Consider the following 114,247-nt stretch of genomic DNA (forward strand, 5'->3'; position numbering starts at 1 on the left):
GTGGACAGGTTATCGAGGATGACAACGGTGCCGGGTTCGAGTTCGGGGACCGGTTGTGTTTCGATGTCAGTGTCGAATGCCGGACCGTTCATAACCCCGGCGATGACCCAGGGCGCGATCCAGGGTGCGACCCAGAGCACGGTGCAGCGATGACAGTTGCACCTGAACCCTTTCGGTTTCGGACAGCGCTGTGGCCAACTCCTTCAGCGTGATGTCCGGCTCCGCACGCACGATATCCAGGACTCCACGAGACAACCGAGGTGACGAGCCCGCTTGCCGAACCGGCCTGGCGGCCTGCCTTGCCGTCTGGAAACACCCGGCCCCCAGCCTTCCGGTCCGCTGCAACCCGCACCGCCGCCGCGGCACTGACACCGAAGACCCGGCCCGCAGTACGCGCCGGATGGCCCCGCGCGACACAGGAACAAATCCGGTGACGAAGATCCAGAGAGCAGGGCCTGCCCATGACCCACCTTCCGACGGACGTGCACCAGACAATAGCCCGTGTAGAAATCACCGACCGGTTCAAGTCAAACGCAAAGTGCTTCAGACCGAATTCCGGGCCATGATGCCGGCGCGGGCGTCGTCGGCCGATCGACTCCAGTGCTTGGCGTAGGATTGCCATAGCGGCGCATTCGGCACCGGGGCGACCGGATCGGGCGGTACAAGCGCCGCGCTTCGCCCCAGCAAAAGGGCCGCGCCGATGCTTGTTCCGGTCGCAGACCGGCTCTGCAGAACCGGACGCCCGGTGGCACAGGCCAGCATGGCCATGAACTGCGCGTTGCGCGCGAACGGCCCTTCCACGATGGTCGGGCCAAGCGCCCCGGTCAGCTGCAGGCAGGTATTGGTCATCATCGCAAGGTAGAACGACAGGGCCGCATCCCGCAGCCCCGTCCCGAGCGCAGGTTCCCCACCCTGCCAGCGCATCCGCTGATCCCGATACGGGCCGGTCGCAGGTTGGACCGCCGGAAGGAGCATTACCTTGCGGGTTAGGGCCGCCAGACTGTCTTCCTCACTGGCCGGGGCAGGCTGCCCCCCCTGGATTATCTCATATTCCCGCCCCCCCATGAACCGGGCGGAGGGCACCTTCTGTCCGCGGGCGTCAACGTTCACGAGCGTATCGCGATCCGGATCGAGATCGGGATCACCGCCCCCGACCGTCATCGCGACCACCCATGTCCCTGTGGAAACCACGGAAAATGCACCCTCCTGCGTCAGGATATGCGGATACAGAGAGGCATTGGAATCATGAATTCCGACCGCCACCGGCGTCTCGGGCGGCAACCCCGTCGCAGCCGCAACTTGTGGCAGTATCGGTCCCAGAACGTCCGTGGACCTGCGCACGGGGGCCATCTTGTCGGCAAGGCCGAGCTTGTCGACAAGGTCCGAATAGCGCCCCTCGCGCGGGCACCACAGATCGGTGTGACAGCCGATCGAAGTGACGTCGCTGGCCACGATCCCGGTCAGACGGTGGCCCCAATATTGCGGATAGGTGACGATATGGGCGGTTCGAGCCATCAGGGCCGGGTCGCGGTGAAATTGCCAATCCAGCTGTGCCCCGACATTCAGGCCCCCGGCCAGTCTGGGCGACCCGGTTCGGGCGAACGATGGTCGCAACGCGTCATACGCGACGACGCGCTCGGCCGGACCGTCATGTTCATAATCGAGGATCGGCGCGGCAAGACGACCATCGGCATCCAGCAAGGCGGCACAGGCCCCATGCGTCGTGACCGAGATGGCGTCGATGCGATGGCTCCGGTGAAATCGCCCCAGGGCCTCCAGCAGAAAGGCCCAGTGGCCGTCTACGTCGAAATGCGGCCAGGGCGGTCCCGGCAGAACGTGATTGGGCCGCGTCACGACGTCGATCTCCGTCAGCGTTGGCAGATCGACGAGCGCGAGCTTGGCGTTGGTCTTGCCGATATCGATGACGGCGATATGGCGCGGCGGCATCATGGCATGTGAAACAGACGCGGCAGCGTCACCGCGACGGGGGCGTTGTCGGGGTCTGTCTCCATGATGTCGGCCATATGCGCCCACCAGCGCTGCATCACCGGATGATCGGGCAAGTCGTCCATCCCGTGATCCGCATCCCGGATCAAAACTCCGATCAGCAGGTCGTTGGCTGCGTCGAAATGAATGCTGTAATCGCTGACCCCGGCCCCCCGCAGCAATTCCACCAAATCTGTCCAGATCGCATCGTGGCGACGGCGATACTCCTCCGCCATTCCGGGGTTCAGGCGCATGCGAAAGACGTGACGCTCGCTCATCCGCGCCTCCGGTTCGCAGCCATGGTCCAAAGGCGCGGCAGGGCGATCACCCCGATCAGCAGCAGGCCGATGAAGATCGACATCACGATCCCCGGCACATTGAGCAAGCCCAGCCCGAACGTCACCAGGCCCATAACGAAGGCCGCGATCACCACGCCCGGAATCGACCCCGATCCGCCCAGGATGTTTACGCCGCCCAGGACGACCATCGTCACCACCTCCAGCTCCATCCCGGTCGCGATGCTGGGTCGGGTCGAACCCAGTCGCGAGGTCAGGAAGACCGCGGCGGCGCCCGACATCAGACCGGTCAGCAGGAACAGGATGAACTTGACCTTCTGCACGCGGATACCACTGAACATCGCGCCCGTGGGATTGTTGCCGATGGCATAGACCGCGCGACCGAAGTTCGTTTTGTGCAGCAATACGCCAAAGGCGAGCGCGATGATCACGAAGAACAGCATCTCGACCGTGAAGACCCAGTAGATATATCCCTGTCCGAACCAGGCGAAGCTGGCCGGATAGCCCCGGAAAGCGTCGTCCCCCAGAATGATATAGCTGATGCCGCGAAACAGGCTCATCGTGCCGATGGTGACGACGATGGACGGCAGGCCCATGATCGTGACGAAGACCGCGTTGAACGCCCCGCAGAGCAGACCCACCGCCAACCCGATCACCACCAGTTCCGGCGTTCCCGCGCCGTATTGCACCGCCAGCCCCATCGCTGTGCTGGCCAGCGCGATGATCGAGGCGACGGAGAGGTCGATTTCGCCGGAAATGATCAATAGCGCCATGGCGAAGGCGATCATCGCCTTTTCGGTGAAGTTGAAAGTCGCATCGCTCAGGTTCCAGACGTTCAGGAAATAAGGCGAGGCGAAGCTGTTGACGATGAAGATGGCAATGGCCACGGCCAGCAACAGGCTTTCCCAACTGCGCAGGGTGCGTAAGGCGCGGCTGTTCAGGCGGTCCGGCACATGGCGCGTTTCGGGGCGGGCTTGCAGGGTACTGTCATTCATGTCGGGGCCACCGTGGATTTCAGGATGATGCGGCCCCTGGCCTTCCCTGCGCGCGCATTGAAGGCGACGGCAATCAGGATGGCACTGCCCGAAATGGCCAGTTGCCAGAACGGCGAGATGTCGACGACCGGCAGTGCATTCTTGACGACGCCCAGAAAGATCGCGCCCAGAACGGCGCCCCCGACCGACCCGATGCCCCCCGCGATGGAAATGCCGCCGATGACGCAGGCGGCCACGACCTCCAACTCGAACCCGCCGGCGATGTCGACATAGGCCACGGCATAGCGCGCCACCCAGAGGTAACCGGTCAGCCCGGCCAGCGCGCCCGAAATCACGAAGGCCAGGAATTGCGTTCGCCCGACGTCGATGCCCGCATAGACCGCCGCATGCGGGTTGCCGCCCACCGCGAAGATCGACCGGCCCAGCGGCGTTCGCGCCATCATCACGCCGAAGACGAGGATCGTGGCGATGGCAGCCCAGGACAGCACCGGCAGGCCCAGGAATGCGGCACGCGGAAAACCAGTGAAGGCGGCGCTCATCTCATGTGCGTTGACCCACTTCCCGTCGGAGATCAGGAAGATCGTTCCACGGAAGATCGTCATCGTGCCCAGCGTCACCACGATCGGCGGGATCGAGAGTTTCCAGACCAGCAGGCCGTTGATCGCCCCCATGACCGCGCCCAGTGCAATGGCAACGGCGATGATCACGGGGATCGGCAGCCCCGGCATGGCGACGTTGATCATCGCCACGGTCATGCCGGTCAGGGCCAGGTTGGCGGCGACCGACAGATCGATGCAGCGCGTCAGAATGACTACCATCTGCCCCAGCGCCAGGATGATCAGCGGCGCTGTGTCGTTGAACACATTGGCCAGGTTTGCGGGCGCCACGAACCCGGCGAAACGAGAGGCCACCAGCGCCAGAAGGACAAGAATTGCACCGGCAAGGATAGCTTCACGCACAGGGATCAGTCGGGATACCATAGCCTCAGGCCTCCTGCAGTGCGGGGGTGGAAATACCGGCGGCATGACGCACGAGGGTTTCAGGGCGCAGATCGTCGCCCGACAACTCGGCGGCGATGCGACCGTCGCGCATCACGATCACCCGGTCGGACATGCCGATCACCTCGGGGATCTCGGAGCTGACCATGATAACCGACAATCCCTGCGCTGCCAGTTCCGCCATGAATTCATGGACGGCCGCCTTGGAACCGATGTCGATGCCCTTGGTCGGCTCGTCCAGAATGATGACCTGCGGCTGCGTGGCCAGCCATTTGGCGATCACGACCTTCTGCTGGTTGCCGCCCGACAGGTTGCCCACATCCTGATCCAGCGAGGCGGCCCGCAGGTCCAGCCGCTCCGAATACTCGCGCGCCAGTTTGAATTCCTCGGCCAGTTGCAGGAAACCATTGCGCGAGGTGCGGCCCAGCGACGGCAGGGTGATGTTCTGAAAAATCGGCAGGCCGATGATGGCCCCCTGCTTGCCGCGGTCTTCGGGGACATAGACGATCCCGTTGGCGACCGCGTCGGCGGGCGAGCGGATCACACGGATCTTGCCGTTCATCTTGCACACGCCCTTGCTGGGTCTGGTGATCCCGAACAACGACTGCATGAATTCCGACCGGCCCGCGCCGACCAGGCCATAAAAACCAAGGATTTCGCCACGGTGCAAGCGGAAGCCGATATCCGCGAATTCGGTCGGGTGGTCATAGCCCACGACCTGAAGGACTTCTTCGGCAACGGTCGGTCTGCGGGCGGGAAAAATGTGATCGACCGCGCGACCGACCATCATCTTGACCAGCGCATCCTCGTCGATGTCGGCAATCTGACCGTCGGCCACGAAGGCCCCGTCGCGGAAGACGGTGTAGCGGTCTGCAATGCGAAAAATCTCGTCGAACTTGTGGCTGATGAACAGGATCGCCTTGCCTTGCGCCTTCAGCGTCTCGACCAACTCGTACAACTCCTCGATTTCCTTGTGCGACAGCGCTGCCGTAGGTTCGTCCATGATGACGACGCGAGCATCTACCGACAGGGCGCGGGCGATGGCGACAAGGTGCTTGTTGGCGATGCCAAGCTCGCGCAGCGGCGTGTGTGTGCCGAAGGGCGCGCCGATCTCATCCAGCAGCCGGGCGGCGGCGCGGTGCATTTCGGCCCGGTCGATCAGGCCCAGCCGGGTGCGCGGCGCGTGGCCAATGAAGATGTTCTCCGCCACCGAAAGCTCGTCGAACAGGACGGTTTCCTGATGGATCGCCGTGATCCCGGACGCGGCGGCATCGTTCGGCGTGGTTAAGTCGACCGGGTTTCCGTCGATACGGATGGTGCCACCATCGGGACGATAGATGCCGGTCAGGATCTTGACGGTCGTGGACTTGCCGGCCCCGTTTTCGCCGACCAGAGCGGTGACCTGACCCGGATAGAGATCGAGCCGCACCTGATCCAGCGCCTTGACGCCCGGAAAGATCTTGGTGATGGCGTCCATCGATACGACGGGCGATCCAGACTCGGTCATTGTGACACTCTCACATGTGGGGGTGGCCGGGGCTCGGCCCGGCGCGGAAGCATGCGCCGGACCGAAGCAAGCTCAGAAGATCGACTTGAACTCTTCGATGTTGCTGGCGTCATAGACGAAGGGGTCGGCCATCGCGCCCTCGGTATTCTCGTCCAGGGTCAGCGTGCCCATGCGGCCCATCGGGATTTCCGCGCCGGGGGCCGCTTCCACACCGTTCTGGCTCAACTCATAGGCCAGCATCGTTGCGGAATAGCCAAGGTCGATCGGGTTCCAGATCGCGAAGGATTTCGACGCGCCGCTCTCGATGGCACCTGCCATTTCGGACGGCAGGCCAAGACCGGTCACGTTGACCTGCCCCACTTTTCCGGCGTCGACCACGGCCTGCGCGGCGGCAACGATACCGACCGAGGTCGGCGCGATGATCGCGTCGAGGTCCGGATAGGACTGCATCAGGCCCGTCGCCTCGCGGTAGGACTTGTCGGCCAGATCGTCGCCATAGACGGTCGCGACCACTTCGATGCCGGGATAATCGCCCATGACCTTGTTCATCTCCTCGATCCAGGTGTTCTGGTTCGTGGACGTCGTCGTCGCCGACAGCAGCGCGACCTCACCCCCGTCGGGCAGCTGGTCGGCGGCCAGCTTGATGATCATGTTGCCGATCAGCGGGTTGGACGATGGGTTGAGGTGCAGTTGACGGCCTTCGGCGGCTACGCCGCTGTCCCAGCTGATCACCGTGATGCCGCGCTGCATTGCGCGCTTCAGCGCAGGCACAAGGGCATCGGTGTCATTCGCCGAAATCGCGATGGCATCGACGTTCTGCGCGATCAGGGCGTTGATCACCTCGATCTGGCCTTCGGCGGTGGTGTCGGTCGGGCCGGTATAGATGATCTCGACATTGCCAAGCTCGGCCGCGGCCTCCTCCGCACCCTTGGCGGCAGCCTCGAAAAAGCCGATGCCCAACGCCTTGACGACCAACGCGATGCGGACATCCTCCTGCGCGAAGGCGGGACTGGTCAGCAGCGCCGTCGCGGCGACCGCCGTCGTCAGAAATTTACGAAATACACTCATGGTTTCCTCCCTGGAGCGATGAAATTGTCAGGCTGGCAAACGCGCCACCCCGTCTTTCTGCGCCGCGCCACCGGGCACGACGATCAGCGTCACATCCGCGGACTCCAGCATTGCCGCCGTGCGGTCGTCGATGCCGTCGTCCGTGATGATGGTGTCGATCCGTTCAAGCGGGCACAGCACAAGGCTGGAGCGGTTGGCGAACTTGCTGCTGTCGACCAGCACGATCAACTCGTCGGCCTGCCCGATCAGCTTCTGTTCCGCCTGGATCAACAGCGGATCCTGTTCCATCAGGCCCAGCGGCCCGATGCCCTGCGCTCCCATGAACATGCGGCGCGCATAGAAATTGCGGGTCACGTCGTTGTCGAAGGGCGACAGGATGATGTTCTGCTCGCGGTAGATGATGCCGCCGGGCAGCATCACCGTGTTGCGTGTGTTCTTGAGCAGGTGTTCCGCAATCGGGAACGAATTGGTGAAGACCTGCATCCGGCGCGTGGCCAGCGGATGCACCATCTGAAATGTCGTCGTGCCGCCGTTGATGATGATCGCGTCACCGTCTTCGCACAACTCGACCGCAGCGGCGGCGATGGCCTGCTTTTCGGCGTTGTTCATCGTCTCGTTGACGGAAAACGGCCGCCCGGCCAGTCCGACGAAGGGCGTCGTGGTCCGCGCTTCGGCCCCGCCGCGCACCCGCCGCAGCCGTTTCTGTTCATCTAGCGTGTTGATGTCGCGCCGGATCGTCGCCTCGGATGCGCCTGTCAGGGTGCAGAGATCGACCACTGTCACCAGTGACCGGTCCTGAACGGCGGACAGGATGACGCGATGACGGTCTTTCTCGTGCATGGATGACCCCTTTTGCTGCTTTCAAAGTGAAGCGAGTCGCCATTCTCTGTCAATCATTTTTATTCACGTTCGGTCATTCTGCATTGCAGCATGACTGAATATGATCGTTTATGATTGACTTGGGCGAGCCTGCCGGTCAGCTTGGCATCGATCGAATTCCATGCCCCGGTCGCCTACGGAGACAATGATGAGCCCGCCCAAATCCGCACAACAGCTTGAAAACAAATGGGACGAATCCCGCGCGAAGGATATGAGCGAGCCCGAAAAGCTGCTCTATCGGTCCAATCTCCTGGGGTCCGACAAGAGAATCACCAACTACGGCGGCGGGAATACGTCGGCCAAGGTCCTGCAGAAAGATCCGCTGACGGGTGAAACCGTCGAGGTCCTCTGGGTCAAAGGCTCCGGGGGCGACGTCGGCTCCATTGCCATGGACGGCTTTTCGACGCTCTACATGGACAAGCTGAATGCCCTGCGCGGCCTCTATCGCGGCGTCGAATACGAAGACGAGATGGTCGCCTACCTGCCCCATTGCACCTTCAACCTGAACCCCCGCGCGGCCAGCATCGACACGCCGCTGCACGCCTATGTCCCGGCCAGGCACGTCGATCACATGCACCCCGACGCCATTATCGCCATCGCGGCGGCCAGGGACAGCAAATCCCTGACGCAACAGATTTTCGGCGACACCATCGGCTGGTTGCCGTGGAAAAAGCCGGGATACGAGCTGGGTCTGTGGCTGGCGGACTTCTGTGCCAGGAACCCGGACGCCAGGGGCGTCGTGCTGGAAAGCCACGGGTTGTTCACCTGGGCCGATGACGCGCGGGACTGCTACGACCTGACGCTGGACATCATCCAGACCGCCATGGACTGGTTCGCGGAACAGACCGCAGGCAAAGACGCCTTCGGGGGGGCCAGGCATCAAAGCCTGCCCGTCGATCAGCGTCGCGCCGCCGCGTCCCGCCTGATGCCCGCGATCCGGGGCATGGTGTCGGGTCAGCAGCATATGGTCGGGCATTTCACCGACAGCGACGCGGTGCTGGAGTTCGTGAACGCCAATGACATGGAGCGTCTGGCCGCGCTGGGCACGTCCTGCCCCGACCATTTCCTGCGCACCAAGATCCGACCGCTGGTCGTCGGGTTCGATCCGGCGAAACCGGACATCGACGCCACGTTGGCCGGACTGGCGGATGCCGTCGCCGACTACCGCGAGGGCTACAGGGCCTATTACGAACGGTGCAAACACGACGATAGCCCGGCCCTTCGCGATCCCAATGCCGTCGTCTATCTGGTGCCTGGCGTCGGCATGATCACCTTCGCGAAAGACAAGGCGACGGCGCGCATTTCCGGCGAGTTCTACGTCAATGCGATCAACGTGATGCGCGGGGCGGATGCGGTGTCCGAATATCGGGGCCTGCCCGAGCAGGAAGCCTTCGACATCGAATACTGGTTGCTGGAGGAGGCGAAGCTGCAACGGATGCCTGCCCCCAAATCCATGGCCGGGCGCGTGGCGCTGGTCACCGGCGGCGCGGGCGGTATCGGGTCGGCCACGGCGGAACGGTATCTGCGCGAAGGCGCCTGCGTCATGCTGGCCGATATCGACGAGACGGCGCTGGCCGAGACGGCGGAAAACCTGAGCGCCCGCTATTCCGCCGACGTTGTGCGCACCGTCACCATGAACGTCACCGACGAGGCGGCTGTCGTCAGTGCCTGTTCCGACATCGCGGCGGAGTTCGGCGGGGTCGACATCCTGGTGTCCAACGCGGGCATCGCCAGTTCCGCCCCGGTCGAGGAAACGACGCTGGACCTGTGGAACAGGAACATGGCGATCCTGTCGACCGGGTATTTCCTCGTCAGCCGCGAGGCGTTCAAGCTGTTCCGGGTGCAGGACATGGGCGGTGCGATCGTCTTCGTCGCGTCCAAGAACGGCCTTGCCGCCTCGCCCAATGCCTCCGCCTATTGCACGGCCAAGGCGTCGGAAATCCATCTCGCCCGCTGTCTTGCCCTCGAAGGCGCGCCGATGGGCGTACGGGTGAACGTGGTGAACCCGGATGCCGTTCTGAAAGGGTCGAAGATCTGGCAGGGCGAATGGCTGGATCAGCGCGCCGGGACCTATGGCACCGACAAGGACGGGCTGGAAGCGATGTATCGCGACCGCTCCCTGCTCAAGCGTTCGGTGCTGCCGGACGACATTGCCGAGGCGGCTTATTTCCTGGCCTCCGACCTGTCGGCCAAATCGACCGGAAACATCATCAACGTGGACGCAGGCAACGTTCAGGCCTTCACCCGATAAAGGACGCCCCCATGATCGAACCGGACATCATCGAGCAGACCAACGACAAGGCCGCCGCGTCGCTCCGGGCGGATTATGACGCTTTGGGCGAACATCTGGACCGACGCGGCATCGACATCGCGGCCGTCAAGCACAAGGTCGCTTCCTATGGCATCGCCGTGCCCAGTTGGGGTGTGGGAACCGGCGGCACCCGCTTCGCCCGTTTCCCCGGCGCGGGCGAGCCGCGCGATGTGTTCGACAAGCTGGACGACTGCGGCGTCATCCATCTACTGACTGCGGCCACACCCTCGGTTTCTCTGCATATCCCGTGGGACGCGCAACCGGCGGCCGATCTGAACAGCAAGGCCGAGGAAGTCGGACTGTCGTTCGACGCGATGAACTCCAACACCTTTCAGGATCAGCCGGATCAGGCGCACAGCTACAAGTTCGGCTCCCTCTCGCACACCGATGCCGCCACGCGGCGACAGGCCGTCGATCACAACATCGCCTGTATCGAACTGGGCCGACAGATCGGATCGAAGGCGCTGACGATCTGGGTCGGCGACGGGTCGAACTTTCCCGGCCAGACCAACTTCACCCGCCAGTTCGGGCGATATCTGGATGCCGCGACGCAGGTCTACGATGCCCTGCCCGACGACTGGACCCTGCTGTCCGAACACAAGATGTACGAGCCCGCGTTCTATTCGACCGTCGTGCAGGACTGGGGCACCAACCTTCTGATCGCTCAGCAGTTGGGCGACAAGGCGAAGTGCCTCGTCGACCTTGGCCACCATGCGCCGAACGTGAATATCGAAATGATCGTCGCGCGGCTAACGCAATTCGGCAAGCTGGGCGGATTTCACTTCAACGACAGCAAATACGGCGACGACGATCTCGATACCGGCAGCATCGACCCCTATCGACTGTTTCTTGTGTTCAACGAACTGGTCGAGGCCGAGGCCGATCCGGACTTCGACCCGATGCACATGCTGGACCAAAGCCACAACGTGACGGACCCGATCGAAAGCCTGATGATCTCCGCCACTGAAGTACAGCGCGCCTACGCGCAGGCGCTATTGGTCGATCGTGCTGCACTGGCCGGTTTTCAGGACGACAACGACGCCCTGATGGCCACGACGACGCTCAAGCGCGGCTTCCGGACGGATGTCGAACCGATCCTGGCCATGGCACGGCTCGAGGCCGGGGCCGCGATTGATCCGGTCGCGACCTATCGCGCCTCGGGCTATCGTGCGCGTGTCGCAAATGAACGCCCTGCGGTGAGCGGTGCAGGCGGGGGCATCGTCTGACATCCGCCTGACGCCCAACTCATGCTCGACGGCTGAACGACGGTCCATGGCGCGCGATTGCGGATCACGGTGGCACGCCGGACGGGTTGCGCTTCAGGCCACAACCCCGGCGCTCACTCCACCCGGCAATCCAGCGCCATGTTCACCAGTGCGATATCCCCGATTGCCGTGCCGGGGCGAACCTTGCAGCCCGTCACCTCCTGCGTGGCCTGAACGGCTGACTGGATCACCTGTGTCAGACCGGGACGCCATGCCGGATTGATGCGTGTGGCCTGCGCGGATTCCAGATTCCAGTTCACCCGAAAATCGTGCCCGCCCGCGCTGGCCGTCCCGGTGCGGTTCAACCCGTCCAGCGGATGCGCCACGTTGCAGGCCGTCAGGACAAGCGGAAATATAAGCGGAAGAAATCTGACACGCATGGCCCGACCTGACACTGCTTTGGTTAACGGTGTCTTAACGCATACGTATCATGCAGCGTATGACGCGGGTAATACGTTCGTAATACAGCGATAATACCTACGTTTTGCACCGATCTGTCCGCCCTGCGCGTCCACCTTGACGCGAGCGCGGGTTCACCGGATTGTCCCCAGAACCGAAGCCGGAGGCTTGCTGATGACCGATCCCGATACCGACCGCCACAATGCGAAGATGGCCAAGAAGAAGGCCGCGCGCGACAAAATCATGGCAACCAAGACCGACGAGAAAGGCCTGGTGATCGTCCATACCGGCAAGGGCAAGGGCAAGTCGTCGTCGGCCTTCGGCATGATCTTCCGCTGCATCGCCCACGACATGCCCTGCGCCGTCGTGCAGTTCATCAAGGGCGGCATGGGCACCGGCGAACGTGATCTTATCATTAAAAATTTCAGCGATTTGTGCGATTTTCACACGATGGGCGAAGGCTTCACCTGGGAGACGCAGGACAAGTCTCGCGACATCGAAATGGCACAAGCGGCCTGGGCCAAGGCGAAGGAACTGATTGCCGATCCGGGCAATCGCATGGTGCTGCTGGACGAGATCAATATCGCGATACGCTACGATTACGTCGACGTGGCCGAGGTGGTGGCGTTCCTGCGCGATCACAAGCCGCCGATGACCCATGTCGTGCTGACCGGGCGCAATGCGAAAGAAGAGCTGATCGAAATGGCCGATCTGGTCACCGAGATGGAGCTGGTCAAACACCCCTTCCGCTCCGGCGTGAAAGCCCAGGCCGGCGTCGAGTTCTAGATCCGAACGCTGCCTCGCCAGGGTCCAATCAAGGCTGAAACAGCATTGTTGGCAAATACTTGCGCGCTCCAGCACCCCTAACATAATGCTCAAATCTGACAGGCCAGATCCTCACGCATGACCGAACCGACGCCCCGCGTGACCCTCGACTGGCAGGTCCCGCCCCGCGACTTCTTCTTCGCGCCGGGCGTGGACGACGGCTTGTGGACCGTGGGTCCGCTGCCACAGATGTGGGACAAGCGACCCAAGGGGCGCATCGCCGCCGCCTCGGTCAGCGAATTCGCCAGGTTCGAGATGCCGATCGAAAGCCATATCGAAACACATTTCCGCCGCCGTTCCTTCAGGTCGGGCCTCGTGTTTCAGACCGTTCCCGTCGTGTTGGAGGGGCTGCGAACGGAAGGACATTATCTGGCCGTCCACGATCGCTATCTTCTGACCGGAGCGGCGGGGACACGGCTGCGCAATCGGTATCACTGGTATAACGAAGGCCTGCGTGACGCCGATGCCGAGACCGCTGAATACTTCGCCCGGCTTCAGGCCAAAGACCCCGTCCCTCCCGTCTGGGACGGCCCGACCGAGGGCCTGGATTTCGTCATCGACGCACGCAACGCCTTCAACTTCTACCACTTTTCGACTGAAACGCTGGGGCAGCTCTGCCTCGTCGACCATGATGGGTTCACAGGCCAGGTCTATATTCATTGCGACCGCCATGACGTGAAAGACTTCATCCGGGATTGGGTCGATCAGATGTTTCCGCGCCTTCTGGGGCGGGTGCATTTTCGGTCGGGCAGACACAGGTATGATCGCTGTCTGTCGACGCTGAATGCCCGGCATCTGTGGTATCAGAGCGGTCCGACCGTAATGGACGGCATCGACGCAGAGGCACCGGACACGCACTTTTGGAAAGGCCGTGATCCCGACCGCATGAGCCTGGCTGTGCTTGCCATGAACTCCTGCGATGGACTGCTCCTGCGACTGCGCAAGACGGCGCTGCACCTGATCGAGGGGGGCGAATGGGATCATTTGCCCCGACGCTTCTGGGTCGGTCGGAAATCGAACCGCGAGCGGCCGATGTGGGGCGAGGACGACCTGACCGACGCATTGGAAAACCGGGGCTTCAAGGTCATCTATTTCGAGGATTACAGCCCGCTGGAGCAGGTCGCCCTGATGGCCCGCGCCGAGGTGATGATGTCCTATCACGGGGCCGGTTTCGCCAACATGATGTTTGCCGGCCCCGACACCCATTGCATCGAAATCGGGACGTTGCAGACCTGTCTGTACCGCTGGCAGGATTTCATGCCGCATACCATCGTATCGGGCTGCCGCTATACCTCGCTGTTTGCGGATTTCAACGTCACCGATCCGGCGGAAGGCCCGGAAATCCGGTCCCGCCCGCTGAACGCCGTGCGTCTTGGGCCTGTCGGACAGGCGCGTGTGCTGGACTATGTCGATGCGATTCTGGGCGACGTGAGGATCGACGATGCCGGATGGCTGGCCCGCGTCGCGTCCTGTCTGGGCCGAACGGACGACAGGGTGGCGCTGGAGCGGTTGCTGGACGGGCATCCCAGGGCCGCGATGGCCGATCCCGACCTGATGATCCTGCGGGCGAACCTTTATCTTGCCGACGACGACGAGGCTCCGGCCCGTCTGCTTCTGGAGCGCGCATGGGAGGCGACGGGCGATCGGCCGTTTCTGCTGGAACGACTGATCCTTCTCTGTGACCGTGCCGGGGCGGATGCCCCCTGGGCCGCGCTGCACCGGGACCTGTATCCCAAGCGTGCCAATCTGCTGAACCGGAAACTGCGGCGACAGCGACGACGACGCGGCTAAGGCACATCCTCGCGATTCCACCCGGCATGCGGACACACAGCCCCGCGAACAATGCCCGCGACGGAAGGCGCATGCTCCTGCGTGTAACCCTCAGTACGATGATGGTTGGATCTGTATCCGACAAGTCACCGCCCCCCAAACCGAGGCCCGGCTCAGAACAGTCAGGCCTGCAATGAGGATTGAGCCATGCGGACCCTTGCGATGTTTGTGACTATGTCCGGCCTTGCCGTGCTGATCGGTATCGCAACATTCCAGACCTTCGGCCCGACCGACGCCGTGGAGCAACGGAACGTGCAATTCGGGCGCGGTTGAGAGGCCAGACTTTTGCCGGATATTGCCGTTTAAACTCTGCGCTTGATTATCAGGTGGATGACTATCCCGGTGGCCCCGCAAGCAGGTCCACCGGGATATGTCTTACAACGCGCTGTCGCAACGGGCGCAAACGCCGTCATGCCCGTGATGCCCAACATCTGGCAGGATCTTCCAGCACCGCTGACATTTGCCCCCCTCGGCCTGTGCGAAGCCGACGGCGACACCGGGCGTATCATCCAGCGTAAACGCATCGTCCTGCGCGGGTTCGGACGTGACGACGATGCCGCTGGTGATGCAGATGTCGTCGAAGGCCACATCCGACAGCAAAGCCGCCGTTTCCGCATCGACATGCACGATCGGCGCCGCTTCGAGCGACGCACCGATGATCTTGTCACGCCGCGCTTCTTCCAGCGCACCATTTACGACCCGGCGAACGGCACGGATGCGCGCCCATTTGGCAGCCAGCGCCTCATCGCGCCAACCCGGACGCGGCGCCGGAAAATCCTGCAGATGGACCGAAGAGCCGTCGCCCGGATGCACCTCCAGCCAGACTTCCTCCATCGTGAACGGCAGGATCGGGGCAAGCCATGTCGTCAAACGCTCGTGCAGCAGCGCCAGGACCGTGCGCGCCGACCGACGGCGCAGTGTATCGCCGTCGCAATAGAGCGCATCCTTGCGGATATCGAAATAGAATGCCGACAGATCGACTGTTGCAAACTGGAAGATGATCTGGATGACAGCCGCGAAATCATGCGCGGAATAGGCGGCCCGGACCTGATCATCAAGTTCCGAAAGGCGATGCAGGACCCAGCGCTCCAGTTCCGGCATTTCCAGCGGATCGGCGGGCGCATCGTCGGTCAGCGACCCCAGCAGGAAGCGCAGCGTGTTGCGCAGGCGACGATATCCATCCGCCACGCCCTTGAGGATTTCCGGCCCGATCCGGTGGTCGGCGGTGTAATCCACCTGCGCCACCCAAAGCCGCAGGATATCCGCGCCGTATTGTTCGACGATATCCTGTGGCGCGATGGTATTGCCGATGGACTTGGACATCTTCACGCCCTTGGCGTCCAGCGTGAAGCCGTGCGTGACGACAGACCGATAAGGTGCGCGCCCCATCGTGCCGCACGCCTGCAACATCGAGGAATGGAACCATCCGCGATGCTGATCCGTACCTTCCAGATAGACGTCGGCGATACCGTCTGCCGTACCGTCGGGCCGGTCGCGCAGAACGAAGGCGTGGGTCGAGCCGGAGTCGAACCAGACGTCCAGAATGTCGTTGACCTTCTGCCATTCGTCCGGATTGTAATCGCTGCCCAGGAAACGCTCTTTCGCGCCGGGTTTGTACCAGGCATCCGCGCCCTCTTCCTCGAAGGCCTGGATGATCCGCTGATTGACGGTCTCGTCGCGAAGCAGGAAGTCGGGGTCGTCCGCCTTGGCCCCGACGCGCGTGAAACAGGTCAGCGGCACACCCCAGGCGCGCTGCCGCGACAAGACCCAGTCGGGCCGGTTCTCGATCATCGAAAACAGGCGGTTGCGACCGTTCTTCGGCGTCCATTCGACAAGTTCGTCGATCGACGTCAAGGCACGGCTGCGCACCGTCTCGCCATAGGTGTCCTGCCCGTCGCCGACCGGCTTGTCGATGGCGGCGAACCACTGCGGTCGGTTCAGGCGGATCACCGGCGCCTTCGACCGCCACGAATGCGCGTCGGAAATCGTGATCCGGGCGCGGGCCAGCAACGCGCCGACCTCGACCAACTTGTCGATGACGGCCTTGTTCGCGCCGCCAGGCTTGCCGTTCGGCTTCAGGATCGCCTCGCCGCCGAACAACGGCAGATCGGCGCGGTAGCTGCCGTCAGCCTCGATATTGAAGGTCATCTTCAGCCCGTGCTTCAGGCCGATCTGATAGTCGTCATCGCCGTGGCTGGGCGCCGTGTGGACAAAGCCCGTGCCCGCGTCGTCGGTGACGTGATCGCCGGGGAACAGGGGCACGTCGTAGTCCCATTCGCCGTCCGCCCCCTCTGCCCCGCGCAGGGGGTGGGCGCAGATCAGCGCGGCAAGTTCATCGGTTGGCACGTCGCGCACCCGCGTCCACATGCCATCTTCCAGCCGCGCAGATGTCAGCGTGGCCCCGGCCAGCGCGTCGGCCAGCAGATAGCGGTCGCCGACATTCGCCCAGCTTTCGTCCGGCGTGCCGGTCACCTCATAGAGACCGTAGGAGATGCCGGGACCGAAGCTGATCGCGCGGTTCTGCGGCAGGGTCCAGGGCGTGGTGGTCCAGATGACCACTTCGGTTGCCATCAGGTCCGACACGTTCTCGGCATCGGAACCTTCCCGCGATGCGCCGGATCGGACCACCGGAAACTTCACCCAGACCGCATCCACCTGCCGGTCGTGATACTCGACCTCGGCCTCGGCCAGCGCGGTCTTCTCCACCGGCGACCACATCACCGGCTTCGACCCCTGATAGACCAGGCCGTTCATCAGGAACTTCTGGAACTCCGCCGCGATCACCGCCTCGGCGTGGAAATCCATCGTCAGATACGGATCGGCCCAGTTGCCGGTGATGCCCAGCCGCTTGAACTCCTCGCGCTGGATGTCGACCCAACCGGCGGCGAACTCGCGACATTCCTGACGGAACTCCACCAGATCGACGGCATCCTTGTCGCGACCCTTCTTGCGATAGGCCTCCTCGACCTTCCATTCGATCGGCAGCCCGTGACAATCCCAACCGGGCACGTATCGCGCGTCGAAACCCATCATCTGATGCGACCGGACGACCATGTCCTTCAGCGTCTTGTTCAGCGCGTGCCCGATGTGCAGGTGCCCGTTCGCATAGGGCGGTCCGTCGTGCAGGATATAGGCATCGCGGCCCTGTTTTTCACGCAGGCGGTCATAGACGCCGATCTCGGCCCAACGGGCCAGCCACTCCGGCTCGCGCTTGGGCAGGCCCGCCCGCATCGGAAAATCGGTGACCGGCAGATTCAGCGTGGATTTGTAGTCGGGGGCTTCGGCGCTCATCGGGGGCGTCCTTCGGATCGGAATTGCATCAAGGTCGGTGCGGATCGGTCAGCACCTTGGCCCGGCCGCCCCTGTCGTCAGGGCGCCGGGGGACTAATTCGCGCTGGTTTCAGAACTCGTTCCGTCATCGCGCGCGTTATAGGCATCGGCGCGGGGGAACGGCAAGCGGGCCGGGTGTCGTCAAAGACCGGATTCGCAGGCACCGGACGCCCTGGACCGGACGCTGCCGCCAGACTGGCGCGGAACAGACCCGGAGCGGTCGTTTCACACCGGACGATGACACGGTCGCGCGGGGAATCATGCCTTAACGCAAAGTTCATCATTTCGATGCAGGGTGACAGGCGGAGGAAATGCCATGTCCCTGTCCCTGCTGATCGCCTTTCTCGGCACCGCCGCTCTGGTTCTGGTGCCGCTGTGCCTGCCCCGTCCGCGTAAATCGCCCGTTCGCAAACACTGATCCGATTGCATTAAGGGGGCGGACCCTGCCCGCCACCCCGAGGTGCGTCGGAAGGCAACCCTTGCACCGGGCTCGCCGGTGCTGATGTCGTGCCCCCTGCCCAGCGATACAGCCATGCCAGCCCGCCCATCGCTGTTGCCAGTGCAATCAGCGCGCCGACCCGCAACAACCCGTCAAGGGACCAGACGTCGATCAGGAAAACCTTGAGCATCGTCACCGCCAATACCGCCGTCCCCGCGCGCCGCCACAGATCGGATCGTCTGGCCACGCCCTGATAGAACAGGGACGCACCAAGAATCAGGAGCGCAATCGTGTAGGTCGTGGTCTCCGGCTGCATTGCACCTTTCCAGATGCTCATCCGGTCGGCTCCCTGCCAGAAATGCCGGATCGTCAGCACGGCCCAGACCCCTGCCAGCACGCATCCGGTCGCAGCGGCCATCAGGGTCCATGCCCGCGACAATCGCAGATGCGCCATTCGCCACCATACCGCCAGAAGCAGAAGCGCAGGCAGCAGATAGCCGGGAATCAAGGTGTTGAGGACCGGCCAACCGGCGATGCTGTTCACCCCGGGGAAGGTGAACAACGGGTTGCCGAAGGTCAGCCCCGCAACAAGCGCCAGCCCGGCAATGCCGCCGAACGCCGCCGTCAGACCAAGACGCAGCCACGGCATCCGACCGCCCCGCGCCCAGACCTCGAACTGCGCCCAGGCCAGGATCAGCCAGATCAGCGCCGTCAGCCCGGCCCGCAGATGCCACGGGTCCGCCCCCCACTGCGCCAGCGCCCGCCACAACAGGATCGACGCGGTATATCCGATCGCCGCCAGTGCAGCCGATTCCGCCACCGCAAGGGGTTCGGGGCGATCCTTCGCGGGGTCCGCCTGCCGAAGCCACAATGCGGCAAGACCGAACCCGGCCGCAGATCCGACCATCGACAGAAGCGCAGGCAGGATCGGTGTCTCCAGATGCCACTCCAATCCCGGCACTCCCATCAGGCGCCAGAACGTGAACGGCGCGGCCAGAACCACGAACCACGACAGCAGCGGCAGGTTGAACCGCCGGTCCAGCCAAGCGGCCCCCGCAGCGATCAACGCAACCGAAGCGGTCAGCGCAGCCTCGCCCGCGACCTGCCCCAGCGCATAGGCGATCAACGTTACCGCGACCAGCGCGGCCAACGACGGGCGCAGGCGGTCTTCTCCGTCCATCGACGCCCAGAACCCCGCCGCCAAAGTCAGCCCTGCCGCCACAGCCAGCGCGTGCAACACCCAGACATAGGCCCCCATCATGCTGGGGGCGGCCCATGCCAGATGCAGGGCCAACCCCGTGGCAGGCGCAATCAGCACCGTTGCCAAGGCCCAGCCCAGCCGGTGCGTGACCGTGTCCCGAAAGCTGCGGAGCAATGCCGCAAACGACAATGCACCCCCCGCCAGCAAGGCCAGGGTGATCGCGGCGGCCCCGTCCGGCGCGGGCCATTCCGCGATGATCGCCAGCATGCCCAGCGCCGGGGCAAGCGCGGCGTCCTGCAGTCCCTCGGCCTTCTGCGCCCAAAGTGCGACCGCGACGAACAGCAGGACCTGCACGGCGATGGCGGGCCAAAGCGCCTCCGCCGCGCCCAGTACGGCAAGTGCTGCGGCAATGCTGACTGCGGCGAAGGCCAGCAGGTTCTCCAAAGGCACGCGATATCCCTTGCAGGCCGCCGTCAACACCATCGGTCCGGCGTGATCCGGTTGCAGACGCGCAATCGGAAGTGCCATCGCCGCCAGCGCCATCCCGGTGACGGCCATCAGGTGCACGGTCACAGTATCCGGGTTGCCCAGGGCCAGCAGAGTCGAGGCGCCGAGCCCGATGGCAAGTGCCAGCCCGCTGACCCATCGCCCGCGCCAGCGCCGTACCGCGTCTATGGACAGGCCCATCACCGTCAGGATCAGGAAATAGCCGTGCAAGGGGCGCAGGTCGGCCCCACGACCGCCGCCCACGACGAAGGGCGTCACTGCCCCGCCGATCAGGCCGACCGCCACCAGAAGCGGGCCGTGGAACCAGCCCAGCACGATGGCTCCCAGCGCGATCACCGACATCGCGCCCAACGCCGCGCCCTGTCCGATCAGATCATACAGATGGCGCGCGCCCAGCACCGCACCGAACAGCGTCACGACGCCCGCGCCGGACAGGACGGACGGCAGATAAGCAGTCGCCACATCCTCTCCGTCGCCAAAACGTCGCCGGATCAGTTCGCCGCCCGCAATCAACCCCGCACCGAAGATCAGCGCCGCGATAACCCGCACAGGGGGCGGCAAAAGCCCCTGTTCCGCGCCGTATTGCACCAGAAATATCCCGGCCAGCGCCAGCGACGCGGCGGCGACGGCATAGAACCAGTTCACCGACAGCCAACCGATGGCCCGGTCAACCAGATTCGGACCGGATCGGATGGGACGCGGCGGATTGGCAGGCGAGGTCTGACTTATGAAGACCGGTGCGTCTGTGTCGTTCGGACCGGTGTCGGGCAACGGGATGACAGGCAACGGATCGTCCGTTTGCCCCGCCGCAGGTCCCCATGGCGCTGCCTTTTCGACCGGTTTGGTTTCTGTCGCAGGCTGTGACGCAAAGGGGGCCGGCACGTCGTCGGGTGCGCGGGATACACCGCCGCGCATCTGTGCAATCTCCTGCTCGGCCGCGTGCAGACGACGCCCCAGGCCGAATACCCGGACCGTCAGGGCGATAATGGCAAGCGGCACCCCGACAACAAGCGCGATTGCCATAAAAACAAGCAAGGTTTCCATCATGTGTCCCGTCTGCCCGGTTTTGACGGGCAGCCTAGATCACGCGATGGGCAAGCGGGCAGTGAAACCGGCCAGCCGCGTCACAGACAAGGCGATAGTGGCGCAGAGGCCTCAGCCCGCCGCTGTCCGGTCGTTCATCCGCTGCTTCGTCATACGCCCCCTACCCCAGTACAGCATGGCAGAACCTTCCCCACCGAACCCGAAACCCGCCTGAGCGATCCGTGGGAACGTCATCCTCCAAACATCAACCTGTGGCGTCCTTCTGCCCGAACAATCCGGTCAGGGCGCGCCCGATCACATCGGTAATCCGGGGCGGACGTTCGTGGACGAAGGGCAGCGGGCGGCAGACCTCCATCGCGGCCAGACCGACGCGCGCCGTCAGCGCCCCGTTCACGATGCCTTCGCCGAAGCGGCGCGACAGCTTGGACAATACGCCACCGCCTGCGACCGACTGGATCATGTCGTCGCCCACCGCCACCGCGCCCGTCGCCGCAAGATGCGTCAGCACCGTGCGGGCCAGACGCCAGGACCCCAGTGTCCCGCCCCGTCCGCCATAGATCAGCGCGATGCGGCGGATCATCCGCAGGTTCGACGTCAAGGCGGCCACCACATCGGCCAGCGCCAGCGGCACGATCGCCGTGACCATCGCGACCTGCCGGGCCGCCGCTTCGACCTCACGGGTGGCGGCGGCGTCCAGCGGGCCCAGCAGGCTGCGTTCGGTCAGGGCAAGCATCGCATCCGCGTCGAAGACATCGCCGGTGCGCGCGGCCAGATCCTCGCGGCCCCAGCGCGTATCGGGACGACCCGCATAAAACGCGCCCAGCCGTTCCGATAGTCTGCGTGCGCTCGTCAGATCGGTGACGGCAGCGGCGTCACGATGAAATCCGTCGATGCGCTTCAGCCGCGACAAGGCCACCAGTTCACGCAATGCAATGGCAAGGCAGACCGCAACGAAGGCCCCGACCAGCGCCAGCGCGACCCAGCCCAGAACCGGGTTCGACGCAATCAGGCCGGTCACGAAATTCCACGCGGCCAGCGACATCGCAAACGTCAGCAGTGCGCCCAGCGTAGCGAAAAACCATCGTGCCAGACCGCTTTGCCGCCGCGTCGCCAGGATCGCCAGCGTCTGCATTGCACGTCCCGAGGCGGGCGGCGCACCGTCGTCGTCGGGCACCGGCGGGGCCGAGGCGGGGTCCAATCCGGTGGCGGTCGTGGCCAGCCGCACCGCTCCGGCGCGCGTTTCCTCGGCGGGCCGCGCTTCATCCTCGATATCGAACAGAACGGCGCGGCGCGGCGGGTTTCGGTCACTCATGGATCAGCCCTCGTTGTCGGTCGAAACCTATGATCGCCCACTTGATTTGCAATGGCCGTCACAACCGGTCGGACAGCAGGAACTCCGCCGCCCGGTCCAGCCGGATATGCGGCGGTCCTTCTCCGGGCCGCAGCGTCAGGGGCGCGGGCGCGAACTCCATCAGGTCGTATTCGCCGTCCAGCCAACTCTCCGCTCCTTGCCGCGCGGGTGTCAGAACATGCGCCGGATCTGCGGGCATCTCGCCCGGATACAGTGCTGCCTCGCGCCCCGGTGTGCCGTCTGTCCCCATCAGACGCCCGCGCACCACGGGCAGATCGTGTCCCTGATGTTCGCGCATTTCCTCGACCGTGGCGCGCAGCGCGGCCATCGAAATCGCCTTGGTCTGCGCGCCCGCAAAATCGGCGCGGGACTTGGCGTCGCGGACCATCGCTTCGGTCAGTGCGGTCAAACGCGCGTGTTGCGTGTGGTGCAGATGATCGGCCTTGGTCGCCGCGAACAGCAACCGGTCCACCCGACGCGCCCCCAGAAGCGACAGCAGCCAACCAATCGCGCCGGGCCGGAACGCCGTCAGGATGTCGGTCATCGCAGCGCGCATTTCCTCCAGTGCACGGGGTCCGCGCCGCAAGGCGCCCAGCACGTCAAGCAAAACGACCTGCCGATCCAGCCGTGCGAAATGATCGCGGAAAAACGGACGCACGACCTGGGATTTATAGGCCTCGAACCGCCGCTCCATTTCGCGGCGCAGACTGCCGCGCGGCGCATCGCCGGGGAGAAGCGGGGCAAAGGTCAGCGCGGGCGATCCCTCCAGCTCTCCGGGCAGGAGAAACCGCCCCGGCGTCAGATCGTAAGCCCCGGCTAACCGCGCGGCGTGCAAAGCGGCGGTATAAGCACGGGCCAGTGTCTGCGCCTCCGTCTCTATCAGTTTGGCGGTGGGATCGATGGTCTGCATCGCCGCCGCGTAATCGCCGGCGTTCCAGGATGACAGCCGCGCCAGCGCAGCGGCGGACCATGCGTCATACGTCTTGTCCATCAACCCAAGGTCCAGCAGCCATTCGCCCGGATAATCCACGATATCCAGATGCACCGTCCGCGTTCCGCGCAGTCCGGCCAGCATGCCGGCGGGCCGCACCTTCAAGGACAGGCGCAGTTCCGACACGGCGCGGGTGCCGTCGGGCCAATGCGGTGTGCGCGACGTCAGCGCGGCCAGATGGCTCTCGTAGTCGAAGCGCGGCACGGTGTCGTCGGGCTGCGGTTGCAGGAAGGCCGTTTCAATCCGGGAACCGGCCGAAAATCCGGGCATCCGGCCCCGGTCGATCAGGTTCGCCACCAGCGACGTGATGAACACGGTCTTGCCCGCCCGGCTCAGGCCGGTGACGCCCAGCCGCAGAGTCGGATCGAATACGTCGGTCACCGAGGACGCCACGTCCCCCACCCCGCGCGTCACTGCATCCGCCAGCCGTCCGATCACCATCCGCGCACCCCTTTGTCGTCGGCAAAGATAGGGGCGCTGAAGGCCAAGGGAAAGGCGCGGTCGAAAACCTGACCAGTTGGCCTTGCCGCGAATGGCATTCCGACAACGTCCGATGGGGATCGGACGTGGATCACCCCCATATCCGACGTGAAGCGGATATGACCAAATCATCCGGATTGGTAAGGTATCAGAACCGATCCGCGTAAACGGAACGTTAACCCGGCATCTTGCCCTTGCCCCGTTCCCCGCCCTATCTGCGCCCATGCCCCGATATGCCTTTCGCATCGAATACGACGGTCGCCCCTTCGCCGGATGGCAGCGTCAGGACGGCCCCGCCTCGGTTCAGCAGACGGTCGAGGAGGCGCTACGCGCGTTGGAGCCTGACATGGGCAGCATCGCCGCTGCGGGCCGCACCGATGCCGGTGTCCATGCCACGGGACAGGTCGCCCATGCCGATTTATCAAGGGACTGGGGTGCCTTCCGCCTGTCCGAGGCGCTGAACTGGCACCTGAAGCCCGCTCCCGTCGCGGTGACCGCGTGCACCCGTGTGGACGACGACTGGCACGCAAGGTTTTCGGCGCTCGAACGGCGCTATACCTTCCGCATCATCGCCCGCCGCGCGCCCCTGGCGCTGGACGCAGGCCATGCCTGGCGCGTTATCGGCCCGTTGGATGTCGACGCCATGCGCGCGGGCGCGACGCGTCTGATCGGACATCACGACTTCACCACGTTCCGCGCGTCGATCTGCCAGGCGAAATCGCCGGTCAAAACCCTCGACGAGATTACCTTGACCGAGTCGCCCTACCCCGGTGGCCAGGATATACGCATTCACCTGCGTGCCCGCAGCTTTCTGCACAATCAGGTTCGTTCCATCGCCGGAACACTGGAGCGCGTCGGCGCAGGCGCCTGGTCTCCGGATCGCGTGGCCGAAGCATTGGAGGCCCGTGACCGCGCCGCGTGTGGGCCGGTCTCGCCGCCTGACGGGCTGGTTCTCACGGGTGTGGGCTATCCGAACGATCCATTTGCGGATTGAGCCCACCTCCTGAATTGGTTAAAAAGCCTTACCAATTTTCGGAGCCCCGACATGCCCCCCGTCATTACCGACATCGAAGACCTGCACAGGCTCTACCGCCGCCGCGTCCCCAGGATGTTCTACGACTACTGCCAGTCCGGCAGCTGGACCGAGCAGACCTATCGCGAGAACGAAACCGACTTCGACCTTATTCGGTTGCGCCAGCGTGTTGCGGTCGACATGGAGGGCCGGTCGGTCCGGTCCAAGATGATCGGGCGCGAGGTCGCGATGCCGGTGGCGCTGGCGCCGGTCGGTCTGACGGGGATGCAGCACGCGGACGGCGAAATCCTTGCCGCGAAGGCCGCCGAAGCGATGGGGGTGCCGTTCACCCTTTCCACGATGTCGATCTGTTCGATCGAGGACGTGGCCCGGAATACGACCGCACCGTTCTGGTTTCAGCTCTATGTGATGCGGGACGAGGATTTCATCGACCGCCTGATCGAACGCGCGCAGGCCGCCGGGTGCGATGCTCTGGTCCTAACGCTTGATCTGCAGATCATGGGTCAACGCCACAAGGACCTGAAAAACGGCCTTAGCGCCCCGCCCAAGCTGACGCCCACGTCCATCGCCAACATGATGACGAAGGTGCAGTGGGGTCTGGGGATGGCGCAAACCAAGCGCAGGTTCTTCGGCAATATCATCGGCCATGCCAAGGGGGTCAAGGACGCGTCGTCACTGTCGTCCTGGACGGCGGAGCAATTCGATCCCCGGCTGGATTGGGACAAGGTCCGGCGGCTGAAGGAGAAGTGGGGCGGCAAGGTCATCCTGAAGGGTATCCTCGACGCCGAGGATGCACGCATGGCGCTGGCTGTCGGAGCGGACGCCATCGTCGTGTCGAACCACGGCGGGCGGCAACTGGATGGCGCGCTGTCGTCGATCCGCATGTTGTCTGAAATAGTCGACGCCGTTGGCGACCAGATCGAGGTTCACATGGACGGCGGCATCCGGTCGGGGCAAGACGTGCTGAAGGCGATCGCGATGGGGGCCAAGGGCACCTATATCGGCCGGGCTTTCATCTATGGTCTGGGGGCCATGGGTCAGGCGGGTGTGACACGTGCACTGGAAGTGATCCGTCGCGAGTTGGACGTTACGATGGCGCTGTGTGGCGAGAAGGACATTCATAATGTCGGGCGGCACAACCTGTTGGTGCCCAGGGGATTCAGCGGCGAATGGGACCCTCGCGGACGAGACGGCTGAGCGGCCAGATCGCCGCCAGAAGAATCGCGACGCAGGCGAAGGCCCAGCGCAGGCCGAACGTCTGCGCACCAATCCCCATCAGGGCGGGCGCGATAAAGAAACCGATGAAGCCGATCACGGCGACCCGCGCGATGACGGCGGTCCGTTGTGACGGCAGCGACAATCGGCCCGCCAGGGCCAGACCCATCGGACCTATGACCGAGATACCAAGCCCCATCAGGCCGAACCCGATATAGGCAACGAACGGCGTCGGAGCGGCGGCGGCGATCAATACCCCGGCAACAGCCAGCGCTGTGGCGATACGGATAACGCCGATCTCGGAAAGGCGCGCGGCGACGGCCTGCCCCGAGAAACGGCCCACGGCCATCGTCAGGCCCAGCATCGCCGGGCCGAATGCGCCTTCGGCAGCGCCACCCAGAAGGGTGCGTTCGATATGCAGGGCCGACCAGCTTTCGACCGTCGCCTCGGCCATGAAACCGATCAGCACGATCGCCCCGCACAGCGCCACCAATCCCAATGGAAGGCGCGGGACGGGACCGTTGCCGACGTCCCGAACCGCGACCTGCATCATCTGGAACGGCGCGGTCGCCAGAACCAGCATCGCTATCGCCGGAAAGATCGCGCCCGGTCCCCAGCCCGCCTCGCGCATGGCACCGGTCAGCAGGGCCGAGACGGCATAGGCCACAGAAAACATGGCATGGTTCACGTTCATCAGGCTGCGGCTTGTTCGCGTCTCGATCTCGGAGACGCGGGCATTCATCACCACGTCAGTCAGGCCCGATGTCGCACCAAGGATCATCAGGATCACGAAGAACAACGGCACTGTATAGGCCACGGCTGGCAGCATTGACGCCGCCGCCAATATCACCGTGCCAGCCGGCAGCGCCCAACGTCCCATCCTTCGGTCCCAGCGCGGCGCGACATAGAGCGTGGTGGACAACCCGATGGCCGTGCCCAGCAAGAGGAGCCCGAAGGAGGCGTCATCCACGCCGATCCGCGCCTTCAGCACTGGGGCCATGGCCGCGATGCAGCCCCAGGTCAGACCGACGGCCATGAAAGCGGCAACCGGCGCGCGGCTGAGGCGAAGGGCAGAGAGGATCGACATGGGCGGCAGGTGGTCCGTTCGTTCGGTTGAAAGCGGCGGGTCATCTGCCAGGTCGTATTGGCGAAAATATCCCGGAGGAGCCGAAGGCCGGGGCTGGCCCCCGCCGGATCTAGCCGTGATCTTTCATCAGACGGGCCTTCTGCCGCTGCCAGTCGCGCTTGGCCGCGGTTTCGCGTTTGTCGTGGTTCTTCTTGCCCTTGCCGACGCCGATCTTCAGCTTCACCATGCCCCGATGGTTGAAATACATCACCAGTGGAACCAGCGTGTAGCCCTCGCGCGCCGTGGCATTCCAAAGCTTCGACATCTCGCGGGAGCGGACCAGCAGCTTGCGGCGGCGACGCTCTTCATGGCCGAAGGTCTTGGCCTGTGCATAGGGCGCGATATAGCCATTCACCAACCATAACTCGCCCTCTTTCACCTCGGCATAGGATTCGGCGATGTTCGCCCCGCCCTGCCGCAGCGACTTGACCTCGGACCCCTCCAGCATGATGCCGCATTCGATATCGTCCTCGATCGCGTAATCGTAGCGGGCCCGCCGGTTCTCGGCGATTACCTTGTAGTTCTTGTCTTTGTCATCCTTGGCCATGTTGTGCCACTTAGGCCTGTGCAGCCGCCCTGTCCACGGGGGAGAAGCGACGCGACAGGAAATTCCAACCGACCGCGACCGGCGTCATCGCGCCAGCCGCTAAACCAGCGCCTGCAACCCTGCGCCCGCCACGACCCAGCCGCCCAACGTCGCGCCGACCAGGCCCGACACAAGGCCCCTGGGCAGGCCCTATATCGTCTCGGTCAATTCAGCAGACCGGCGTGGCGCATGGCCTCGGCGATTCGGGTTCTGGTGCCTTCGGTGGCAGGCGTGATGGGCAGGCGGACCTCGTCCGAACATTTGCCCAGCATCGCCAATGCAGTCTTGGCCCCGACGACGCCCGGTTCGGCGAAAATGGCCTGATGCAGCGGCATCAGCCGGTCCTGAATGTCCAGCGCAGTGGCATAGTCGCCCGCGAACGTCGCCTCGTGCAATTGCGACAGCAAGCGCGGCGCGACATTGCAGGTCACCGAAATGCATCCCACCCCGCCCTGCGCGTTGAAGCCGTGCGCCGTCGCATCCTCGCCCGAAAGCTGGATGAAGTCCTTGCCACAGGTAATCCGCTGCGCCGAAACGCGGGCCAGATCGCCCGTCGCATCCTTGACGCCGACGATATTCGGCAACTTCGCCAGTTCGCCCATTGTCGCGGGCGTCATGTCGACGACCGACCGACCGGGAATGTTGTAGATGATGATCGGGATGCCGACCTCGTTCAGCGCAGTGTAATGCGCGATCAGGCCCGCCTGCGTCGGCTTGTTGTAATAGGGTGTGACGACCAGCGCACCGTCCGCGCCGACGTCCCTGGCGAACTGTACGAAGCGCAGCGCCTCGGCGGTGTTGTTGGACCCGGCCCCTGCGATCACCTTGACCCGGCCCGCCGCGCGTTTGACGACGGCCTTGATGACCGCCTCGTGTTCGGCGTGAGTCAACGTCGGGCTTTCGCCGGTGGTGCCGACCGGGACCAACCCGTGGGAGCCTTCTTCGATCTGCCAGTCGACCAGCGCGTCCAGCGCGTCGAAATCGACCTCGCCATTCTTGAGAGGCGTCACCAACGCGGGCATGGAGCCTTTGAACATCGACGCATCCTCCTGTGGTCCGTATTCGCGCGGAAACTAGCCGGGGCCGTGCGGCGCGGCAAGGCGATGCTTTTTGATGGATCGCATCACTGTTAGTCGCCATGCGAGTGCCTTGCCCCTATATTGACGGAATGATGTTCAAAGACTTTCTTGCCGCAGCCACATTGACCTTCGCGCTGACCCTCAGTGGACAAGGGCAGGCCAATCCCGCAGTTGCTGCGGGGATTGCAGCCCTGCGCGCGGATGACGAGGTGGGGACCCGTGCCGCGTTGACGCAGACCGACGACCAGATCGCCCGCGATGTCATCTTGTGGCACCTTCTGCGGGCCCGGAAAGGTACCTTTTCGGAAGGGGAGGATTTCCTGCGCCGCAACCCCGACTGGCCCGGCCTGAACCTTCTGCGCGCGCGGGTGGAGCTGGACATTCCGGCCACCATTGCGCCCGGACGGATTGTCGCATTCTTCGACGGTGCACCGCCCCGCACCTCGCGTGGGGCGCTGATGCTGACGATCGCGCTTATGTCACTGAACCGCGAGACCGAAGCCGAAACCGTCGCCATCGACGCCTGGCTGACGATGCCGATGTCCGCCGCGTCCGAGGCGGGATTCCTCGAAATCATGGGTGATCTCCTGCGCTCTTTCGACGCCGCCAGGCTGGATGCAATGACCTGGGGTGGCGATATACAGTCGGCTGAACGGACGCTGGCCCGCGTCACCGGGCCCGAAGCTGCCCTGGCCCGCGCGCGCATTGCATTGCGCGCCGGGCGCGAAGGCGTGGACGAGTTGATCGCGGCAGTCCCCGAAGGTTTCCGCGACCATCAGGGACTGGCCTACGAACGGTTCCGCTGGCGCCTTGGCAAGTCCCGGCTGGACGGCCCCGACGGGGCGCTGGCGCTGCTGTTTGCCTTTGATGCCGACGCCGACACGCTTGGCAATCCGAGCGTATGGGGCCAGCACCGGGAGCGTCTGGCGCGCAGCCTGATGCAGAACGGTCGATACGAAGATGCCTATCGAGTGGCTGCGAAACACAATCTGCCCGAAGGCGATTCCAACATCCCGGGGAACGAATGGCTGGCGGGATATATTGCGCTCCGCTTTCTAGATCGTCCCCAGGATGCCGCCGTGCACTTCCGTACCTTCGATGGCAACGTGGCCTCGCCCATCTCCAAGGGGCGCGCCGGGTATTGGCTGGGGCGCGCACTGGAAGCCAGCGGCGATGCCACGGGGGCTGTCACGGCCTATATCATGGGCGCGCGCTACCAGACCAGTTTCTATGGTCAGTTGGCCGCCGAGCGCGCCAATCTGCCGGCCGATCCTCTGCTGAACGGGAGCGAGGTTTTCCCGCCCCTCGACCAGACCTCCTTTGCGCAATCCAGTCTGTTGGCCGCCGCGCGTCTGCTGGACGGTTTGGGCGAACGCGAACTGGCCGAAATGTTCCTGGCCGAACTGGCCGAAAGCCTGCCGCGCGCCGAAATCGGCAGCCTGCTCGATGTCATTCTCGACGATCTGGGCGATGCGCATGTCGCACTTCTGGTGGCCAAGCGCGCGGCCCAGTCGGGCTATGAATTGCACAGGGGGTATTTCCCGGTAACGGATCTGGCCACCATCGAAAGCCCGGTCGCACCCGAGCTTGCCCTGTCGATCGCGCGTCGCGAATCCGAATTCAATCCGATCGTCGTGTCGGGCGCGGGCGCAGCCGGACTGATGCAGCTGATGCCGGGCACCGCGCGCGATATGGCGGCGCTGGTCGGCGTTCCGTATCGTCAACCGGCGCTGACGGAAGAGCCGCTCTATAACGCACGCCTCGGCACCGCCTATCTGAGGGAGCTGGAGGCGGAGTTCGGCTTGTCCCCGATCCTGATCCCGGCCGCCTATAATGCCGGACCCACCCGCGCGCGGCGCTGGTCTGCGGAGCTCGGCAATCCGTCCGACCCGTCCATCGACGTCATCGACTGGATCGAGGATGTGCCCTACAGCGAGACGCGCAACTACATCATGCGGGTATCGGAAAGTCTTCTGCCCTATCATGCGCAACTGACCGGCTCGGTCGAGGATGTGAAACTGGAAGACTGGCTGAAGGACGGCTACGGCGACCTGGCGCAACGCAACAACTGACGCCCGGGACACAGCGCCGCCGCATGACAGACAGGGCGGGAATGAACGGGACTATGACAGGCCAAGGGGCGACGCCGAACTCATCCGCGCCGCAATCGTTGCCTCACCTCCCGCTCAACCGTTTCGGCCGGGTGCGGCGTGTTCTGGCACATCGTCTTTCCGAAAACCGTCTGCGCCCCGGTCGGTCGATGCCTCCTGTGCCTGGTCGACCCGTCGTCCCCGCCAGAGCGTGAAGAGACCCGCCGCTATGACGATGGCCGCGCCCAGAACGACCTGCGCCTGCAATGCCTCGCCGAAGACGGTCACGCCGATAAAGGACGCGAACACAAGTTGCAGATAGGCGAATGGCTGGACCACGCCGACCTCCGCCACCTCGTAACAGCGGATCAGCAACCAGTGCCCCGTTGCGCCTGAAAGGCACAGCGCAGCCATCCACCCCCAATCGGACAATGTCATAGGCTCCCAGAACCAGACTCCGACCAGGGTGATTGCCACGGCTCCGACCGTGCCGGTCCAGAAGAAACTGGTCGCCGTCGTGTCGCGTCGCGCGACATATCGGGTCAGCAAACCATACATCGCAAACAATGCCGCCGCCGTCAGTGGAATGAGTGCGGCGGGCGAAAATACCGTCACACCCGGCTGTAGGATAATCAGCACACCCACGAAGCCCAGCGCAATGGCGGTCCACCTGCGCCAGCCCACGCGCTCGCCCAGGATCGGGCCGGACAGGGCGGCGGCCAGCAAGGGGTACGCCGCGAAAATGGCATGCGCCTCGACCAGTCCCAGCAGGACGAAACCGGCCACCATGACGCAGATTTCTCCCACCAGAAGCAATCCGCGCAGACCCTGGATCACCGGCTGCGACGTGGCGGCGGCGGCGCGCAACCCGCCCGCCTTGCGCGCGGCAATGGCAATGACAAAGGCGGCGAAGAACCAATACCGGATCATCACTACCATCAGCACGTTATATTCCCCGGCCAGATGCCGCGAGAGGCCGTCCTGGATGGCGAACACGAAGGTCGTCGCCACCATCAGCGCGATACCCAGCCGGTCGCCCCTCATCGCAGGACGCCTCGTGTCATATGGCGTTTGCGTCCGAAGCCTGGCACGCGTTCCACGGCAAACCCCGCAGCGCCCAGCGCCTGCCGGACATGGCCCGCCGCAGTATAGGTGGCGAAGGTGCCGCCCGGCGCGGTATGGCGCGCGACCTCGGCCATCAGGTCCGCTCCCCACATCTCGGGATTTCGAGCGGGCGAGAAACCGTCCAGAAACCATGCATCTGCACGTCCGTTCCATGCAGGCAGGGTTTGGCGTACGTCGCCTTGAACGATTTCGATTTCGACCCCCGGCAGGGTGATCCGGTCGCCGGGCCACTGATCCAGCAGGGGCGTCGCGTCGATGCCCGGAAACGCCGACAAGGCGCGCGCCATATCGTCCCGCCCCATTGGATAAGCCTCGAACGACGTGAAGCGCAGCGTCCCCGCTCCGGTCCAGTCCTGCGCCATCACCAACGCATTCAGCCCCGTCCCGAAACCCAGTTCGGCGATGTGAAACCCGGCGCGCAGGCGCGTCGCCAGATCGTTGCCTTGCACGAAGACGTGCCGTGTCTCCTCCGCCCCGTCGATGATCGAAAAATACGGGTCGTCGAAGCGCACCGCCACAGGTGTACCCTCGCGCCATTCCAGATCGGGCACGCCTGTTTTCGGGTCCGGGTTTCCGTCGCTCATGTCCTGCCCTATGGCCTTGATGTGACTGGACAGGAAGGGCGAGGAATTGGCAATCGACGTGACGATCCTCGGGGCGGGCGTTTTTGGATTGGGCTGTGCCTGGGCGATGGCGCGGCGCGGCGCGAAAGTCCGCGTGGTCGACCCCAATGGCGTGGGCGCAGGTGCGTCCGGTGGCATCGTCGGGGCGCTGGCCCCGCATGTCCCAGAACAATGGAACGACAAGAAGGCCTTCCAACTGGACAGCCTGCTGATGGCGCGGGATTGGTGGAAGGCCGTGGCCGAAGTCGGCGGCGGCGACCCCGGATACGCGCGAACGGGCCGTCTACAACCCATCCCCGACAAGGCGGCACACGCGCTGGCAATGGAACGCGCAGTCGGCGCCGCGACGCTGTGGCAGGAACACGCGACATGGACCGTCGAGCCTGCCCCTCAGGAATGGTCACCCGGCACGCCGACCGTTATCCGCGACACCCTGTCCGCACGCATTCATCCACGCCGCGCCTGCGAGGCACTGGCGTCGGCCATACGCGCCACGGGCGGAGAGATCGTGCCTTCGGGAGATATCGGGGGCTTCGTTCTGCACGCCACGGGTTGGCGGGGACTGACCGCGATGCGGGACGACCGGGGCCGCACGGCTGGCACCGGCGTAAAGGGACAGGCGGCATTGTTGCGCCTGGACCGCCGCGACCTGCCGCAGCTTTATGCATACGGCATGCATATCGTGCCGCATTCGGATGGCACGGTAGCCATCGGCTCGACCTCGGAGCGGGAGTTCGCGGATACCTCCACCGATGATCGACTCGACGACCTGCTGGCCCGCGCCTGCACCGCTGTGCCTGCACTGGTCGGGGCCGAGGTACTGCAACGCTGGGCCGGTGTGCGTCCTCGGGCCCGGTCCCGCGCGCCGTTGATCGGAGCATGGCCCGGGCGGGACGGACATTTCGTCGCCAACGGCGGCTTCAAGATCGGGTTTGGTGTCGCGCCCAAGGTGGCGGAAGTGATGGCCGACCTGATCCTGTCGGGAACCGACAATATCCCCGATCCCTTCCGTACCGATCATCTTGCACCCTGGGTCTCAGGCGTCTAAAGCGCCCATCTGCCCGTCAGGGCCATGTCTCCGACCACCATGTCAAAACGGGTTACAGAAATGAAAATACTTCCCGCCATCGTTGCGATGGCCGTTATCGTTGTCGCCTCGAACATCGGCGTCCAATTTTTAGTTGCTGACGGCTGGCTGACGTGGGGGGCGTTCACATACCCCCTCGCGTTCCTTGTCACCGACGTCACGAACCGTCTTTATGGTCCTGATAATGCACGAAAAGTCGTGCTGGTCGGGTTCGTCGCGGGCCTTGCGTGTTCCCTGATCGGGACGCAGATCGTGGGGGAGTTCGGGCCATTGGTGACGCTGCGCATCGCGCTGGCGTCCGGAACGGCGTTCCTCGTGGCGCAACTGCTTGACCTGGCGATCTTTTCGAAGCTGCGGGATCGGGCCTGGTGGGTGGCTCCGTTGACATCTTCGGTGATCGGATCGGTTGTCGACACGGCACTGTTCTTCACCATTGCCTTCTCCGGTTTTCTTGCGTTTCCAACAACTTGGGGCGACGTGTCCTGGGCGCAGGAGACGACGGTTGTGGGACCTCTGTGGGTCGGACTGGGATTGGCGGATTGGGGCGTGAAGATGGCGATTGCGCTGCTGGCGCTGGTACCGTTTCGTGTCATTACGATGAATTTGCACCATGGATTGCGGGAAAGGGGTTGACCCACACAATATCTGTGCAAATCTACAAGCACAGAAACCCATTGAAAGGAGGTGATCCAGTGTCAAGAAAGATAGTGGAGAAGACAGTCGGGACAACTTGGGGGGTTCGCGTCTAGGGCAGCCCCTAAACGTCTGATAACCTTAGGTTGATGCGTCTAACCGACCTCACCTCCTGATCCTTTCGGAAGGCCGCCCTCGCACTTTGGGGGCGGCCTTCTTTGCATCCGGGGACCTCTCCGGGCGGTGTATTATCTCCGTATTATCCGCGTATTATCTGCGTCATACGCCTGTCCCGCACCAAGGCCCCCGCCATGCCCCTGACCATCACGCCGCAGATCGAACTTCAGGACTGGGAAATCACCGAGACCTTCGTGCGCGCCTCCGGGCCCGGCGGGCAGAACGTGAACAAGGTGTCGAGCGCCGTGGAGTTGCGGTTCGAGGCGGAACGCTCGCCGTCCCTGCCCGGCCCGGTCAAGACGCGGCTTCGGCGTCTGGCGGGGCGGCGCTGGACGAAGGAGGGGGCACTGGTGCTGCAGGTCTCGGAAGAACGCTCGCAGGCCCGCAACCGGGAGATCGCACGGGCGCGCCTGGCGGACCTGGTCCGCGCGGCGACGGTGGTGCCGAAACGACGGGTGAAAACGAAGGTGTCCGCCAACCAGAAGCGCAAGCGCGTGGAGGCGAAGAAGAAGCGCGGGGAGGTCAAGGCGCTCAGGGGTGGGCCATCCGTGGAATGAGTCAGCCAAGCCACAGAATCTAGACTTCTTTCTACCTACCTTCCCAACAATTAGCGCAAGCTACTATATTGACATAACTGAAAACGTGAACGAAAAGAGAACATGGCAAAATTCAAGAATCAGCGCGTTCGCGACCCCCTTCATGACCTCATCAAGTTCAGCGCAAATGAGTTTGAGAACGGAATGTGGAGAGTTATTCAGACCCCAGAGTTTCAACGCCTGCGTAGGGTGAAGCAACTCGGCTTTTCAGAGTTAGTCTATCCGGGTGCAACTCATACTAGGTTTGCTCACAGCATTGGCGTCTTTCACACCGCGCGCCAGCTAATGAGCATTATTGAAGATCAGCAAGGGGCCGCCAATCTCCAGGCACGTCGTCGAGATACTGCACTCGCTGCCGCGCTAGTTCATGATATCGGACACGGCCCATTCAGTCATTCATTTGAAACTGTTGCCGCTCGGTTAAAGCTGCCTAGTGCGACACATGAGGTGGTTAGCGCCAGTCTCATCAGGGATAGTGAAATTTCTGCACAATTAGACAAGGCAATGGGTAATGGATTTTCTTTAGAAGTTTCATCTTTAATTGCCGCTGACGGCCCAACAGACATATACAGTTCAGTTGTGTCTAGTCAATTCGATGCTGATCGTCTTGACTATATGCGCCGTGATAAGCTTATGACGAGAACGCAGCACAGCGAGATCGACTATACATGGCTTCTTGAAAATCTGCGACTTGGAGAGGTTCCAAGCAGCGTAGATGAAGAAGCCACCGGTCTCGTTGAAACGCTCGTCCTAGATGAGAAGGCGATTCATGCCGCGGAAACGTATGTACTGGGATTATTTCAACTTTATCCGACGGTATATTTTCATAAGGCAACCCGAAGTGCGGAAAAGATTTTTCAGGAACTTCTGTTCCGAGTAATTTCCCTTGTAGGTGACGGCAGTACTGAGAAAACTGGATTAGGAAGTCAGCATCCATTATGTGCCTTTGCCCGAGAGCCCAAAGATATTCTCAACTTCCTTTGTCTTGATGATAGCGTCGTATGGGGTTCACTATCTCAAATGCTGCATGCTGAAGATCAAACAGTATCTAATTTGGCGAAGCGGCTTCGCGACCGAGAGTTGCTTGTTTGCATAGATATTCGCGAGGCAGTTAGCAGTTCTCTAGGTCCAAATGCCGACGCTGCTGCTGTGGAAAAAGCTGTAGAGGTTTGTCTCGACGAAATAGGTGCATGGTACGCTGACAATAATAAATCGGAATGTATGCCCCGAGTAATCCTCGACAAAGCGCAACGCCGTCCATACAAGATGTCAGAAAATAGTGGCAGCCCTTTGAACCAGATGATGGTAGTTAAAGGTAAGGGTCTTGTAAATATTTCTGATATATCAGAAACTGTTCGTGCGGCTCAAGTTTTCAAACTCGATAGAGCGTATATTGATCGGGATGATACTGAAGCGAAGACAAAAATAGAAAGTATTCTTAGGAATGCTATCAGGGAGGAAGAGAAAAATGCAGCTTAAGTCTGGAACAGATAACGCAAAATATCTTGCCGAGTTGATCGAAATTGCCGGAGGTCAAGTTGTTGGTCGCACGCGGCTTCAAAAGATTGCATATCTCCTTGAGCTTACGGGTTTAGGAAACGGCCTTTCTTATCAGTACAAGCATTATGGCCCCTTTAGCCAAGATCTCGCTAGCGCATCTGAACTTGCGACCATGTTTGGAAAAATAACAGAGGAAAAAAAGCCAACAAATTGGGGAGGGCATTATTCTGTTTTTTCCGTAGATGGCTCAAAGACTGGCGATGATATAAAATCGCAAATTGTCTCTTTGGCCCGTGATGCAAATCCTGTTGATTTAGAATTAGCTGCTACCGCAGCATATCTTTCTGATACAGGATTCGATGAGCCATGGGAAGAAACTTCACGACGGAAACCCGAGAAGTCTAGTAGAATTGAATCAGCAAAGATACTGTACAGCAAGCTTGCATCAATTCCGACCCCGCAACCTTGGCCTCAGATCTAATGCTCGTTTAGGGTTGGTCTAAACCACAACCTCCTGCACCCTCTGCTCACCAACCCCAAACACCCGCTTATACCGCGCCACCTCATCCTCCGGCCCCATCGCCTTCTTCGGATTGTCCGACAGCTTCACCGTCGGCCTGCCATCGGCAGACACCGCCTTGCACACCAAGGAAAACGGCGCGAGCGCGTCGCCTTCCACCAAACCCCGGAAGTCGTTCGTCAAGAGCGTCCCCCAGCCGAAGGACACGCGGACGCGGCCTGAGAATTGGGCGTGGAGTTCCTCGATCTTGGCGACGTCCAGGCCGTCGGAGAAGATGACGAGTTTTTCGCGGGGGTCCTCGCCCCGCTCCTTCCACCAGCGGATCGCGGTTTCGGCCCCGGTGGCCGGGTCGCCGGAATCGACGCGGATGCCGGTCCAGCCGGCCAGCCAATCGGGGGCGTTCGCCAGAAAGCCGGGCGTGCCGTAGGTGTCGGGCAGGATGATGCGCAGGTTGCCATCATGCTCCTCCTGCCAGTCGGCCAGCACGTCATAGGGGGCCTGCGCCAGTTCGGCGTCGCTGTCGGCGAGTGCGGCATAGACCATCGGCAGTTCGTGGGCGTTGGTGCCGATCGCCTCCACATCGTTGTTCTTGGCGATCAGGCAGTTGGAGGTGCCGGCGAAATTGGCGCCCAGCCCCTCGCCCAATGCCTGCACGCACCAGTCCTGCCAGAGGAAGGAATGGCGGCGGCGGGTGCCGAAGTCGGCGAGGCGGAGGCCGTCGAGGTCGCGCAGGCGTTCGACCTTTTCCCAGACGCGGGTCATGGCGCGGGCATAGAGGACCTGGGTCTCGAAGCGGCCCATGTCCTTGAGGACGGCGCGGGAGCGGAGTTCCATCAGGATGGCGAGGGCGGGGATTTCCCAGAGCATGACCTCGGGCCATGTGCCTTCGAAGGTGAGTTCGTATTGGTCGCCGTGGCGTTCGAGGTGATAGGGCGGCAGGCGGAGGTTTTCGAACCATTCCATGAAATCGGGGCGGAACATCTGGCGTTTGCCGTAGAAGGTGTTGCCGCGCAGCCATGTGGATTCGCCGCGCGACAGGGAGAGCGTGCGGACGTGGTCGAGTTGTTCGCGGAGTTCGCCCTCGTCGACGAGGTCGGCCAGCGGGATATGGGTGGAGCGGTTGATGAGCGAGAAGCGGACCTGTGTGCGCGGGCGGTTGCGGAACACCGACTGGCACATCAGCAGTTTGTAGAAATCGGTGTCGATGAGGGAGCGGACGATCGGGTCGATCTTCCACTTGTGGTTCCAGACGCGCGTGGCGATGTCCTGCATTTCGGCTCTCCCTGTCCCGTTGGGTTTGGAGCATGGGGCGGCGGGGGCGTCCAGCCGTTATCCCGAGCCGCGGGTCAGGCCGCGGGCCAGGCGGCGGCGCTCGGCGTCCAGCGATTTCGGGCTGTGGCGGGCGGATTTGAGGGCGTCGGGGGCGGGTGTGCCCCGCAGGGCGGCGGTGGCGATGGCGCGCAGGTTGTAGGTGTGGACCGGGGTGGTGCCGTGGAGGGCGGCGCGGGCCAGCGCATGGACCGTGATGGTGATGATTTGCGCCGGGAGGGTGCCGGTGCCGGGTTTGGCATGGCCTTCGGCGATGGCTTCGCAGGCGGTCACGTCGCGGCTGACGTAGGTGCGGCAGATCATCGGGCGGGCCGCGTAGGCGCGGCAGAGGCGGGTCACGGGGTCGAGCGCCGGGCAGGCCTGCGGGTGCCATTGGGTGCCGTCGGGTGTGCCTTGCAGCGGGATGAGCGCGGCGTGGAGGGTTCGGGCCTCGGCCGCCGTGACGGTTCCGCCATCGTCGCCGGGCAGGATGCAGCAGAAGGCGCAGCCGGATTTGCAGTCGAGACCCGGAGGTTCGGGCGTGCGGTCGAGGAGGGCCAGGCCAATCGCACGCGCCGCCTCGCCCGAGGACAGGTCGCGGAGGGCGTCGGCGAAGGTGCGGGACGGATCGAGCCAGCCCAGAAGCAACGCGCGCGCCTGTTCGGTAATCTGCGGCGGCGTACCGGGCAGGCGTGCGGCGGCGATTGCGGCGCGCAGGGACGCGGTGTCGTGGGGCGGGCCGGGTTTGGCGGCGCGGCGTGCGGCGCGGGGGGATCTGGGCATCGGCGACCTTCGGGCAGGAACGGAGACTGTTTAAACCAAGGACAACCTTGGGCAGCCAGCAAAAAGGGAGCGCGAACGCCCCCTTTCCGGTCGATATGACCGCAGTTTACTCTGCTGGCGTCAGCGGAACATCCACGGTGGTGGCGATGCCCGCCCGTTCGCGGCGACCGTCGTTGATGATCGCCTTGATGAGCGAGATTGCCATCAGCACCATCACCAGGCTGAACGGCAATGCGCCGATCACCATGGCTGTCTGGATCGCTGCGATATCGCCGACGATCAGCAGCGCGGCCACCACCAGCCCGAGGGCGGAGCCCCAGAAAATGATATGGGGCCGCGCCTTGGGGCCTTCGTCGCCCGCCGCATTGATCGTGTTGACGATCAGCACCGCGGAGTCCGCCGATGTGACGAGGTAGGTCATCAGCAGGATCACGATGATCACGGCCATGAGCCAGGACAGGAGCGGGCTGAACGGTTCGATCATCAGCTGCGTCATGGCGAAGATCTTGTCACCATCCGGCGCCGCGAAGATGGCGCCGTTCGCCTCGCCGTTGAGTTCCAGTGCGATGGCGGTACCGCCTGCATAGGCAAACCAGATAAAGCACATGAAAGCGGGCACGATCAGCGCGCCCATAACGAATTCGCGGATCGTCCGACCGCGCGAGATGCGCGCCAGGAACAGTCCGACAAAGGGAGCGAAGGCGACCCACCAGGCCCAGTAGAACACTGTCCATGCCCCCTGCCAGTTGGCAAGCTGGTCGGGCACGGAGTTCGGGATGCCGTCACTGCGTTCGACATTGAAGAGCATGCCGGGCAGCGAAATCAGATAATCGAACGTGCCTGCGAACAGCGCCCAGGCCCCGTAAAGCGTGGCCCCGAAAATCAGGAAGAAGCCGAGCAGGAAGATCGACAGCACCATATTGATGTTGGACAGCCACTTGATGCCCTTGCCGACACCTGACAGCGCCGACAGCGTCGAGGCCCCCATGATGATGAACAGCGCGAACAGGATGCCACCGGGGGACGGATTGCCCTCGGCGGTGGTCAGCCAGTCGCCGATACCGATCCGCGACAAGCCCGCGACGAACTGGTTCACGCCAAAGCCCAGCGTCTGCGCGACACCCAGAATGGTGGCGACAACGGCGACGATGTCGATGACGTGGCCCAGCCATCCCGACAGGCGGTCACCGAACAGCGGCGTCAGCGCCGACCGGATCGTCAGAGGCAGGCCACGGCGATAGGCGAAGAACGCCAGCGCAAGACCGATGATCGCATAGGTGGACCAGGCGGACAGGCCCCAGTGCAGGAAGCTGTAGGTAAAGGAATTCAGCCTGTTGGCTTCGCTGCTGGCCTCGGCCAGCCCCATGATGACACGGGGATTGGTCTGAAAGTGATAGATCGGCTCAGCCACCGACCAGGTCAGCATGCCGACACCGATTCCGGCCCCAAACATCATCGAAAACCACGAAAAATTGTCGAATTCGGGCCGATCGGTATCAGCCCCCAAGCGCATGCGGCCCGCGGCGGGCCAGATGGCTAGGCCAAGGCAGACCAGAAGGAAACCACCGATCACATAGATGTACCAGGTCGCGAAATTCGTCAGGATCAGCTTGTTAAGCCCTGTCAGTACGGCGCCGGCCTGGGACGGAAAGATCACCGCCCACAGGATCAGAATCGCAATGATGACCTTTGCCGGGATCGTGACGCGCGTGGCGAAGCCGTTATAGAAACCTCCGTCATGCGTATCTATCGGAAGATCGGTAAGGGGTGGTTCGATATTGGCCATTTCAGTGCCTCCCACGGCGATGGTGTCACGAATAATGCGTCCGGTCCTGCCACAACCGTGCACAAAACGCGACATGACTTGCCTGAATACGACATTGATTTGCTGATCGTGGCCGGAAAACAAGCAATCTGGCGATTGCCCGCAGACTAACTGATCAGCGCCACGCCCGCCTTTTCCATCGCCGTTCGCGCCGCCGCCAGCGAACCGTCGAGGTCGATGGCGCGGCTTAGGTCCTCGCGCACGGCCACGTCAAACCCCAGACGCGCGGCGTCTAGCGCCGAGAAGTTGACGCAGAAATCGGTCGCCAGCCCGACCAGTGTCAGGTCGCTGATATTCAACGCGCGCAGCAGACCCTCCAGCCCGGTCGGAGTTTCATGATCGTTCTCGAAAAACGCGGAATAGCTATCGACGGCGGGGTTGAAGCCCTTGCGGATGACGGCACGGGCGCGGTCGGTGTGCAGCTCGGGGTGGAACGCGGCGTCCCGCGTGCCCTGGATGCAATGATCGGGCCAGAGGACCTGAGCGCCGTAGGGCATGTCGATCACTTCATAGGGCGCACGGCCAGGATGCGAGGACGCAAAGGACGAATGGCCCGCCGGATGCCAGTCCTGCGTCAGGATCACATGGTGGAAATCCAACATCAGCGCGTTGATGCCCGGCACGATTTCGTCGCCGCCGGGCACGGCGAGATTGCCGCAGGGGCAGAAGCCGGTCTGCACGTCGATGACGATAAGGGCGCGTGTGTCGGTCTTGGCGGCGGCGGTCATGGCGGCACTCCTGATGTTCGAGGCGACCCTAATGCTTGAGACACCGGGGGCAACGGCTTATGGCGCGGGATGATGTTCACGGTCGCCGCCCTTTATCGGTTCACGCCCTTCCCCGACCCGCATGCGCTGCGCGGGCCGTTGCTGGACCTGTGCCTTGCGAACGGCGTGACCGGAACGCTGTTGCTGGCGCCCGAGGGCATCAACGGCACCATCGCGGGCCCGTCGGACGGCATCGCCGCCGTGCTGGCGCATTTGCGCGCCCTGCCCGGCTGCGCCGATCTGGAGCCGAAATACGCGCAGGCGGAGGTCGCGCCGTTCGGTCGGATGCGGGTGCGGGTGAAGCGGGAAATCGTGACGATGGGCCAGCCGGACGTCGATCCGCTGGCGGGGGTCGGGCGATACGTGGCACCGGGCGACTGGAATGCGGTGGTGCGCGATCCGCAGACGGTCGTGATCGACACGCGCAACGCCTATGAGGTCGCCATCGGAAGTTTCGAAGGGGCCGTGGACCCGCAGACCGAGGCCTTCGGCGATTTCCCTGCGTGGTGGGCGGCGAACGCCGACCGGCTGAGGGGCAAGCGCGTGGCGATGTTCTGCACGGGCGGCATCCGCTGCGAGAAATCCACGGCTTACCTTCGCGGACAAGGGGTGGAGGATGTGGTGCACTTGCAGGGTGGTATTCTGAAGTACCTGGAGGAAGTGCCCGCGGCGGACAGCCTGTGGCAGGGGGCATGCTTCGTGTTCGACGACCGCGTCAGTGTCGGGCACGGGCTGGAACCGGGCGGTCATGTGCTGTGCCATGCCTGTCGCCGACCGCTGGAGCCATGCGATACCGAGCGCCCGGAATATGAAGCGGGCGTGCAGTGCCATCACTGCGTCGATCAGTTCGACGCGAGCGATCGGGCGCGGTTTCGCGAACGCATGAAACAGATTGCACTGGCCCGCGACCGGGGCGAACGGCACATGCGCTGAAATTTGCGCGGAATTTTGCCGATGCATGGGGCAGGATTAGCGCCCGATGTCGACTTCCTCGGTCTCGTCGGAGGTGCGGGGCCAGTGTTGGGTCAGGACGCGCACAAGGACCACAGCCGCGAAAACTGCCGTTGCCAGCAAGAAAAAATCCGTCATCCGATTCTCCCAAACCGAAACGATGCCGGATTTTTAACATGGGTTGCCGCCCGCTCAAAGCGCGTGTTGTCTGGCGAAATGGGATGGAGCATCCGGAGCGGATTTGACGGATCAGGCGAAAATCGCGTGCCGAGAGCATCGTGAGTCGTCGCTTACCCCTGATTTTGCTGCCCGGCATGATGTGCGACGCACGCCTGTTCGGCCCCCAGACCGACGCGTTTACCGACCGGCACGTCGAGGTTCTGCCGATCATTACGGCCGACACGACCGAGAAACTGGCCGACGCCGTTCTGGCCGACGCCCCGCCCCGGTTTGCCCTGGCGGGGCTCAGCATGGGCGGCATCGTCGCGATGGAGGTTCTTGCCCAAGCGCCTGAGCGGATCGCCGGGTTGTGCCTGATGGACACAAACCCGATGGCCGAGACGCCGGAGTTCGCCGCCCGGCGAGAGCCGCAAATCCAGCGTGTCCGCGCCGGCCATCTGCGCGCGGTGATGCGCGACGAGATGAAGCCGAAATATCTGGCTGACGGCCCCGGTCGCGATGCGATCCTCGATCTGTGCATGGATATGGCCGAAAGGCTGGGGGCGGAGGTCTTCATCCGGCAGTCCCGCGCCCTGCAAACCCGACCCGACCACCAGGATACGCTGCGTGGCGTCACGGCCCCCACGTTGATCCTCTGCGGTCGGGAGGATGCGGTCTGTCCGCTGCACCGACATGTGTTGATGCAGGACCTGATCCCCGGATCGACGTTGACCGTGATCGAAAACGCAGGCCATCTGCCGACGCTGGAGCAGCCGGACGCCACGACGTCGGCCCTGCGCAACTGGCTGACACAGGTGGATATGTCATGACCCATTATGCCGTCATCATGCTTGCCGCAGGGATCGGCATCCCGGTTCTCGCGGCGCTGAACGCCCGCCTGGGCGCGAATATCGGCGGACCCGCAGCGGCGGCCTTCGTACTGTTCACCGTGGCCCTGATCTGTTCGGGGGTGGCGATGATTCTGACCGGGCCAGGGGCCATGGCCCGTGTCGCCGTGCAACCGCCGCATCTGTTCCTGGCGGGCGTGCTGGTCGCATTCTACGTCCTGTCGATTACCTGGATCGCCCCGGTGTTCGGTGTCGGCAACGCGGTGTTTTTCGTGCTGCTGGGGCAGATGATCTCGGCGGCGGCGATCGACCATTTCGGCCTGTTCGGGGCGCGGATCGTGCCATTGACGGCGGTCCGGATCGTCGGGCTGATGGCGATGACCGGGGGGCTGGCGCTGATACAGCTGACGAACCGGGGATAGCTGCCCCCCGGCGGCGGGATCGCCCGATCAGGGGTCCGGCATAACCTTGCCGGGATTCATGCGGTTGTCAGGGTCCAGCGCCGCCTTGATTGCGCGCATCACGTCCAGCGCCACCGGGTCCTTGCGCCGCGTCATCGTCGCCAGTTTGGACAGGCCGATGCCGTGTTCGGCGCTGATCGAGCCGCCAAGATCGACCACCACGCCTTCGATCATTTCGCGGATCGCATCCAGATGCGCGGCATCGTCGCGTGTCGGATAGACCGTCAGATGCACGTTGCCGTCGCCCAGATGGGCGACAATCAGGTCGTCTGCCTGCGGGTCGATTCCGGCCAGCCCGGCGTGCATCCGCTCGATAAAGTCAGCGACGCCATCCAGCGGCAGCGCGACATCGTTGTCGACGATGGGCAGGCGGGTGAAGGTGATTTCGGCGGCGACTTCGCGCATGTCCCAGATGTGCCGCCGCTGCGCCTCGTTCTGGGCGATCATCGCATCGAGGACTTCGCCCGCTTCGACCGCCTCGGCCAGCACCTCCTCCATCACGTCCCCCAGGGGTCGGGACAGCCCGCCCATGTCGATCATCACGGTATGATCCTGAACCGCGAAGGGCTGACGCAGATCGGGACGATGGGTCGCCAGTGCCGTCATGTAGTTGCGCGGCATGTATTCAAACGCCTCGACCGCGCCATCGCTGGCCGCCTGAAGCCGCCGCAGAAGCGTCAGTGCCGATGGCAGGTCGCGCACGGCGGCCAGGGCGGTGGCATGGTGGCGGGGTTTCGGCAACAGACGCAGGACGGCGCCGGTGATGATGCCCAGCACGCCTTCGGCCCCGATGAAGAGATCGCGCAGGTCGAGGCCGGAGTTGTCCTTGCGCAGCTCGCTCATCAGATCAAGCACCCGGCCGTCGGCCAGCACAACCTCCAACCCCAGCACCAGCCCGCGCGTCGACCCGTATCGCACGACGTTGGACCCGCCCGCGTTGGTCGACAGGAAGCCGCCGACGCGGGCCGATCCCCGTGCCCCGAAGGTCAGCGGAAAGATCAGGCCGTGGGCGTCGGCGGCATCGTGGATGTCGGACAGGACGACGCCTGCCTCGACCACGGCGACCCCTGCATCGGGCCGCAGATCGCGGATTGCCGTCATCCGTTCGAGCGAGATCATCAGCGCGCCGGTATTTGCCGTGCCGCCGACCAGCCCGGTGTTGCCGCCGACGGGCACCACAGCCAGACCGTGCCGGGCGGCGATGCGCACCGTCTGCGACACCTGATCGGTGGAAGCCGGGCGCGCCACGGCAAGCGGATCGGCGCGCCATTTGCCGGTCCAGTCCTTCGCAAAACGTGCGGTCGCCTCGCCGGTCAGGACGTGTGCGTCGCCCAGAAGTGCGCGCAGGTCGTTCAGCGCGGCGCGGTGGTCTGTCATGGCGGCTCCTCCAAAGGTGAGTGCTGCCACGGGTCGCCTGCGATGAAAAGGCGTGGTGGCGGTCTTGACGCTTCTGGCGCGGGGTCGTATTCGGCGCGCCAGAGGCGGTGTAGCTCAGTTGGTTAGAGCAGCGGAATCATAATCCGCGTGTCCGGGGTTCAAGTCCCTGCACCGCCACCAGTCCTTCGTTCCCAACCTGAAGTCTGCGTCCGATTGCGCGCCTGACGGAATTGCACGCGCGTGCAAAGTCATCGGTCAGGCGAACCAACGACTTGCAACGGTCGACCGGGCGGGCGATCACTTTGCCATGACCTTGACCGAACCGTTTCTCCGCGATCGACTGCGCACCGGCACCCGCGCTGCACAGGACGCGCTGGACCGGGCGCAGCGCCGCTTTTCCCTGAAGGATCCGGACGGGTTGCGGCGGTTTCTGGCGGCTCAGTCAGATGCGCTTTCCGCTTTGCGGACCTGCGATGACGCGCTGGCCCCTGCACTGGATGCGGCGCTGGCGTTGCTGGCTGAAGACTTGGACGACCTCGGTCACGACGCGCCGCCCAAGACCTGGCCGCGTCCTCGGACCGACGACGCCCTGGCGCGGGGCTATGTCTGGCATTCCCAGCGGGTGGCGCTGCGGATGATGGCGCGCGCGCTGCCCGAGGGCGGATCGGGACAATCGTATCTGACGGCACCCCGCGACGCGACGGAATGGCGGACGCTGTGCGCCATTCTGGAGGAGACGCCGGGGTACGGTGCGGCGGGCGACGTGACGTTGCAGGCGGCGAACGACTGGCTGGCCCTGTTCGAAACGATCTGCCACGATCATGCGCGCCGCTGACATCCATGCACGTCTGCCGTTTCCGACAAAGCCTGGTCTTTTCATGCGCGACCCGGCGGTCTAGGACCGGCGGTATCGGTAACAGAAGGACGCCGCGATGCCCGCAGATGCACGGATCGGCCTGATTGGCCTTGGCACCATGGGCACAGCCCTGGCGCTGAACATTGCCGAAAAAGGCTTCGACATCGCGGTCTTCAACCGCACCACCCAGGTGACGCGCGACTTTGCCGCGGGCGCGGGCGAGCTGGCCCCAAGGATCACTCCGACCGAAACGCTGGAAGAATTTGTCGCCGCCCTCGCGAAACCCCGCGCGATCATCCTGATGGTGCCGGCGGGCGATCCGGTCGACGACCAGATCGAAGCGCTTCGACCGCTGCTGGACGACGACGATCTTATCATCGATGCCGGTAACGCGAATTTCCATGACACCAATCGCCGGGTCGCGGCGTCGGACCATCCCTATCTGGGTGTCGGCGTCTCGGGCGGGGAAGAAGGTGCGCGACACGGCCCTTCGATCATGGGTGGCGGCGCGCCCGAGGTCTGGGCGCGGGTCGAGGATATCATGCTGGCGATTTCGGCCAAGTATAAGGGCGAGCCCTGCGCCGCGCTGATGGGACCTGCGGGCGCGGGTCACTTCGTCAAGATGGTCCACAACGGCATCGAATACGCCGACATGCAGATGATCGCCGAGATCTATGGCATCCTGCGCGATGGCCACGGCCTGTCCGAGGACGAGATCGGCAAGGTCTTCGAAGATTGGAACACCGGTCCGCTCGAAAGCTATCTGATCGAGATCTCCGGCAAGGTCGCGCGCGCCAGGGACGTCGCAACCGACAAGCCGCTGCTTTCGGTCATCGTGGATGCAGCCGGGCAGAAGGGCACCGGTCGCTGGACCGCGATCGAGGCGCTGCACCTGCTGACGCCGATCCCCGCCATCTCCGCCGCCGTCGACGCGCGAAACATATCCTCGCGGCTCCAGGAGCGGGCCTCGGGGCAGGATATCTTCGAGGCCGCCCCGCAGCGCTTCGACGATCTGGATCTCAAGACACTGGAAGGCGCGCTGATCGCGGGCAAGATCTTGGCCTATGCGCAGGGCTTCGTCATGATCGCAGCTACCGGAGATATGTATGGCTGGGACATCGACCTGCCTCAGGTGGCGCGTATCTGGCGGGAAGGCTGCATCATCCGGTCCACGATGCTGGACGATATGGCCGCCGCCCTGGCCGACCATGCGGGCGATAACCTGATGCGCACGCCGTATTTCGCGGATCTGATGAAGACCCATCACGGCGCGTTGCGGCACGTTGTGGCCGGGGCCGCGCTGAACGGGCATGCGACGCCCGCGCTGTCATCAGGGCTGGCGTATTTCGATATGATGCGCACGGCACGCGGCACCGCGAACATGATTCAGGGTCAGCGCGATTTCTTTGGACTGCACGGGTTCGTTCATGTGAATGGCGCGACGGATCAGCACGGCCCCTGGGCCCAGGACTGAGATAACAAGGACGGTCAGGCGCGCCAGTCGAAGAACCCGGCGGGCGCGCGGGCCAGAAGGTTTTCGGCCATGGCATGTCCCAGCGCCGCGCCCTCCATCGCCGGACAATCGCCCGCAACCGTCAGCACGTCCGACCCGTCGGGGCGCAGAATCTCGCCCCGGAATCGCAGCCTGTCGCCGTCCAGCTCGGCCAGTCCGGCGATGGGTGTTTCGCAGCTGCCGTCCAGCGTCAAAAGGAAGGCACGTTCGCAAGCCAGCCGCAGGCCGGTGTCCCTGTCGTGGATCGCCGACAGCAGTTCGGCCATGCGGGTGTCGCCGGCGCGACGTTCGATCCCGATTGCACCCTGCGCCACGGCGGGCAGCATATCGGCAGGATCGGTCGCATGGCGCGGCACGTCCGTCAGACCCAGCCGGTTCAGCCCCGCCATCGCAAGAAACGTGGCATCCGCCACGCCGTCGCGCAGCTTGGCCATGCGGGTCTGCACGTTGCCGCGAAACTCGACCAGTTTCACGTCGGGCCGCCGCACCGCGATCTGGGCACGACGGCGCAGGCTGGACGATCCGACGACCGCGCCCTGCGGCATATCGGCCAGCGCCACACCGGTCAGGGTGACGAAAGCATCGCGCACGTCTTCGCGCGGCAGATAGGTGTCGATCAACAGACCGTCCGGTTGCAGCGTCGGCATGTCCTTCATCGAATGAACCGCGATGTCGATTGACCCGTCCAGAAGCGCGTCCTCGATTTCGCGCGTGAACAGGCCCTTGCCGCCGATTTCCGACAGGGGACGGTCCAGCACGCGATCGCCGGTGGTCTTGATGATCTCGATGTGGAATGCCGCCTGCGGCAGGTCGAAGGCCGCCGCCAGCCGGTCGCGCGTCTCGTGCGCCTGCGCCAGCGCAAGGGGCGAGCCGCGCGTGCCGATGCGAAGGGGCGCGTCGGAGGTTGGCAAATCGGACATAGGGCACACTTCCCGCTTCGGTTGACACCACCTGCCCGCCACGACAGGTCGTGTCCAGACCAGACCCGCCTCAGACCGCGCCGGAGTGACCATGACCAAAGCCATCCTCAGATCCCTCGCCGGTGAAACGCTGCCGGTGCCGCCCGTCTGGATGATGCGACAGGCCGGACGGTACCTGCCGGAATACAAGGCAACGCGGGCACAGGCCGGGGATTTCCTGTCGCTGTGCTACAACCCCGATCTGGCGACCGAAGTGACGCTGCAGCCGATCCGGCGCTTCGGCTTCGACGCCGCGATCCTGTTTGCGGACATCCTGCTGGTGCCGCAGGCGCTGGGCGCGGACCTGTGGTTCGTCACCGGCGAAGGCCCGCGCCTGTCTACCGTCACAAGGGCCGCTGATCTGGCGAAGCTGAAACCGGTCGCCGCCATCCACGAGACGTTACACCCGATCTATCAGACGGTCCGCAATCTGGCGGGCGAACTGCCGTCCGAGGTAACGCTGATCGGCTTTGCCGGTGCGCCGTGGACGGTGGCGACATATATGATTGCGGGTCAGGGGACGCCCGATCAGGCCCCGGCCCACGCGCTGAAAGACACCGACCGTGCGACGTTCGAAGCGCTGATTGATCTTATCACCGACGCCACCATCGAATACCTGTCGGCGCAGATCGACGCGGGCGCCGAAGTGGTCAAGCTGTTCGACAGCTGGGCCGGGTCGCTGTCGGGCGACGACTTCGACCGCTATGCGCTGGCCCCCGCCCGCAATATCATCGCCGCGCTCAGGGCCAGGCATCCGGGTGTGCCGGTTATCGCCTTCCCGCGCGAGGCAGGGGACAAATACGTGGGCTTCCATGCCGCGACAGGGGCCGATTGCGTGGCTGTCGATAATTCGGTCGATGCGGCATGGGTCGCGGAAAACGTGCAGACCGGCGGCTGCGTTCAGGGCAATCTTGCGTCGCGGCACATGGTCACGGGGGGTGACGCCCTGGTGTCGGAGGTCCGGCGCATTCGCGATGCGCTGTCGCAGGGACCGCATGTCTTCAATCTGGGCCACGGCATCACTCCGGACGCGGACCCCGACAACGTCTCGCTGATGATCGACACGCTGCGCGAGAAATAGCTTTCGCGGAGGCGGTGCCTGCGCCAGCATCGGATATGATGCAGAGATTCGATTATATCGTCATCGGTGGCGGCATGATGGGTGCGCCCTGCGCCCGGTATCTGGCCGAATCCGGCGCGTCCGTCGCGTTGATCGCGCCCCCGGAACCGCCCGTCAAATCCGACAGCAAGGGGCCTTTCGCCAGCCATTACGATGCCGCGCGGATCACCCGGCGCGTGGCGGCGGATGCGGACTGGTCGCTGCTCTCGCGCCGGTCCATCGACCGTTATCGCGATCTGGAAGCCCGGTCAGGTCAGACCATTTTCCACGAAACCGGAGCCATCATGGCCGGGCCGCAGGACGGACCGATGGGGGATTTCACCGCCCGGTTCCACGCCGTGGCCGAAGCCCTGCCGCCTCCGCCGTCGATTATCGGCACCTGCGAGACATGGGAAACGCTGGGGTTGGCCCTGCCCTGCGGGTCCCTGGTCAGCCATGAGACGACGCTGGGCGGCTGGATCGACCCGCGCGCCATGTGCGACGCGCAGATCGCTCTGGCGCAAGCGGCCGGTGCAACCGTCCTGAGCCAGGCCGCCATCGCCCGGCAGGACGGCATCGTCACACTCGCCGACGGCACCCGGATCGGCGGCGCGCAGGTCGTCGTCGCCACCGGACCCCATGCCGGGTCGGATGGTTTGTTGCCCCGGCAGCCGCGTATCAAGGTCTGGGCCCGCACCATTGCCTTCGCCCGCCTGTCCGAAGCGACGGGCGCGGCGCTGGCCGACATGCCGTCGGTCATATGGGTGCCGCAGGGATGGGATCATGACCTGTATATGCTGCCCCCGGTCCGTTATCCCGACGGGCATCTGTACCTGAAAATCGGCGGCCAGCTCGACAGCCCGCGCATTCACACCGCCACCGAGATGCGAAACTGGTATCACGGCACCGGTGACGCTCATGTCGGCGCACGCCTTCTGGACGAGATGCGCGCCTTGCTGCCGGGTGTCGCGTTCGAAGCGACGCACACCGGTCCCTGCGCGGTGGTCTGGACCGAAACCGGATTCCCCTGCATCGAGCGTCTGGACGACACCGTGACCGCGCTTATCGGCGGCAATGGCGCGGCGGCGAAATGCGGGGATGAACTGGGGCGCCTGGGGTCGCTGGTGGCGCGCGGCCTGTCGCTGGATGGCGAAGGCTACGCCACCGGTTTCGCGGGTGTCTGGGAGCGGGCGGACGAAATGGCGGACGGCTGATCCGTCAGTGCCACTTGGCCTCGGGCGGCAGCGACATCAGAACCGCATCGGCATCATGCCCGGATTCCAGCCCGAACTTCGTGCCCCGGTCATAGACCAGGTTATATTCCGCATAGAGACCGCGATGCACCAGTTGCGCGTCCTTGTCCGCATCGGTCCAGGGCTGAGCGCGCCGCTTTTCCACCAGCGGCAGGAACGCGGGCAGGAACTGTTCGCCGACTGACCTGGTGAAGGCGAAATCTGCATCCCAGTCGCCTGTGTTCAGGTCGTCGTAGAAGATCCCGCCGACGCCCCGCGCCCGTTTGCGATGGGGGATATAAAAATACTCGTCGGCCCAGGCTTTCAGCCGGGCATAACGCCCCGCCTCTCCCTCGGCCTCGTGCCCGTCGCAGGCCTCCTGCATCCGGGCGTGGAAATACGCCGTGTCCTCGGCATATTCCAGACAGGGGTTCAGGTCGCTGCCGCCGCCGAACCACCACGCATGCGGCGTCCAGAACATGCGCGTGTTCATATGGACCGCCGGAACATGCGGGTTTCGCATATGGGCCACCAGAGAAATGCCGCTGGCCCAGAAGCGCGGGTCGTCGGCCATGCCGGGCACGCCGCGCGCCGCCATCGCCTGTTGCGCCCGGTCGCCCAGCTGGCCGTGAACTTCGGACCAGTTTACGCCGACCTTCTCGAAAACGCGCCCGCCGCGCATCACAGACATCAAGCCGCCGCCCGCATCGGACCCATCTTCCGCCGTGCGCCGGGTCGGTGTCACTTCGAACCGTCCGGCGGGAAGGTCCGCAAAGGGCCCGGTTGCACCCGCGTCTTCCACCGCTTCGAAGGCGGCGACGATGCGGTCGCGCAATTCATGGAACCAGTCGGCTGCATCCCGTTTTCGGGACTTGGATGCGTCTGTCATATATGGAAACCTGCCTTTGCATTTTGGCGATCTTCAGCGAGTGGTCGCCCAACCCGCCATATTTCCGCCACGATATACGCCTTCGGTTGTGGACAAGTCGAGATCAGCCCACCAAATGTCGCCGAATGATCCCGCAATCTGGGCAATTTGAAGGCACCCCGCTGAACGGTAGATTTTACTAGTCAATTAAGGTTAGTATAAACCAAATCACACAGGTCACCGGCGACAAGATCGGGACCCAAGGCAGACTGAGCAGTCTAGTGAACATAAACATGATCCGAAACGCCCTTTGGGGCATAATGCCGATTGTCGTGACCATGATGCTTGCCCTTCCGGGTCAGGCCGCGCCCTATGCGGAAATGGTAATCGACGCCCGCACCGGCGAAGTCATCCGGGCCCGCAACGCCGATGCCCGACTGCACCCCGCCTCGCTGACCAAGATGATGACCCTCTATATCGCGTTCGAAGCCGTCAGGCGCGGCGAGATCACGCTGGATACCGAGGTCCGCATCTCGCGCAACGCCGCGAATGAACCGCCGTCCAAACTGGGCCTCCGTGCCGGGCAAAAGATCGCTTTCCGATATCTCATCCGCGCGGCGGCGGTGAAATCCGCCAATGATGCCGCAACCGCCATCGGCGAAGCGATTTCCGGGTCCGAAGATGCCTTTTCGGAACGCATGAACCGCACCGCGCTGGCGCTCGGCATGACGAACACCACATTTCGCAACGCGAATGGTCTGACTCGATCCGGACACCTGAGCACGGCGCGCGATATGACAACATTGGGACGTCGGCTTTTCTATGATTATCCCGAATATTATAATCTGTTCTCACGCACCACGACGGACGCGGGCATCACTCAGGTCCGCAATACCAACCGTCGCCTGCTGAATGATTATGAGGGCGCTGACGGGATCAAGACCGGATACACAAACGCCGCCGGGTTCAACCTGGTGTCGTCGGCACAGCGTGGCGATGTGCGGATCATCGCGACCGTCTTCGGTGGCCGTTCCACGGCGACCCGTAATGCCCGCATTGCCGAACTGCTGGACATTGGCTTTGCCTCCGCGCCCAGCCGCGTCACCGAGCGTCGTCCCAGCCCGCCGGTCTACAGCGTTGCATCGCGGGCCGGACCGTCCGCCCCGGCACTTTCGATGCGCCCGGTTCCACGTGGCACGGCGTCGGTTAGCATGATCTATGCCTCGGCCTCCACGCAAGTGGCTCAGCCATCGCCCAGACCTGCCCCCGAAGCGCCGCGTGTCGAAGCGCAGCGCGTTGTCGTGACCCGTGCGTCCACCGCCGGTCAGAACTACGGGATCGAACTGTCCGCGCAACGCACTCGCTCCGCCGCCGACAAACTTCTGCTGCGCACCGCCTTGCAGGAGTTGGACACGCTGGACCGTGCATTGCGCCGCGTGGATCGGGTTCGCAACGGCTTCGCGCCGGGCTTCATCGGCCTGTCGGAGCGGGAGGCCCAGCGTGCCTGCACCCGGCTTCGGGCGCGCGATGTGGATTGCAGCGTGGTTTTGGGCAGCTGAACGAGGTTCAGACCGCCGCCGCGACATCCGCCTTCAGGTCGAAGGCCGCCGCCATCAGCGCGCGGGTATAGGGGTTGGCGGGGGCATCGAAAACCTGCTTCGCCTCCCCTGCCTCGACCACATCGCCGCGCTTCATCACCATCACCTTGTGCGACAGCGCGCGCACGACCTTCAGATCGTGGCTGATGAACAGATACGCCAGCCCATGCCTTCTTTGAAGATCGCGCAGCAGGTCGACAATCTGCACCTGCACCGTCTGGTCCAGTGCCGACGTCGGTTCGTCCAGAACGACCAGCTTGGGGCGCAGGATCATCGCGCGGGCGATGGCGATGCGCTGGCGCTGACCGCCAGAGAACTCGTGAGGATAACGATCCATCGACGCCGGATCGATCCCCGTTTCGGTCAGGATTTCCGCAACCTGGTCGCGGTGTGGACGATCATCGCCGGTGTCATGCAGGCGCAGGCCTTCGGCCACGATCTCGGCCACTGTCATCCGGGGTGACAGCGAGCCATAGGGGTCCTGGAACACGATCTGCATGTCCTGACGCAGCGGTTTCATCTGCTTGGATTTCAACCCGTCGATGCGTTTGCCCAGAAGGGTGATCGGCCCCTCGGACGAGATCAGCCGCATGATCGCCAGTGCCAGCGTGGTCTTGCCCGACCCCGACTCGCCCACGATGCCGACGGTTTCGCCGGCACGGACCGACAGCGTGGCATCGTTGACTGCCTTCACATAGCCCGCCGTCCGTTTCAGCAGACCCTTGGTGATCGGAAACCAGATTTTCAGCCCGTCCGTCGCGGCAATTTCCGGCGCGCCGTCGGGCACAGGGTCCGGCACTCCGGTCGACTCGGCGGCCAGCAACATCTGCGTATAGGGGTGCTGCGGATTATCGAAGATCGTGGCGACCGGCCCGGTCTCGACGATCTTGCCGTGCTGCATCACGCAGACTCGGTCGGCGAAGCGGCGCACGATGCCAAGGTCGTGGGTGATGAACAGCATGCTCATCCCCTCGTCGCGTTTCAGATCGGCCAGCAGTTCCAGGATCTGCGCCTGAATGGTCACATCCAATGCCGTCGTCGGCTCGTCCGCGATCAGCAGGTCCGGCCCGTTGGCCAGCGCCATCGCGATCATCACCCGCTGCCGCTGCCCGCCCGACAACTGGTGCGGGTAGGCCGACAAACGGCTTTCGGCATCGTGGATGCCGACCTTGTGCAGCATATCGAGGATGCGGACCCGCACCGCATCGCCGCGCAGGCCCTGATGCAATTCGATACTTTCCCGCAGTTGCTTCTCGATCGTGTGCAGCGGGTTCAGCGAGGTCATCGGCTCCTGGAAGATGAAGCTGATGTCGTTGCCACGCACCCGTCGCAGGTCAGCCTCGGGCGCGCCGATCATATGGGTGCCACTATAGGTAATCGAGCCGCTGACCTGCGCACTGTCGGGCAGAAGCGACACCGTGGACAGGGCCGTGACCGACTTGCCAGACCCCGACTCGCCCACCAGCGCGACCGTCTCGCCCTTGTCGACGACGAAGCTGACGCCTTTCACGGCTTCGCTTGAAATGCCGTCCTGCCGGAAGGCGATCCGTAAGTCGCGGACGTCGAGAAGGCTCATGAAAAAGTCTTTCGCGGGTCGAAAGCGTCGCGAATGCCCTCGAAGATGAAGACCAGCAGCGACAGCATCACGGCGAAGGTCACGAAGGCGGTAAAGCCCAGCCACGGTGCCTGCAGGTTCTGTTTCGCCTGCAACGTCATCTCGCCCAGGGACGGCGATGACGACGGCAGACCGAACCCCAGAAAGTCGAGCGAGGCGAGGCCGCCGATGGTGCCCGTCACGATGAACGGCAGGAAGGTCACGGTGGCGACCATCGCGTTGGGCAACACGTGCCTGAACATGATCGTGCCGTTGCCGACGCCCAGCGCGCGGGCGGCGCGAACGTATTCGAAATTTCGCGCGCGCAGGAATTCGGCCCTGACCACACCGACCAGCGCGGTCCAGCCGAACAGCGTCATCAACCCGACCAGCAGCCAGAAATCCATCGGGATGATCGCGGCCACGATGATGATGATATAGAGTGACGGCGTGGATCCCCAGATTTCGATCACGCGCTGGAAGATCAGGTCGGTCCAGCCGCCGAAGAAGCCCTGGATCGCCCCTGCCGCGATGCCGATCACGCTGGTCAGGAAGGTCACGATCAACGCGAAGGCCACCGACAGGCGGAAGCCATAGATCACCCGTGCCAGCACGTCGCGCGCGGTATCGTCCGTGCCCAGCCAGTGCTTGGCATCCGGGGCCGACGGGGCCGCGCCGTCGATGTCGTTCACGGTATTGTACTTGTAGGGGATCGGCGGCCAGAGCAGCCAGCCTGCCTCGGTCGGTTCCCCCTCGACGGTGCCCGATGCACGGACCTCGGCAATGATGCCCTCGGGGTCGTCGAGGCACGGGTCCTCGGTCCCGCCCGCAATGATGAGGCACTGCACCTCGATCTCGCGGTAGGTGGCCTCGGTCTTGAAGAAGCCGCCGAAATCCTCTTCGGAATAGAACGACATAAGCGGCGAACGCCATTCGCCGCGATAGCTGACGAGCAGGGGTTTGTCGTTCGCCAGCACCTCCGCGAAGAGCGACAGCCCGAACAGCACTGCGAAAATCCACAGCGACCAGACGGCCCGCCGGTTCTTCTTGAAATTGCGCCAGCGGCGCGCGTTCAGGGGTGACAGGGCCATCAGGCTTCCCGGCTTTCGAAGTCGATCCGGGGGTCGACCCAGATATAGGTCAGATCGGTGATAAGCCCCATCACCAGCCCGATCAGCGAGAATGTGAACAGCGTGCCGAACATCACCGGGTAATCACGGTTGACTGCTGCTTCGAACCCGAGCCGTCCCAATCCGTCGAGCGAGAAGATCGTCTCGATGATCAACGAACCGCCAAAGAACACCGACACGAACAGCGCAGGAAAGCCCGAGATGACGATCAGCATCGCATTGCGGAAGACGTGACCATAGAGCACACGGCGCTCGGTCAGGCCCTTGGCCTTGGCGGTCACGACGTATTGCTTGCGGATTTCGTCAAGAAAGCTGTTCTTGGTCAAAAGCGTCAGTCCGGCAAAGGCGCTGATGGTCGACGCGGCAACCGGCAAGGTGATGTGCCACAGATAATCCAGCGCCTTTCCTATCAGCGAAAGATCATCGAAGCCGGGCGACGTCAGCCCGCGCAACGGAAAAATCTTCCAATACGATCCGCCCGCGAACAGCACCAGAAGCAGGATCGCGAACAAAAAGCCGGGGATGGCATAGGCCACGATGACGACCCCGCTGGTCCATGTGTCGAAGTTCGATCCGTCGCGAACCGCCTTGCGGACGCCCAGCGGGATCGAAATCAGATAGGCCAGAACCGTCGACCACAGGCCCAGCGTGATCGACACGGGCATCTTTTCCAGCACCAGATCAACGACCGAGATCGAACGGAAATAGCTCTCACCGAAATCGAACCGCAGATAGTCCCACATCATGTTCAGGAACCGCTCCAACGGCGGTTTGTCGAAACCGAACTGGCGTTCCAGTTCCGCGATGAATTCAGGCGGCAGGCCCCGCGCACCCAGATAACCGCTGTCGTTCTCGAATTGCTGCGCGCCGGCACCGTCCCCACCGCCGGCGATATTGGCGAAAGCATCGCCTTCGCCCTGCAACTGCGCCAGAACCTGTTCGACCGGGCCGCCCGGTACGAACTGGATCAGGGCAAAGTTGATGATCATGATCCCGAGCAACGTCGGGATCATCAACAGCAACCGTCGGAGGATATAGGCGCCCAAGGTCTAGAATGCCCCGGCAGCTTTGAGCCGGTCGTAGGCGTCCTGATCCGCCCACCAGAAATCCAGATTGCCCAGCGCGAAGGGCGGCAGGGGTTCCGGGTAGCGCAGATAATCATAATAGGCGACGGTATGGACCGGCTTGAACCACTGGGGAATCCAGAACTTCTGCGCCCGCAGCCCGCGATCCAGCGCCGAAATCGCCGTCTCCAGCGCCTCCTGATCCGCCGCCGCCTCGACCACCGAAATCAGGGCGTCGATGCCAGGGTCCTGAAGACCCATGAGGTTGAACACATCGTCCACCCCCTCCGAGCCGAAATATTGCCGCAGGTTCGAACCGGGAACATAGGACATCGGCATCTGATGAGTGATGACATCGAAATCATAGCTGCGCTCGCGCTGCGTCATCTGGGCATTGTCGACACGCGTCATCCGGGCGTCGACACCCAGCCGCAGCAGGTTGTCCACGAACGGATTGATCACACGGTCAAAGGTCTGGCTGTCGTTCAGGAATTCGACCGACAGGGTCTTGCCGTCCTTGCGCCTGATACCATCGGCCCCGACGATCCAGCCCGCCTCCTCCAGAAGGGCCGACGCCCGGCGCAGGTTGCCCCGGTCCAGCTGTCGCGTGCCCGACACCGGCGGCAGCACCGCGTCTTCTGTCAGGATGGCCGCGTCCAGAAGACCCTTTTCCACCAGCGGCGTCAGGATCGCCAACTCCCCCTCGGACGGCGGACCTTCAGCCCGCAGGTCGGTGTTCTCCCAAAACGAGGTGATGCGGTCGTAGATGCCGTAGAACAGCGTCTCGTTGGACCATTCGAAGTTATACATCAGGCCGATCGCCTCGCGGACGCGGGGGTCCTGAAACGTCTCGCGGCGCAGATTGAAGATGAAGCTCTGCGATGTGGAAATGGTGCCGTCGGGCAATTCAGCCTTGATGACCGTGCCGTTCTGCACGGCCGGGAAATCGTATCCCGTGGCCCATGTCTTCGACGACGCTTCGTTGCGGAAGGTGTAGTTTCCGCCCTTGAAGCCCTGAAACGCGGCGTCATAATCCGCGTAATACTCGATGCGGATGCGGTCGAAATTATTGCGACCGACGTTCAGCGGATGATCTTCCCCCCAGTAGTCATCGCGGCGGCGATAGGTGATCGATCGCCCGATATCCATGTTGTCCAGGATATATGCGCCCGACCCGACCAGCGGCTCCAGCGTCGAATCTTCGAAGTCGATGCCCCGCGCGTCGAAGTCGGCCTTGGAGAATATCGGCAGGCCGCCCACCGTGGCCGGAAGATCGCGGGTCGGAACGCCATCCTTGAAGACGAAGCGAACGGTCTGCGGATCGATCACCTCGGCGGTTTCCACCTGCGTCGACAGGACCGCGCGAAAGCTGGGCAGGCCCTTGTCGCGAAACGTTTCGTAACTGAACACGACATCTTCGGCGGTCAGGGGCTCGCCGCTGCTGAATGTCACGTCCTCGCGCAGGGTGAACGTCACCTCGCTGCGATCCGCCGGATAATCCATCGAGGCGCAGATCAGGCAATAGGCGGACCCGATCTCGTCCGAGGTGCCGCTCAGCAACGATTCGTATGCGGCCGACGACAGTCCAGCGGCGCGGCCCTTGGGCGTGTAGGGGTTCATGGAATCAAACGACCCGAAAGCCCAGACGCTGATCTCGCCGCCCTTGGGGGCATCGGGGTTCACGTAATCCAGATTGGTGAACCCCGGCTGATACTTCAACACGCCCCCCGGAAAGGTCGAAATGCCATGATCGGGTGTCGCGTCCTGCGCGAACGCGGGCAAGGCGGCAGTTACAGCGACAAGCGCGAGCCGTCTGATCATGATGAACGCTCCCTGGTTTATTCAATGCAACAGCTAACGAGGCGGGGTGCCGATATTCAAGGCCCCGAACCACACATGCCGGTGACTTTGCGCGCGATCCTGCTGCGAATCGTCGTTCGTTTCCTCCAGGCCACCCTTGCGTGAAATCCACCCGCGCGATGGTGCAGTTCTTTTCGCACGAAAAAGACCCGCCGCTTCGGACGGGCCTTTGGCGACCGGATCGACTGTTCCGCTACTGCTGGGTGGCAAGATAGGCGATCAGATTCGCCCGATCCTGAATATCCGTCATGCCGCGATAGGCCATCTTGGTGCCCGGCGCGTATTCCTTGGGATTGAGAATGAAGTTCGAGAGATTCTCGGGCGTCCACGCGCCCTCCATCGTCGCCAGCGTCTCGGAATAGTCATAGCCATCGGCCGAACCCTTGTCGCGACCGACCACGCCATACAGATACGGCCCGGTCGCGTTCGCGCCCTGCTCCAGCTTGTGGCACGACGCGCACTGCCGCCAAAGTTTCTCGCCGTCTGTGGCAGAGGCATTGACGTAGACTTCCTCGAAGGGAACCTCGGGCGCGGCATCTGCGGCAGCCTCTGCTCCGGCGTCCGCGACTTCGATCCGATAGCCCTGCGCGACTTCCTCTTCGTCGCCCTCTCCGGGACCGACGTGATACAGGGATTCACTCGCCCATGCACCCAGCAGGAGAACCAGAAGGGCGCCGCAGATTGCACCAACGGTTTTGGTAATCGTCATCGTGTCCATTTATGGCACCTCTTCTTCTTGGTCGTATGTCTACGTTCGGGCATCTTCGCACGGGTCGCGGTCATCTATGTGGTTTCATGGTCTGCGCGCAAGAGATACAGCCTGCGACCATACGCATCATGCACATCCGGGGGACGGAGATCACATGGCCACAATCGCATTTCAGGGCGAACTCGGCGCCTATTCGCATCAGGCCTGTCACGAGGCGCGCCCCGATCACACACCCCTGCCCTGTCCCACATTCGAGGATTGCATCGAAGCGGTCCGCGAAGGACGTGCCGATCTGGCGATGCTGCCCGTCGAGAATTCGACCTATGGCCGTGTGGCCGACATTCATTCGCTGCTGCCCCATTCCGGTCTGCACATCGTCGAAGAGGCCTTCGTCCGCGTCCATATCAACCTGCTGGCGGTTCCGGGCACTACGCTGGATCAGGTGAAAATCGCGCAGTCGCATACCGTCCTTCTGGGCCAGTGCCGCGATTTCCTGTCCGGTCACGGCATCCGTCCCCGCGTCGGAGCCGATACCGCCGGATCGGCGATGCAGGTCGCGCAAGCCGGCGATCCATCCGTGGCTGCGCTGGCCTCCGAGATGGCGGGCACGATCTATGGCCTCGACCTGCTGGCGCGGCATATCGAGGATCACGACCGCAATACCACGCGCTTCCTGATCATGTCCGCCGATCCGACGCGACCGGCACCCGGCTCCGGCCCGATCAAGACGACATTCGTGTTCCGCGTCCGCAACATTCCCGCCGCACTCTACAAGGCAATGGGCGGTTTCGCGACCAATGGCGTGAACATGACCAAGCTGGAATCCTATATGGTGGACGGATCGTTCTCGGCCACGCAGTTCTATTCCGACATCGAAGGCCATCCCGACGATCCCGCCGTCGCCCGCGCGCTGGAGGAGTTGGCCTATTTCACCTCGTCGCTCGATATCCTCGGTGTCTATCCCGCCGATCCCGACCATTTCGATGGCGGCGCGGGCTAGGCATACCATCGCAGATTGACGCTGGGTAAGCGCGCTGACTCATGCTACGATCCGACCTGCGGAACCCGTCACCAAGCCTGCGTGCGACAGGACGTCGAATGGCACTCGAAATCGTCGGTTCCGGCTTTGGCCGAACCGGAACCATGACCACAAAGGACGCTCTGGGTATCCTGGGCTTCGGACCGACACACCACATGGTCGAAATCCTGGAGGACCCGTCGCAGATCGGCCTCTGGAAGCATCACATGGCCGGACGGCCCGTCGACTGGTCGGCGGTGTTCAAGGGCTACCGCTCGCAGGTCGATTTTCCGGGCGCGGCAGTCTGGCAGGACTTGCTGACAGCCTTTCCCGACGCGCGGGTCATTCACACCGAGCGCCCCGAGGACGCCTGGTGGGCCAGCTTCAACAAGACGATCGGCAAAGTTTTTCGCCTTGCCGAGACGCTGCCGCTCCCCGATCCGATCATGGATGTGACCGTGAGCTTCCGGGATGGCCTGATCGGGCCGCTACTCGGCGATTATCGCGACCGCGAAACGGCAATTGCCGCCTACCGCGCCAACAACGCCCGTGTGCGGAAGGCTGTGCCGCCGGACCGGCTGCTGGTGTTCGACGTGGCACAGGGCTGGAAGCCGCTCTGTGCATTCCTCGACGTCCCGGTGCCGGACACGCCCTTTCCGCACCATAACGTCCGGGGCGAGTTCTGGGACCACTTCGGAGGTGAACCTGACGAAGCCTGACCGGGGAAATCAGCCCTTCGCGGCTGACTTCTCGATCCGTGCGGCAAGATCAGATATCCGCCCCTTGTACCGCTTCGCCAGCGTCTTGCGGGCCAACTTGGCGGATTGCAGCATCAGCCGCGCCGCCAGACTGCGGGCGCGCGCTTCGGTCGTGACGGTCAGGCGGGTCAGGCGCGGCCCCAGTTCGGCCAGATCGACGTTTATATTGACCTGCATCCCGTCCGTCGCCGCCTCGGCCGTCAGCCTGGACCATGTCTCGATGGTTGCAGCGGTCACCGTCACGTCGCGCTTCTTGCCCATCACATCGGCCTTGCCGGACCAGACGGTGCCCTGCGCGGGCGGACCCGGCGGCCTGCGCTGGATTGCACCGATACGGGCGCGGGCGCGGTCCTCGAAAGCCTCCAGATCGGCCACGTGGGACCAGACCAGAGCAATCGGTGCGGCAACGTCCTCGACAGCGACGAACTTCATGAATGGTCCTCTTGCGGCAATCCGGGGCGGGCTGACGCCCTGCATAGTCGTCCGGCCCGACAGGTCAACGCCATCCCGGGCCGGACGCATCAATCCAGCGTATCGGCCAGCCAGTTCTGCAACAGGAAGTGTGCGATTGCCCCTTCCCGCGCTGGCAGGATGCGGGCGTGATTGCCGGCAAGGACCTCGGCCATATCCTCGCGGCTCAACCAGATCGCCTCGGCAATTTCCTCGGGGTCGATCTCGATCTGCTCACTGATCGCCTCGCCATGCGCACCCAGCATCAGACTGCCCGGAAAGGGCCAGGGCTGACTGGACAGATACGACACCGGGCCGACGCGAATCCCGGTTTCCTCCCAGACTTCGCGGCGCACAGCGGCCTCCAGCGTTTCCCCCGGCTCCATGAAACCGGCCAGGCAGGAAAAGAACCCCTCGGGCCAGGCCGGGGACCGCCCCAGAAGCACTGAATTGCCGCGTGTTATCAGCATGATGACAACCGGGTCGGTGCGCGGAAAATGCATACGGCCGCAGCCCGCGCATCCGCGCATCCATCCGGCTTTGCCCGCGTCGGTCGGTGACCCGCAATTGGCGCAGAACCCATGCGTCCGGTGCCAGTCCAGCACGCCCTTCGCCGTCGCCGCGATCTCTGCATCCAGCGGCGACAATCGCGTCATCGCCTGCCGCAATTCCGCGAAGGCCGTGCCGTCTGGCAGGTCTGCATGCGTCTGCTCGGATGTATCGGTGAACCCGCCCAGCATGTCGGACACGTCCTCGACACGAAGCGCCGACACATCCCGCGCAAAGATCGCCGCCCCGTCGATCCGACCTATCAGGACCGGCGTGCCATGGTCCGTGAAGGCTGGCCCGCCGATGAATGCCAGCCCGTCCCGTGATGCATTCAACAGCGGCTTGCCCCGCCACAACGGCAGTGTGCGGACAGGCAGGGCGGACAACATCTCCGGGTGGCGCCGCAGGTCCTCGGCCCGGTCCAGCCCGCCACCGCCGAAGGTCACCGTTTCGGCATGTTTCATGTCGTCGTCCCCGCACCAGTCCGCGCCGGGTCTGCGGCAAAGCTCCGGCGCTGTCCAGAACCGCGCGGACCCTCGACCGGAGATGGTCCAGACGCATTCAATCACCCACAAGCGGCTACGATGACATCTCAGCAGATCCGAGGCTCTGCTCTTGCACCCTCGCCGCGTCCGTCCTATCTGACCTTCGAGAGGTTGGCACGGGCAGGTGCTTCGCCAACCTGGTCAGGACCGGAAGGTAGCAGCCACAACGATTACCACTTGGGTCGTCGTCCAGCCTCTCACCCCACGGAACTTTGCCAAGGGCGAAATCTCCGTCTTAACTTTCCAGCACCAGATCCATACGGTCGCCCGCCACGCAATACATCCGCCATCCCGCCGATGATCGCTTGGCCACCCTCCCGAAACCCGTTAGCATCCTGACGATGCAGGATAATGCCACCGACGAGCAGGATACCGAGACGGAATGGGCCGAACACCGGACCGACTGGGCCGAAGATCGCACCATTCTCGCGAATGAGCGCACCTTCGCGGGATGGATGCGGACCGGCATGGCCTCCATCGCCATCGCGGTCGGTCTGAAGGCCGTGTTCGGGGCCGCCGAACCGACATGGCTGCCCAAATCGGTTTCCATGATCTTCATTGTTGCCGCTCTTCTCATCTTCTGGTCTGCTTGGCGCAACGCGGGCAAGGCGCAAAACCGGCTAAATGCGCATAACGCGGAATGCCAGCCGACCCGGACCTTCGCGACCCTCTCCACGATTTTCTCGATCGGCGCGGTTATCATCGGCGGAGTTCTCTGGATGCTCTAGCCCTCGGGCCGATCCCGCCCTAGATTGCGCCGACCTCGGAGGCCCGCATGAGCGACACAGAATATCAGGTGCTGGCGCGCAAATACCGTCCGGCGACGTTCGCCGACCTGATCGGACAGGACCCGATGGTCCGCACCCTGCGCAATGCCTTTGCCGCCGACCGTATCGCGCAGGCCTTTATCCTGACCGGCATTCGCGGCACCGGAAAGACTACCACCGCACGTATCGTCGCCAAGGGGCTGAACTGCATCGGGCCGGACGGAACCGGCGGACCGACGACCGACCCCTGCGGCGTGTGCGAGCCCTGCGTCGCCATCTCTGAAGGCCGCCACGTCGATGTGCTGGAAATGGACGCCGCATCCAACACCGGCGTCGGCGACATGCGCGAAATCATCGACTCGGTGCATTACCGCGCGGCCTCCGCCCGCTATAAGATTTATATCATCGACGAAGTTCACATGTTGTCGAACAGCGCATTCAACGCGTTGCTCAAGACGTTGGAAGAACCGCCCGCGCATGTGAAATTCATCTTCGCCACCACCGAAATCCGCAAGGTGCCGGTCACCGTCCTGTCGCGTTGCCAGCGCTTCGACCTGCGCCGGATCGAACCCGAAGTCATGATCGCCCACCTGCAAACCGTTGCGGGCAAGGAAGATGCCCGGATTGCCGACGATGCGCTGGCCCTGATCGCGCGGGCCGCCGAAGGATCGGTCCGCGATGCGATGTCCCTGCTGGATCAGGCGATCAGTCATGGCGCGGGCGAAACCACGGCCGATCAGGTCCGCGCGATGCTGGGGCTGGCCGACCGGGGCCGCGTCATGGACCTGTTCGACCTGATCATGAAGGGCGAGGCGGCGGCGGCGCTGATGGAACTCGGTGCACAGTATTCCGACGGGGCCGATCCGATGGCCGTGCTGCGCGACCTGGCCGAACTGACCCATTGGATCAGCGTCATCCAGATCACCCCCGATGCCGCCGAAGACCCGACGGTCAGTCCCGACGAGCGCGCGCGCGGACAAGCCTTTGCTCAGGGTCTCCAGATGCGGTCGCTGACCCGGATGTGGCAGATGCTGCTCAAGGCACTGGAAGAGGTCGGAAATGCCCCCAACGCGATGATGGCCGCCGAGATGGCCGTGATCCGCCTGACCCATGTCGCCGACCTGCCCAGCCCGGACGATCTGGTTCGCAAGCTGCGCGACACTCCGATGCCCCGGAGCGATGCCCCCGCGCCGCGCCCTGCCCCGGCGGGCGGCAGCGGCCCGGTTGCCCGTGGCGGTGCGGCACAGGCCCATGCCATCGCGCCCGACGCCGAACAGGCCCTCGCCCGGTTTCGGACATTTCCGCAGGTGGTCGAACTGATCCGCGCCAACCGCGACGTCAAGCTTCTGGTCGAGATTGAAAACTACGTTCGTCTCACCCGCTACACACCCGGTCGGATCGAGTTCGAGCCCGCACCGGGTGCCGCATCCGACCTTGCCGCCCGGATCGCCGGTCGGCTGCAGGGCTGGACCGGAAATCGCTGGGTCGTGTCTCTGGTCTCAGAGGGCGGAGCGCCGACCATCTCCGAAGTTCGGGACAGCGATTTGCGACAGGCCGAAGCAACGGCGATGGCGCACCCGATGACGCAGGCCATTCTTCAGGCGTTTCCGGGTGCGGAACTGGTCGAGATCCGCACGCGCGATGCGATGGCGCGGGACGCCGCGCAGGATGCCCTCGCCGAAGTCGAGGACGAATGGGATCCGTTCGACGAGGATTGAACGTCCGACATGGATCAGACCTGGATCACCCGCAGGTCCGACCTCGGTTTGCGACATGTTTTTGGCATGTGGCGTGCAACCGAATCCCACCTTTCTCCGTTGATCCCACGAGCGATCCAAACACCGGAGGACGACATGCCAGAGAGCTTTGTCACAGGCATTGACCAACAGACCCAGGAACAGATGTGCGAATTGCTGAACGCGCGTCTGGCGGACGGCATCGACCTGCGGCTTGCCGTCAAGCAGGCGCATTGGAACCTGCGTGGTCGGGGATACATCGGTGTGCACGAACTGCTGGACGAGGTTTCGGCCCGGCTGGGCGAGGGCACCGACATGATGGCGGAACGTGTTGCGATGATGGGCGGTTTCGCCCGCGGCACCTCGCAAGTGGTTGCAAAGCAAACCGATCTGGAAGCCTATCCGGTGGAGTTGACGGCAATCGAGGATCACGTCTCCGCCTTGGTCGAACGATTCAAGGTCTATGGTGAATCCCTGCGCAAAGCCATCGACTCGGCGGGTGAAGCCGGTGATGAGGACAGCGCCGACCTGTTCACCGAAGTCAGCCGTCTGGTCGAAAAGGACACCTGGTTCATCGGTGCGAACGCCGCCGACTGACGCCGGTCAACCCGCAGAAGACCCTGAAGATGGGCCGCCCCTTTCGGGCGGCCCTTTTGCATTCGCGACGGTTGCGGGACCCCCGGCAGATCGCTACCTGAAGGAGAACGCGACTTTACGGAGAAACGGTATGTTCAAGGGAATGGGCGGCCTCGGCGACATGGCCGGGATGATGAAGAAAGCGCAGGAAATGCAGACCAAGATGGGCGAAATGCAGGACGCATTGTCGGCCATCACGGTCACCGGTGAATCCGGTGCCGGACTGGTCAAGGCAACTGCCACGGCCAAGGGTGAGCTGGTCGGTCTGGATATCGACCCGTCGATCTTCGTGCCATCGGAAAAGGAAATGGCCGAAGATCTGATTCTGGCGGCGATCAAGGATGCACAGGCCCGCGCCAGCGAACGGTCGCAGCAGGAGATGGGCAAGATGGCCGAGGGCCTGGGCCTGCCCCCGGGCATGAAGCTGCCGTTCTGACGTGGATGGCACCCGCGATATCGAAGCATTGATCGACCTGATGGCCCGCCTTCCGGGCCTAGGTCCCCGATCGGCCCGGCGCGCGGTTCTGCATCTGATCAAGAAGCGCGATAGCCGTCTTCTGCCGCTGGCGCAGTTGATGGACGAAGTGGGCCGGACGATCCGCACCTGTCTGAATTGCGCCAACCTGTCGACTGGCGACATCTGTCCGATCTGCCTCAGCGAAAAGCGCGCCAACGGTCAGATCTGTGTGGTCGAGGATGTTGCCGATCTCTGGGCGATGGAACGGGCACAGGTGTTTCAGGGCCGCTATCACGTTTTGGGCGGTACACTGTCGCCGCTTGATGACATCGGACCGGACGATCTGCACATCCCGAAGCTGCGTGACCGCATCGCCGCCGAGAATGTCCGCGAGGTCATCCTGGCGCTGAATGCGACAGTGGACGGCCAGACCACGGCGCATTATGTCGCGCAGGAACTTGCCCCGACAGGCGTGGGTCTCAGCGGCCTGGCACAGGGGATGCCCGTCGGCGGTGAACTTGACTACTTGGACGACGGTACGCTTCGCGCGGCCCTGTCTTCACGCAAGCCATATTAAGACGGGTATCCAGCTTTCGGGCTTCGTGTTAAAAATTGCAAAGCTGATCTGCAAATTTGCAAATATGAATAAGTGTGGGGACTGAACAATCCTGGAGTTTGGTTGATATAATTATGAACGGCGTTTCATTCTGGAATTTGCTGACCCAAAGAATATTCAGCATCTCGGGCTGGGCCCTGCGTCCACGTCTGGCTGACAACATTGTAGAACCCGCGTTCGACGCTCCTTCGCGCCGCATGTCATCGAGCCCGGCGCAGGTTTCGCAAGCGGCGACGCTTGCCCTTATGGATATCGACGATCTGAAAGGCGTGAATGTCACGGCAGATTTCGATACCGGTGACCGGCTTTTGAATGAGGTGGACAATATCCTGCGCCGAGCGCTTCCCTGCGGAGCCGGTTTCGAGCGTCTGGAGAGTGGCCGTTTCCTGGTCTGGTTGCCCAAAATGTCGCTGGAGTGCGCGGCCAAGATGGCGGAACAGATGCGACTGCTGGCGTGTCAGGCGCTGGTCGATGGCCCGAGCGGTCGCGTTGCACGCACCTTGTCCGCCGGACTAGTTGCGACGTCATCGAACGAAAGCAGGGCCCGCGCGATCCTGCGGGCCGATGTCGCGCTGGCAAACGCCAAACGTATCGGCGGCAACAAAACGGAAACGACGCCGAACCTGCCGATGCCGTCGTTGGTACCGTCCCGCGAGCAGATCGAGGAAGCGATCACGACGCGCGCGCTGGAATATCATGTTCAGCCGATCTTCGATCTGCGGTCCATGATGCCCGCAGGGGTCGAGGCCCTGCTGCGCTGGAACCGTCCCGATGGTGCGGTGCTGGGTCCGAACGGTTTCATGGATACTCTCAACCGTATTCCGGAAGTCGGCGCCGAGTTGTTCCCTGATCTTGCTGTCGAGGCAGCGATGCCATTCGCCACGGGTGCCGCCCCGATCTATACGACGTTCAACATTACCGGCGCGGTGCTGGACGGGGTCAACAGCCCAGGCTGCCGTTGGCTTTCGACGGTTCTGGAACGTATTCCTGCTGAGAACCTCGTGCTGGAAATCGTCGAGACCGCCGTGATCGTGAACCCGCAGCGCGCCGCCGATCTGATCGACCGCCTCAGGGCGAGGGGAGTTCGCATTGCGCTGGATGACTTCGGCACCGGCTTGTCCAACCTCGAACGACTGCGGCGATTTCCGGTCGATATTCTGAAAGTCGACCGGGCCTTCGTCGATGGCATCGGCGGGGATGGCCGGGAGGAAGCAATCCTCGCCAGCCTCGTCGCGCTGGCGGGCGGACTGGATATCGACGTCATCGCGGAAGGCATCGAAACCGAAGCGCAGGCCCGGACCGTCGGCGATCTGGGTATCTATTACGGTCAGGGCTATCATCTGGGACGACCCGCGCCCGCGTCGGATTGGGCGACCCGGATGGCTGAAGGGTTCTAGCCCCTTCGGATATCAGCGCATCGGCGACAATAGGGCATTGCCCAGCGTACAATCGCGGATGACATCCGCACCACAGCGTCGCGGGTCCAGATCCTTGGTCAGACAGACGCGCACTTCCTGAATCCGCCCGGCGCGGCAAGTGATCGTCACTCCGTCTGCGGACAGGTCTGGATTGGCCTCCAGAAAAGCCTCCTCGATCACACGGGCAGGCAGGGTCACTTCGCGGCCCAGATCGCGGATCGCGGAGGGTCTGCTGACTGCGCCGTAAGCATCCCGCGCCGCAGCCAGATAAGCCGGCGCAGTCAGTCCGGAACAGGTGCCATGCTTGCGCCATTGATAAAATGCCAGCCCCGAACTGCCCATGATATCCTCCATCGCCTCGGTTTCACCGCGCGTCGCTGGCCGGTCCGCGGTGCGGCAGAAGCTGGGCCAGCCACTCTCATATTGCGGCCACAGACCATGAAGCGTGAAACCGAACCCGCGCCCGGGATCGCATTGCGGCGATCTGCGAGCGTCCCCGTCCAGCGCGCACCAGGTCGGCGTCCACGACAGCGCCAGGACATAATAGTCGAAATCGCCCTGCGCATCGCCCTCTGCCCAAGCCGGTACGGCCATTGGCGCAGTGAGAATCAAAAGGACGGCAAGCAGACGTTTCATCTTGGGTCTTTCCCATTGGCGCGACCCGGCCTATATAGCGTCCCAAGTTCCCCGAAAGCGAGAACAAGCGGCCCCGGTCGCAGCCCCTGATCCGGGCGACGCTAAAGTCATGTCTGAAGGAAGCGATCCGATGAACAAACCCATCATGGCGAAAGCCACGGCCGTCTGGCTGGTCGACAATACCACCCTGAGCTTCAAGCAGATCGGCGATTTCTGCGACCTGCACGAGTTGGAAGTCCAGGGCATTGCCGACGGCGACGTTGCCGTTGGCGTCAAGGGTTTCGACCCGATCGCCAACAACCAGTTGACTGCCGAAGAGATCGAAAAGGCCGAGAAAGATCCGGTCCACAAGATCCAGTTGAAGTTCAATGCCGCCGCACAGGGCGAAGAAAAGCGCCGGGGTCCGCGCTACACTCCCCTGTCCAAACGTCAGGACCGGCCCGCGTCGATCCTGTGGCTGGTGAAGTTTCACCCCGAGTTGTCGGACGCGCAGGTCAGCAAGCTGATCGGCACCACCAAGCCGACCATTCAGGCGATCCGCGAGCGGACGCACTGGAACATCCAGAACATCCAGCCGATCGACCCCGTTGCCCTGGGCCTGTGCAAACAGACCGAACTGGATGCCGCAGTCCAGAAAGCCGCCGCCAAACTGACAGCGTCAGGTGAAGTGATGAGCGACGATGAGCGGCGCAAGCTGGTCTCGACCGAGCAGAGCCTTGGCATGGATACGGACGAGCCGAAGATGCCGTCCAACATGTCCGGCCTCGAAACATTCAGCCTGTCCGGGCAGGACGACGAGGATAAACCCGACCGCCGCGACGTGCGCGATGCCGAGAGCTTCTTCAACCTGCCTGAGGGTGAGGACGACGAGGATGAGGTCGAAGACGGCAAGAAGAAAAAGAAGCGTTGACCGCTATCGGTTCTCGACCGTGATCAGCCGCCCCTCGGGGCGGCTTTTTCATTAGGTGGCCAGTCGACGAATAACCTCGAAGGACCGGCGCACCCGTCCGATGGATCAGGCGTTCAGCGACTCGATATAGGCGCGCAGCTCGGAGCCTTCCTGTCGCGCTTCGCGCAACCCATCCATGGCGGCTCTTGCCTCGGCTTCCGATGCGCTCAGCTTGGCCATCAGCTCCTGTTCCCGGTATTGCAGATAGGTGATCGCCTCGTCGCGTTGTTCCTCAGCGTCGTGCAGAGACTTGGCCATGTCTTCCAACTCGGCGACGTCGGACACGGTCACGCGGCTGAACCGATAGACCAGCCAGGATGCGAACCATCCCAGCACGAAGGCGACAAACAGGATCACCGCGATCGCGATGACGAATTCGGTGCGGTTCATTCGGTGGCCCCTCCCGTGGGCGTGGTGTCGGGCGGATGGTCGGCGGCCGCGCCGTCGTGCGGAGGCGCTTCCTGATCAGCAGCGTCAGGGACGGCAGCGTCAGGGGCGGCACCATCTGCTGCGGACGGGGCATCCCCTACCTCAGACGTGCCGGTCCGGCGATCGAAAAGGGTGAAGGTAATGCGGCGGTTGGCCTCGCGTCCCTCCTCGGTGTCGTTATCGGCGATGGGCTGCGATTCGCCATAGCCGTTCGCGATCAGCTGGCTGGGGGCCACACCCCGCCCGATCAGCGCATTGCGCACTGCATCGGCCCGCGCGATGGACAAGGCGAGGTTGGTATCCTCGCGCCCCTGGCTGTCGGTATGCCCACCGATTTCGAACACCGCGTTGGGGCATTCGTCCAGCGTATCTTTCAGGCTGCCCAGCTGTTCGTCGCCGGCTGCTTCGATGACCGCCTCGCCGGGGGCGAACGACAGCTTGTGTTCAACCAGTATCGTGTTCAGGCGATCGGCGCATTCTGCAGGCGAGGGTATGTTCAGCAGCGGGTCGAGTTCCGCGTCATACCGGACCTCGACGCGGAAATTCGCCTCGGCCCCCAGCTTGTCGGACAACAGACCGGAAATTTCCGCCTCGGCCCGCGTATTGCCGGTGACGCCCCGCAGAACCACCAGGTCCGGCTGCACGATCACCGACCCGTTTTCCAGTCGCGACAGGGCATCCATCCCCGCCAGCACGCGGGCGGGCCAGCCGCGCGGCAGACTCGCATCCTGACGGGTCGCGATATAGGTATTCGATGAGCCGAACAAAGCGCGACCATAGCTGACGACGGCGGCCTGCTGCGCCTCGTCGTACAGCCGTCCGCGCAACTGCACCTGACCTTCCGGCGCGAGGGTGGCGACGAATTCGGGGGTGCCGGTTTCGGCTTCGCCCGTACCATCGACCTGTGTTGCCTCGGGCAGGACGGCGGACAGGACGAAGAGATCGGGCAAGGCGGCAGAGAGTTCGGCCACGACGGTGTCGAAAGCCGGTTGATCCGTGCCTTCGCTGGCGATCAGCGATACGTCGGCATCCGACAGTGTCAGCGCACCTCCGCCCAGATTGTTCAGGGCAGCTATCCCCTCGGCGGCGGCGACCGACCAGCCGGCCGATGGGACGCCAAGTGCGATCACGCAATCCGCCTCGCCCGCAAAACCCGCTGCAACGGCCGCATCCAGAACGCGGGTCCGGGCCTGTTCGGAATCGACGGCACAAGCTTCAAATCGGGGGGCACCGTCTGGCGGCATGACAAAGCGCAGCGTGAAAGGTGTGATCACCGGACGCGGTGCCCCGATGTTCAGCGACAGATCGATATCGGCTGGCTTATCGCGGGTAATCGCGCGCTCCAGCGTGATCCGCTCCTCGTCGCTGTCGGCAACGGCCGTGACGACGACACGTCCCGCATCGACCGAGACCTTGGCGCGGGGCAACTGATCCAACGCGGACATCGCGAAGCGAAGCGACTCCTCCCATCCGGGCGGAACGGCATAATCCGCCGTCTCGACCATGTTGGTGACCTCCAGCGGCATCGCCCTTCCGGCGCGCGCCAGCAGAGAGGACAACAATTCAGGGCCGCCATTCGCCGGGACCAGCCCGATGACCGAGACATCGGCATCGTTGCGCAGGATTTCCAGCGAAAAACGGGGTGCGGTCACCGGGCGACTGGCCTCCACTTCCATCGCGTCGATGATGCGGCCCGGATCGACAATGGCACCCGCGCGGGTGATGGCGCGAAAGCGCGACGGTTCGTCAGGGGCAGTGCCAGACAGGATCAGCTGCAACCCGTCCGTATCAACTTCGGCCCAGTCCAGCCCGGCGGCGTCCAGTGCCCCGGCCACCACGGCGCGCGACGACATTTCAATGTAACTGGCCCCGAACCATGCTCCGGCGACTGCACTGGCTGCCGCAAGACCGAATGCGATAGTGGTTGCGATTGTGCGCTTGGCTGACATGTTTATCCCGAATTCCCTGCGCCTGACTAACGGCCCTCTCGGGCAGGGGCAATCACACCAGGGCCGCCATGGCAAAAAACGGCAAGGGGATCAGCCCGGTCGTGCGATTGGCCCGAAACAATCGCAGGCAAAGCGCGGCATCGGTGACATCCAGCCGCATCATCTGCCAGGCCAGATGCCATCCCATTGCCCAGACGCCCAACAGCGCTGTCATCGCCGAAACCGGTGGAAGCGCCGTGACAATTGCCGCCGAGAGCAGGATCACCGTCGACGCCGCGAAGCCGCGCATCCAAGGGCCAGGGGTATCGCCAAAGCGCCGGGCCGTGGATTTGACGCCGATCAGGGCGTCATCCTCAACGTCCTGATAAGCATAGATCGTATCGTAGAAGAGCGTCCATGCAATGCCTCCCAGATAAAGCAGAATCGGCGGCCACCCCAACCCCCCGGTGTGCGCCGCCCAGGCCAGCAGCGCGCCCCAGTTGAACGCCAGACCCAGGAACACCTGCGGCCACCAGGTGAACCGCTTGGCGAACGGATAGATCGCGACCGGGATCAGGGACAGCAGCCCCAGGACAATGGCCGTGTCGTTGAACGTCAGCAGGATCGCGGCGGATACCACGACCTGCACCGTCAACCAGATCAGCGCGCCGCGTACCGTCACCTGCCCGGACGGAATGGGTCGTGACCGGGTACGCGCGACCGCGGCGTCGATGTCACGGTCGGTCACATCGTTCCAGGTGCAGCCCGCGCCGCGCATCAGGACCGCTCCGATGGCGCAGCCTACCGCGATCCAGATGTCAAAAGGTCGAAATCCGGTTGCCGCCACCGCAAGGGCCAGCCCCCACCAGCACGGCAACAGCAACAGCCATGTCCCGATCGGCCGGTCGGCGCGCGACAGTCGCAGATAGGGTCGCGTCGCCTTCGGGGCCAACCGATCGACCCAGTTGCCCTTGACGGCGTCGGCCACCTGTCCTTGATCGGATGCATCGGTCATCGGAAGGACCCCTCTCTCATGGACAGCAAAGTCAGGCTGCACATAACCGGACCCCTGCACGGGGGACAACAGGCGGTGCTGTCGAAGGATCAGGCGCATTACCTGTCTGGCGTCATGCGGCTTTCGCCGGGCGACACGATCACCGTATTCGACGGCGCGTCCGGTGCGTGGCGGGCAACCATCGACGCGGCGTCCAAGCGCGGCGGCACCCTGACGCTGGGCGACCGGGTCGCGCCGCAACGCGATCCGCCCGACATCTGGCTGTGCTTCGCGCCGATCAAGAAAGCGCGAACGGACTTCATCGTGGAAAAGGCGACGGAGCTGGGCGCGGCACGCATCTGCCCGGTCACGACGCGCTACACCAATTCCGAACGCATTCGCCGCGACCGGCTGCAGGCTCATGCTGTCGAAGCCGCCGAGCAATGCGGCGGCACCTTTGTGCCCCCGGTCGACGAAATCGTAACGCTGGCGAAGCTGCTGGACCACTGGCCCGACGACCGCGCGCTGATTTTCTGCGACGAGGCGCTGTCTGACGATCCCGATTGGTCTGGAGAGGGAGAATCGAACCCATGGCCCCCCGCCCCCGCCGCGATCCTGATCGGCCCGGAAGGCGGCTTCGCTCCCGCAGAACGCGACCGTCTGCGCGCGCATCCGCAGGCCATGGCCGTGGGTCTGGGTCCGCGCATCCTGCGGGCGGATACGGCGGCAGTGGCAGCGCTGACGGTGTGGCAGACCACGCAGGGGGACTGGACGTGATGCTCGCGTCTGAGTCGCATCGCCCGGCGATCGAAGCGATGTTGGGCATAAGTCCGGAACTGGCGATGTTCCCGCTCGGCAATCTGGTTCGGTACGGGATGGAGGGCGGGCATCCACACGCGATGTCCTTCTGGCTGGATGGCGCGACATCCCCGACGGCAATCCTTGGCCTGACGGACGGCGGCATGGCTCTGCCGGTCTGGTCCGGTGCCTTCGATCCGGCGCGCGCGGCGGAACACCTTTGCGGGCAGACTCTGACGGGTTTCGCCGGGGCCGCATCGCCGGTCCGCGACCTGATCGCGGCGGTAGGTCTGTCGGGCGCCCCGGCGGTCCTGTCGGAGGACGAGCCGCAGTTCCTCGCCCATCTGAACACCCTGTCCGTGCCCGACCGCCCCGGCACGCTGTCTCCGCTGACCGTCGACGTCGCTACGGCCGTTGCGTGGCGGCAAGCCTATGACGCGGAACTGCATCTGGGCGCTTCGTCGGTCGAAGACGCTGAAGCGCAGGTTCAGCGCTGGATCGCCGAAGACACGCACCGCTTCCTGATGATCGACGGCATCCCCGCCGCCATGACCGGCTTCACCGCGGTGCTGCCCGACATTGTGCAGGTCGGCGGCGTTTATACCCCGCCTTCTGCGCGCAACCGCGGGCTGGCGCGCCACGCCGTCGCGCTGCATCTGGCCGAAGCACGGGATGCGGGCATGACCCGTGCCACCCTGTTCGCAGCCACGAATGCGGCGGTCGCCTGCTATCGCCCGCTGGGGTTCGAGCGGATCGGCGATTTCGCCCTCGTGCTGTTCGACGGAAAGGTTGTGCCATGATCCGCCCCGAGGCCGCCGCTCTGATGATCCGCTGGCGCGAGGCGCTGATCGGCGGGGGCGCGGTTATTCTGGGCCTCGGGCTCTGGATCGCATCCGGCGGTCTGATCGCCTTTTTCGGGGCGGTCGCCATGACGGTCGGCGCGTTCCTTCTTGTGTCGGGCATCCGGGCCGCAAGATTCCGTACCGCAACCCAGTCGCCCGGCGTGGTCGAGGTGGACGAGGGACGCATCACCTATCTGGGGCCGATCCTCGGTGGCAGCGTCGAGCTGGACGAGTTGACCGAAGTGGCCTTCCTCCGCACCCGCGGGGGCGAGGCGTTCTGGCGCCTGGCGCAGTTCACTGGCCAGCCGCTGATGATCCCCGAAGGAGCTGCCGGGTCCGACAAGCTGCTGGATGCCCTGGCCCCTCTGCCGGGGCTGGACACGGGTGCCATGGTGCGGGCCGTGCAGTCGCATGCGCCTGCGACGATCACGGTCTGGCGGCGGACGGGTCACCGCGCCTTGACTTGATCCCGTCCGACCCTCATCCCCGAACCGAAACGGCAGGAGGCCGCGCATGTCCATTCCCCAGTCCGGCGGCGGCCAGATTACCGACCATTCCCAGCTTGCCGAATACCTGGCTTCGGGGTGCAAGCCCAAGGACCAGTGGCGCATCGGCACCGAGCATGAAAAATTCGGTTATTGTGAAGACACCCTGAAGCCCCTGCCCTACGAAGGCGAGCGGTCGATTCATGCCGTCCTGTCAGGACTGCGCGACCGCTTCGGCTGGACCCCGGTCGAGGAGGGCGGTCACCTGATCGGGCTGGAAAAGGACGGGGCCAACGTCAGCCTTGAACCGGGCGGCCAGCTGGAGCTTTCGGGCGCACCGCTGGAGAGCATCCACCAGACCTGCGACGAAGTGAACGTCCATCTTGCCGAAGTGAGGTCCGTCGCCGACGAGATCGGCGTCAAGTTCATCGGGCTGGGTGCCGCGCCGATCTGGCGGCACGAGGACATGCCTTTGATGCCCAAGGGGCGCTACAAGCTGATGGATGCCTATATGGGCAAGGTCGGCACGATGGGCCGGGTGATGATGCGGCGCACGACGACGGTGCAGGTCAACCTCGACTTCGCGTCCGAGGCGGACATGGTGCAGAAACTGCGCGTCGCCATGGCCTTGCAATCGGTGGCAACGGCGCTGTTCGCCAATTCGCCGTTTTTCGAGGGCAGGCCCAACGGCCACAAGTCATGGCGCAGCCGGGTCTGGCGCGATCTGGATGCCGACCGCACCGGCATCCCTGCCTTTGTCTTCGAGGACGGCTTCGGGTTCGAGCGGTGGGTGCAATATGCCCTCGATACGCCAATGTACTTCGTCTACCGCGACGGCAAGTATGTCGACGCATTGGGCATGTCGTTCCGCGATTTCCTCAAGGGTGAATTGCCCGCGCTGCCAGGCGAAAAGCCGACGCTGTCGGACTGGGCCGATCACCTGACGACGCTGTTCCCCGAAGCCCGTATCAAGAAATACATGGAGATGCGCGGTGCCGACGGCGGCACATGGCGGCGGCTCTGCGCCCTGCCCGCGTTCTGGGTCGGGTTGCTCTATGATCAGTCGTCGCTGGACGCGGCATGGGATCTGGCCAAGGGCTGGGATCACGAAACGCGGCTGGCGCTGCGGGTCGCGGCCAGCGAAGACGGGCTTCAGGCCGAAGTGAACGGCATCAGGATGCATGACCTGGCGCGCGAGCTGGTCGACATCAGCCACGCCGGTCTTGCCGCCCGCGCGATGCCCGGTGCGGGCGGGTTGGTTCCGGACGAGACGCATTTCCTGAACGCGCTGAGGGAATCGATCGAGTCGGGGAAAACTCCCGCCGACGAGCTTCTGGACGATTACAACGGTCGCTGGGGTGGGGATCTGACGCGGATTTACGCCGAACGCAGCTACTGACGATGTGTTGCCCGCCCCGCCGTCTTCACGGACGGCAGGGGCGGAAACCCTCCCAATACCCGCTGCTTTTCCGGGGCGTTGGAATTGCCTGCCACTTTGTGCCGTCAGGTCTCGGGCACCAGGTCCAGAACGAACCGCACCACCCTGGCGGCGGGCATTTCGCAGGGTTTGAGGCGGGATCCCGATTCAAGTCGATACAGGTTCATGCTGATATAATCCGTCCCATCCAACGCGTGGGCGACCAGTTTCTCCGATGCGCCTCCGACAAACAAACTACGCGTCACCAGCCAGGTCTTGCCTAGGGCCTGTCCCCTGAACGTGCCCAGCGGAAGCGCCAACAGCGCCTCTGCCACGGCGTCGGGACCGGAGTCGGGCCGGTTGGGGATGAGACCAGTCAGAGTGAATACCAACCTTTGCCAAACAAGGCCGCTTATCCCGAAGCGGTCCAGCAACAAGCTCCGATTTCAAGATCCATCACCCGTTGCACCTGCGCGCAGTGCTGGCGGGCATGACGAAACCAGCACGTCTCACAACCAGAAAGTCATTTCAGACCGATCCGGGGTTCCTCACCGTTCAGTATGCGACGAATATTCGCAGCGTGACGATAAAAAATCAGGGTGGCCAGCGCGATGCAGAACACTACGGCCTGCGGCACCAGCCACAGCGCGAAGACGGGGGCTGCGACGGCGGCGATCAATGCGGCCAGCGACGACATGCGGAACGCGGCGGCGGCCGCCAGCCACGTCAGACATGCGGCGACTCCAAGCGGCCACGACAGCGCCAGCAGCGTGCCGAGGAAGGTCGCCACCCCTTTGCCGCCCCGGAATCGCAGAAAGACCGGGAAGCAATGCCCGAGGAACGCCATCACTCCGGCCAGCTGCGCCGCGTCTTCCCCGACAAGTGCGCGCGCCAGCAGGACAGCGGCACCGCCCTTGCCCGCATCGCCCAGCAATGTCAGCAGCGCGGCGGGTTTGTTGCCGGTGCGCAGAACATTCGTCGCGCCGATGTTGCCCGATCCGATCTTTCGCAGATCCCCCAGCCCGAACAGCCGCGCCATGACGATACCGAACGGCACCGACCCCAGCAGATAGGCCAGCACGGCAACGACCAGCAGGGACAGGGGGGCGGATGCGATTTCGGGCGTCATCAGGTCGCCGCCCGGTCGTAGACGCAGGTGCCCGCGACCCAGGTGGCCAGCACACGCCCTTCCATCCGCGCGCCATCGAACGGGGTGTTCTTGGACTTGGAGGCAAGGGTGAAACGGTCCAGCACGAACGGCGCATCCGGGTCGAACAGCACCAGATCGGCGGGCGCGCCCGCGTCCAGCGTTCCACCTTCCAGTCCCAGCCGCCGGGCAGGGTTCATCGACAGGGCGCGCCACAGTTCCGGCAGCGTCAGATGGCCCGCCTTCACCAACCGCATCGCCGCGGGCAGCAGCGTTTCCAGACCGACGGCGCCCGGCGCGGCCTCCTCGAAGGGCAGGCGCTTCGATTCCTCGTCCTGAGGGGTGTGCATGGAGCTGATGATGTCGATCAACCCATCCGCCAGCGCGTCTGCTACGGCCATCCGGTCGTACTCGTCCCGCAGGGGCGGCATCACCTTGAAGAAGGTGCGGTAGTCCGCGACGTCCAGCACATTCAGCGTCAGGTGGTGGATCGACGTGCCCGCCGTCACGTCCAGTCCGAAAGCCTTGGCACGGATCAGCGCTGGCAAGGCCGCAGCCGTGGTGATCTGGTCCATGTGATAAGCGACGCCCGTCGCCTCGACCAGGGCCAGGTCGCGGTCCAGCCCCATGCGTTCGGCCAGGGGCGACACGCCCGGCAGCCCGCGCAGGCTGGCGAATTTGCCGGACGTAATGCAGGCCCCGGCCGACAGTCCCGGATCCTGCGGATGACCGATGACCAGTGCACCCAGCGACCGTGCATAGGTCAGGCAGCGTGACAGAACCTTGGTGTCGGCAACGACATGCGTGCCATCCGAAAACGCTACCGCACCGGCATCGCGCAGAAACCCGATCTCGACCATCTCGCGGCCCGCACGGCCCCGTGTCAGGGCCGCAATGTGACGGACGCGAACCGGCGAATGGCCGGCACGTCCGCGGGCATGTTCCAGTATTTCGGGACTGTCGATAACGGGCATCGTATCGGGGCGGCAAACCATCGTCGTCACACCGCCGCGTGCCGCCGCGATGCCTGCCGTACGGAAACTTTCCTTGTGTCGTTCACCGGGTTCGCCGACCTTGACGCCGATATCGACAATACCAGGAGCCAGACATTTTCCGCGACAGTCGATGACCTGTGCAGCCGGGCCGGGGTCGGTGATGCGGCCATCCTCGATCCGCAATTCGCCATGGGTGTCCGCGCCCGTGACGGGGTCGATCAGGCGGGCGTTGGTCAACAGGATCGAGCTCATGCCACCCGGTTAGCCAAGAGGCCGCGCCAAGTCCATCAGCGATACAGGGGCGATCAGGGTTGGACGGCCCGCGTTGCGGGGCCGCCATTCGGTGTCACCACAGCAACAGAAGGAGCGTCGCAGCCACGACTGCCCCCAACACGATCCAGACGATGCGCCGCTTTGTCATAGGGTTGCCCACGGCGGCACCCGGCGTTTCCAGATGCGGTGACTTCGAAGCCCGCGGCAGGGACCTCGGGCTGTCGTCGGCTTCGGCCGGAGCATAGCTGCCGATGTGGGTCAGCTCGGGCCGGGGGGTCAGCGTCTGCAACCCCTCGACCGCGCGAGGGGCCAGCACTACGACATCACCGGACAGTGCATCGAGGCGGGCCGCATCAGCGGCCAGAACCGGGTCGGGAATGTCGTGCGCCTGCGCCAGATAGGCCCGCAGGCCCATAGGCGCGACATCTTCCACGGCAAAGACTTCGGCATAGGTCGGATCGATCGCACCCCCTACAGCCGCTTCGAGCGATGTCGCGGAGACCTCTTCGCTCAGACGCGACAGATAGGTCTGGTGCGTCAGCTTCAGAGCGCCGTCACTGACGGAAAAGACGTGGATACGAGGGTCGCGCGGTGTCAGGGCTAAGGTCATGGAAACTCCTGTGGTCATGCATTGAAGATCAACGCGCGGCAGGGCCGCCGGGTTCAGCCTGACCCGCCGACTCCCGCAAATTTGCTGCCAGAAGGTCCATCGCCGCCATGCGGACTGCAACCCCCATCTCCACCTGTTCCTGAATGACGGAGCGGTTGATATCGTCTGCCAGCGTTCCGTCGATCTCCACACCGCGGTTCATCGGACCCGGATGCATGACGATGGCATCTGGTTTGGCATGCAATAACTTTTCTGCGTCCAGCCCGAAGCGATGGTAATATTCCCGCTCGGTGGGGATGAAGCCGCCGTCCATCCGCTCCTTCTGAAGGCGCAGCATCATCACCACGTCCGCGCCTTTCAGCCCCTTTGCCATGTCGTCGGTCACCTCCACGCCCAACTGGTCGATCTGCGTGGGCATCAGCGTCGGCGGCCCGACCAGGCGAACGCGGTTTTCCATCTTGCCCAGCAGGATCAGGTTCGACCTGGCAACGCGCGAATGCGCGATGTCGCCGCAGATCGCCACGGTCAGCCGGTGCAGTCGCCCCTTCGCACGCCGGATCGTCAACGCATCCAACAGGGCTTGCGTCGGGTGTTCGTGCTTGCCATCCCCCGCGTTCAGCACGGCGCAATTCACCTTTTCCGCCAACAGGTTCACTGCTCCCGACTGCGGATGCCGCACCACCAGAAGATCGGGTCGCATCGCGTTCAGTGTCAGGGCCGTGTCGATCAGCGTCTCACCCTTTTTCAGGCTGCTGGCCTGCATCGCCATGTTCATGACGTCCGCGCCCAGCCGCTTGCCCGCGATCTCGAAACTCGCCTGAGTCCGCGTCGAATTCTCGAAGAACATGTTGATCTGCGTCAGCCCGGCCAGCGCATCGCCATGCTTGTGCCCGGCCCGCGTCGCTTCGGCGTAATGGTCGGCACGGTCCAGCAGAGCGATGATTTCCGACGGGTGCAGGGGCTCGATGCCCAGAAGGTGGCGTTGATTGAAAGTCATGGGACATCCCTTGCCGCTCCGCGTCCTGCTTGTCGGGCGTTGTGGCGCGGGGATCAAGGGGATGCGGTCATGTTGAAGATTGGCGGCGACGACCGACAGAGTATAATGGGGTTCGGCGGAACAATGCCGCGGCTCATCGAGCGACACTTCCGGGGCCAGTTTGTCGATTGCGACGCATCCGCTCGAAAGGCAGTGTCACACAGCGGCCAGACGAAGGAGACGCGATGTGATCCGAAAGGCCAGCGCATCAGATGCGCCCGCGATCAGAGATTGCACCAATCAGGCCTACGCTCGATATATACCTGTAATTGGCCGGAAGCCTGCGCCGATGGTTGCCGACTTCGAGACGCAAATTGCTGCCGGATCAGTTTATGTCGCCACCGGCGCAAACGGCGATTTCCAAGGCTTCATAGTGTTCTTCCCCGAAGATCAGCACATCCTACTGGAAAACGTGGCTGTCCTGCCAAGCTTTGCGGGACAGGGTATCGGCAAGACCCTGATACAGTTCTGCGAGGCTGAAGGGCGGCGGCGCGGCTTTGAGATCGTGCGTCTCTATACGAATGAAAAGATGACCGAGAACCTCTTGATCTATCCGCGACTTGGTTATGACGAAGTGGCGCGGCGCACTGAAGAAGGCTTCCATCGGATATATTACGAGAAACGCCTCTGCTGAGCGACGGCGGCACGGGTCCGGAAGGCCCGGGATATCGGGGCTAACAATTTCCGATAATGTATGGCGCATCGAACACTTTCGGTGCGACCGGCGTCCCGTCCCGCTCGCTGGCATGTTCGAGATAGGTGTTGACGTGGGGAGGAATGACCGTGCCTCTTTGCGCTACGCCAAGAAAAATCTGCTTCGTGTTCTCAGGCGTGAGTTCGAACCAATTCGGATCGTCAAACGTTCCGCCGTAGACACCAACGAAATTTTCAAATCGCTGGAAGGTCAGGAACAGCTTGGTCCCGCAGTTATCGCAGAAATGTATGAAAACCTTTTTTCCGCTGCCTTCTGAGATGTGAACATACCGTTTCGGAGACCCTTTGTTGACCTGAAAGTCCTGCGCTTCGAACACCGGTTCCACCAGATACGCGCCACCGGTCGCGCGTTGGCAGAACCTGCAGTGGCAGATCGTCACTCTGACTGGCTGATTTTCAGCTTTATATCTGATGTTTCCGCAGAGGCATCCTCCTTGAGCATCCATTGTCGCCTGCCTCCGAAATCGCAAATCACGTCATCTATTCGCCAGTCTACACCGGATTGCCGATTCCAATGCGGTATTCGTCGCGCATCGCCCATGCTGCCCTTGGCTCCTCCCTTCCCCTCATCGACGCCCCGCGCTATTTCCCTCACATGCAGCCTGACATGGACCCCTTCACTGCCCGCGCCACGCTTGAATGGCTGGTCGAGATGGGCTGTGACGAGGCAATCTGCGCCCAACCCGTCAATCGATATGCCCTTCCCGACCGTATGCCTGCAGCCGCGAAACCCGCGCCGTTGACGCCTGCGGCGGAGACTGTCGCATCCGTGCCGCAGCATGTGCCCCCGGCACACAAAAGCGATCCCGTGACCGAGGCCGAACAGTTCGCCGCCGGGGCCGCCACGCTGGAAGACCTGCAAGCCGCGCTCTCGACCTATCCGCACTGCGAATTACGGCTGGGCGCAAAATCTCTGGTGTTTTCCGACGGCAACCCCAAGGCCCGCGTCATGATCATCGGCGAGGCACCGGGCCGTGAGGAAGACCGCGCGGGCAAGCCCTTCGTCGGGCAGGCCGGTCAGCTTCTGGACAGGATGCTCGCCGCTATCGGCCTGTCCCGCGATCATGCCGATGCGGAACGTGCGGTCTATATCACCAATGTCCTGCCGTGGCGCCCGCCGTCGAACCGCGACCCCGAACCCGCCGAAGTGGCCATGATGCTGCCGTTCCTGCGCCGTCACGTCGAACTCGCCGATCCGGACGTTCTGATCCTGATGGGCAACCACGCCTGCAACGCGGTGCTGGGTCGACGTGGCATTACCAGGCTGCGCGGGCAGTGGACCGAAGGTTTCGGCAAGCCGGTCCTGCCGATGCTGCATCCTGCCTATCTGCTACGACAACAGGCAGCGAAACGCGACGCATGGGCGGACCTGCTGGACCTTGCCGCCCGGCTGGATACCTGACGTCCGCCCTGTGCGCCCCCGCACAGTTGCACCTGCCCTGACGCCGGGCGACATGACCCCCGACCGCACCACATTGCACCAAACGAAAATCCGGGGTCACATGTCCCGAACGCAGACAGTCCGAAGGAATTTCATGACCTATACGCCCCCCAAAGTCTGGCAGAACACGCAATCCGGCGGTCAGTTCGCCAATATCAACCGTCCCGTTGCCGGTCCGACCCACGACAGGGACCTGCCTGTGGGTGAACATCCCTACCAACTCTACTCGCTGGCGACGCCGAACGGCGTGAAGGTCACCGTCCTGTTCGAGGAGCTGATCGAGGCCGGTCACGATTTCGATTATGACGCATGGAAAATCGACATTGGCGAAGGCGATCAGTTCGGCTCGGGCTTCGTCGAAGTGAACCCGAACTCCAAGATCCCCGCGTTGATGGACCGGTCTGGCGACACGCCTGTCCGTATCTTCGAGTCGGGCGCGATGATGCTGCACGTTGCCGAAAAGTATAATGCGTTCCTCGGAGAAAACCGCGCGGAGATGCTGTCCTGGCTGTTCTGGCAGATGGGCAGCGCCCCGTTTCTGGGCGGCGGGTTCGGCCATTTCTATGCCTATGCGCCTGAAAAGTACGAATACCCGATCAACCGCTACGCGATGGAAGCCAAGCGTCAACTGGATGTGCTGGACCGACGTCTGGGCGAAAGCGCCTTCATCGCAGGCGAGACTTATACCATCGCCGACATGGCGATCTGGTCCTGGTACGGTCAGTTGGTTCTGGGTCGGTTGTATGACGCCGCCGAGTTCCTCGATGTCGCAAGCTACAGGAACGTCGTCGCATGGGCCGAAAAGATCGACGCCCGCCCCGCCACTCGTCGGGGCCGCATGGTCAATCGCAGCTTCGGCGACGATGAGAGCCTGAAACTGCCCGAGCGGCACTCGCGCGCCGATTTCACCAAATGACCGATCGCGCTTTCCTGCCCTGTCGCATCGCGGTGCTGACCGTCTCCGACACGCGGACGCCGGATGACGACCGGTCCGGCGACACCCTTGTAGAACGGCTGGAGGGCGCGGGGCATCTGCTGGCGGATCGCGCCATCACGCGCGACGACCGCGCCGACATCGCGGGCAAACTTCGCGAGTGGTGCGCCGACCCGGACATCGACGTCGTGATCTCGACCGGCGGCACCGGGCTGACGGGTCGCGACGTGACGGTCGAGGCGCACCGCGACGTCTACCAAAAGGAAATCGACGCCTTCGGAACGGTCTTCACCCTCGTGAGCATGAAAAAGATCGGCACCTCCGCCGTGCAGTCGCGCGCCTGCGCGGGTGTGGCTCACGGCACCTATCTGTTCGCGCTGCCCGGTTCGCCCTCGGCCTGTCGCGATGCCTGGGGTGAAATTCTGGTTCACCAACTGGACTTCAGGCACAAACCCTGCAATTTCGTCGAGATCATGCCCCGGCTTGAAGAACATTTGCGCAGAAAATGATCTGATCGCGCGACGGAACCCGGCTCTACGAACGTGTGAGTTGGCAGGGACCGTGAAAACCTTATCTTCAGGTCGACGCATCGCAGATCGGAAATTGAATGCGCTTTCTCGGACGCAGCCTTGTGGCGCTCTTCCTGTTGGCCCTGACGGTCGGCCTTCTGGGCTGGGCCGCACAGATCTCGTTTTCCGCACTCGAGGCGCGACAGGCGCGTGACGGCGGAAGCCGTCCGGCGCGTGAACGTGTACTGGCCGCCAACGTGCTGACCGCCACACCGCAGACCATCGCCCCCGTCCTGACCACCTTCGGCGAGGTTCGCGCCCGTCGCGTGCTGGAACTGCGGGCCCCCACAGCAGGCCGTATCGTCGAACTGTCGGACAGGTTCGAAGACGGCGGTCAGGTCGAGGCGGGGCAATTCCTGCTCAGGATCGACCCTGCCGGGGCCGAAGCCGATGTCGCCGTTGCCCGCGCCGATCTGTCCGGGGCCGAGGCAGAACTGCGCGACGCCACCCGAGCGCTGGATCTGGCCCAGGCCGAACTTGCCGGGGCCGAGGCGCAACGCGATCTGCAAAGTGCCGCTTTGCAACGACAGCGCGATCTTTCACAGCGGGGCGTCGGCTCCACCTCCGCCGTGGAAGCCGCTCAACTGGCGCTGTCGTCTGCCGAAAGCACGATCCTTGCGAAACGCGGGGCCATCGCGCAGGCGCAGACCCGGATCGACTCGGCCGAACTTGCGATCGAACGCGCCCGGATCGCCGTCGATACGGCCCTGCGCGACCTTGCCGATCGGGAACTGACCGCCGAATTCGATGGCCAGCTCAGCGATGTGTCGATTCTGGCCGGGGGTCTGGTCTCGGCCAACGAACAGATCGCCACGCTGATCGACCCGGATGCACTGGAAGTTGCTTTCCGTCTGTCCGCCGCGCAGCATTCGCGCCTGCTGGACGACCGCGGCAACCTGATCGGCGCACCCGTTCGCGCAATTCTCGATGTGCAGGGGCTGACGATCGAGGCCACGGGTCTCATCACCCGCGAAAGCGCATCGGTCGGAGAAGGCCAGACCGGCCGACTTGTGTTTGCCACGCTTGACACCACGCGGGGTCTGCGCCCCGGCGACTTTCTGCGGATCGAAGTCGAAGAGCCGGTGCTGACTGCCGCCATCCGCCTGCCTGCGACCGCGCTGTCCGCCCAGTCCAGCGTTCTGGTGCTGGGTGACGAGGACCGCCTGTCCGAAATCGTCGTGACGCTTCTGCGGCGTCAAGGTGACGATGTGCTGGTCTCGGGCGATATCGCAGGGCGCGAGGTCGTAGCCGAACGCACGGCGGCGCTGGGTGCGGGCATCCGGGTCCGTCCCCTGCGGCCCGAAGCCGGCACATCCGATACAGACACGTCCGACGTCGCGCAGGTCCGGGTCGAAACGCCCACGCTGATGACACTGGATCCCGAACGCCGCGCCCGCCTCGTGGCCTTCGTGGAGAACAACAGCCGCATTCCCGACCCCGTAAAATCGCGGATGCTGACGCAACTTGCCGACGAACAGGTGCCGACCGAAATGGTCGAACGCCTCGAATCCCGGATCGGGGGCTGACCCGTGGGGATACTGGGATACTTTACGCGTCACCGCACCGCCGCCAATCTTCTGCTGGTGCTGATGCTGGCGGCGGGCGCAGTGGCCGTTCCCAACATGCGCGCCCAGTTCTTCCCCGATGTCATTGTCGAGAACGTCTCGGTCAGCGTTGCCTGGGACGGTGCGGGGGCCGAAGACGTGGACCTCGGTATCGTGCAATTGCTGGAACCGGCGCTTCTGGCCGTCGAAGGCGTGACCGACAGCTCCTCCACATCGCGTGAAGGGTCGGCAACCCTGACGCTGGAGTTCGAGCCGGGCGCTGATGTCGCCGCTGCCGCCGATGACGTGCAGGCCGCCGTCGATGCCGTCTCGGGCCTGCCCGATGGCATCGACGACCCCGAAGTGCGGCAGGGCGCGTGGCGCGACCGCGTGACCGACGTTATCGTCACCGGGCCGGTCGGCGTCGACCAGCTGGCGCGCATTGCCGACGATTTCGTGCTGCGCCTGTTTGCCGCTGGGGTGACCCGGACGTCGATCCGGGGCATCGCCGCGCCCGAAGTGATCATCGAGGTGCCGACCGCCAACCTGCTGCGCTACGATCTGACCATGGCCGAAATCTCCGCCGCCATCGGCGCGCAGGCGCAGGCTGATCCGGCGGGCGACGTGAGTGGCGCGAACGCCCGCGTCCGCACCGGCAGCGCCCGGCGCGATGCCGTCGACATCGAGGCCATCGTGTTGCGGCGCACCGGAGGAGGCGACGCGCTGACCGTGGGCGACGTGGGCCAGGTTCTGTCCGAAGGCGTCGACCGCGACCGCGCCTATTTCGTTGGCTCCGACCCGGCGATCAGTGTTCAGGTCGACCGATCAGCCGAAGGCGACGCCATCGCCCTGCAAAAGCGCGTGGAGGAGGTCGCCGCCGATGTCCTGACCGATGCGCCCCAGGGCACGAAGATCGAGCTGATCCGCACCCGGACCGAGGCCATCACGGGCCGTATCGACCTCCTGATCGACAATGCGCTGATGGGACTGGCCCTCGTCGTCGGGCTTCTGTTTCTGTTTCTGAACGCCCGGACCGCCTTCTGGGTCGCGGCAGGCATCCCGGTTGCCATGTTCACGGCAATCGCGCTGATGTGGGCGGCGGGAATTACGATCAACATGATCTCGCTCTTCGCGCTGATCATCACGCTGGGTATCGTCGTGGATGACGCCATCGTGGTCGGCGAGCATGCCGATTTCCGCGCCCGCCGTCTGGGCGAAGACCCCCAGACGGCCGCCGAGAACGCCGCCCGTCGCATGTTCACGCCGGTCTTCTCGGCCACGCTGACCACCGTGATCGCGTTCTTCGGGCTGGTCGCCATCGGCGGGCGTTTCGGAAACCTGATCTACGATATCCCCTTTACCGTGATCGTGGTCCTGATCGCCTCGCTGATCGAATGTTTCCTGATCCTGCCGCACCACATGGCCGGCGCGCTCAGGCATACCGCGCGCGAACATTGGTACGATCTGCCGTCGCGCCTGGTGAACCGCGGCTTCAAATGGATGCGCGAAACGCTGTTCCGCCCGCTCGTGCGGCTGGCACTCTGGGCACGCTATCCGGTGGCGGCGCTGGCCCTCGTGCTGTTGTCGACGCAGGCTGCCCTGTTCATCCGCGGCGACGTTCAGTGGCGCTTCTTCAACGCGCCCGAGCGTGGGTCCGTCACCGGCAATTTCGCCATGGTCGATGGCGCGACGCGGGCCGATGCGCTCGACCAGATGCGGGAGTTGCAGCGCGCCACCGAGGCGCTTGGCGCACAGTATGAAGCCGAATACGGCACCAATCCCATCGCCTATGTCCTGGCCGAAGTCGGTGGCAATGCGGGGCGCGAGCTGCCGTCTGCGGCCGACAAGGAACCGGACCAGCTGGGCGCGATTTCGATCGAACTGATCGACGCAGACCTTCGACCTTACTCCAGCTCCGAATTTGTGGAAGCCTTGCAGGATACCGTGCGCCGCCAACCCCTGACAGAAGAGATCGGCTTTCGCGGGGCACACGCGGGTCCGGGCGGCGACTCCTTGTCCGTCGATTTCTATGGTGCGGATTCAGCCACGCTGAAGAATGCGGCGGAAGCCCTGAAAATCGCCGTTCTGCGCTTCCCAGAAGTCTCTGCCGTGGAGGACAGTCTGCCCTACGACAAGGATGAACTGATCCTGAACCTGACGCCGCAGGGCGAGGCGCTGGGCTTCGATATCGACTCGCTGGGCACAACGCTGCGCAACCGGCTGAACGGCATCGAGGCGGCGACCTTCCCGTCCGGTCCCCGCACCGGCGCGATCCGGGTCGAATTGCCACAGGGTGAAGTGCGCGCCGACTTCCTGGATACTCTGCGACTGGCCTCGCCCTCCGGGGGCGACGTCGCACTGTCGGATATCGTGACGGTCGAGGTGCAATCGGGCTTTGCCACCGTGCGCCGCACCAATGGCGTGCAGGTGGTCACGGTGTCCGGTGAAATCGCGCAGGATGACGCAGCGCGCGCGAACGAAATCCGCAAGGAACTGACCGAAACCATCCTGCCCGAGATCGCCAGCCTCTATCAGGTTGGCTTCGAGCAGGGCGGTCTGGCCGAGCAGGAACAGGAATTCCTGACCGACGCGACGCTGGGCCTGGTGGCCTGTCTGCTGGGTATCTATCTGGTGCTGGCCTGGATCTTCAGCAGCTGGACACGCCCCGCCGTCATCATGGCGGTGATCCCCTTCGGCCTGATCGGGGCGGTCTGGGGCCACTGGTGGTGGGGGGTGCCGCTGTCGATGTTCTCTGTCGTGGGTCTGATCGGCATGACCGGCATCATCATCAACGATTCCATCGTTCTGGTCACGACGGTCGACGAATATGCCCGCGACCGCGCACTGCGCCCGGCCATCATCGATGCGGTCTGCGACCGTCTGCGACCGATCCTGCTGACCACGTTGACGACGGTTCTGGGGCTTGCGCCGCTGCTCTACGAATCCTCCAGCCAGGCACAGTTCCTGCGACCCACGGTAATCACACTGGTCTATGGGCTGGGGTTCGGAATGCTTCTCGTCCTCGTCCTCGTCCCCGCCATGCTCGCCATGGGTCAGGACATCTCCCGTTTGACGACCGCGCTGCGCCGGATGGCGCGTCTGCCGCTCCGCCGCCGGGGCCGGGCTACGGGAATGCTGGGCCTGACGCTGGGCACCGTAATCCTGGCCTGGGGGTTCCTGACACTGGGCTGGCATCTGGTGACCGGCACGATCTGGCCGCCGCTGGTGCCCTTGCTGCCGTCGGGCGACACACTGCGCGTTTTTGCCGTGTTTCTTGCCGGAACGGCTGTATTGCTGCTCGGGACATGGATCATCGCGGGGCTGACGATGGGTCTGCGACGCAGACCGGCTTGAAACTCAGAACGCTTCGGGCTTGGCTTCGCGCGCCATGTGGTCCAGCACGGCGTTGACGAAGCCGCCTTCCTTCCCGTCCGGGAAGAACGCGCGCGCGACGTCGACGAACTCGGTGATGACAACTTTGGGTGGCGTGGCGCTGTCGATCAATTCGCCGCCTGCAGCCCGGAACAGCGCGCGTAACGTCGGATCGATCCGCCCGAGCGGCCATTTCGCAACCAGTGCGCGGTCGGTCAACTGGTCGATGCGCGCCTGATTGTTCACCGCCGACTCCAGCAGCGACCGAAACACATCGACGTTCGCTTCCGAGAATTCGCCCTCCTCGGTGACCATGCCGAAGCGGTGCGTCTCGAACTCGACCTGCACCTTGTCGACGGTCTGACCGGCTGCCTCCATCTGGAACAGCGCCTGCACGGCATATAGCCGGGCAGCGGATTTCATCCGGCGCTTCATCGCGCGCTTTTCGTCTGGTGTCATGTCGGGTGTGATTTCACTCATGGCCGCGACCTATGGGGGCGGTCCGGGGGCGTCAAGTCACCGTCGTCAGGCAACCGGCATCAGGCAACCGTCGGTCCGGACTTGCGCAGGCCATCGTGCTGGAAGCTGCCGGGTTTGAAACCCACGCCGGTGTCCGCCTTCTTCATCGACCGCTGCAACGCGATCAGATGCAACGCCGCGGCCGCCGCCCCACCCGCCGTATCAAGACGATCCGCATCCGCGCGTTCCTCGGCCTGCTCCATGTTCTCGACGGTAATGATGCCGTTGCCGATGCAGGCTCCGGCCAGGCCCAGTGTCGCAATTGCCCGCGCGCTTTCGTTGACCACGACATCGTAATGCGACGTCCGCCCCCGGATCACGCACCCCAGCGCGACATAGCCGTCGAAGTCGGACTGCCGGTGCGCGATGCCGATGGCCGTTGGAATTTCCAGCGAGCCGGGCATCTCGACCGTCTCATGCGTCACGCCCGCACTGTCCAGTACCGCGCGGGCCGAGGCCAGCTGCGCCGCCGAGATCGCGCCGTAATAGGGGGCGATCACGATCAGAACCCTGGCGGGTTTGTCGAAAGCAGGCAGGGTCAGCACGTTATCGGAATGTCCGGCCATCGGATCAGCCTTTCGGAATGGTGTGGGTGCCCGTGATCTTCAGGCCATAGGCGTCCAGCCCCACGATGCGCGGCGTGCCGGAGTTGGTCACAAGCTCCATCTCGTGAATGCCCAGCGCCGCAAGGATCTGCGCTCCCAGCCCGTATTGTCGCAGCTTATGGGGCGAGACGCCGCCGCCATGGCCATGGAAATCCAGCTTCATCTCGGTATCGCGCAGCAACACGACGACGCCCCGCCCAACTTCGGCGATGACCTGCATCGCACCCGCCAGATCGCTGTCGCCGATGCCCAGCGCGTCCTCCAGCGGGTTCATCGCATGCATCCGAACCAGGACCGGGCCGCCATGGTCGATATCCCCCTTGGTCAGCACGATGTGTTCAGACCCCTGCGTCTCGTCGGTGAAAATCCGCATCAGCCAGTCGCCGCCAATATGGCTGGTGACGGGCCGCGCATCGGTCTGATTCACAAGGTTGTCGTGGCGACGGCGGTACGAAATCAGATCGCTGATCGTGCCGATCTTCAGCCCGTGCAACTGCGCAAAGGCGATCAGGTCGGGCAGACGCGCCATCGATCCGTCGTCTTTCATGATCTCGCAGATCACGCCCGACGGGTTCAGCCCGGCCAGCCGCGCGATATCCGTCGCGGCTTCGGTATGACCCGCCCGAACCAACACGCCGCCGTCCCGCGCCCGCAGCGGGAAGACATGGCCCGGCGTGGCGATATCCGCCGCGCCCTTGGACGCGTCGATGGCGGTGCTGACGGTGCGCGCGCGGTCATGCGCCGAAATGCCGGTGCTGACGCCTTCGCGCGCTTCGATTGAAATCGTAAACGCTGTCTCGTGGCGCGAGGAATTCTGCGACGCCATCAGCGGCAGTCCCAGCGCGTCGATCCGCTCGCCCGGCAGGGTCAGGCAGATCAGCCCGCGCCCGTGCATCGCCATGAAGTTGATCGCATCCGGCGTGGCCATCTGCGCGGGGATCACCAGATCGCCTTCGTTCTCGCGGTCCTCGTGGTCCACCAGAATGAACATGCGCCCGTTGCGCGCGTCCTCGATGATGTCCTCGATCGGGGAGATAACGTCCGAGTTTTCACGCTCGACGGGTCCGGGGGCCTCGAAAGGGATGGGATCGGCCATGGGCGCACCTCCTGTTGCAGGCTTCATCTAGCGATCCAGGGGGCCGGGGACCAGACCGTCCGGCGCAGACGTTACGTGCGCACGTTGCTATTTGGTCTGCATCTTCCGCACCAACTTGAGCACCTGGCGGCGGGGCAGCAGCGGAATGACCCAGTTCGTCAGCACCGACAGCATGCCTTCATTCACCACGTGCAGCCTGCCATCCATCATTGCATCATATCCGACCCTGGCAACCGCTTCGGGGCTCTGTCCCGACCTGGTCAGCGGCGTGTTTTCCAGATCGGCACGGGCGGCAAAATCCGTTTCGACGTATCCGGGGGCCAAAACGGTGACGGTGACGCCCTGCGCCCGCAGCTCCTCGTCCAGCGCCTGACTGAAGCTGTTCACAAAGGCTTTGGTGGCGAAATACGTCGCCTGCATCGGCCCCGGCATCATTCCCGCCGTCGATCCGACATTCAGGATACGCCCTTTGCCGCGAGCGACCATGCCCGGCGCAATCGAGTGACACAGTATCATCACGGCGTTCACGTTAAGATCCACCATCGCCAGATCATCGGCCAGATGCCGCTCGATGAATGCGCCGCGCCCGCCGAACCCGGCGTTGTTGATCAGGATGCCAATGTCACGCCCCTCGCAGGCGGCGATCAATGTGGCCAGGCCCTCTGGCGTACCCAGGTCGCAGGCCACCGGCGTGACGGAGACGGAATGTTTCGCCTCGATGTCGGCTTTCAGCGCGTCCAGCTCCACCGCGCGCCGTGCCGCGAGGATCAGGTCTCCCCCTTTTGCCGCGTGATACTCGGCCAGGGCGCGCCCGATGCCGCCGGATGCGCCGGTTATGACGGCCAGTGGTGCCTTGTCGGTCATGTTGTCTCTCCAAAATAACGGTCAGCGGTCAGATATCCGCCCGCGCGCAAGGCCGCGCACCAACTCGCCTCGAATGCGGTGTCGCCGATCATAAGCACCGCATCCGCAGGCAAACCACGCCTGCGCAGCAGATCGCGCAGCCGCCTCCGCATCGTGGTCCAACTCTCGGTAAAAAGCGGTGCAGCGTCGGCAAAATCCAGCGGCGCTTCCGCCTCGACCACCAGCGGCCGATGCACCAGAACGCCCCGCAGGGCCTCGACCCGGGTCAGTTTCGCGGCCCGGTCCGCATCCATCTCCGCGCGTCGGATCATGCCCAGCGCGTTGGACGAGAACAAAAGCGCCGTTATGTCGCGCCCGGTGCCCGCGCGGATGCCGGCATAGGTCCGGTAACTCAGCCCGATGGCAGCGGCACGTCTGACACGTATCCGCACGACCTCCACTGGCATCGTGTTCGGGATCAGATCGCGGCGCGCCTTGCGCCATTGATGCAGGCGACTGGTATAGCCGTTGAAATCATGGCCTGAGTTATGGCCGATGCCGGGGGTGCTTGAAGTGCTCATTCGTCATTCGCGCACGATGGCAGCGCCGCCGCAAGGGGCCTGCTCAGCACCTGCCCAACCATCCGACCGATCGCCCGGCTTCCGCCCGCGCCGCCGCCGCATCGGCAAACCCCATGCGCGGTGGATGCAAATGCCGCCAACCATGCGCGTCTTCCGGGTCGCGGCGACACTCCACCCAGCCATAATCCTCGCCCATGCACAGGATATCGACGCAACGATCGCCGCCTGTGTCCTCGATGGACGTCAGGACAAGGCGCTTCGTCACGGTCAGCCCGGCATCTCTGCCAGACGTGCGACGTAGCGCGCCAGGGTGTCGATCTCCAGATTGACCCGGTCGCCGGGCGCTGCCGTGCCCCAGGTTGTCACCGATTGCGTGTGCGGGATCAGGTTGATGCCGAAGGTCGCGCCATCCACCTCGTTCACTGTCAACGACGTCCCGTTCAGTGCCACCGAACCCTTGGGCGCGATGAACCGGGCCAGGGCATCGGGCGCGGCGAAAACGTATCGTACCGAGTCGCCGTCTGGTATGATCGACAGGATTTCGGCAGTGCCGTCGACGTGGCCAGACACGATATGCCCGCCCAGTTCGTCACCCACCCGCAAGCTGCGTTCCAGATTGACACGCGATCCGGTTTGCCAGCGGTCCAGCGCGGTTTTCGACAGGCTCTCGGCCGATACATCCACGTCGAACCAGTGGCCTTCGGTGTCCGCGCCCCGGTCCACCACGGTCAGACAGCAGCCGTCGCAGGCGATGGACGCACCGATGTCGATGCCGCCCGCGTCGTATCGTGTGCCGATCCGCGCCCGCAGGTCGCCGCGACGTTCCAGTGTCCGGATCGTTCCGATGTCGGTAATAATACCTGTGAACATTAAGCCCTCCGCAGCGTTTCAACCCCAGCTAAGCCTGTGGTCCATTTGCCGCAAGTGCCCCAAACCTGCCACATTCGCGCCTTTCCCCTGCCCACGCAGCGCCCGATAAAGGACGAAACAACCCGAGGGGCGAAATGCGTCCAACGCGCCGATTCCTGTTTCTGCAAGGGCCTCACGGGCCCTTCTTCCATCGTCTCGGAGGTCTTCTCCGGGCGGCGGGGTGCGAGGTGTGGCGCGTCGGTTTCAATCGCGGGGACGCGGCATTCTGGTTTGATCGCAACAGCTACATTCCATTCCATGGCAATCCCGAAAACTGGCCCGAAGCCTGCGCCAACCTTCTGGATAAAAAGGGAATTACAGATCTGGTGCTTTACGGCGACGTGCGCGCCATCCATGCGCAGGCTGTTGAAATCGCCCGCGCCCGCGGCCTGACCGTGCACGTGTTCGAGGAAGGGTATTTGCGCCCCTGGTGGATCAGTTATGAACGCGGCGGCTCGAACGCCCATTCGCGCCTGATGGACAAATCCGTTCCAGACATGCAAGCCGCACTGGCCGAACTGGACCTCGACCTGCCGGATGCACCCGCGCATTGGGGCGACATGCGCCACCATATCTTCTACGGCATGCTCTATCACCTGTTCGTGGTCACGGCACCGGGCCGGTATCGCGCTTATCGTCCGCACCGCGACATTACCGTGATGAAGGAATTCCGCCTGTATCTGCGTCGCCTTCTGACGATGCCCGCGACCGCGCTGCAACGGAAGATCGCGACCTGGCGCATCACCCATGGCGGCTTCCCCTATCACCTGTGCCTGATGCAGCTGGAACACGACTCCAGTTTCCGCGCGCATTCGCCCTTCGCCTCCATGACCGAGTTTCTGGAACAGGTCGTCGACGGGTTCGCCAGGGGGGCACCCAGCCATCACCACCTTGTCCTCAAGGCACATCCACTCGAAGACGGCCGCGCACCCGTGCGCGCGACAATCCGCCGCTTGGTCGAATATTACGGCCTGGACGGTCGTGTTCACTACCTGCGTGGCGGCAAACTGGCCGCCCTCATGAACGAGGCCCGCTCCGCCGTCACCGTCAATTCCACCGCGGCGCAACAGGCGCTCTGGCGGGGCCTTCCGGTCAAGGCGATGGGCCGCTCGGTCTATGGCAAACCCGAATTCGTCAGCAATCAACCGCTCGATGAATTCTTCGCCGACCCGCATCGTCCCGACAGCCGCGCCTATCGCGACTACCGCCACTATCTGCTGGAAACCAGTCAGGTGGCGGGCGGCTTCTACTCCTCGCGCGGACGGCGGCAACTTCTGCGTCAGGTTGTGGATATGATGCTGTCGGACCTCGACCCCTACGACAGGCTGGCGACGGGACGTCCCGCGCCACGCCAGAACTTGAAACTCGTGTCAGGCTAGACACAAACCGGAACCTGCGGCAGGCGAATGGAACATTCGCAAGACGGGGATCAACCCTGCAATATTGCCAAAGGCAGATCGAAAGGCAGAGCACGTGAGCAGACAGGTATCCCGGACGGCGAAGTCCATCGTCGCATTCCTGGCTTTGACCCTGGTGGCATCCTGCGGGACGCTGCCCCGGTCGGGTCCAAACAAACGCGAAATCTACGCGGGCAGCGTTATCAACGGTGGCGATGCCTTCATCGTCAGCGTGAACCCCCGCGTCACCGCCGCCACTGCCGTCACCCCGGCGCTCGGCTTCTCGTCCGAGTTTCGCAACGCAAGTGCGCTGGGTGCCGACACCATCCGCCCCGGCGATACGCTGGGCCTGATCATCTATGAAAACGTCGAGGATGGCCTGCTGACCAACGCCGGGGCCTCGGCCTCGCTGATCGACGAGGTGCAGGTCGACTCGGCGGGCATGATCTTCATCCCCTACGCCGGGCGCCTTCGCGCCGCGGGCAACACGCCCGAGGCCCTGCGCCGGATCATCACGCAGCGACTGGACGAACAGACCCCCGACCCGCAGGTCGTCGTTCGCCGCCTGGCCGGTAACGGTGCCACCGTCAGCGTCGTCGGCGGCGCGGGCGCACAGGGCGTGTTTCCCATCGAACGTCCGACCCGAACCCTGACCGCGATGATCGCGGCCGCCGGTGGCGTGGCCATTTCGCCCGAAATCGCGCTGGTCAACGTCAGCCGCGGTGCCCGGACCGAAACCGCCTACCTTTCGGACCTGTACAAGAACCCGAGCATGGACATCGCCCTGCGCGACGGCGACACGATCTACATTGAACAGGACACCCGCGCCTTTACCGTGCTGGGTGCGACCGGCGCACAGAACCGCATGGAGTTCGAGACCGAAGTGATCTCCGCGATCGAAGCGCTCGCCCAGGTCGGTGGTCTGAACGCCAACCTCGCCAATCCCACCGGCGTGTTCGTCTTCCGCAATGAACCCGAGGAAATCGCCGAAGCCGTGATGGGCCGCGACGATCTGACCGGCACGCAGCGCCTGGTCTATGTCCTCGACCTGACCGAACCCAACGGCATGTTCGACGCGCGCGATTTCATCATCCGCGACGGTGACACGATTTACGTGACCGAAGCACCCATTGTCGCCTGGAACCGTTCGGTCGCCGCGATCTTCGGATCGCTGGGCCAGATCAGATCTGCCGCCACGACCGTCGGCGGCTGACATGACCCAGCCCGGGTCGCGCTGCGTCGCGCGCTATGTCTCGGGCGGGTTTCTCAACCGGCGCATCCGCTGCATCGCCGGGCTGGCGGGGGTCGACTTGCGTCCCGGCCTGCCGCGCGCGGGCGAATACGTTGCCGTCTGGGGCCTCGCCGGAACTTCCGCCCGCGCCGAGGCCGTCGCCCGTCGCGCTGGCGCCCCCGTCCTGCGGTTCGAAGATGCGTTTCTCCGCTCACTCCATCCCGGTCGCACCCGCCCGCGCGAAGATACGCTGGGCCTGCTGATCGACCGCAAAGCCGCGTATTTCGACAGCCGGTCCGCCTCTGATCTCGAAACCCTGCTCGCCACTCAGGCCTTCGACGACGGCGACCTGATCGGGCGCACCCGTGTGCTGATGGATGAATGGGTGCGCTCGGGCGTCACCAAATACGCTGCCACACGCATTGATCTCGCGCCCCCCGATCCCGGCTATGTGCTGGTCATCGACCAGACGCGCGGCGATGCCGCGATCCGGCTGGGCAACGCTTCCGAGGCGACGTTCCGCGAAATGCTCCTGATCGCGCGCGAGGAAAATCCCGGAGCGCGGATCGTCATCAAGACGCACCCCGAAACCGCCGCCGGGCACCGGCCGGGACATTATGACCAGGACGATGCCGTGTTCGGCGCGACGCTTGAGACCCGCTCCTTGCCCGCCGCGACCCTGCTGGCCGGGGCCATCCGCGTCTATACCGTCAGCAGCCAGATGGGGTTTGAGGCGATTCTACATGGCCACCGGCCCGTGACGTTCGGACAGCCATTCTATGCCGGTTGGGGTCTGGACGACGACCGAAATCCGCTGGATCGCCGCCACCGCAAACTGACGCGGGTGCAATTGTTCGCGGGCGCGATGGTGCTGTATCCGCATTGGTACGACCCGCATGCCGATGCGCTCTGCGATCCGGTCGATGTCGTCCGTATTCTGCAAGCCCGCGCCCGTGCCTGGCGCGAAGACCGGTCGGGCTGGTCCGCACCAGACATGCGCCTGTGGAAACGCGCGCCCCTGCGCAGGTTTCTGTCGAATAATGTGCGGTTTCGACATGACCTCCGACGCCGCCCGCTCGTCTGGGGCGGGGGTCAGACTCAATCGGCTGACGTCGGACGCAGATCCGACGTGGATCACCCGTCCATCACCCGTCTGGAAGACGGGTTTCTGCGGTCCCGCGGGCTGGGGGCCGATCTGATCCCGCCGCTGTCGCTCGTATTGGATGCAAAGGGTATTTATTTCGACCCGACACGGCCATCCGCGCTTGAGGATGCCATCGTCGCCGCCGCTGCGTTGCCTCCGGAAGCCCTTGTTCGCGCTCGTGAATTGTGCGCTTCCATCGTCGCGGCGGGCCTTACGAAATACAACCTGTCTGGCGATCTGCCTGCCCTGCCCGACGTCCCGTTCATTCTGGTGCCCGGTCAGGTCGCGGACGATGCCTCGATCCGCCTGGGCACCTCCGAAGTTTCTGATAACGCAGCGCTTCTGTCGGCCACCCGCGCCGCCAATCCCGGTTCGTTCATCGTCTACAAGCCACATCCCGACGTCGAGGCGGGACTACGCGACGGGGCCATCGACGCAGGCGACGCCGACCTCGTGGCGACCCGCGCCAACGCCCATGCGCTGATCGAAAAGGCCAGCAAAATCTGGACGATGACTTCCCTTCTGGGGTTCGAGGCGCTGATCCGGGACACCCCCGTGACCACCCTCGGCACACCCTTCTACGCAGGCTGGGGTCTGACGGACGACCGGGGCAGCATCCCCGCTCGACGTCGCGCCGCGCGACCGTCGATGGACGCCTTGGTTCACGCCGTTCTGATTGATTATCCACGGTATTTCGACCCGGTTACCGGCACGGCCGCCCCACCCGAGGCCATCGTGAAGCGCCTTGCGCAAGGGCAGGTCCCCCGCCCCGGCCCGGCCAATCGCCTGCTGGCCAAGACACAAGGCGCGCTCGTCAGCTTTGCCCCCTTGTGGCGCTGACTGCCCGGCGTCAGATTACTTGTCCAACCGTCCGAGAATCTCATCGGTCAACGCCGCAACTTCCGCTGCCGCGATCTTCGCGCCGGGAAATTCGCAAACCCCCTGGCCCTGACCCAAAGCCTCGGCGTAGGCGACGCGCTGACCCAGAATCGTCGTCGCCGGATCGGCCTCCAGCTTCGACAGGGCGGTCATGATCTTCTCGCTCAAACGCGTCCCGCTGCGCGCCCGGTTCAGGACAACAACGGGCCGTTTTCCCTCGCGCGCAGCGATTTCAAGGACACCCTCGGTCGCCCAGAGATCCACCTCCGAGGCGGAGACGGGCACAATTACAAGGTCCGCAATCCGCAGCGACGGCTTCAGGTCGCTGTCGATCTTGGGGGGCGTGTCGATCAGGATAAAATCGTAATCTTCCTGATACTTGGACGATTCGAACGTCACCCCCCACGCCGAAGACGTGGAAAAGGTAATATCGCCTTTCAAACCGCCAGTGCGTTCGTATCGCATCATGAACCACCGCCCCAGCGATCCCTGCGGATCAACGTCCAGCAGGGCGACCCGATGCCCCCGGCTGGCAAGCTCGGTTGCCAGATGCGCCGTGACCGTTGTCTTGCCCGAGCCGCCCTTCTGCTGAGCTAATGTAATGATCGTTGCCATATCGCGCCTCATGCTGCGGTGCGGCATGACGATGCGTCAGAAAATGCGGAAGGTCAATGTCGCCTGACAGACCACCAGACACGGATGAAGGAATGTAGGGGCACGGAAGCAACCCCCCTAAGAACAGCGTATAAACCAAAGGAAATCGTGGTGGAGCCGAGGGGAATCGAACCCCTGACCTCGTCATTGCGAACGACGCGCTCTACCAACTGAGCTACGACCCCAACGGCGCCCATATGGCGGCGGGTCCGGGGTGTGTCAAGCAACCGCAAAGATACTTGGGGGCCCATCGCAACCATGCGACATTGACTTGCACGACCCATTGGAGACGACCGGATGATACTGACCCAAACCCTGTGGCACCTGCGCGAACTGACCCGACAGATCTGGATTCGCGTCGCGCTGCTTTCGGCGCTCGCCATTTTCGCGGCTGCCCTGACGCCGGTGTTGGGGCCGCTGGTACCGGACGCCGTGCGCTTCGGCATCGACGAGACGGCGGCGCAGGCCCTTCTGGAAATCCTTACGAACTCGATGCTGGTGGTTGCGACCTTTTCGCTGACCGTGATGGTGACAGCCCATAATTTTGCCGCAAGTCAGGCCAGCCCCCGTGCTCACCGTCTATTGCGGCAGGACGGCCGGACCCAATCCATTCTGGCGACCTTCATCGGTGCGTTCGTCTTCGCGCTCTTCTCCAGGATCGTGATCAGTGTGGGCCTGTATGGAGACGGCGGTTTCTCGATCATCTATCTTGTCACGATCTTCGTCATCGGACTGGTGATCGTCGCGCTGATCCGCTGGGTACAGCAACTCTCGGAACTCGGATCGATGGAAGCGACGACGGCACGCATTGAAGAGGCGGCCCATCATGCAATGAAGACACGTATGGACTCGCCCTACCTGGGATGCACCCGCCTGCCGGAAGACGCCGAACTGACCGGACAGGAAATTTTTTCGACGAAATCGGGTTACGTGCAACATATCGACGCAAACGCCCTGTCTGAGGCCGCCGATGCCAGTGGCGGTCGCGTCGATCTGGTTGTGTTGCCCGGCGACTGGGTTGCAAAGGGCGATCTGTTGATGCGCGTGTCGGGCCTCCCCGTGGTTACCGATGTTCCGACAACCGGGGATGACAGTGCCGAGTATACCGACCTCCGCGAGAATGTCCTTATCGACGATCTGCAATCCTTCGATCAGGACCCGCTTTTCGGATTCCAGGTCATGTCGGAAATCGCGCAACGTGCCCTCTCTCCCAGCCTGAACGACCCGCGGACAGCAATCGACGTGATTCACCGACAGTCCAGGCTGCTTGCCCTGTGGCCGGCCCCGTCGGACCCCGTGCCAGACAACACTAGGTCCCCTCTGCCCGGCGTGCGGACGAGAGAGATTTCAGCGGAGGCTGCCATCAGCACGGCCCTTGAAGCAATTGCGCGCGACGGAGCCAAAATGGTCGAGGTGCAAATGGCACTGCAACGCGTGCTCGCCCGCCTGGCGGAACATGGCGATCCCGAAATGGCAAAGGCCGCGCGCACTGCATCGGCGCGCGCGATCAAACTGTCGGACGCGGGCCTGTCTCTGGAACAAGACCGCGTCCGCGTCCGCGAGATCGCGCCAAAGGCCTAGGCCCTATTCCGCCGCGTCGAGGTAATCTTCCAGTGGCGGACAGGTACAGATCAGATTCCGGTCGCCTGCGACGTTGTCGACGCGATTGACCGGCGGCCAGTATTTGTCGACGCGGAAGGCACCGGCCGGAAAACACCCCGCCTCGCGCGAATAGGGGCGGTCCCAATCGCGCACCAGATCCTCCATCGTGTGCGGCGCATTCTTCAACGGATTGTTGTCGGCATCCATCGTTCCCGCCTCGATCTGCGCAACCTCCTCACGGATGGCGAGCATGGCCGTAATAAAGCGGTCAAGCTCTGGCTTGGGCTCGCTCTCGGTCGGTTCCACCATCAAGGTGCCTGCGACGGGCCAGGACATCGTGGGCGCATGGAACCCGTTGTCCATCAGCCGCTTGGCCACGTCGTCGACGGTAACATGCGCGGATTCCGCAAACGGGCGCGTGTCCAGAATACATTCGTGCGCAACGCGACCGTTACGCCCCGTGAACAGGACCTCATAGGCCCCTTCCAATCGCTTGGCGATATAGTTCGCCGACAAGATGGCGACCTTGGTGGCCTGCGTCAGACCCGAGCCGCCCATCATCATCACATAGGCATAACTGATCGGCAGGATCGACGCGCTGCCGTAAGGCGCGGCGGATACCGGACCTTCGTCCCCGGTTTCGGGGTGGCCGGGCAAATGCGGCGCCAGATGTGCCTTGACGCCGATCGGCCCCATGCCGGGCCCGCCGCCGCCGTGCGGAATGCAGAACGTCTTGTGCAGGTTCAGGTGCGAGACATCCGCACCGATTTCCCCCGGCTTGGACAGACCGACCATCGCGTTCAGATTGGCCCCGTCCAGATAGACCTGTCCGCCATGCGCGTGAGTTATTTCGCAGACCTGCCGCACCGTGTCCTCGAACACTCCGTGGGTGCTGGGATAGGTGATCATGCAGGCCGCCAGATCCTCGCCCGCCGCTTCGGCCTTGGTGCGGAAATCGTCCAGATCGACGTCGCCGTTATCGGCTGCCTTGACGATCACGACCTTCATGCCCGCCATTTGGGCCGAGGCAGGGTTGGTGCCATGCGCACTGGTGGGAATCAGGCAGATCCGCCGTTTTTCCTGCCCGTTTGCCTTGTGGAAGGCAGCAATGGTCAACAGGCCGGCATATTCGCCCTGCGCACCGGAATTCGGTTGCATCGACATCGCGTCATAGCCGGTGATGACGCAGAGACGATCAGACAGCTCGTCGATCATTTCCTTGTATCCCCCGGCATCCTCAACCGGGGCAAAGGGATGCAGTTTGCCAAACTCGGGAAAGGTGACAGGCATCATTTCCACGGCGGCATTCAGCTTCATCGTGCAGGACCCGAGCGGGATCATCGCCCGGTCCAGCGCAAGATCACGATCAGCAAGACGGCGCATATAGCGCATCATCTCGGATTCCGCCCGGTTCATGTGGAAGATCGGGTGTGTCAGATACTCGGTCTGGCGCGCCAGGTCGTCGGGGATGTCGATGTGCAAATCCGGTTTGGACGAGATTTCGAACACACCCAGAAGGCGCTTCAGAACATCGCCGTCCGTCAACTCGTCGCAAGCAATACCAAGCTGATCCGTCCCGATCCTGCGCAGCGTGATTCCGGCATCGCGGGCGGCGTTCCAGATACCATCACGGTCATCAGACGTGACTGTCAGGGTGTCGAATATCGGACCGTCGGCAACGTCCACGCCACCGTCCACCAGGGCTTTGCGCAGGGCGACGGCATGCGCGTGAACGTGACTGGCGATATGATGCAAACCCTTTGGTCCGTGGAACACCGCGAAAAAGCTGGCCATGACCGCAAGAAGGGCCTGCGCCGTGCAGACGTTGCTGGTCGCCTTTTCGCGACGAATATGCTGCTCGCGGGTCTGAAGCGACAGGCGGTAGGCCTGGTTGCCCTGACTGTCGACGCTGACACCGACCAGACGACCGGGCATGTTGCGCTTGTAGGCGTCGGCGCAGGCGAAGAACGCGGCGTGCGGTCCGCCATAGCCCAGAGGCACGCCAAAGCGTTGCGCCGATCCAACGGCAATGTCGGCACCCATCGCGCCCGGTTCCTTCAGCAGGCACAGCGCCAGCAGGTCCGTCGCCACAATGCCCAGAGCGTTCGCACCATGCAGTGCGTCGATCTGCGGGGTCAGATCGCGCAAGCCGCCGGTCGTGTCAGGATACTGGAAGATAGCGCCGAACACCCTGGAGGCGTCGAGATCACCGACCTCGCCCACGATAAGTTCGATCCCCAGCGGCTCTGCCCGCGTTCGCATGACCGCGATGTTCTGTGGGTGACAGCGGGCATCGACGAAGAACGCCGAAGCCTTCGACCTGGCGACCCGCTGCGCCATCACCATCGCCTCGGCGCAGGCAGTGGCTTCATCCAGCAGGGAGGCGTTTGCGACCGGCAATCCAGTCAGGTCGGACACCATCGTCTGGAAGTTCAGCAACGCCTCCAGCCGACCCTGTGCGATTTCGGGCTGATACGGGGTGTAGGCCGTGTACCACGCCGGATTTTCCAGAATGTTGCGCTGAATCGCGGGCGGCGTCACGGTGTCGGAATAACCCTGCCCGATCATACTGACCGTCACGCGGTTCTTGTCCGCCAAGGCCCGCATGCGCCCCAGAATCGCGTGCTCGGTCATCTGCGGCCAGGGCAGCGGGTCTTTTTGCCGGATGGATTTCGGCACTGTCTCGTCAATCAGATCGTCCAGTGTATCGCAGCCGATGACCCTGAGCATTTCGGCCATTTCCTCGGGCGAGGGGCCGATATGGCGGCGGTTGGCGAAATCGTAGGTGTCATACTCGGGGGCAAACGGCATCTGAGGCATGGGAACTCCGGTGGGTCAGGCAGAATGGGTCAGGACATTTATCAAAGGGCCATAAGGGTTCGGTCAGACGAAAGCGGCTCCGGTCAGATCGGAGCGATCCGGGTTGGGGACGTCGCGGACAGGCAAGGAGACTTCGGGTCTGACGGTTCGTTGGTTTTTTGCGGCGGTGACGATCGCTGCGCGATCATCACCATGCTGCCGGATTGATCGTGTCTGCGCGCGATCAATCCCCGATGAATTCCTTGTATCCGTCTTCGTCCATCATCCCGTCCATCTCCTCAGGGGTGGCTGTCGTCATGCGGAAGAACCACGCGGCTTCGGCATCCTCGTTCACCAGACCTGGCGTATCGGCCAGGGCGTCGTTCACCTCGACGATCTCGCCGTCCAGCGGCGACAGGATATCGGATGCAGCTTTGACGGATTCGATCACCACGATCTCCTCGCCCTTGGTCACGGTCTGGCCGACGTCCGGCAAGTCGACGAATACCACGTCGCCCAGTTGAGTCGCGGCATGATCGGTGATGCCGACAGTGATGATGCCATCATTGTCTTCAAGCCATTCGTGGTCTTCGGTGTACTTCATCTGGAGCCTCGTGATCTCAGCGCTTGTAGCGCGGCTGGTGGAAAGGAAGGTCGGTGACGGTGACCGGCAGGCGTTTGCCCCGCACATCACCATATAAAACGGTGCCCGTCACGGTCCCATCTAGAACATAACCCATCGCTATGGGTGCACCGACCGACGGGCCGAATCCGCCTGACGTGACTGTGCCGATGGGGGCGGTGGCCGTATCACTGCCATAGAGCATGACGCCCATCCGCATCGGCGCGCGTCCCTCGGGCAAAAGGCCGACGCGACGGCGCTTCGGGCCATTGTCCAACTCGGCCAGCACACGATCCGCACCTGGAAAGCCGCCCGCACGGTCGCCGCCGGTGCGCCGTATTTTCTGGATCGCCCATCCCAGATCGGCTTCGACCGGGCTGATATCGGCGGTCAGGTCCTGTCCATAAAGCGGCATTCCCGCTTCCAGCCGCAGGCTGTCACGCGCGCCCAGACCGATGGGCATCACGTCGTCGGACGCCAGCAGTGCACGGGCGAAGGCCTCGGCCTGCGCGACCGGGACACTGATTTCGTACCCGTCCTCACCCGTATATCCTGATCGGCTGATCCACAGATCCGCGTCGTTCCAGTCGAACGAGCGCACATCCATGAACTTCATCGCGGCGACACCGGGGACCATCGCCTCCAGCACCGTCTCGGCCAGCGGACCCTGCAATGCCAGAAGCGCGCGACCGTCCAGCATTTCAACCGACAGACCCGGCAGACCAGCGCGCAAAATCTCCATGTCGGCATGTTTCATCGCGCCGTTCACCACCAGCAGCAGATGATCGCCACGGTTGGCAAACATCAGATCGTCGGCCACGCCCCCGTCCGGCAGCATCAGCAGGCCATAGCGTTGCCGCCCTTCGGCCAGTCCGACCACGTTGACGGGCAGCAAGCCTTCCAATGCCCGCGCCGCGCCGTCGCCGCGCAGGACGACCTGCCCCATGTGCGACACATCGAAAAGGCCCGCCTTATCGCGCACATGCAAATGTTCGGACATCACGCCTGCCGGGTACTGCACCGGCATCGAATAGCCCGCGAAAGGCACCATCTTGCCGCCAAGCTCCGCATGCAGATCGGCCAGCGGCAGGGAAATAGGATCGGACACATGCACCTCCTCGGGCCTTGGCCCCGTTTCGATGCCCCCTCTGTCCTTTCGCCTGAGATCGCTATCCCTTCGGCGGACGCGGATGCGCCTCTCTCCAGAGTTGTCGTCGCACACCGGGTCCGTTTGCCTGAGAGTTTACCGGGGCGGTTGCTCCTTCGGCCCTGTCTTGCGACAGTGTCTCCCGCGGCGTGCAAGTTTCCTATAGGAAACCGGACCGGTAACGCGCAAGGGGAAAAAATGCATCGCTTCTTCGGCTATGGCAGCCTCGTGAATCGCCGGACGCATAGTTATCCGGGTGGCAGCCCCCTGACCATACAAGGTTGGCGGCGGGCCTGGAGGCATACGACGCTGCATCCGGCCCCCTTCCTGACCGCAGTGCCCGACCCGAACGGCGAGATCGACGGGCTGACGGCAGAGGTGCCGATGGGCGATTGGGAGGCGCTGGATGCGCGGGAGGCGGGATATCTGCGCGTGCCCCTGCCGGAAGGGCCGTCGATATATCACATCCCCGAGGGGCATCACCCTGCCCCTGATCGTGCCCATCCGATCCTGCGCAGCTATCTCGATGTCGTGGTGCAGGGCTATCTGATCGAGTTCGGCGAAGAGGGTGTGGACCGGTTCTTTGCCACGACCTCCGGCTGGGACGCGCCGATCCGTGACGACCGAACCGACCCGGCCTATCCCCGTGCGCAGAAATTGACGCCCGGCGAAACCGCATTGGTCGACCGGCATCTGGCGCGTCTTGTCAGACCCTAGTTCGCAGCCGCCGCCGAAATTGCATCGAGCACGACGGCATCGGTCAACAGTTCCGGCAGAACGATCCCGTCCGGCGCACCGGGACCATAGACCGCATTGAACGGAATACCGAAGCGATCGTTGGCCTGAAGGAACGCGGCAATCGTATCCGAAGGGCGCGTCCAGTCGGCCTGAAGCGCCACGATGTCGGCCAACGCCGACGACACCGGGTCGCGGTCCAGAACAAGGCGTTTGTTCGCCTTGCAGGTCAGACACCAATCCGCCGTTACATCGACAAAGACGGTATTGCCCGCGGCGACTTCCTGCGCGATGCGCGCCTCCGAAAAAGGCTCCCACCCGGCATCGACCGAGGCTTCCGCCGGTGTCACCGAGGGTAGCAGAAGAACAGTCGCCAGCACCGCGAATACGCCTGCGCCCCCGACCACGACGGCCTGCCGCCGCAGCGCCAGCGCCCCCAGCATCAACAGGACCAGAACGCCCACGATTACGGCCGTGCGCGCGCCCGCGCTGGCCGCCAGAACGGTAATCAGCCAGATCGCAGTCAAGAGCAGCAGCCCGCCCAGCACCATCTGCACCGTTCGCATCCAGCGGCCCGGACGAGGCAGTCGCTGAATCAGCGTGGGTCGGACCGCGACGGCCAGATACGGCAGCGACAGTCCCACGCCCATCGCAGCAAAGACGGCGACGATTTCCGTGGGACCGTTGGTCAGCGCATAGGTTATCGCCGTGCCGATGAAGGGCGCGGAACAGGGTGTGGCCATCACGGCGGCAAACATTCCTGTGGTGAAATCGCCGCCCCACCCGCCGCTTCCCCCGATCTTTGCCATGCCGGTCATCGCGCCCTGCCCGATATTCACCGCGAACAGGCCCAGCATATTGGCTGCAAACAGCACGACCAACGCGATCATCAGAGCCAGAAACGTCGGGTTCTGGAACTGCATGCCCCAGCCCACAGTAACGCCCGCCGCGCGCAGTGCGATCACCACGCCCGCAAGGCCCAGGAAGAACACCAACACCCCCGCCGCCGACGCCAGAAAACCCCCGCGAACACGGCCGATCGATTTGTCCCGGGCCTGCAGCGCACTGGCCAGTTTGAGCGATAGCACAGGCAGGACACAGGGCATTATGTTCAGGATCAGCCCCCCCAGCAGCGCGATCAGCAACACTCCCCAGATCGCCGACCCGACGGCGGGCGGCGCCGGCGCAACCGGCGACAGGGTGGCCGCCATCGTGGCGGCGCGACGGCCGTCCACCAAAGTCAGGTCGAGGGTGCCTTCGCCCGGATTCAGAACGGGAAGCGTGGCGAACAAGGTTCGCCCGCCATCGGCCAGAACAATCTCGGGCCGGTCGAACGCAGCATAATCGCCCCGCTCAGGAAAGATATCGGGCGACAGGAACGGCTGCTCGGACCTGGCCAGAACCGTCAACGTCGTGTCGTCCATATGCACGGTTTCCAGCCTCATGCCGGCCTCGTCGCCCGTGCCCGGCACCCGCGCGATCCAGTCCGACAAAAGTGCTGCGGCCTCAGCGTCGATGCCGCCGCCCGCCGGAATATCCAGGGTCAGGTTCAGGGTTTCCGGCACACATATCTCGGCGCAGACCAGAATGTTCACCGTCAGGACCAGTCGCGCGGGTTCACCGGGCTCGATCAACCGAACGGTCAGGGGATAGACGACTTCCTTGGCATAGCCGAAATTCTGAATTCCGAAGGCTTCGAACCGGCTTGGCGCAGGATACGCCAGATCAACCGATGCAACATTCCCGGACCCGTCCCATGACAGATCGGGAGGTAGCCCGACTTCGCCCGGCGATCGCCAATATGTCTTCCAGCCATCCTCCAGCACCAGTTGCAAACCGGCAGAAATCGTCTCGCTACCAGGGCCGACCCCATCCTCGACCGTGACCAACCTGGCAGTGACGGTATTGGCCTGCACCGTGCTGGATGTCGCCGCCAGAGAAGGGGCTCCGAACAACAGGGCGATCAGGGTCAGGATACGAAACATGGGCAACTCATATGACAGCGATTTGAGGCCCGCCAGACGACCCCGGACAACTGACGCGAACGTGACCGACATGCGCGCTTGCACCTGTGCATCGTAACGGTCACCCTGTCACGACCCCGTGATCCCCGACCGTGTGATCCCAGAAGGACCATCGCCATGCGCATCCTCATTGCCCTGACCCTGTCTACAACCCTGTCGGTTCTGCCCGCCACAGCGCAGGACTTTTCCGAAGAACAGATCAAGGAACTGGCCCTGCAGGCCATCCTCGAAAATCCCCAGATCGTGATGGATGCCGTCGCCATCCTTCAGGAACGCGATGCCGCCAAGGCCGAAGCCCAGGCGCAGGCAACGCTGGGCAACAACCGGGATACGCTGGAACGCGACCCGAACGCGCCTGTGATTGGCAACCCTGATGGCGACGTCACCGTGGTCGAGTTCTTCGATTATAACTGTCCCTACTGCAAACGCGCGGCGGACGAGGTGGCCAAAGTGCTGGACACAGACAAGGAGGTGCGGATCGTCTATCGCGAATGGCCGATCCTGGGCGAAGGCTCCGTCTTTGCCGCGCGCGCCGCACTGGCCGCTCGCGCGCAGGGCAAATACCCCGAAATGCACAAGGCCCTGATGAGCATGCGCGGGCGGGTCAACGAACGCTCGACCCTCCAGGCCGCTGCAGAGCTTGGTCTCGACATCGACCAGCTGCGCGCCGACATGGAAGATCCCGCAGTGCAGGAGCATATCGACACTACCATGCGGCTTGCCAGTTCGCTGGGCTTTTCCGGCACACCCAGTTTCGTGATCGGCGAAGCCCGTGCGCCGGGCCTGATAGACGCAGAACAGATGCAGCAGATGATTGACGACGTCCGCGAAGGCGGATGATCCCGTCAGTCGTTCTGGCTGGCCGGGGCAGGCTTGACGGGGACCATCGTGCCAAGCGCTGTCGCCACATGCGCCCCGTCCTCGCCATGCACATCCGCCGCGACTGCGATCAGACGCCGTCCGGGCCGGATCACCCGACCTACGGCGACCAGACGTCCCCGCGCCGGGGCAAGCAGGGAGATGCGGAATTCGGACGTGACGACTTCGAACCCCGGTTCCATCACCGTCAGCGCCGCATATCCCGCCGCCGTATCCGCCAGCGCGAAGGTCAGGCCGGCATGGCCCGCGCCGTGGTGCTGACTGGTGGCTTCGGAGACGGTGGCGGTGATGCGCGCGACACCGTCGCCGACATGCTCCAGCGTCGCGCCCAACGTGCGCATAAGGCCTTGTCGGGCAAAACTGTCGGTGACACGGTCTTCCATCGGGCGGCCTCTTAACCTTGCATGATCAGGCATGTCGTGGAGCCTGTCGCATAAAGCCTCCCATCCGCCGCGCCCCTGATCCACCCATCGGCGACACCGGTGGATCGACCGATGTGCTGCACAACGCCTTCGGCCCGTATTTCGGTGCCTAACGGAATCGCCCGCACGACGTTCACCTTGTATTCAAGGGTGGTGTAAAAACTGCCTTTCGGCACCTGTGTCATCACGGCACAGGCCATCGCACTGTCCAGAAGCGTACCGTACCAGCCGCCATGGACCGCCCCCACGGGATTGAAGTGATCGAAGGTCGGCACGCCCGAGAAGACGACCCTGCCGTCGTCAACTTCGACCAGACGATAGTTCAGTATGCGACCGATCGGTGGTTCCGGTATCTGTCCGTCGCGGACCGCCTCCATGAAGTCGCGGCCCGACATGGACAGAACCCGATCTCTGGATGCAAGATCTTCAGGCGTGTTGACGAACATCCGCAGTCTCCGGGTCAGGGCGCTTGCCCGGACCCTAGCCGCGTCTTTCCGGTCAGGCCACCCGGCTGAGCGAGGGGCGCGGGGCGAGGCCAAGCGCTGTGCAGACGTCGCGTGTCAACTCGGGCCGGTTGAGAGTGTAGAAGTGCAGATGATCGCAACCTTCGCAGACCAGCGTGTCCGCAAGCTCCGCCGCCTGAGCGATGGCCAGCAGATCGGCCCGATCATCGCGTACCGCCACATCGAAGGCCGCCCGCAGCTCATCGGGGATAATCGCACCGCAGGCTTCGGCGAACTTTGACGTCTTGGCCCAATCCTCGATCGGCAAAATGCCCGGAATGATCGGTGCCGCAATGCCAGCCGCCGCCGCGCGGTCGCGAAAGCGCAGAAATGTCTCGGCGTCGAAGAAGAACTGCGTGATCGCCTCTGACGCACCGGCGTCGATCTTGGCACGCAGCCAGTCCAGATCGGCCTGGGTGTTCTTTGCCTCGGGGTGGACATCCGGATAGCAGCCGACGCGCACGTTGAAACCATCATCGGCCAGCGCGGCGATCAATTCGACCGAATTGGCGAAACCATCGGGGTGCGGCACAAAGCCGTCCGCGCCCTTGGGCGGATCGCCACGCAGTGCCACGATGTCCTCGACCCCCGCTTTGCGGAAGCCACGTGCGACCTCCAGCGTCTCTTCCCGGCTGGCGTCAACGCAGGTCAGATGCCCGGCAACCCGCAGCCCGAACTGCTTACCAAGGGTGCCGACCGCTTCCCGCGTCAATTCACGTGTCGTGCCGCCCGCGCCATAGGTCACCGATACCCATTCAGGGGCCAGAGGAGCGAGTGTTGAGATGCAATCCCAGAGGCGAAAGCTGCCTTCAAGAGATTTAGGTGGAAAGAACTCGAACGAGACGGCAGGCATGATGGCGGTTCCTTTAGCAATTGAACCCTTGTGCCCCGATCCGGTTTCGTGAGACAGGCTCATAATCTTCATCATCAACATGAGCCGGACACGATTCATGAAACTGCATCTGGAGTTCCGCCATCTCCGCACCATCCGTGCGATCCACGATTGCGGCGGGCTGGCCCGCGCCGCCGACCGACTGAACATCACACAGTCCGCTCTGTCGCATCAGGTCAAGAACCTCGAAGATCAGATCGGGGTGGAATTGTTCGTCCGCCGCTCCAAGCCGATGACCCTTTCGGCGGCCGGGCAGCGTTTGTTGCGTCTGGCCGAACAGGTGCTGCCGCAGGTCGAAGCGGTGGAGCAGGATTTCGCGGGACTTAAATCCGGCAAAACGGGTCGCCTGCATATCGCCATCGAATGCCACGCCTGCTTCGAATGGCTGTTCCCGGTGCTGGAGCAGTTTCGCCGCGCATGGCCCGAAGTCGACGTCGACATCCGCCCCGGTTTGCAGTTCCAGGCCTTGCCCGCACTTCAGAAAGAAGAGGTCGATCTGGTCGTCTCCTCCGACCCAGAGACACTTGCGGGTGTCGAATTTGCTCCACTGTTCGATTACGAGCCGGTGTTCCTCGCGTCATCTTCTCATCCGCTGGCCGCGAAACCCTATGTCGAGGCAGAAGATTTCGCGGGCGAGACCCTGATCACCTATCCGGTCGAGCGCCCCCGCCTCGACGTGTTCAGCCAGCTTCTGACGCCCGCCGGGGTGGAGCCTGCGGCGATCCGGCAGGTCGAACTGACCGCTGTGATCCTGCTGCTGGTGGCATCGAACCGGGGGGTATCCGTCCTGCCCGACTGGGTCGTTCGGGAGGTGCGATACAACTCCGACTACGTGACCCGCCCGCTGACCGCCAAGGGCGTGACCCGCAGGCTTTACGCGGCGGTCCGCGAAGTCGACGCCTCCAAGCCGTTTATGGCCCATGTCCTGCGCCTGATGCGGACCGAACCGCTCAAACTGCAACGCAGCGACGTATCGGCCTGACTCTGACGTCCGAACTTTTCACATGTAGCGCCTGAATCATTAAGTGTCTGAGCCAGCGGATCGACCTGACCGCAGGTTCATGAGTATTTAGGTCTCGTCAATCGGCGCAAGTTTCGGACATGGCTGCATAACCAAAACGAGTCGGTTTCGGCAAATCCGGCGCGATATAATGTCATTCGCACCTTTTCGTTATCCATTTCTCTCCCTTGGACGAACCGCGCTCTCCTTTAGTCGCTAGTCGTTTCGTCATTTCCTCACCTGAAGTTCATTAACCGCCGCGCTCATTGATCCGGCCCTTCCAACTCAGGATGATTGGCGCACAGAGCCGTTTGCGGGAACGTGCGTCTGGTTCTTGTTCTCGGTGACGATAGCAGAGGGAGGCATCCAATGCCGACGATCGATGGTTCCATTTCGGACTGGTCCCCGGATGCACGACTGGATACGGCTGCTACCGGCACCCTGGGCTACGGGCTATGGGGCGTTGCCGATCCTGACTATTTCTATTTCGCGATCACGGCTGACGACGTCATTATTGGCGAGAATACCACGCTCTGGCTGGACACCGACCTTGACCGGGGCACGGGCTACCAGATCTGGGGATGGGCAGGTGGCGCGGAGTATCAGGTCGAGATCGCGGCCGATGGAACCGCGCGGCTCTATTCCGGCGGTCCGGAAGAGACCTTGGTCGCCGAGCTCGAAGCAGTCCGCAGCGCCGATGGGCGTGTTCTTGAGTTCCGTATTGACCGATCCTTGCTTGCCGGAAATCCTGACGCAGTTCGCGTCTATGCAGATGTCAACGATTCCGCCTTTCTTCCCAACAGCTACGCAAACACGAATTTCATTGTCGCCGAACCAAGCCCGAGCGTCGTCACCGGAGGCAAGACCCTTGATGGGAATCTTGTGGATTGGGATGCAGCCACACGCCTTGATACGCCCGCTACCGGCGCGGCGGGGTATGCGTTTTACGGCGACCTTCAGGATAACGTCTTCACCTTCGCCATTTCCACCGACGGTACCGCGATCGGGGCGAATACCACGATCTGGCTGGATACCGACCGCGACACCGCGACCGGCTATCAGGTCTGGGGCTGGGCCGTGGGCGGCGAATACAACATCAACATCACGGCTGATGGCGAGGCGCGCCTCTATACAGGTGCCGCGGGCGAGACCTTCGTGGCCAACCTCGACTTTGCATACAATGCAGATGGCACCGTGATCGAAATCGCATTGGATCGGGCACTTGTCGGGAACCCAGCGTCGATGCGGGTCTTCGCCGACGTCAACGACTCGGTCTTCATTCCCAACAGTTATGCAAACGCGAATTTCATCGTCGGATCCGAGCCCACGCCCGTCATCGGCGGCATCACTCTGGACGGGTCGGTTTCTGAGTGGACGCCCGAGAGCATTTTGTTGACCCAGGGTGGGTACCAGTTGCGCGGCGAATTTGTCGTGGATGCCGCTGGTGACCAGTATGTCTTTGCCATCGAGTCGGACGGAACAACGATTGGTGCCAACACGACCATCTGGCTTGATACCGACCTCAACAGCACCACAGGTTATCAGATCTGGGGTTGGGCCGGCGGGGCCGAATACAACGTCAACATCACTGCCGATGGCCAGGCCAGACTCTACAGTGGTGCTGCCGGCGGCACCTATGTTGCTGATC

Annotated in this window: 103 protein-coding genes, 2 tRNA genes, 1 other RNA gene and 1 riboswitch (1 of these 107 cut by a window edge); of the genes, 49 read left to right on the plus strand and 57 right to left on the minus strand. The window is 63.7% G+C overall.

The annotated features are described in order from the left end of the window. Window positions 1-543: 543 nt before the first annotated feature. The 7 genes from AC13C2_RS00820 to AC13C2_RS00850 all read right to left on the minus strand — a co-directional run bounded on the left by AC13C2_RS00820 (window position 544) and on the right by AC13C2_RS00850 (window position 7,690). Window positions 544-1,950, minus strand: a complete 1,407-nt coding sequence (locus tag AC13C2_RS00820) for an FGGY-family carbohydrate kinase (protein ID WP_482885639.1) — start codon at window positions 1,948-1,950, stop codon at window positions 544-546. Continuing rightward, the gene (locus AC13C2_RS00825) at window positions 1,947-2,264 is read right to left on the minus strand and encodes an L-rhamnose mutarotase (protein WP_092758587.1); all 318 of its coding nucleotides are present in this window, start codon (window positions 2,262-2,264) and stop codon (window positions 1,947-1,949) included. The genes AC13C2_RS00820 and AC13C2_RS00825 overlap by 4 nt, the downstream gene beginning before the upstream one ends. Continuing rightward, the gene (locus AC13C2_RS00830) at window positions 2,261-3,277 is read right to left on the minus strand and encodes an ABC transporter permease (protein ID WP_482885640.1); all 1,017 of its coding nucleotides are present in this window, start codon (window positions 3,275-3,277) and stop codon (window positions 2,261-2,263) included. The genes AC13C2_RS00825 and AC13C2_RS00830 overlap by 4 nt, the downstream gene beginning before the upstream one ends. Continuing rightward, a complete protein-coding gene (locus AC13C2_RS00835) occupies window positions 3,274-4,257 on the minus strand; it encodes an ABC transporter permease (RefSeq protein ID WP_092758591.1) in 984 nt (327 codons plus the stop codon). The genes AC13C2_RS00830 and AC13C2_RS00835 overlap by 4 nt, the downstream gene beginning before the upstream one ends. 4 nt (window positions 4,258-4,261) lie before the next feature. Continuing rightward, window positions 4,262-5,782, minus strand: a complete 1,521-nt coding sequence (locus AC13C2_RS00840) for a sugar ABC transporter ATP-binding protein (RefSeq protein ID WP_482885641.1) — start codon at window positions 5,780-5,782, stop codon at window positions 4,262-4,264. Window positions 5,783-5,854: 72 nt separating this feature from the next. Continuing rightward, on the minus strand, window positions 5,855-6,850 hold the full coding sequence (gene rhaS, locus AC13C2_RS00845; protein ID WP_092758593.1) for a rhamnose ABC transporter substrate-binding protein: 996 nt from the start codon (window positions 6,848-6,850) through the stop codon (window positions 5,855-5,857). A 27-nt stretch (window positions 6,851-6,877) separates the two neighbouring features. Continuing rightward, window positions 6,878-7,690 carry a DeoR/GlpR family DNA-binding transcription regulator gene (locus AC13C2_RS00850; RefSeq protein WP_092758594.1) on the minus strand — a complete coding sequence of 271 codons (813 nt, stop codon included), beginning with the start codon at window positions 7,688-7,690 and terminating at the stop codon, window positions 6,878-6,880. 187 nt (window positions 7,691-7,877) lie between these two features. Between AC13C2_RS00850 and AC13C2_RS00855 the strand changes: the two genes are divergently transcribed. Both AC13C2_RS00855 and rhaI read left to right on the plus strand, forming a co-directional pair. Then, entirely contained in the window at window positions 7,878-9,980 is a 2,103-nt protein-coding gene (locus AC13C2_RS00855; protein ID WP_482885642.1) for a bifunctional rhamnulose-1-phosphate aldolase/short-chain dehydrogenase, read from the plus strand. A gap of 11 nt (window positions 9,981-9,991) precedes the next feature. Next, window positions 9,992-11,266, plus strand: coding sequence for an L-rhamnose catabolism isomerase (gene rhaI, locus AC13C2_RS00860; RefSeq protein WP_482885643.1), 1,275 nt, complete (start codon window positions 9,992-9,994; stop codon window positions 11,264-11,266). A 113-nt stretch (window positions 11,267-11,379) separates the two neighbouring features. Here rhaI and AC13C2_RS00865 read toward each other — a convergent pair whose 3' ends face one another. Further along, window positions 11,380-11,685 (minus strand): hypothetical protein, encoded by a 306-nt coding sequence (locus AC13C2_RS00865; RefSeq protein WP_482885644.1) that lies wholly within the window; start codon window positions 11,683-11,685, stop codon window positions 11,380-11,382. A 193-nt stretch (window positions 11,686-11,878) separates the two neighbouring features. Between AC13C2_RS00865 and cobO the strand changes: the two genes are divergently transcribed. Both cobO and AC13C2_RS00875 read left to right on the plus strand, forming a co-directional pair. Next, a complete protein-coding gene (cobO, locus tag AC13C2_RS00870) occupies window positions 11,879-12,490 on the plus strand; it encodes a cob(I)yrinic acid a,c-diamide adenosyltransferase (protein WP_482885645.1) in 612 nt (203 codons plus the stop codon). 117 nt (window positions 12,491-12,607) lie between these two features. Continuing rightward, a complete protein-coding gene (locus AC13C2_RS00875; protein ID WP_482885646.1) occupies window positions 12,608-14,320 on the plus strand; it encodes a glycosyltransferase family 61 protein in 1,713 nt (570 codons plus the stop codon). Window positions 14,321-14,734: 414 nt separating this feature from the next. Here the strand turns inward: AC13C2_RS00875 and ileS are convergent, their stop codons facing one another. The 4 genes from ileS to AC13C2_RS00895 form a co-directional block, all read right to left on the minus strand. Then, entirely contained in the window at window positions 14,735-17,650 is a 2,916-nt protein-coding gene (gene ileS, locus AC13C2_RS00880) for an isoleucine--tRNA ligase (protein WP_482885647.1), read from the minus strand. A gap of 467 nt (window positions 17,651-18,117) precedes the next feature. Then, window positions 18,118-20,883, minus strand: coding sequence for a DUF2339 domain-containing protein (locus AC13C2_RS00885; RefSeq protein ID WP_482885648.1), 2,766 nt, complete (start codon window positions 20,881-20,883; stop codon window positions 18,118-18,120). 241 nt (window positions 20,884-21,124) lie between these two features. After that, window positions 21,125-22,192: a YcjF family protein gene (locus AC13C2_RS00890; protein ID WP_482885649.1), complete on the minus strand. Its 1,068-nt coding sequence runs from the start codon at window positions 22,190-22,192 to the stop codon at window positions 21,125-21,127. Window positions 22,193-22,250: 58 nt separating this feature from the next. Continuing rightward, window positions 22,251-23,663: a YcjX family GTP-binding protein gene (locus AC13C2_RS00895; RefSeq protein WP_482885650.1), complete on the minus strand. Its 1,413-nt coding sequence runs from the start codon at window positions 23,661-23,663 to the stop codon at window positions 22,251-22,253. Between the two features lie 262 nt (window positions 23,664-23,925). Between AC13C2_RS00895 and truA the strand changes: the two genes are divergently transcribed. Both truA and AC13C2_RS00905 read left to right on the plus strand, forming a co-directional pair. After that, window positions 23,926-24,696 (plus strand): tRNA pseudouridine(38-40) synthase TruA, encoded by a 771-nt coding sequence (gene truA, locus AC13C2_RS00900; RefSeq protein ID WP_092758616.1) that lies wholly within the window; start codon window positions 23,926-23,928, stop codon window positions 24,694-24,696. Window positions 24,697-24,747: 51 nt separating this feature from the next. Continuing rightward, window positions 24,748-25,932 (plus strand): alpha-hydroxy acid oxidase, encoded by a 1,185-nt coding sequence (locus AC13C2_RS00905; RefSeq protein WP_482885651.1) that lies wholly within the window; start codon window positions 24,748-24,750, stop codon window positions 25,930-25,932. Here AC13C2_RS00905 and AC13C2_RS00910 read toward each other — a convergent pair. The 3 genes from AC13C2_RS00910 to dapA all read right to left on the minus strand — a co-directional run bounded on the left by AC13C2_RS00910 (window position 25,895) and on the right by dapA (window position 28,699). Further along, window positions 25,895-27,037, minus strand: a complete 1,143-nt coding sequence (locus AC13C2_RS00910; protein ID WP_482885652.1) for an MFS transporter — start codon at window positions 27,035-27,037, stop codon at window positions 25,895-25,897. The two genes, AC13C2_RS00905 and AC13C2_RS00910, sit on opposite strands and share 38 nt — an antisense overlap. A gap of 109 nt (window positions 27,038-27,146) precedes the next feature. Then, the gene (gene smpB / locus AC13C2_RS00915; RefSeq protein ID WP_092758625.1) at window positions 27,147-27,623 is read right to left on the minus strand and encodes an SsrA-binding protein SmpB; all 477 of its coding nucleotides are present in this window, start codon (window positions 27,621-27,623) and stop codon (window positions 27,147-27,149) included. A 203-nt stretch (window positions 27,624-27,826) separates the two neighbouring features. Next, a complete protein-coding gene (gene dapA / locus AC13C2_RS00920; RefSeq protein ID WP_092758626.1) occupies window positions 27,827-28,699 on the minus strand; it encodes a 4-hydroxy-tetrahydrodipicolinate synthase in 873 nt (290 codons plus the stop codon). Between the two features lie 131 nt (window positions 28,700-28,830). Between dapA and AC13C2_RS00925 the strand changes: the two genes are divergently transcribed. Further along, window positions 28,831-30,813, plus strand: coding sequence for a lytic transglycosylase domain-containing protein (locus AC13C2_RS00925; RefSeq protein ID WP_482885653.1), 1,983 nt, complete (start codon window positions 28,831-28,833; stop codon window positions 30,811-30,813). A gap of 114 nt (window positions 30,814-30,927) precedes the next feature. Here AC13C2_RS00925 and AC13C2_RS00930 read toward each other — a convergent pair whose 3' ends face one another. Then, window positions 30,928-31,875, minus strand: coding sequence for a DMT family transporter (locus AC13C2_RS00930; protein ID WP_482885654.1), 948 nt, complete (start codon window positions 31,873-31,875; stop codon window positions 30,928-30,930). Then, complete coding sequence (gene mnmC2 / locus AC13C2_RS00935) at window positions 31,872-32,540, minus strand: tRNA (5-methylaminomethyl-2-thiouridine)(34)-methyltransferase MnmC2 (RefSeq protein WP_482885655.1); 669 nt, start codon at window positions 32,538-32,540, stop codon at window positions 31,872-31,874. The genes AC13C2_RS00930 and mnmC2 overlap by 4 nt, the downstream gene beginning before the upstream one ends. Before the next feature lie 52 nt (window positions 32,541-32,592). Between mnmC2 and AC13C2_RS00940 the strand changes: the two genes are divergently transcribed. The 5 genes from AC13C2_RS00940 to AC13C2_RS00960 all read left to right on the plus strand — a co-directional run bounded on the left by AC13C2_RS00940 (window position 32,593) and on the right by AC13C2_RS00960 (window position 37,053). Then, window positions 32,593-33,627 (plus strand): NAD(P)/FAD-dependent oxidoreductase, encoded by a 1,035-nt coding sequence (locus AC13C2_RS00940; protein WP_482885731.1) that lies wholly within the window; start codon window positions 32,593-32,595, stop codon window positions 33,625-33,627. 60 nt (window positions 33,628-33,687) lie between these two features. Continuing rightward, a complete protein-coding gene (locus AC13C2_RS00945; RefSeq protein ID WP_482885656.1) occupies window positions 33,688-34,299 on the plus strand; it encodes a queuosine precursor transporter in 612 nt (203 codons plus the stop codon). Window positions 34,300-34,610: 311 nt separating this feature from the next. Beyond that, the gene (gene arfB / locus AC13C2_RS00950) at window positions 34,611-35,033 is read left to right on the plus strand and encodes an alternative ribosome rescue aminoacyl-tRNA hydrolase ArfB (RefSeq protein ID WP_482885657.1); all 423 of its coding nucleotides are present in this window, start codon (window positions 34,611-34,613) and stop codon (window positions 35,031-35,033) included. A 102-nt stretch (window positions 35,034-35,135) separates the two neighbouring features. Beyond that, window positions 35,136-36,551, plus strand: a complete 1,416-nt coding sequence (locus AC13C2_RS00955) for an HD domain-containing protein (protein WP_482885658.1) — start codon at window positions 35,136-35,138, stop codon at window positions 36,549-36,551. Next, window positions 36,541-37,053: a hypothetical protein gene (locus AC13C2_RS00960; protein WP_482885659.1), complete on the plus strand. Its 513-nt coding sequence runs from the start codon at window positions 36,541-36,543 to the stop codon at window positions 37,051-37,053. The genes AC13C2_RS00955 and AC13C2_RS00960 overlap by 11 nt, the downstream gene beginning before the upstream one ends. Before the next feature lie 18 nt (window positions 37,054-37,071). Here AC13C2_RS00960 and pncB read toward each other — a convergent pair whose 3' ends face one another. From pncB to pncA, 4 genes are all read right to left on the minus strand, one after another. Continuing rightward, window positions 37,072-38,364, minus strand: a complete 1,293-nt coding sequence (gene pncB / locus AC13C2_RS00965; RefSeq protein WP_482885660.1) for a nicotinate phosphoribosyltransferase — start codon at window positions 38,362-38,364, stop codon at window positions 37,072-37,074. 57 nt (window positions 38,365-38,421) lie between these two features. Then, a complete protein-coding gene (locus AC13C2_RS00970) occupies window positions 38,422-39,183 on the minus strand; it encodes a YkgJ family cysteine cluster protein (RefSeq protein WP_482885661.1) in 762 nt (253 codons plus the stop codon). 106 nt (window positions 39,184-39,289) lie between these two features. After that, complete coding sequence (locus AC13C2_RS00975; RefSeq protein ID WP_482885662.1) at window positions 39,290-40,969, minus strand: BCCT family transporter; 1,680 nt, start codon at window positions 40,967-40,969, stop codon at window positions 39,290-39,292. 146 nt (window positions 40,970-41,115) lie between these two features. Continuing rightward, window positions 41,116-41,736: a bifunctional nicotinamidase/pyrazinamidase gene (pncA, locus tag AC13C2_RS00980; protein ID WP_482885663.1), complete on the minus strand. Its 621-nt coding sequence runs from the start codon at window positions 41,734-41,736 to the stop codon at window positions 41,116-41,118. Window positions 41,737-41,808: 72 nt separating this feature from the next. On the opposite strand from pncA, the gene trhO reads away from it, so the two are divergent. From trhO to AC13C2_RS00995, 3 genes are all read left to right on the plus strand, one after another. Then, window positions 41,809-42,708 (plus strand): oxygen-dependent tRNA uridine(34) hydroxylase TrhO, encoded by a 900-nt coding sequence (gene trhO, locus AC13C2_RS00985; protein ID WP_482885732.1) that lies wholly within the window; start codon window positions 41,809-41,811, stop codon window positions 42,706-42,708. A 332-nt stretch (window positions 42,709-43,040) separates the two neighbouring features. Next, the gene (locus AC13C2_RS00990) at window positions 43,041-43,715 is read left to right on the plus strand and encodes an alpha/beta fold hydrolase (protein ID WP_482885734.1); all 675 of its coding nucleotides are present in this window, start codon (window positions 43,041-43,043) and stop codon (window positions 43,713-43,715) included. After that, entirely contained in the window at window positions 43,712-44,155 is a 444-nt protein-coding gene (locus AC13C2_RS00995) for a DMT family transporter (protein WP_482885664.1), read from the plus strand. Before AC13C2_RS00990 ends, AC13C2_RS00995 begins: the two co-directional genes overlap by 4 nt. 27 nt (window positions 44,156-44,182) lie before the next feature. Here the strand turns inward: AC13C2_RS00995 and AC13C2_RS01000 are convergent, their stop codons facing one another. Further along, a complete protein-coding gene (locus AC13C2_RS01000; protein ID WP_482885665.1) occupies window positions 44,183-45,571 on the minus strand; it encodes an FAD-binding oxidoreductase in 1,389 nt (462 codons plus the stop codon). A 103-nt stretch (window positions 45,572-45,674) separates the two neighbouring features. Between AC13C2_RS01000 and AC13C2_RS01005 the strand changes: the two genes are divergently transcribed. From AC13C2_RS01005 to gndA, 3 genes are all read left to right on the plus strand, one after another. Beyond that, window positions 45,675-45,751, plus strand: a tRNA-Met gene (locus AC13C2_RS01005). A gap of 127 nt (window positions 45,752-45,878) precedes the next feature. Then, complete coding sequence (locus AC13C2_RS01010) at window positions 45,879-46,406, plus strand: heme oxygenase-like domain-containing protein (protein ID WP_092758656.1); 528 nt, start codon at window positions 45,879-45,881, stop codon at window positions 46,404-46,406. Window positions 46,407-46,503: 97 nt separating this feature from the next. Beyond that, window positions 46,504-47,901: an NADP-dependent phosphogluconate dehydrogenase gene (gene gndA, locus AC13C2_RS01015; RefSeq protein WP_482885666.1), complete on the plus strand. Its 1,398-nt coding sequence runs from the start codon at window positions 46,504-46,506 to the stop codon at window positions 47,899-47,901. Window positions 47,902-47,915: 14 nt separating this feature from the next. Here gndA and hemC read toward each other — a convergent pair whose 3' ends face one another. Further along, the gene (gene hemC, locus AC13C2_RS01020) at window positions 47,916-48,860 is read right to left on the minus strand and encodes a hydroxymethylbilane synthase (protein WP_482885667.1); all 945 of its coding nucleotides are present in this window, start codon (window positions 48,858-48,860) and stop codon (window positions 47,916-47,918) included. Between the two features lie 91 nt (window positions 48,861-48,951). Here hemC and hemE point away from each other — a divergent pair, with 91 nt between their 5' ends. Both hemE and AC13C2_RS01030 read left to right on the plus strand, forming a co-directional pair. After that, window positions 48,952-49,980: a uroporphyrinogen decarboxylase gene (gene hemE, locus AC13C2_RS01025; protein ID WP_482885668.1), complete on the plus strand. Its 1,029-nt coding sequence runs from the start codon at window positions 48,952-48,954 to the stop codon at window positions 49,978-49,980. Between the two features lie 38 nt (window positions 49,981-50,018). Then, the gene (locus AC13C2_RS01030; protein ID WP_482885669.1) at window positions 50,019-51,212 is read left to right on the plus strand and encodes an NAD(P)/FAD-dependent oxidoreductase; all 1,194 of its coding nucleotides are present in this window, start codon (window positions 50,019-50,021) and stop codon (window positions 51,210-51,212) included. Window positions 51,213-51,216: 4 nt separating this feature from the next. Here AC13C2_RS01030 and hemF read toward each other — a convergent pair whose 3' ends face one another. After that, window positions 51,217-52,119 (minus strand): oxygen-dependent coproporphyrinogen oxidase, encoded by a 903-nt coding sequence (gene hemF, locus AC13C2_RS01035; protein ID WP_482885670.1) that lies wholly within the window; start codon window positions 52,117-52,119, stop codon window positions 51,217-51,219. Window positions 52,120-52,391: 272 nt separating this feature from the next. Between hemF and AC13C2_RS01040 the strand changes: the two genes are divergently transcribed. Then, window positions 52,392-53,657 (plus strand): serine hydrolase, encoded by a 1,266-nt coding sequence (locus tag AC13C2_RS01040; protein ID WP_423787132.1) that lies wholly within the window; start codon window positions 52,392-52,394, stop codon window positions 53,655-53,657. A gap of 7 nt (window positions 53,658-53,664) precedes the next feature. On the opposite strand, the gene AC13C2_RS01045 is transcribed toward AC13C2_RS01040, so the two are convergent. From AC13C2_RS01045 to AC13C2_RS01065, 5 genes are all read right to left on the minus strand, one after another. Continuing rightward, the gene (locus AC13C2_RS01045) at window positions 53,665-55,272 is read right to left on the minus strand and encodes an ABC transporter ATP-binding protein (RefSeq protein ID WP_482885671.1); all 1,608 of its coding nucleotides are present in this window, start codon (window positions 55,270-55,272) and stop codon (window positions 53,665-53,667) included. Beyond that, the gene (locus AC13C2_RS01050) at window positions 55,269-56,381 is read right to left on the minus strand and encodes an ABC transporter permease (RefSeq protein WP_482885672.1); all 1,113 of its coding nucleotides are present in this window, start codon (window positions 56,379-56,381) and stop codon (window positions 55,269-55,271) included. Before AC13C2_RS01050 ends, AC13C2_RS01045 begins: the two co-directional genes overlap by 4 nt. Next, entirely contained in the window at window positions 56,381-57,466 is a 1,086-nt protein-coding gene (locus AC13C2_RS01055) for a microcin C ABC transporter permease YejB (RefSeq protein ID WP_092758672.1), read from the minus strand. The genes AC13C2_RS01050 and AC13C2_RS01055 overlap by 1 nt, the downstream gene beginning before the upstream one ends. A gap of 3 nt (window positions 57,467-57,469) precedes the next feature. Next, window positions 57,470-59,305: an extracellular solute-binding protein gene (locus tag AC13C2_RS01060; protein WP_482885673.1), complete on the minus strand. Its 1,836-nt coding sequence runs from the start codon at window positions 59,303-59,305 to the stop codon at window positions 57,470-57,472. A 232-nt stretch (window positions 59,306-59,537) separates the two neighbouring features. Then, the gene (locus tag AC13C2_RS01065; RefSeq protein ID WP_092758676.1) at window positions 59,538-60,062 is read right to left on the minus strand and encodes a c-type cytochrome; all 525 of its coding nucleotides are present in this window, start codon (window positions 60,060-60,062) and stop codon (window positions 59,538-59,540) included. Between the two features lie 145 nt (window positions 60,063-60,207). On the opposite strand from AC13C2_RS01065, the gene AC13C2_RS01070 reads away from it, so the two are divergent. Together AC13C2_RS01070 and AC13C2_RS01075 are read left to right on the plus strand one after the other, a co-directional pair. Continuing rightward, window positions 60,208-61,053, plus strand: a complete 846-nt coding sequence (locus AC13C2_RS01070) for a prephenate dehydratase (protein WP_424337656.1) — start codon at window positions 60,208-60,210, stop codon at window positions 61,051-61,053. A gap of 98 nt (window positions 61,054-61,151) precedes the next feature. Next, a complete protein-coding gene (locus AC13C2_RS01075; protein ID WP_482885674.1) occupies window positions 61,152-61,790 on the plus strand; it encodes a sulfotransferase family protein in 639 nt (212 codons plus the stop codon). Window positions 61,791-61,799: 9 nt separating this feature from the next. Here AC13C2_RS01075 and AC13C2_RS01080 read toward each other — a convergent pair whose 3' ends face one another. Further along, a complete protein-coding gene (locus tag AC13C2_RS01080) occupies window positions 61,800-62,261 on the minus strand; it encodes an SRPBCC family protein (protein WP_424337654.1) in 462 nt (153 codons plus the stop codon). Between the two features lie 89 nt (window positions 62,262-62,350). Further along, entirely contained in the window at window positions 62,351-63,292 is a 942-nt protein-coding gene (nudC, locus tag AC13C2_RS01085) for an NAD(+) diphosphatase (protein ID WP_482885675.1), read from the minus strand. Between the two features lie 186 nt (window positions 63,293-63,478). Here nudC and ffs point away from each other — a divergent pair. The 7 genes from ffs (at window position 63,479) to AC13C2_RS01120 (ending at window position 68,982) form a co-directional block, all read left to right on the plus strand. Beyond that, window positions 63,479-63,575, plus strand: an RNA gene (ffs, locus tag AC13C2_RS01090) — signal recognition particle sRNA small type. 139 nt (window positions 63,576-63,714) lie between these two features. Beyond that, window positions 63,715-64,101: a YidH family protein gene (locus tag AC13C2_RS01095; RefSeq protein ID WP_482885676.1), complete on the plus strand. Its 387-nt coding sequence runs from the start codon at window positions 63,715-63,717 to the stop codon at window positions 64,099-64,101. A gap of 23 nt (window positions 64,102-64,124) precedes the next feature. Continuing rightward, entirely contained in the window at window positions 64,125-65,858 is a 1,734-nt protein-coding gene (locus AC13C2_RS01100; protein ID WP_482885735.1) for a DNA polymerase III subunit gamma/tau, read from the plus strand. A 135-nt stretch (window positions 65,859-65,993) separates the two neighbouring features. Continuing rightward, complete coding sequence (gene dps / locus AC13C2_RS01105; protein ID WP_482885677.1) at window positions 65,994-66,473, plus strand: DNA starvation/stationary phase protection protein Dps; 480 nt, start codon at window positions 65,994-65,996, stop codon at window positions 66,471-66,473. 130 nt (window positions 66,474-66,603) lie between these two features. Next, entirely contained in the window at window positions 66,604-66,948 is a 345-nt protein-coding gene (locus AC13C2_RS01110; protein WP_092758688.1) for a YbaB/EbfC family nucleoid-associated protein, read from the plus strand. A gap of 1 nt (window position 66,949) precedes the next feature. Further along, window positions 66,950-67,546 (plus strand): recombination mediator RecR, encoded by a 597-nt coding sequence (gene recR, locus AC13C2_RS01115; RefSeq protein WP_092758690.1) that lies wholly within the window; start codon window positions 66,950-66,952, stop codon window positions 67,544-67,546. Between the two features lie 236 nt (window positions 67,547-67,782). Continuing rightward, the gene (locus AC13C2_RS01120; RefSeq protein ID WP_482885678.1) at window positions 67,783-68,982 is read left to right on the plus strand and encodes an EAL domain-containing protein; all 1,200 of its coding nucleotides are present in this window, start codon (window positions 67,783-67,785) and stop codon (window positions 68,980-68,982) included. Between the two features lie 12 nt (window positions 68,983-68,994). Here the strand turns inward: AC13C2_RS01120 and AC13C2_RS01125 are convergent, their stop codons facing one another. Continuing rightward, the gene (locus AC13C2_RS01125) at window positions 68,995-69,639 is read right to left on the minus strand and encodes a ribonuclease T2 family protein (RefSeq protein ID WP_482885679.1); all 645 of its coding nucleotides are present in this window, start codon (window positions 69,637-69,639) and stop codon (window positions 68,995-68,997) included. A 130-nt stretch (window positions 69,640-69,769) separates the two neighbouring features. On the opposite strand from AC13C2_RS01125, the gene AC13C2_RS01130 reads away from it, so the two are divergent. Continuing rightward, on the plus strand, window positions 69,770-70,549 hold the full coding sequence (locus AC13C2_RS01130; protein ID WP_482885680.1) for a DUF1013 domain-containing protein: 780 nt from the start codon (window positions 69,770-69,772) through the stop codon (window positions 70,547-70,549). 105 nt (window positions 70,550-70,654) lie between these two features. Here the strand turns inward: AC13C2_RS01130 and AC13C2_RS01135 are convergent, their stop codons facing one another. From AC13C2_RS01135 to ubiA, 3 genes are read right to left on the minus strand one after another with little or no spacing between them, the layout of a single operon-like run. Then, window positions 70,655-70,978, minus strand: coding sequence for a hypothetical protein (locus tag AC13C2_RS01135; protein ID WP_482885681.1), 324 nt, complete (start codon window positions 70,976-70,978; stop codon window positions 70,655-70,657). Beyond that, window positions 70,975-72,966 (minus strand): OmpA family protein, encoded by a 1,992-nt coding sequence (locus tag AC13C2_RS01140; protein WP_482885682.1) that lies wholly within the window; start codon window positions 72,964-72,966, stop codon window positions 70,975-70,977. Before AC13C2_RS01140 ends, AC13C2_RS01135 begins: the two co-directional genes overlap by 4 nt. A 52-nt stretch (window positions 72,967-73,018) precedes the next feature. Next, the gene (gene ubiA, locus AC13C2_RS01145; protein ID WP_482885683.1) at window positions 73,019-73,960 is read right to left on the minus strand and encodes a 4-hydroxybenzoate octaprenyltransferase; all 942 of its coding nucleotides are present in this window, start codon (window positions 73,958-73,960) and stop codon (window positions 73,019-73,021) included. An 18-nt stretch (window positions 73,961-73,978) separates the two neighbouring features. On the opposite strand from ubiA, the gene AC13C2_RS01150 reads away from it, so the two are divergent. The 4 genes from AC13C2_RS01150 to AC13C2_RS01165 are packed head-to-tail and all read left to right on the plus strand — an operon-like array spanning window position 73,979 to window position 77,463. After that, window positions 73,979-74,716 (plus strand): 16S rRNA (uracil(1498)-N(3))-methyltransferase, encoded by a 738-nt coding sequence (locus tag AC13C2_RS01150; protein ID WP_482885684.1) that lies wholly within the window; start codon window positions 73,979-73,981, stop codon window positions 74,714-74,716. Then, window positions 74,716-75,537: a GNAT family N-acetyltransferase gene (locus tag AC13C2_RS01155; RefSeq protein ID WP_482885736.1), complete on the plus strand. Its 822-nt coding sequence runs from the start codon at window positions 74,716-74,718 to the stop codon at window positions 75,535-75,537. The genes AC13C2_RS01150 and AC13C2_RS01155 overlap by 1 nt, the downstream gene beginning before the upstream one ends. Continuing rightward, the gene (locus tag AC13C2_RS01160; RefSeq protein WP_424337653.1) at window positions 75,534-76,046 is read left to right on the plus strand and encodes a hypothetical protein; all 513 of its coding nucleotides are present in this window, start codon (window positions 75,534-75,536) and stop codon (window positions 76,044-76,046) included. Before AC13C2_RS01155 ends, AC13C2_RS01160 begins: the two co-directional genes overlap by 4 nt. Window positions 76,047-76,092: 46 nt before the next feature. Beyond that, window positions 76,093-77,463 carry a glutamate--cysteine ligase gene (locus tag AC13C2_RS01165; protein ID WP_482885685.1) on the plus strand — a complete coding sequence of 457 codons (1,371 nt, stop codon included), beginning with the start codon at window positions 76,093-76,095 and terminating at the stop codon, window positions 77,461-77,463. Window positions 77,464-77,567: 104 nt separating this feature from the next. Here AC13C2_RS01165 and AC13C2_RS01170 read toward each other — a convergent pair whose 3' ends face one another. The 5 genes from AC13C2_RS01170 to AC13C2_RS01190 all read right to left on the minus strand — a co-directional run bounded on the left by AC13C2_RS01170 (window position 77,568) and on the right by AC13C2_RS01190 (window position 81,503). Beyond that, complete coding sequence (locus AC13C2_RS01170) at window positions 77,568-77,915, minus strand: hypothetical protein (RefSeq protein ID WP_482885686.1); 348 nt, start codon at window positions 77,913-77,915, stop codon at window positions 77,568-77,570. Between the two features lie 89 nt (window positions 77,916-78,004). After that, window positions 78,005-78,610 carry a glycerol-3-phosphate 1-O-acyltransferase PlsY gene (plsY, locus tag AC13C2_RS01175; RefSeq protein ID WP_482885687.1) on the minus strand — a complete coding sequence of 202 codons (606 nt, stop codon included), beginning with the start codon at window positions 78,608-78,610 and terminating at the stop codon, window positions 78,005-78,007. Beyond that, a complete protein-coding gene (pyrC, locus tag AC13C2_RS01180; RefSeq protein ID WP_482885688.1) occupies window positions 78,610-79,875 on the minus strand; it encodes a dihydroorotase in 1,266 nt (421 codons plus the stop codon). Before pyrC ends, plsY begins: the two co-directional genes overlap by 1 nt. A 94-nt stretch (window positions 79,876-79,969) precedes the next feature. Beyond that, the gene (locus tag AC13C2_RS01185) at window positions 79,970-80,506 is read right to left on the minus strand and encodes a hypothetical protein (protein ID WP_482885689.1); all 537 of its coding nucleotides are present in this window, start codon (window positions 80,504-80,506) and stop codon (window positions 79,970-79,972) included. A gap of 28 nt (window positions 80,507-80,534) precedes the next feature. Continuing rightward, window positions 80,535-81,503 carry an aspartate carbamoyltransferase catalytic subunit gene (locus tag AC13C2_RS01190; protein WP_482885690.1) on the minus strand — a complete coding sequence of 323 codons (969 nt, stop codon included), beginning with the start codon at window positions 81,501-81,503 and terminating at the stop codon, window positions 80,535-80,537. Between the two features lie 226 nt (window positions 81,504-81,729). Here AC13C2_RS01190 and AC13C2_RS01195 point away from each other — a divergent pair, with 226 nt between their 5' ends. Further along, the gene (locus tag AC13C2_RS01195; protein ID WP_482885691.1) at window positions 81,730-82,176 is read left to right on the plus strand and encodes a GNAT family N-acetyltransferase; all 447 of its coding nucleotides are present in this window, start codon (window positions 81,730-81,732) and stop codon (window positions 82,174-82,176) included. Between the two features lie 40 nt (window positions 82,177-82,216). Here AC13C2_RS01195 and AC13C2_RS01200 read toward each other — a convergent pair whose 3' ends face one another. Then, complete coding sequence (locus AC13C2_RS01200) at window positions 82,217-82,702, minus strand: GFA family protein (protein WP_092758722.1); 486 nt, start codon at window positions 82,700-82,702, stop codon at window positions 82,217-82,219. A gap of 149 nt (window positions 82,703-82,851) precedes the next feature. Here AC13C2_RS01200 and AC13C2_RS01205 point away from each other — a divergent pair, with 149 nt between their 5' ends. The 5 genes from AC13C2_RS01205 (at window position 82,852) to AC13C2_RS01225 (ending at window position 90,098) form a co-directional block, all read left to right on the plus strand. Then, on the plus strand, window positions 82,852-83,658 hold the full coding sequence (locus AC13C2_RS01205; protein ID WP_482885737.1) for a uracil-DNA glycosylase: 807 nt from the start codon (window positions 82,852-82,854) through the stop codon (window positions 83,656-83,658). A gap of 133 nt (window positions 83,659-83,791) precedes the next feature. After that, a complete protein-coding gene (gene yghU / locus AC13C2_RS01210; protein WP_092758724.1) occupies window positions 83,792-84,613 on the plus strand; it encodes a glutathione-dependent disulfide-bond oxidoreductase in 822 nt (273 codons plus the stop codon). Continuing rightward, window positions 84,610-85,140 carry a molybdenum cofactor biosynthesis protein B gene (moaB, locus tag AC13C2_RS01215; RefSeq protein ID WP_482885692.1) on the plus strand — a complete coding sequence of 177 codons (531 nt, stop codon included), beginning with the start codon at window positions 84,610-84,612 and terminating at the stop codon, window positions 85,138-85,140. Before yghU ends, moaB begins: the two co-directional genes overlap by 4 nt. 98 nt (window positions 85,141-85,238) lie before the next feature. Then, a complete protein-coding gene (locus tag AC13C2_RS01220; protein WP_424337650.1) occupies window positions 85,239-86,726 on the plus strand; it encodes an efflux RND transporter periplasmic adaptor subunit in 1,488 nt (495 codons plus the stop codon). A gap of 3 nt (window positions 86,727-86,729) precedes the next feature. Further along, window positions 86,730-90,098 carry an efflux RND transporter permease subunit gene (locus tag AC13C2_RS01225; protein WP_482885693.1) on the plus strand — a complete coding sequence of 1,123 codons (3,369 nt, stop codon included), beginning with the start codon at window positions 86,730-86,732 and terminating at the stop codon, window positions 90,096-90,098. Window positions 90,099-90,101: 3 nt separating this feature from the next. On the opposite strand, the gene nusB is transcribed toward AC13C2_RS01225, so the two are convergent. From nusB to AC13C2_RS01260, 7 genes are all read right to left on the minus strand, one after another. After that, window positions 90,102-90,596: a transcription antitermination factor NusB gene (gene nusB, locus AC13C2_RS01230; protein WP_092758732.1), complete on the minus strand. Its 495-nt coding sequence runs from the start codon at window positions 90,594-90,596 to the stop codon at window positions 90,102-90,104. 59 nt (window positions 90,597-90,655) lie between these two features. After that, window positions 90,656-91,201 carry a 6,7-dimethyl-8-ribityllumazine synthase gene (locus tag AC13C2_RS01235; RefSeq protein WP_092758734.1) on the minus strand — a complete coding sequence of 182 codons (546 nt, stop codon included), beginning with the start codon at window positions 91,199-91,201 and terminating at the stop codon, window positions 90,656-90,658. 4 nt (window positions 91,202-91,205) lie between these two features. After that, window positions 91,206-92,336 carry a 3,4-dihydroxy-2-butanone-4-phosphate synthase gene (gene ribB / locus AC13C2_RS01240; protein WP_092758736.1) on the minus strand — a complete coding sequence of 377 codons (1,131 nt, stop codon included), beginning with the start codon at window positions 92,334-92,336 and terminating at the stop codon, window positions 91,206-91,208. Window positions 92,337-92,423: 87 nt separating this feature from the next. Next, window positions 92,424-93,200 (minus strand): SDR family NAD(P)-dependent oxidoreductase, encoded by a 777-nt coding sequence (locus AC13C2_RS01245; protein WP_482885694.1) that lies wholly within the window; start codon window positions 93,198-93,200, stop codon window positions 92,424-92,426. Further along, a complete protein-coding gene (locus AC13C2_RS01250; RefSeq protein WP_175495724.1) occupies window positions 93,197-93,760 on the minus strand; it encodes a hypothetical protein in 564 nt (187 codons plus the stop codon). Before AC13C2_RS01250 ends, AC13C2_RS01245 begins: the two co-directional genes overlap by 4 nt. A 43-nt stretch (window positions 93,761-93,803) precedes the next feature. Then, window positions 93,804-94,025, minus strand: a complete 222-nt coding sequence (locus AC13C2_RS01255) for a hypothetical protein (protein WP_092758740.1) — start codon at window positions 94,023-94,025, stop codon at window positions 93,804-93,806. Window positions 94,026-94,027: 2 nt separating this feature from the next. Further along, entirely contained in the window at window positions 94,028-94,630 is a 603-nt protein-coding gene (locus AC13C2_RS01260) for a riboflavin synthase (protein WP_092758742.1), read from the minus strand. 134 nt (window positions 94,631-94,764) lie between these two features. Between AC13C2_RS01260 and AC13C2_RS01265 the strand changes: the two genes are divergently transcribed. The 3 genes from AC13C2_RS01265 (at window position 94,765) to AC13C2_RS01275 (ending at window position 99,281) form a co-directional block, all read left to right on the plus strand. Next, a complete protein-coding gene (locus AC13C2_RS01265) occupies window positions 94,765-96,048 on the plus strand; it encodes a capsule biosynthesis protein (protein ID WP_424337646.1) in 1,284 nt (427 codons plus the stop codon). 94 nt (window positions 96,049-96,142) lie between these two features. Then, on the plus strand, window positions 96,143-97,279 hold the full coding sequence (locus tag AC13C2_RS01270; protein ID WP_092758746.1) for a polysaccharide biosynthesis/export family protein: 1,137 nt from the start codon (window positions 96,143-96,145) through the stop codon (window positions 97,277-97,279). 1 nt (window position 97,280) lies between these two features. Beyond that, window positions 97,281-99,281: a capsular polysaccharide biosynthesis protein gene (locus AC13C2_RS01275; protein WP_482885695.1), complete on the plus strand. Its 2,001-nt coding sequence runs from the start codon at window positions 97,281-97,283 to the stop codon at window positions 99,279-99,281. Window positions 99,282-99,296: 15 nt separating this feature from the next. Here AC13C2_RS01275 and parA read toward each other — a convergent pair whose 3' ends face one another. Beyond that, on the minus strand, window positions 99,297-99,935 hold the full coding sequence (gene parA / locus AC13C2_RS01280) for a ParA family partition ATPase (RefSeq protein ID WP_482885696.1): 639 nt from the start codon (window positions 99,933-99,935) through the stop codon (window positions 99,297-99,299). Window positions 99,936-100,083: 148 nt separating this feature from the next. Beyond that, window positions 100,084-100,159: transfer RNA gene (locus AC13C2_RS01285), tRNA-Ala, on the minus strand. Between the two features lie 112 nt (window positions 100,160-100,271). Between AC13C2_RS01285 and AC13C2_RS01290 the strand changes: the two genes are divergently transcribed. Further along, window positions 100,272-101,555 (plus strand): DUF2254 domain-containing protein, encoded by a 1,284-nt coding sequence (locus AC13C2_RS01290; RefSeq protein WP_482885697.1) that lies wholly within the window; start codon window positions 100,272-100,274, stop codon window positions 101,553-101,555. A gap of 3 nt (window positions 101,556-101,558) precedes the next feature. Here AC13C2_RS01290 and gcvP read toward each other — a convergent pair whose 3' ends face one another. From gcvP to gcvT, 3 genes are all read right to left on the minus strand, one after another. After that, a complete protein-coding gene (gene gcvP / locus AC13C2_RS01295) occupies window positions 101,559-104,387 on the minus strand; it encodes an aminomethyl-transferring glycine dehydrogenase (protein ID WP_482885738.1) in 2,829 nt (942 codons plus the stop codon). 232 nt (window positions 104,388-104,619) lie between these two features. After that, complete coding sequence (gcvH, locus tag AC13C2_RS01300; protein ID WP_339640416.1) at window positions 104,620-104,979, minus strand: glycine cleavage system protein GcvH; 360 nt, start codon at window positions 104,977-104,979, stop codon at window positions 104,620-104,622. A 16-nt stretch (window positions 104,980-104,995) separates the two neighbouring features. Further along, complete coding sequence (gene gcvT / locus AC13C2_RS01305) at window positions 104,996-106,105, minus strand: glycine cleavage system aminomethyltransferase GcvT (RefSeq protein ID WP_482885698.1); 1,110 nt, start codon at window positions 106,103-106,105, stop codon at window positions 104,996-104,998. A gap of 106 nt (window positions 106,106-106,211) precedes the next feature. Further along, a riboswitch (glycine riboswitch) is annotated at window positions 106,212-106,299 on the minus strand. Between the two features lie 43 nt (window positions 106,300-106,342). On the opposite strand from gcvT, the gene AC13C2_RS01310 reads away from it, so the two are divergent. Further along, entirely contained in the window at window positions 106,343-106,861 is a 519-nt protein-coding gene (locus AC13C2_RS01310; RefSeq protein ID WP_482885699.1) for a gamma-glutamylcyclotransferase family protein, read from the plus strand. Here the strand turns inward: AC13C2_RS01310 and AC13C2_RS01315 are convergent. Continuing rightward, window positions 106,858-108,864, minus strand: a complete 2,007-nt coding sequence (locus AC13C2_RS01315) for a protein-disulfide reductase DsbD family protein (protein ID WP_482885700.1) — start codon at window positions 108,862-108,864, stop codon at window positions 106,858-106,860. The genes AC13C2_RS01310 and AC13C2_RS01315 overlap by 4 nt on opposite strands. A 156-nt stretch (window positions 108,865-109,020) precedes the next feature. Between AC13C2_RS01315 and AC13C2_RS01320 the strand changes: the two genes are divergently transcribed. Then, window positions 109,021-109,743: a DsbA family protein gene (locus AC13C2_RS01320; protein ID WP_092758765.1), complete on the plus strand. Its 723-nt coding sequence runs from the start codon at window positions 109,021-109,023 to the stop codon at window positions 109,741-109,743. 5 nt (window positions 109,744-109,748) lie between these two features. Here AC13C2_RS01320 and AC13C2_RS01325 read toward each other — a convergent pair whose 3' ends face one another. From AC13C2_RS01325 to AC13C2_RS01335, 3 genes are read right to left on the minus strand one after another with little or no spacing between them, the layout of a single operon-like run. Then, a complete protein-coding gene (locus AC13C2_RS01325) occupies window positions 109,749-110,165 on the minus strand; it encodes a PaaI family thioesterase (protein ID WP_092758767.1) in 417 nt (138 codons plus the stop codon). Between the two features lie 11 nt (window positions 110,166-110,176). Then, window positions 110,177-110,650: a PaaI family thioesterase gene (locus AC13C2_RS01330; protein WP_482885701.1), complete on the minus strand. Its 474-nt coding sequence runs from the start codon at window positions 110,648-110,650 to the stop codon at window positions 110,177-110,179. 52 nt (window positions 110,651-110,702) lie between these two features. After that, complete coding sequence (locus tag AC13C2_RS01335) at window positions 110,703-111,560, minus strand: methylenetetrahydrofolate reductase (RefSeq protein WP_482885702.1); 858 nt, start codon at window positions 111,558-111,560, stop codon at window positions 110,703-110,705. A 103-nt stretch (window positions 111,561-111,663) separates the two neighbouring features. Between AC13C2_RS01335 and AC13C2_RS01340 the strand changes: the two genes are divergently transcribed. Both AC13C2_RS01340 and AC13C2_RS01345 read left to right on the plus strand, forming a co-directional pair. Continuing rightward, window positions 111,664-112,581, plus strand: coding sequence for a LysR family transcriptional regulator (locus AC13C2_RS01340; protein WP_482885739.1), 918 nt, complete (start codon window positions 111,664-111,666; stop codon window positions 112,579-112,581). Between the two features lie 387 nt (window positions 112,582-112,968). After that, window positions 112,969-114,247, plus strand: the start of a protein-coding gene (locus AC13C2_RS01345; protein WP_482885703.1) for a polysaccharide deacetylase family protein. The gene runs 2,648 nt beyond the window's last position; 1,279 of the gene's 3,927 nt are visible here — the first part of the coding sequence; it begins with the start codon at window positions 112,969-112,971; the stop codon falls past the right edge of the window.

The organism is Jannaschia sp. L-14R (assembly GCF_056857695.1).

What these genes read in the sequence shown, in the direction of transcription:
- AC13C2_RS00865 (WP_482885644.1), bottom strand. Translation starts at nt 11,685, where the DNA reads ATGCGTGTCAGATTTCTTCCGCTTATATTTCCGCTTGTCCTGACGGCC.
- plsY (WP_482885687.1), bottom strand. Translation starts at nt 78,610, where the DNA reads ATGACGCCCGAAATCGCATCCGCCCCCCTGTCCCTGCTGGTCGTTGCC.
- AC13C2_RS01070 (WP_424337656.1), top strand. Translation starts at nt 60,208, where the DNA reads ATGGCCACAATCGCATTTCAGGGCGAACTCGGCGCCTATTCGCATCAG.
- AC13C2_RS00990 (WP_482885734.1), top strand. Translation starts at nt 43,041, where the DNA reads ATGATGTGCGACGCACGCCTGTTCGGCCCCCAGACCGACGCGTTTACC.
- AC13C2_RS01030 (WP_482885669.1), top strand. Translation starts at nt 50,019, where the DNA reads ATGCAGAGATTCGATTATATCGTCATCGGTGGCGGCATGATGGGTGCG.
- nusB (WP_092758732.1), bottom strand. Translation starts at nt 90,596, where the DNA reads ATGAGTGAAATCACACCCGACATGACACCAGACGAAAAGCGCGCGATG.
- AC13C2_RS00885 (WP_482885648.1), bottom strand. Translation starts at nt 20,883, where the DNA reads ATGATGGAAACCTTGCTTGTTTTTATGGCAATCGCGCTTGTTGTCGGG.
- AC13C2_RS01095 (WP_482885676.1), top strand. Translation starts at nt 63,715, where the DNA reads ATGCAGGATAATGCCACCGACGAGCAGGATACCGAGACGGAATGGGCC.
- gcvH (WP_339640416.1), bottom strand. Translation starts at nt 104,979, where the DNA reads ATGAAGTACACCGAAGACCACGAATGGCTTGAAGACAATGATGGCATC.
- AC13C2_RS00895 (WP_482885650.1), bottom strand. Translation starts at nt 23,663, where the DNA reads ATGGTGATCGGACGGCTGGCGGATGCAGTGACGCGCGGGGTGGGGGAC.
- AC13C2_RS00970 (WP_482885661.1), bottom strand. Translation starts at nt 39,183, where the DNA reads ATGCCCAGATCCCCCCGCGCCGCACGCCGCGCCGCCAAACCCGGCCCG.
- arfB (WP_482885657.1), top strand. Translation starts at nt 34,611, where the DNA reads ATGCCCCTGACCATCACGCCGCAGATCGAACTTCAGGACTGGGAAATC.
- AC13C2_RS01080 (WP_424337654.1), bottom strand. Translation starts at nt 62,261, where the DNA reads ATGAAGTTCGTCGCTGTCGAGGACGTTGCCGCACCGATTGCTCTGGTC.
- AC13C2_RS00875 (WP_482885646.1), top strand. Translation starts at nt 12,608, where the DNA reads ATGACCGAACCGACGCCCCGCGTGACCCTCGACTGGCAGGTCCCGCCC.
- AC13C2_RS00945 (WP_482885656.1), top strand. Translation starts at nt 33,688, where the DNA reads ATGAAAATACTTCCCGCCATCGTTGCGATGGCCGTTATCGTTGTCGCC.
- AC13C2_RS00995 (WP_482885664.1), top strand. Translation starts at nt 43,712, where the DNA reads ATGACCCATTATGCCGTCATCATGCTTGCCGCAGGGATCGGCATCCCG.
- AC13C2_RS00910 (WP_482885652.1), bottom strand. Translation starts at nt 27,037, where the DNA reads ATGTCGATCCTCTCTGCCCTTCGCCTCAGCCGCGCGCCGGTTGCCGCT.
- AC13C2_RS00855 (WP_482885642.1), top strand. Translation starts at nt 7,878, where the DNA reads ATGAGCCCGCCCAAATCCGCACAACAGCTTGAAAACAAATGGGACGAA.
- parA (WP_482885696.1), bottom strand. Translation starts at nt 99,935, where the DNA reads ATGGCAACGATCATTACATTAGCTCAGCAGAAGGGCGGCTCGGGCAAG.
- hemE (WP_482885668.1), top strand. Translation starts at nt 48,952, where the DNA reads ATGACCAAAGCCATCCTCAGATCCCTCGCCGGTGAAACGCTGCCGGTG.
- AC13C2_RS01265 (WP_424337646.1), top strand. Translation starts at nt 94,765, where the DNA reads ATGCGTCCAACGCGCCGATTCCTGTTTCTGCAAGGGCCTCACGGGCCC.
- AC13C2_RS01060 (WP_482885673.1), bottom strand. Translation starts at nt 59,305, where the DNA reads ATGATCAGACGGCTCGCGCTTGTCGCTGTAACTGCCGCCTTGCCCGCG.
- AC13C2_RS00955 (WP_482885658.1), top strand. Translation starts at nt 35,136, where the DNA reads ATGGCAAAATTCAAGAATCAGCGCGTTCGCGACCCCCTTCATGACCTC.
- AC13C2_RS00835 (WP_092758591.1), bottom strand. Translation starts at nt 4,257, where the DNA reads ATGGTATCCCGACTGATCCCTGTGCGTGAAGCTATCCTTGCCGGTGCA.
- AC13C2_RS00890 (WP_482885649.1), bottom strand. Translation starts at nt 22,192, where the DNA reads ATGAGTGACCGAAACCCGCCGCGCCGCGCCGTTCTGTTCGATATCGAG.
- AC13C2_RS01075 (WP_482885674.1), top strand. Translation starts at nt 61,152, where the DNA reads ATGGCACTCGAAATCGTCGGTTCCGGCTTTGGCCGAACCGGAACCATG.
- trhO (WP_482885732.1), top strand. Translation starts at nt 41,809, where the DNA reads ATGTTCACGGTCGCCGCCCTTTATCGGTTCACGCCCTTCCCCGACCCG.
- AC13C2_RS00840 (WP_482885641.1), bottom strand. Translation starts at nt 5,782, where the DNA reads ATGACCGAGTCTGGATCGCCCGTCGTATCGATGGACGCCATCACCAAG.
- AC13C2_RS00825 (WP_092758587.1), bottom strand. Translation starts at nt 2,264, where the DNA reads ATGAGCGAGCGTCACGTCTTTCGCATGCGCCTGAACCCCGGAATGGCG.
- AC13C2_RS01220 (WP_424337650.1), top strand. Translation starts at nt 85,239, where the DNA reads ATGCGCTTTCTCGGACGCAGCCTTGTGGCGCTCTTCCTGTTGGCCCTG.
- AC13C2_RS01250 (WP_175495724.1), bottom strand. Translation starts at nt 93,760, where the DNA reads ATGAGCACTTCAAGCACCCCCGGCATCGGCCATAACTCAGGCCATGAT.
- AC13C2_RS01000 (WP_482885665.1), bottom strand. Translation starts at nt 45,571, where the DNA reads ATGACAGACCACCGCGCCGCGCTGAACGACCTGCGCGCACTTCTGGGC.
- AC13C2_RS01245 (WP_482885694.1), bottom strand. Translation starts at nt 93,200, where the DNA reads ATGACCGACAAGGCACCACTGGCCGTCATAACCGGCGCATCCGGCGGC.
- AC13C2_RS01065 (WP_092758676.1), bottom strand. Translation starts at nt 60,062, where the DNA reads ATGGACACGATGACGATTACCAAAACCGTTGGTGCAATCTGCGGCGCC.
- yghU (WP_092758724.1), top strand. Translation starts at nt 83,792, where the DNA reads ATGACCTATACGCCCCCCAAAGTCTGGCAGAACACGCAATCCGGCGGT.
- AC13C2_RS01160 (WP_424337653.1), top strand. Translation starts at nt 75,534, where the DNA reads ATGATCCGCCCCGAGGCCGCCGCTCTGATGATCCGCTGGCGCGAGGCG.
- AC13C2_RS01310 (WP_482885699.1), top strand. Translation starts at nt 106,343, where the DNA reads ATGCATCGCTTCTTCGGCTATGGCAGCCTCGTGAATCGCCGGACGCAT.
- ileS (WP_482885647.1), bottom strand. Translation starts at nt 17,650, where the DNA reads ATGAGCGCCGAAGCCCCCGACTACAAATCCACGCTGAATCTGCCGGTC.
- AC13C2_RS01185 (WP_482885689.1), bottom strand. Translation starts at nt 80,506, where the DNA reads ATGACCTTAGCCCTGACACCGCGCGACCCTCGTATCCACGTCTTTTCC.
- cobO (WP_482885645.1), top strand. Translation starts at nt 11,879, where the DNA reads ATGACCGATCCCGATACCGACCGCCACAATGCGAAGATGGCCAAGAAG.
- AC13C2_RS00850 (WP_092758594.1), bottom strand. Translation starts at nt 7,690, where the DNA reads ATGCACGAGAAAGACCGTCATCGCGTCATCCTGTCCGCCGTTCAGGAC.
- smpB (WP_092758625.1), bottom strand. Translation starts at nt 27,623, where the DNA reads ATGGCCAAGGATGACAAAGACAAGAACTACAAGGTAATCGCCGAGAAC.
- rhaI (WP_482885643.1), top strand. Translation starts at nt 9,992, where the DNA reads ATGATCGAACCGGACATCATCGAGCAGACCAACGACAAGGCCGCCGCG.
- AC13C2_RS00905 (WP_482885651.1), top strand. Translation starts at nt 24,748, where the DNA reads ATGCCCCCCGTCATTACCGACATCGAAGACCTGCACAGGCTCTACCGC.
- AC13C2_RS01325 (WP_092758767.1), bottom strand. Translation starts at nt 110,165, where the DNA reads ATGGAAGACCGTGTCACCGACAGTTTTGCCCGACAAGGCCTTATGCGC.
- pncB (WP_482885660.1), bottom strand. Translation starts at nt 38,364, where the DNA reads ATGCAGGACATCGCCACGCGCGTCTGGAACCACAAGTGGAAGATCGAC.
- AC13C2_RS01205 (WP_482885737.1), top strand. Translation starts at nt 82,852, where the DNA reads ATGCAGCCTGACATGGACCCCTTCACTGCCCGCGCCACGCTTGAATGG.
- AC13C2_RS01335 (WP_482885702.1), bottom strand. Translation starts at nt 111,560, where the DNA reads ATGCCTGCCGTCTCGTTCGAGTTCTTTCCACCTAAATCTCTTGAAGGC.
- AC13C2_RS01150 (WP_482885684.1), top strand. Translation starts at nt 73,979, where the DNA reads ATGGACAGCAAAGTCAGGCTGCACATAACCGGACCCCTGCACGGGGGA.
- AC13C2_RS01200 (WP_092758722.1), bottom strand. Translation starts at nt 82,702, where the DNA reads ATGGATGCTCAAGGAGGATGCCTCTGCGGAAACATCAGATATAAAGCT.
- ribB (WP_092758736.1), bottom strand. Translation starts at nt 92,336, where the DNA reads ATGGCCGATCCCATCCCTTTCGAGGCCCCCGGACCCGTCGAGCGTGAA.
- AC13C2_RS01110 (WP_092758688.1), top strand. Translation starts at nt 66,604, where the DNA reads ATGTTCAAGGGAATGGGCGGCCTCGGCGACATGGCCGGGATGATGAAG.
- pyrC (WP_482885688.1), bottom strand. Translation starts at nt 79,875, where the DNA reads ATGAGCTCGATCCTGTTGACCAACGCCCGCCTGATCGACCCCGTCACG.
- AC13C2_RS01275 (WP_482885695.1), top strand. Translation starts at nt 97,281, where the DNA reads ATGACCCAGCCCGGGTCGCGCTGCGTCGCGCGCTATGTCTCGGGCGGG.
- AC13C2_RS00930 (WP_482885654.1), bottom strand. Translation starts at nt 31,875, where the DNA reads ATGAGGGGCGACCGGCTGGGTATCGCGCTGATGGTGGCGACGACCTTC.
- AC13C2_RS01120 (WP_482885678.1), top strand. Translation starts at nt 67,783, where the DNA reads ATGTCATCGAGCCCGGCGCAGGTTTCGCAAGCGGCGACGCTTGCCCTT.
- AC13C2_RS01125 (WP_482885679.1), bottom strand. Translation starts at nt 69,639, where the DNA reads ATGAAACGTCTGCTTGCCGTCCTTTTGATTCTCACTGCGCCAATGGCC.
- truA (WP_092758616.1), top strand. Translation starts at nt 23,926, where the DNA reads ATGCCCCGATATGCCTTTCGCATCGAATACGACGGTCGCCCCTTCGCC.
- AC13C2_RS01190 (WP_482885690.1), bottom strand. Translation starts at nt 81,503, where the DNA reads ATGACTTTCAATCAACGCCACCTTCTGGGCATCGAGCCCCTGCACCCG.
- AC13C2_RS00925 (WP_482885653.1), top strand. Translation starts at nt 28,831, where the DNA reads ATGATGTTCAAAGACTTTCTTGCCGCAGCCACATTGACCTTCGCGCTG.
- AC13C2_RS01040 (WP_423787132.1), top strand. Translation starts at nt 52,392, where the DNA reads ATGATCCGAAACGCCCTTTGGGGCATAATGCCGATTGTCGTGACCATG.
- AC13C2_RS01260 (WP_092758742.1), bottom strand. Translation starts at nt 94,630, where the DNA reads ATGTTCACAGGTATTATTACCGACATCGGAACGATCCGGACACTGGAA.
- hemF (WP_482885670.1), bottom strand. Translation starts at nt 52,119, where the DNA reads ATGACAGACGCATCCAAGTCCCGAAAACGGGATGCAGCCGACTGGTTC.
- pncA (WP_482885663.1), bottom strand. Translation starts at nt 41,736, where the DNA reads ATGACCGCCGCCGCCAAGACCGACACACGCGCCCTTATCGTCATCGAC.
- AC13C2_RS01330 (WP_482885701.1), bottom strand. Translation starts at nt 110,650, where the DNA reads ATGTTCGTCAACACGCCTGAAGATCTTGCATCCAGAGATCGGGTTCTG.
- AC13C2_RS01315 (WP_482885700.1), bottom strand. Translation starts at nt 108,864, where the DNA reads ATGTTTCGTATCCTGACCCTGATCGCCCTGTTGTTCGGAGCCCCTTCT.
- gcvP (WP_482885738.1), bottom strand. Translation starts at nt 104,387, where the DNA reads ATGCCGTTTGCCCCCGAGTATGACACCTACGATTTCGCCAACCGCCGC.
- AC13C2_RS01140 (WP_482885682.1), bottom strand. Translation starts at nt 72,966, where the DNA reads ATGTCAGCCAAGCGCACAATCGCAACCACTATCGCATTCGGTCTTGCG.
- gndA (WP_482885666.1), top strand. Translation starts at nt 46,504, where the DNA reads ATGCCCGCAGATGCACGGATCGGCCTGATTGGCCTTGGCACCATGGGC.
- hemC (WP_482885667.1), bottom strand. Translation starts at nt 48,860, where the DNA reads ATGTCCGATTTGCCAACCTCCGACGCGCCCCTTCGCATCGGCACGCGC.
- mnmC2 (WP_482885655.1), bottom strand. Translation starts at nt 32,540, where the DNA reads ATGAGCGACGGAAACCCGGACCCGAAAACAGGCGTGCCCGATCTGGAA.
- AC13C2_RS00975 (WP_482885662.1), bottom strand. Translation starts at nt 40,969, where the DNA reads ATGGCCAATATCGAACCACCCCTTACCGATCTTCCGATAGATACGCAT.
- moaB (WP_482885692.1), top strand. Translation starts at nt 84,610, where the DNA reads ATGACCGATCGCGCTTTCCTGCCCTGTCGCATCGCGGTGCTGACCGTC.
- AC13C2_RS01135 (WP_482885681.1), bottom strand. Translation starts at nt 70,978, where the DNA reads ATGAACCGCACCGAATTCGTCATCGCGATCGCGGTGATCCTGTTTGTC.
- AC13C2_RS01290 (WP_482885697.1), top strand. Translation starts at nt 100,272, where the DNA reads ATGATACTGACCCAAACCCTGTGGCACCTGCGCGAACTGACCCGACAG.
- AC13C2_RS00960 (WP_482885659.1), top strand. Translation starts at nt 36,541, where the DNA reads ATGCAGCTTAAGTCTGGAACAGATAACGCAAAATATCTTGCCGAGTTG.
- AC13C2_RS01320 (WP_092758765.1), top strand. Translation starts at nt 109,021, where the DNA reads ATGCGCATCCTCATTGCCCTGACCCTGTCTACAACCCTGTCGGTTCTG.
- AC13C2_RS01050 (WP_482885672.1), bottom strand. Translation starts at nt 56,381, where the DNA reads ATGGCCCTGTCACCCCTGAACGCGCGCCGCTGGCGCAATTTCAAGAAG.
- rhaS (WP_092758593.1), bottom strand. Translation starts at nt 6,850, where the DNA reads ATGAGTGTATTTCGTAAATTTCTGACGACGGCGGTCGCCGCGACGGCG.
- AC13C2_RS01130 (WP_482885680.1), top strand. Translation starts at nt 69,770, where the DNA reads ATGAACAAACCCATCATGGCGAAAGCCACGGCCGTCTGGCTGGTCGAC.
- AC13C2_RS01010 (WP_092758656.1), top strand. Translation starts at nt 45,879, where the DNA reads ATGACCTTGACCGAACCGTTTCTCCGCGATCGACTGCGCACCGGCACC.
- ubiA (WP_482885683.1), bottom strand. Translation starts at nt 73,960, where the DNA reads ATGACCGATGCATCCGATCAAGGACAGGTGGCCGACGCCGTCAAGGGC.
- nudC (WP_482885675.1), bottom strand. Translation starts at nt 63,292, where the DNA reads ATGAAACATGCCGAAACGGTGACCTTCGGCGGTGGCGGGCTGGACCGG.
- AC13C2_RS01235 (WP_092758734.1), bottom strand. Translation starts at nt 91,201, where the DNA reads ATGGCCGGACATTCCGATAACGTGCTGACCCTGCCTGCTTTCGACAAA.
- AC13C2_RS01165 (WP_482885685.1), top strand. Translation starts at nt 76,093, where the DNA reads ATGTCCATTCCCCAGTCCGGCGGCGGCCAGATTACCGACCATTCCCAG.
- AC13C2_RS01155 (WP_482885736.1), top strand. Translation starts at nt 74,716, where the DNA reads ATGCTCGCGTCTGAGTCGCATCGCCCGGCGATCGAAGCGATGTTGGGC.
- dps (WP_482885677.1), top strand. Translation starts at nt 65,994, where the DNA reads ATGCCAGAGAGCTTTGTCACAGGCATTGACCAACAGACCCAGGAACAG.
- AC13C2_RS00830 (WP_482885640.1), bottom strand. Translation starts at nt 3,277, where the DNA reads ATGAATGACAGTACCCTGCAAGCCCGCCCCGAAACGCGCCATGTGCCG.
- AC13C2_RS00820 (WP_482885639.1), bottom strand. Translation starts at nt 1,950, where the DNA reads ATGATGCCGCCGCGCCATATCGCCGTCATCGATATCGGCAAGACCAAC.
- dapA (WP_092758626.1), bottom strand. Translation starts at nt 28,699, where the DNA reads ATGTTCAAAGGCTCCATGCCCGCGTTGGTGACGCCTCTCAAGAATGGC.
- AC13C2_RS01045 (WP_482885671.1), bottom strand. Translation starts at nt 55,272, where the DNA reads ATGAGCCTTCTCGACGTCCGCGACTTACGGATCGCCTTCCGGCAGGAC.